This is a genomic window from Azospirillum mesophilum (genome assembly GCF_053470405.2).
Genome location: NZ_JBPXMQ020000005.1, coordinates 1 through 112,778, shown reverse-complemented (window position 1 = coordinate 112,778; position 112,778 = coordinate 1). Strand labels below are relative to the sequence as shown.

General features: G+C 68.4%; 103 protein-coding genes (1 of these 103 running past the window's edge). 36 read left to right on the top strand and 67 right to left on the bottom strand.

Annotation, left to right across the window (positions count from 1 at the left end; translation table 11 throughout):
• Positions 1–1,767 carry the 3' portion of an adenylate/guanylate cyclase domain-containing protein gene (locus tag ACSVC7_RS07650; protein ID WP_448203649.1) on the top strand. The gene continues 108 nt to the left of window position 1, outside the view, so only the last 1,767 of its 1,875 coding nucleotides appear in the window; its start codon lies beyond the left edge, outside the window; its stop codon occupies positions 1,765–1,767.
• Between the two features lie 102 nt (positions 1,768–1,869).
• On the opposite strand, the gene ACSVC7_RS07645 is transcribed toward ACSVC7_RS07650, so the two are convergent.
• From ACSVC7_RS07645 to ACSVC7_RS07625, 5 genes are all read right to left on the bottom strand, one after another.
• A complete protein-coding gene (locus tag ACSVC7_RS07645; protein ID WP_448203650.1) occupies positions 1,870–2,775 on the bottom strand; it encodes an RNA polymerase factor sigma-32 in 906 nt (301 codons plus the stop codon).
• A gap of 242 nt (positions 2,776–3,017) precedes the next feature.
• Positions 3,018–3,833: a hypothetical protein gene (locus ACSVC7_RS07640; RefSeq protein ID WP_448203651.1), complete on the bottom strand. Its 816-nt coding sequence runs from the start codon at positions 3,831–3,833 to the stop codon at positions 3,018–3,020.
• Between the two features lie 218 nt (positions 3,834–4,051).
• Positions 4,052–4,552 (bottom strand): CarD family transcriptional regulator, encoded by a 501-nt coding sequence (locus tag ACSVC7_RS07635; protein WP_448203652.1) that lies wholly within the window; start codon positions 4,550–4,552, stop codon positions 4,052–4,054.
• 321 nt (positions 4,553–4,873) lie between these two features.
• Positions 4,874–5,206: a ferredoxin FdxA gene (gene fdxA, locus ACSVC7_RS07630; protein WP_448203653.1), complete on the bottom strand. Its 333-nt coding sequence runs from the start codon at positions 5,204–5,206 to the stop codon at positions 4,874–4,876.
• 105 nt (positions 5,207–5,311) lie between these two features.
• Positions 5,312–6,271 (bottom strand): LysR family transcriptional regulator, encoded by a 960-nt coding sequence (locus tag ACSVC7_RS07625; RefSeq protein ID WP_448203654.1) that lies wholly within the window; start codon positions 6,269–6,271, stop codon positions 5,312–5,314.
• Between the two features lie 91 nt (positions 6,272–6,362).
• Between ACSVC7_RS07625 and ACSVC7_RS07620 the strand changes: the two genes are divergently transcribed.
• Positions 6,363–7,553, top strand: coding sequence for a YbfB/YjiJ family MFS transporter (locus ACSVC7_RS07620; RefSeq protein WP_448203655.1), 1,191 nt, complete (start codon positions 6,363–6,365; stop codon positions 7,551–7,553).
• Between the two features lie 115 nt (positions 7,554–7,668).
• Positions 7,669–8,070 (top strand): CBS domain-containing protein, encoded by a 402-nt coding sequence (locus ACSVC7_RS07615; RefSeq protein WP_448203656.1) that lies wholly within the window; start codon positions 7,669–7,671, stop codon positions 8,068–8,070.
• Positions 8,071–8,072: 2 nt separating this feature from the next.
• Here the strand turns inward: ACSVC7_RS07615 and ACSVC7_RS07610 are convergent, their stop codons facing one another.
• The 3 genes from ACSVC7_RS07610 to ACSVC7_RS07600 all read right to left on the bottom strand — a co-directional run bounded on the left by ACSVC7_RS07610 (position 8,073) and on the right by ACSVC7_RS07600 (position 12,012).
• Positions 8,073–8,813, bottom strand: a complete 741-nt coding sequence (locus tag ACSVC7_RS07610; RefSeq protein ID WP_448203657.1) for a TerC family protein — start codon at positions 8,811–8,813, stop codon at positions 8,073–8,075.
• A gap of 108 nt (positions 8,814–8,921) precedes the next feature.
• The gene (locus ACSVC7_RS07605; RefSeq protein ID WP_448203658.1) at positions 8,922–9,347 is read right to left on the bottom strand and encodes an Hsp15 family ribosome-associated heat shock protein; all 426 of its coding nucleotides are present in this window, start codon (positions 9,345–9,347) and stop codon (positions 8,922–8,924) included.
• Between the two features lie 136 nt (positions 9,348–9,483).
• A complete protein-coding gene (locus ACSVC7_RS07600) occupies positions 9,484–12,012 on the bottom strand; it encodes a helicase-related protein (protein WP_448203659.1) in 2,529 nt (842 codons plus the stop codon).
• A 188-nt stretch (positions 12,013–12,200) separates the two neighbouring features.
• Here ACSVC7_RS07600 and ACSVC7_RS07595 point away from each other — a divergent pair, with 188 nt between their 5' ends.
• On the top strand, positions 12,201–13,844 hold the full coding sequence (locus ACSVC7_RS07595) for a YdgA family protein (protein ID WP_448203751.1): 1,644 nt from the start codon (positions 12,201–12,203) through the stop codon (positions 13,842–13,844).
• A 127-nt stretch (positions 13,845–13,971) separates the two neighbouring features.
• Positions 13,972–15,876: a molecular chaperone HtpG gene (htpG, locus tag ACSVC7_RS07590; protein ID WP_448203660.1), complete on the top strand. Its 1,905-nt coding sequence runs from the start codon at positions 13,972–13,974 to the stop codon at positions 15,874–15,876.
• Between the two features lie 33 nt (positions 15,877–15,909).
• Here the strand turns inward: htpG and ACSVC7_RS07585 are convergent, their stop codons facing one another.
• Together ACSVC7_RS07585 and ACSVC7_RS07580 are read right to left on the bottom strand one after the other, a co-directional pair.
• Positions 15,910–16,320: a hemerythrin domain-containing protein gene (locus tag ACSVC7_RS07585; RefSeq protein ID WP_448203661.1), complete on the bottom strand. Its 411-nt coding sequence runs from the start codon at positions 16,318–16,320 to the stop codon at positions 15,910–15,912.
• Positions 16,321–16,440: 120 nt separating this feature from the next.
• Positions 16,441–17,355, bottom strand: coding sequence for a transglutaminase family protein (locus ACSVC7_RS07580; protein ID WP_448203662.1), 915 nt, complete (start codon positions 17,353–17,355; stop codon positions 16,441–16,443).
• A 175-nt stretch (positions 17,356–17,530) separates the two neighbouring features.
• On the opposite strand from ACSVC7_RS07580, the gene ACSVC7_RS07575 reads away from it, so the two are divergent.
• The 4 genes from ACSVC7_RS07575 to ACSVC7_RS07560 all read left to right on the top strand — a co-directional run bounded on the left by ACSVC7_RS07575 (position 17,531) and on the right by ACSVC7_RS07560 (position 19,597).
• Positions 17,531–17,959 (top strand): Fur family transcriptional regulator, encoded by a 429-nt coding sequence (locus ACSVC7_RS07575; protein WP_448203663.1) that lies wholly within the window; start codon positions 17,531–17,533, stop codon positions 17,957–17,959.
• A 167-nt stretch (positions 17,960–18,126) separates the two neighbouring features.
• Complete coding sequence (locus tag ACSVC7_RS07570) at positions 18,127–18,363, top strand: hypothetical protein (protein WP_448203664.1); 237 nt, start codon at positions 18,127–18,129, stop codon at positions 18,361–18,363.
• A 57-nt stretch (positions 18,364–18,420) separates the two neighbouring features.
• Positions 18,421–19,095 (top strand): HAD family hydrolase, encoded by a 675-nt coding sequence (locus tag ACSVC7_RS07565; protein ID WP_448203665.1) that lies wholly within the window; start codon positions 18,421–18,423, stop codon positions 19,093–19,095.
• A gap of 121 nt (positions 19,096–19,216) precedes the next feature.
• Positions 19,217–19,597, top strand: coding sequence for a response regulator (locus ACSVC7_RS07560; RefSeq protein WP_448203666.1), 381 nt, complete (start codon positions 19,217–19,219; stop codon positions 19,595–19,597).
• Here ACSVC7_RS07560 and ACSVC7_RS07555 read toward each other — a convergent pair.
• Complete coding sequence (locus tag ACSVC7_RS07555) at positions 19,592–20,326, bottom strand: SAM hydrolase/SAM-dependent halogenase family protein (RefSeq protein ID WP_448203667.1); 735 nt, start codon at positions 20,324–20,326, stop codon at positions 19,592–19,594. The two genes, ACSVC7_RS07560 and ACSVC7_RS07555, sit on opposite strands and share 6 nt — an antisense overlap.
• Positions 20,327–20,615: 289 nt before the next feature.
• On the opposite strand from ACSVC7_RS07555, the gene ACSVC7_RS07550 reads away from it, so the two are divergent.
• Positions 20,616–23,909, top strand: a complete 3,294-nt coding sequence (locus ACSVC7_RS07550) for a PAS-domain containing protein (RefSeq protein ID WP_448203668.1) — start codon at positions 20,616–20,618, stop codon at positions 23,907–23,909.
• Here the strand turns inward: ACSVC7_RS07550 and ACSVC7_RS07545 are convergent.
• Together ACSVC7_RS07545 and ACSVC7_RS07540 are read right to left on the bottom strand one after the other, a co-directional pair.
• Positions 23,893–24,102: a cold-shock protein gene (locus ACSVC7_RS07545; protein ID WP_448203669.1), complete on the bottom strand. Its 210-nt coding sequence runs from the start codon at positions 24,100–24,102 to the stop codon at positions 23,893–23,895. The two genes, ACSVC7_RS07550 and ACSVC7_RS07545, sit on opposite strands and share 17 nt — an antisense overlap.
• A 284-nt stretch (positions 24,103–24,386) precedes the next feature.
• Positions 24,387–25,799 (bottom strand): sigma-54-dependent transcriptional regulator, encoded by a 1,413-nt coding sequence (locus tag ACSVC7_RS07540; RefSeq protein WP_448203670.1) that lies wholly within the window; start codon positions 25,797–25,799, stop codon positions 24,387–24,389.
• Between the two features lie 291 nt (positions 25,800–26,090).
• Between ACSVC7_RS07540 and coaBC the strand changes: the two genes are divergently transcribed.
• From coaBC to ACSVC7_RS07500, 8 genes are all read left to right on the top strand, one after another.
• On the top strand, positions 26,091–27,335 hold the full coding sequence (gene coaBC, locus ACSVC7_RS07535) for a bifunctional phosphopantothenoylcysteine decarboxylase/phosphopantothenate--cysteine ligase CoaBC (RefSeq protein WP_448203671.1): 1,245 nt from the start codon (positions 26,091–26,093) through the stop codon (positions 27,333–27,335).
• On the top strand, positions 27,332–27,811 hold the full coding sequence (gene dut, locus ACSVC7_RS07530; RefSeq protein ID WP_448203672.1) for a dUTP diphosphatase: 480 nt from the start codon (positions 27,332–27,334) through the stop codon (positions 27,809–27,811). Before coaBC ends, dut begins: the two co-directional genes overlap by 4 nt.
• Entirely contained in the window at positions 27,811–28,266 is a 456-nt protein-coding gene (locus tag ACSVC7_RS07525) for an RrF2 family transcriptional regulator (protein ID WP_448203748.1), read from the top strand. The genes dut and ACSVC7_RS07525 overlap by 1 nt, the downstream gene beginning before the upstream one ends.
• A 75-nt stretch (positions 28,267–28,341) precedes the next feature.
• Positions 28,342–29,301: a cysteine synthase A gene (gene cysK, locus ACSVC7_RS07520; RefSeq protein ID WP_448203673.1), complete on the top strand. Its 960-nt coding sequence runs from the start codon at positions 28,342–28,344 to the stop codon at positions 29,299–29,301.
• A gap of 768 nt (positions 29,302–30,069) precedes the next feature.
• Positions 30,070–30,888, top strand: coding sequence for a hypothetical protein (locus tag ACSVC7_RS07515; RefSeq protein WP_448203674.1), 819 nt, complete (start codon positions 30,070–30,072; stop codon positions 30,886–30,888).
• Between the two features lie 84 nt (positions 30,889–30,972).
• Positions 30,973–31,761, top strand: coding sequence for a HesA/MoeB/ThiF family protein (locus tag ACSVC7_RS07510; protein WP_448203675.1), 789 nt, complete (start codon positions 30,973–30,975; stop codon positions 31,759–31,761).
• A gap of 139 nt (positions 31,762–31,900) precedes the next feature.
• Entirely contained in the window at positions 31,901–32,338 is a 438-nt protein-coding gene (locus tag ACSVC7_RS07505; protein ID WP_448203676.1) for a DsrE family protein, read from the top strand.
• A gap of 10 nt (positions 32,339–32,348) precedes the next feature.
• Positions 32,349–32,621, top strand: a complete 273-nt coding sequence (locus tag ACSVC7_RS07500) for a hypothetical protein (RefSeq protein WP_448203677.1) — start codon at positions 32,349–32,351, stop codon at positions 32,619–32,621.
• A gap of 84 nt (positions 32,622–32,705) precedes the next feature.
• Here ACSVC7_RS07500 and phoB read toward each other — a convergent pair whose 3' ends face one another.
• The 17 genes from phoB to ccoN all read right to left on the bottom strand — a co-directional run bounded on the left by phoB (position 32,706) and on the right by ccoN (position 52,452).
• Positions 32,706–33,410, bottom strand: coding sequence for a phosphate regulon transcriptional regulator PhoB (gene phoB / locus ACSVC7_RS07495; RefSeq protein ID WP_448203678.1), 705 nt, complete (start codon positions 33,408–33,410; stop codon positions 32,706–32,708).
• A 46-nt stretch (positions 33,411–33,456) separates the two neighbouring features.
• A complete protein-coding gene (gene phoU / locus ACSVC7_RS07490; RefSeq protein WP_448203679.1) occupies positions 33,457–34,227 on the bottom strand; it encodes a phosphate signaling complex protein PhoU in 771 nt (256 codons plus the stop codon).
• Between the two features lie 37 nt (positions 34,228–34,264).
• Positions 34,265–35,011, bottom strand: coding sequence for a phosphate ABC transporter ATP-binding protein PstB (gene pstB, locus ACSVC7_RS07485; protein ID WP_448203749.1), 747 nt, complete (start codon positions 35,009–35,011; stop codon positions 34,265–34,267).
• Between the two features lie 87 nt (positions 35,012–35,098).
• Positions 35,099–36,364, bottom strand: a complete 1,266-nt coding sequence (pstA, locus tag ACSVC7_RS07480; RefSeq protein WP_448203680.1) for a phosphate ABC transporter permease PstA — start codon at positions 36,362–36,364, stop codon at positions 35,099–35,101.
• A gap of 25 nt (positions 36,365–36,389) precedes the next feature.
• Positions 36,390–37,772: a phosphate ABC transporter permease subunit PstC gene (gene pstC / locus ACSVC7_RS07475; protein WP_448203681.1), complete on the bottom strand. Its 1,383-nt coding sequence runs from the start codon at positions 37,770–37,772 to the stop codon at positions 36,390–36,392.
• Positions 37,773–37,863: 91 nt separating this feature from the next.
• Complete coding sequence (locus tag ACSVC7_RS07470; protein WP_448203682.1) at positions 37,864–38,907, bottom strand: PstS family phosphate ABC transporter substrate-binding protein; 1,044 nt, start codon at positions 38,905–38,907, stop codon at positions 37,864–37,866.
• 182 nt (positions 38,908–39,089) lie between these two features.
• Complete coding sequence (locus tag ACSVC7_RS07465) at positions 39,090–40,607, bottom strand: ATP-binding protein (RefSeq protein WP_448203683.1); 1,518 nt, start codon at positions 40,605–40,607, stop codon at positions 39,090–39,092.
• Positions 40,608–40,752: 145 nt separating this feature from the next.
• The gene (locus ACSVC7_RS07460; RefSeq protein WP_448203684.1) at positions 40,753–43,023 is read right to left on the bottom strand and encodes an NADP-dependent malic enzyme; all 2,271 of its coding nucleotides are present in this window, start codon (positions 43,021–43,023) and stop codon (positions 40,753–40,755) included.
• A gap of 216 nt (positions 43,024–43,239) precedes the next feature.
• Positions 43,240–43,902 carry a Crp/Fnr family transcriptional regulator gene (locus tag ACSVC7_RS07455; RefSeq protein WP_448203685.1) on the bottom strand — a complete coding sequence of 221 codons (663 nt, stop codon included), beginning with the start codon at positions 43,900–43,902 and terminating at the stop codon, positions 43,240–43,242.
• Positions 43,903–44,084: 182 nt separating this feature from the next.
• Complete coding sequence (ccoS, locus tag ACSVC7_RS07450; RefSeq protein WP_448203686.1) at positions 44,085–44,297, bottom strand: cbb3-type cytochrome oxidase assembly protein CcoS; 213 nt, start codon at positions 44,295–44,297, stop codon at positions 44,085–44,087.
• Entirely contained in the window at positions 44,203–46,671 is a 2,469-nt protein-coding gene (locus ACSVC7_RS07445; protein WP_448203687.1) for a heavy metal translocating P-type ATPase, read from the bottom strand. The genes ccoS and ACSVC7_RS07445 overlap by 95 nt, the downstream gene beginning before the upstream one ends.
• Positions 46,672–46,718: 47 nt before the next feature.
• Positions 46,719–47,243: a FixH family protein gene (locus tag ACSVC7_RS07440; RefSeq protein ID WP_448203688.1), complete on the bottom strand. Its 525-nt coding sequence runs from the start codon at positions 47,241–47,243 to the stop codon at positions 46,719–46,721.
• Positions 47,244–47,298: 55 nt separating this feature from the next.
• Complete coding sequence (gene ccoG / locus ACSVC7_RS07435; protein WP_448203689.1) at positions 47,299–48,843, bottom strand: cytochrome c oxidase accessory protein CcoG; 1,545 nt, start codon at positions 48,841–48,843, stop codon at positions 47,299–47,301.
• Positions 48,844–49,128: 285 nt separating this feature from the next.
• Positions 49,129–50,016, bottom strand: coding sequence for a cytochrome-c oxidase, cbb3-type subunit III (ccoP, locus tag ACSVC7_RS07430; RefSeq protein WP_448203690.1), 888 nt, complete (start codon positions 50,014–50,016; stop codon positions 49,129–49,131).
• Positions 50,017–50,019: 3 nt separating this feature from the next.
• On the bottom strand, positions 50,020–50,181 hold the full coding sequence (locus ACSVC7_RS07425; RefSeq protein WP_209770558.1) for a cbb3-type cytochrome c oxidase subunit 3: 162 nt from the start codon (positions 50,179–50,181) through the stop codon (positions 50,020–50,022).
• A 13-nt stretch (positions 50,182–50,194) separates the two neighbouring features.
• Positions 50,195–50,935, bottom strand: coding sequence for a cytochrome-c oxidase, cbb3-type subunit II (gene ccoO / locus ACSVC7_RS07420; RefSeq protein WP_448203691.1), 741 nt, complete (start codon positions 50,933–50,935; stop codon positions 50,195–50,197).
• A gap of 20 nt (positions 50,936–50,955) precedes the next feature.
• On the bottom strand, positions 50,956–52,452 hold the full coding sequence (gene ccoN / locus ACSVC7_RS07415; protein ID WP_448203692.1) for a cytochrome-c oxidase, cbb3-type subunit I: 1,497 nt from the start codon (positions 52,450–52,452) through the stop codon (positions 50,956–50,958).
• Positions 52,453–52,695: 243 nt separating this feature from the next.
• Between ccoN and ACSVC7_RS07410 the strand changes: the two genes are divergently transcribed.
• Positions 52,696–53,262 (top strand): hypothetical protein, encoded by a 567-nt coding sequence (locus ACSVC7_RS07410; RefSeq protein ID WP_448203693.1) that lies wholly within the window; start codon positions 52,696–52,698, stop codon positions 53,260–53,262.
• A gap of 82 nt (positions 53,263–53,344) precedes the next feature.
• Positions 53,345–54,553: a class I SAM-dependent rRNA methyltransferase gene (locus ACSVC7_RS07405; RefSeq protein WP_448203694.1), complete on the top strand. Its 1,209-nt coding sequence runs from the start codon at positions 53,345–53,347 to the stop codon at positions 54,551–54,553.
• Here ACSVC7_RS07405 and ACSVC7_RS07400 read toward each other — a convergent pair.
• From ACSVC7_RS07400 to ACSVC7_RS07390, 3 genes are read right to left on the bottom strand one after another with little or no spacing between them, the layout of a single operon-like run.
• Entirely contained in the window at positions 54,550–55,854 is a 1,305-nt protein-coding gene (locus ACSVC7_RS07400; protein ID WP_448203695.1) for a class I SAM-dependent RNA methyltransferase, read from the bottom strand. The two genes, ACSVC7_RS07405 and ACSVC7_RS07400, sit on opposite strands and share 4 nt — an antisense overlap.
• Positions 55,851–57,254: a multicopper oxidase family protein gene (locus tag ACSVC7_RS07395; protein ID WP_483508142.1), complete on the bottom strand. Its 1,404-nt coding sequence runs from the start codon at positions 57,252–57,254 to the stop codon at positions 55,851–55,853. Before ACSVC7_RS07395 ends, ACSVC7_RS07400 begins: the two co-directional genes overlap by 4 nt.
• A 15-nt stretch (positions 57,255–57,269) precedes the next feature.
• Positions 57,270–57,686 carry an acyl-CoA thioesterase gene (locus tag ACSVC7_RS07390; protein WP_448203697.1) on the bottom strand — a complete coding sequence of 139 codons (417 nt, stop codon included), beginning with the start codon at positions 57,684–57,686 and terminating at the stop codon, positions 57,270–57,272.
• Positions 57,687–57,860: 174 nt separating this feature from the next.
• Between ACSVC7_RS07390 and ACSVC7_RS07385 the strand changes: the two genes are divergently transcribed.
• Positions 57,861–58,100: a hypothetical protein gene (locus tag ACSVC7_RS07385; RefSeq protein ID WP_448203698.1), complete on the top strand. Its 240-nt coding sequence runs from the start codon at positions 57,861–57,863 to the stop codon at positions 58,098–58,100.
• A gap of 10 nt (positions 58,101–58,110) precedes the next feature.
• On the opposite strand, the gene ACSVC7_RS07380 is transcribed toward ACSVC7_RS07385, so the two are convergent.
• Both ACSVC7_RS07380 and ACSVC7_RS07375 read right to left on the bottom strand, forming a co-directional pair.
• Positions 58,111–58,923 (bottom strand): ABC transporter permease, encoded by an 813-nt coding sequence (locus ACSVC7_RS07380; protein WP_448203699.1) that lies wholly within the window; start codon positions 58,921–58,923, stop codon positions 58,111–58,113.
• On the bottom strand, positions 58,920–59,804 hold the full coding sequence (locus tag ACSVC7_RS07375; protein WP_448203700.1) for an ABC transporter permease: 885 nt from the start codon (positions 59,802–59,804) through the stop codon (positions 58,920–58,922). The genes ACSVC7_RS07380 and ACSVC7_RS07375 overlap by 4 nt, the downstream gene beginning before the upstream one ends.
• A gap of 186 nt (positions 59,805–59,990) precedes the next feature.
• Between ACSVC7_RS07375 and ACSVC7_RS07370 the strand changes: the two genes are divergently transcribed.
• From ACSVC7_RS07370 to ACSVC7_RS07360, 3 genes are read left to right on the top strand one after another with little or no spacing between them, the layout of a single operon-like run.
• Positions 59,991–60,428, top strand: a complete 438-nt coding sequence (locus tag ACSVC7_RS07370; protein WP_483508140.1) for a DUF2946 family protein — start codon at positions 59,991–59,993, stop codon at positions 60,426–60,428.
• A gap of 39 nt (positions 60,429–60,467) precedes the next feature.
• Positions 60,468–60,980: a YcnI family copper-binding membrane protein gene (locus tag ACSVC7_RS07365; RefSeq protein WP_448203701.1), complete on the top strand. Its 513-nt coding sequence runs from the start codon at positions 60,468–60,470 to the stop codon at positions 60,978–60,980.
• A gap of 21 nt (positions 60,981–61,001) precedes the next feature.
• The gene (locus ACSVC7_RS07360) at positions 61,002–62,618 is read left to right on the top strand and encodes a copper resistance CopC/CopD family protein (protein WP_448203702.1); all 1,617 of its coding nucleotides are present in this window, start codon (positions 61,002–61,004) and stop codon (positions 62,616–62,618) included.
• A gap of 258 nt (positions 62,619–62,876) precedes the next feature.
• Here the strand turns inward: ACSVC7_RS07360 and ACSVC7_RS07355 are convergent, their stop codons facing one another.
• The 8 genes from ACSVC7_RS07355 to mutM all read right to left on the bottom strand — a co-directional run bounded on the left by ACSVC7_RS07355 (position 62,877) and on the right by mutM (position 71,197).
• Positions 62,877–63,929 (bottom strand): ABC transporter ATP-binding protein, encoded by a 1,053-nt coding sequence (locus ACSVC7_RS07355; RefSeq protein WP_448203703.1) that lies wholly within the window; start codon positions 63,927–63,929, stop codon positions 62,877–62,879.
• Positions 63,930–63,989: 60 nt separating this feature from the next.
• Positions 63,990–65,153, bottom strand: a complete 1,164-nt coding sequence (locus ACSVC7_RS07350; protein ID WP_448203704.1) for an extracellular solute-binding protein — start codon at positions 65,151–65,153, stop codon at positions 63,990–63,992.
• Positions 65,154–65,320: 167 nt separating this feature from the next.
• Positions 65,321–66,247, bottom strand: coding sequence for a GGDEF domain-containing response regulator (locus tag ACSVC7_RS07345; protein ID WP_448203705.1), 927 nt, complete (start codon positions 66,245–66,247; stop codon positions 65,321–65,323).
• Positions 66,248–66,385: 138 nt separating this feature from the next.
• Positions 66,386–67,879, bottom strand: a complete 1,494-nt coding sequence (dnaA, locus tag ACSVC7_RS07340) for a chromosomal replication initiator protein DnaA (RefSeq protein ID WP_448203706.1) — start codon at positions 67,877–67,879, stop codon at positions 66,386–66,388.
• 686 nt (positions 67,880–68,565) lie between these two features.
• The gene (rpsT, locus tag ACSVC7_RS07335; RefSeq protein WP_448203707.1) at positions 68,566–68,826 is read right to left on the bottom strand and encodes a 30S ribosomal protein S20; all 261 of its coding nucleotides are present in this window, start codon (positions 68,824–68,826) and stop codon (positions 68,566–68,568) included.
• A 173-nt stretch (positions 68,827–68,999) separates the two neighbouring features.
• Positions 69,000–69,776 carry an enoyl-CoA hydratase gene (locus tag ACSVC7_RS07330; protein ID WP_448203708.1) on the bottom strand — a complete coding sequence of 259 codons (777 nt, stop codon included), beginning with the start codon at positions 69,774–69,776 and terminating at the stop codon, positions 69,000–69,002.
• 93 nt (positions 69,777–69,869) lie between these two features.
• Positions 69,870–70,340 (bottom strand): hypothetical protein, encoded by a 471-nt coding sequence (locus tag ACSVC7_RS07325; RefSeq protein ID WP_448203709.1) that lies wholly within the window; start codon positions 70,338–70,340, stop codon positions 69,870–69,872.
• Between the two features lie 14 nt (positions 70,341–70,354).
• On the bottom strand, positions 70,355–71,197 hold the full coding sequence (mutM, locus tag ACSVC7_RS07320) for a bifunctional DNA-formamidopyrimidine glycosylase/DNA-(apurinic or apyrimidinic site) lyase (RefSeq protein WP_448203710.1): 843 nt from the start codon (positions 71,195–71,197) through the stop codon (positions 70,355–70,357).
• Between the two features lie 113 nt (positions 71,198–71,310).
• On the opposite strand from mutM, the gene ACSVC7_RS07315 reads away from it, so the two are divergent.
• On the top strand, positions 71,311–71,727 hold the full coding sequence (locus ACSVC7_RS07315; RefSeq protein ID WP_448203711.1) for a hypothetical protein: 417 nt from the start codon (positions 71,311–71,313) through the stop codon (positions 71,725–71,727).
• Here ACSVC7_RS07315 and ACSVC7_RS07310 read toward each other — a convergent pair.
• Positions 71,688–73,538, bottom strand: a complete 1,851-nt coding sequence (locus tag ACSVC7_RS07310; RefSeq protein ID WP_448203712.1) for a tetratricopeptide repeat protein — start codon at positions 73,536–73,538, stop codon at positions 71,688–71,690. The two genes, ACSVC7_RS07315 and ACSVC7_RS07310, sit on opposite strands and share 40 nt — an antisense overlap.
• Before the next feature lie 12 nt (positions 73,539–73,550).
• Positions 73,551–75,422 (bottom strand): tetratricopeptide repeat protein, encoded by a 1,872-nt coding sequence (locus tag ACSVC7_RS07305; protein WP_448203713.1) that lies wholly within the window; start codon positions 75,420–75,422, stop codon positions 73,551–73,553.
• A gap of 158 nt (positions 75,423–75,580) precedes the next feature.
• Between ACSVC7_RS07305 and ACSVC7_RS07300 the strand changes: the two genes are divergently transcribed.
• The 3 genes from ACSVC7_RS07300 (at position 75,581) to ACSVC7_RS07290 (ending at position 78,759) form a co-directional block, all read left to right on the top strand.
• On the top strand, positions 75,581–76,411 hold the full coding sequence (locus tag ACSVC7_RS07300) for a class I SAM-dependent methyltransferase (RefSeq protein ID WP_448203714.1): 831 nt from the start codon (positions 75,581–75,583) through the stop codon (positions 76,409–76,411).
• Between the two features lie 5 nt (positions 76,412–76,416).
• Positions 76,417–77,955: a 2-polyprenylphenol 6-hydroxylase gene (gene ubiB, locus ACSVC7_RS07295; RefSeq protein ID WP_448203715.1), complete on the top strand. Its 1,539-nt coding sequence runs from the start codon at positions 76,417–76,419 to the stop codon at positions 77,953–77,955.
• Positions 77,956–78,075: 120 nt separating this feature from the next.
• Positions 78,076–78,759: a cytidylate kinase-like family protein gene (locus ACSVC7_RS07290; RefSeq protein WP_448203716.1), complete on the top strand. Its 684-nt coding sequence runs from the start codon at positions 78,076–78,078 to the stop codon at positions 78,757–78,759.
• A gap of 186 nt (positions 78,760–78,945) precedes the next feature.
• On the opposite strand, the gene ACSVC7_RS07285 is transcribed toward ACSVC7_RS07290, so the two are convergent.
• Positions 78,946–80,751 carry an extracellular solute-binding protein gene (locus tag ACSVC7_RS07285; RefSeq protein WP_448203717.1) on the bottom strand — a complete coding sequence of 602 codons (1,806 nt, stop codon included), beginning with the start codon at positions 80,749–80,751 and terminating at the stop codon, positions 78,946–78,948.
• A 147-nt stretch (positions 80,752–80,898) separates the two neighbouring features.
• Between ACSVC7_RS07285 and ppa the strand changes: the two genes are divergently transcribed.
• Complete coding sequence (ppa, locus tag ACSVC7_RS07280; protein WP_264654310.1) at positions 80,899–81,456, top strand: inorganic diphosphatase; 558 nt, start codon at positions 80,899–80,901, stop codon at positions 81,454–81,456.
• 29 nt (positions 81,457–81,485) lie between these two features.
• The gene (locus ACSVC7_RS07275) at positions 81,486–81,986 is read left to right on the top strand and encodes an O-acetyl-ADP-ribose deacetylase (protein ID WP_448203718.1); all 501 of its coding nucleotides are present in this window, start codon (positions 81,486–81,488) and stop codon (positions 81,984–81,986) included.
• Between the two features lie 95 nt (positions 81,987–82,081).
• On the opposite strand, the gene ACSVC7_RS07270 is transcribed toward ACSVC7_RS07275, so the two are convergent.
• Entirely contained in the window at positions 82,082–83,023 is a 942-nt protein-coding gene (locus tag ACSVC7_RS07270) for an L-lactate dehydrogenase (protein WP_448203719.1), read from the bottom strand.
• Positions 83,024–83,329: 306 nt separating this feature from the next.
• On the opposite strand from ACSVC7_RS07270, the gene ACSVC7_RS07265 reads away from it, so the two are divergent.
• Together ACSVC7_RS07265 and ACSVC7_RS07260 are read left to right on the top strand one after the other, a co-directional pair.
• Complete coding sequence (locus tag ACSVC7_RS07265) at positions 83,330–86,038, top strand: bifunctional acetate--CoA ligase family protein/GNAT family N-acetyltransferase (protein ID WP_448203720.1); 2,709 nt, start codon at positions 83,330–83,332, stop codon at positions 86,036–86,038.
• Positions 86,039–86,045: 7 nt separating this feature from the next.
• Complete coding sequence (locus ACSVC7_RS07260; RefSeq protein ID WP_448203721.1) at positions 86,046–86,594, top strand: Uma2 family endonuclease; 549 nt, start codon at positions 86,046–86,048, stop codon at positions 86,592–86,594.
• A 108-nt stretch (positions 86,595–86,702) separates the two neighbouring features.
• Here the strand turns inward: ACSVC7_RS07260 and ACSVC7_RS07255 are convergent, their stop codons facing one another.
• Positions 86,703–87,692 carry a 2-hydroxyacid dehydrogenase gene (locus ACSVC7_RS07255; protein ID WP_448203722.1) on the bottom strand — a complete coding sequence of 330 codons (990 nt, stop codon included), beginning with the start codon at positions 87,690–87,692 and terminating at the stop codon, positions 86,703–86,705.
• 262 nt (positions 87,693–87,954) lie between these two features.
• On the opposite strand from ACSVC7_RS07255, the gene ACSVC7_RS07250 reads away from it, so the two are divergent.
• Complete coding sequence (locus ACSVC7_RS07250) at positions 87,955–88,494, top strand: SH3 domain-containing protein (RefSeq protein WP_448203723.1); 540 nt, start codon at positions 87,955–87,957, stop codon at positions 88,492–88,494.
• 207 nt (positions 88,495–88,701) lie between these two features.
• Here ACSVC7_RS07250 and ACSVC7_RS07245 read toward each other — a convergent pair whose 3' ends face one another.
• From ACSVC7_RS07245 to ACSVC7_RS07220, 6 genes are all read right to left on the bottom strand, one after another.
• A complete protein-coding gene (locus ACSVC7_RS07245) occupies positions 88,702–89,298 on the bottom strand; it encodes a DUF3501 family protein (protein WP_448203724.1) in 597 nt (198 codons plus the stop codon).
• Positions 89,299–89,316: 18 nt separating this feature from the next.
• Positions 89,317–90,675 carry a heterodisulfide reductase-related iron-sulfur binding cluster gene (locus ACSVC7_RS07240; RefSeq protein WP_448203725.1) on the bottom strand — a complete coding sequence of 453 codons (1,359 nt, stop codon included), beginning with the start codon at positions 90,673–90,675 and terminating at the stop codon, positions 89,317–89,319.
• A 91-nt stretch (positions 90,676–90,766) separates the two neighbouring features.
• Positions 90,767–91,180: a rubrerythrin family protein gene (locus tag ACSVC7_RS07235; protein ID WP_448203726.1), complete on the bottom strand. Its 414-nt coding sequence runs from the start codon at positions 91,178–91,180 to the stop codon at positions 90,767–90,769.
• Between the two features lie 133 nt (positions 91,181–91,313).
• The gene (gene irrA, locus ACSVC7_RS07230) at positions 91,314–91,769 is read right to left on the bottom strand and encodes an iron response transcriptional regulator IrrA (protein ID WP_448203727.1); all 456 of its coding nucleotides are present in this window, start codon (positions 91,767–91,769) and stop codon (positions 91,314–91,316) included.
• A 161-nt stretch (positions 91,770–91,930) separates the two neighbouring features.
• Positions 91,931–93,328, bottom strand: a complete 1,398-nt coding sequence (locus tag ACSVC7_RS07225; protein ID WP_448203728.1) for an NAD(P)H-dependent flavin oxidoreductase — start codon at positions 93,326–93,328, stop codon at positions 91,931–91,933.
• Positions 93,329–93,529: 201 nt separating this feature from the next.
• Positions 93,530–94,270, bottom strand: a complete 741-nt coding sequence (locus ACSVC7_RS07220) for a glycerophosphoryl diester phosphodiesterase (protein WP_448203729.1) — start codon at positions 94,268–94,270, stop codon at positions 93,530–93,532.
• A 90-nt stretch (positions 94,271–94,360) separates the two neighbouring features.
• Here ACSVC7_RS07220 and ACSVC7_RS07215 point away from each other — a divergent pair, with 90 nt between their 5' ends.
• On the top strand, positions 94,361–95,395 hold the full coding sequence (locus tag ACSVC7_RS07215; protein ID WP_448203730.1) for a lysine-2,3-aminomutase-like protein: 1,035 nt from the start codon (positions 94,361–94,363) through the stop codon (positions 95,393–95,395).
• A 113-nt stretch (positions 95,396–95,508) separates the two neighbouring features.
• Here the strand turns inward: ACSVC7_RS07215 and ACSVC7_RS07210 are convergent, their stop codons facing one another.
• The gene (locus ACSVC7_RS07210; RefSeq protein ID WP_448203731.1) at positions 95,509–96,093 is read right to left on the bottom strand and encodes a TspO/MBR family protein; all 585 of its coding nucleotides are present in this window, start codon (positions 96,091–96,093) and stop codon (positions 95,509–95,511) included.
• Between the two features lie 59 nt (positions 96,094–96,152).
• On the opposite strand from ACSVC7_RS07210, the gene ypfJ reads away from it, so the two are divergent.
• Positions 96,153–97,058, top strand: a complete 906-nt coding sequence (ypfJ, locus tag ACSVC7_RS07205) for a KPN_02809 family neutral zinc metallopeptidase (RefSeq protein ID WP_448203732.1) — start codon at positions 96,153–96,155, stop codon at positions 97,056–97,058.
• Here ypfJ and pdxR read toward each other — a convergent pair.
• Complete coding sequence (gene pdxR, locus ACSVC7_RS07200; RefSeq protein WP_448203733.1) at positions 97,053–98,525, bottom strand: MocR-like pyridoxine biosynthesis transcription factor PdxR; 1,473 nt, start codon at positions 98,523–98,525, stop codon at positions 97,053–97,055. The genes ypfJ and pdxR overlap by 6 nt on opposite strands.
• Before the next feature lie 112 nt (positions 98,526–98,637).
• On the opposite strand from pdxR, the gene ACSVC7_RS07195 reads away from it, so the two are divergent.
• A complete protein-coding gene (locus ACSVC7_RS07195) occupies positions 98,638–99,366 on the top strand; it encodes a pyridoxamine 5'-phosphate oxidase family protein (protein WP_448203734.1) in 729 nt (242 codons plus the stop codon).
• A 111-nt stretch (positions 99,367–99,477) separates the two neighbouring features.
• Here the strand turns inward: ACSVC7_RS07195 and ACSVC7_RS07190 are convergent, their stop codons facing one another.
• The 11 genes from ACSVC7_RS07190 to metK form a co-directional block, all read right to left on the bottom strand.
• A complete protein-coding gene (locus tag ACSVC7_RS07190; protein WP_448203735.1) occupies positions 99,478–100,770 on the bottom strand; it encodes a M48 family metalloprotease in 1,293 nt (430 codons plus the stop codon).
• Positions 100,771–100,844: 74 nt separating this feature from the next.
• Positions 100,845–102,968 carry a polyribonucleotide nucleotidyltransferase gene (pnp, locus tag ACSVC7_RS07185; protein WP_448203736.1) on the bottom strand — a complete coding sequence of 708 codons (2,124 nt, stop codon included), beginning with the start codon at positions 102,966–102,968 and terminating at the stop codon, positions 100,845–100,847.
• A gap of 293 nt (positions 102,969–103,261) precedes the next feature.
• The gene (rpsO, locus tag ACSVC7_RS07180) at positions 103,262–103,531 is read right to left on the bottom strand and encodes a 30S ribosomal protein S15 (RefSeq protein ID WP_149467949.1); all 270 of its coding nucleotides are present in this window, start codon (positions 103,529–103,531) and stop codon (positions 103,262–103,264) included.
• 17 nt (positions 103,532–103,548) lie between these two features.
• Entirely contained in the window at positions 103,549–104,487 is a 939-nt protein-coding gene (gene truB, locus ACSVC7_RS07175; RefSeq protein ID WP_448203737.1) for a tRNA pseudouridine(55) synthase TruB, read from the bottom strand.
• Positions 104,477–105,049, bottom strand: coding sequence for a 30S ribosome-binding factor RbfA (rbfA, locus tag ACSVC7_RS07170; RefSeq protein ID WP_448203738.1), 573 nt, complete (start codon positions 105,047–105,049; stop codon positions 104,477–104,479). Before rbfA ends, truB begins: the two co-directional genes overlap by 11 nt.
• 108 nt (positions 105,050–105,157) lie before the next feature.
• Positions 105,158–107,911, bottom strand: coding sequence for a translation initiation factor IF-2 (gene infB, locus ACSVC7_RS07165; RefSeq protein WP_448203739.1), 2,754 nt, complete (start codon positions 107,909–107,911; stop codon positions 105,158–105,160).
• Positions 107,912–107,925: 14 nt separating this feature from the next.
• Complete coding sequence (locus ACSVC7_RS07160) at positions 107,926–108,624, bottom strand: RNA-binding protein (RefSeq protein WP_448203740.1); 699 nt, start codon at positions 108,622–108,624, stop codon at positions 107,926–107,928.
• A gap of 58 nt (positions 108,625–108,682) precedes the next feature.
• Positions 108,683–110,242 (bottom strand): transcription termination factor NusA, encoded by a 1,560-nt coding sequence (nusA, locus tag ACSVC7_RS07155; RefSeq protein WP_448203741.1) that lies wholly within the window; start codon positions 110,240–110,242, stop codon positions 108,683–108,685.
• 50 nt (positions 110,243–110,292) lie between these two features.
• Positions 110,293–110,778 (bottom strand): ribosome maturation factor RimP, encoded by a 486-nt coding sequence (rimP, locus tag ACSVC7_RS07150; protein ID WP_448203742.1) that lies wholly within the window; start codon positions 110,776–110,778, stop codon positions 110,293–110,295.
• 234 nt (positions 110,779–111,012) lie between these two features.
• Positions 111,013–111,723 (bottom strand): tRNA (guanine(46)-N(7))-methyltransferase TrmB, encoded by a 711-nt coding sequence (gene trmB / locus ACSVC7_RS07145; protein WP_448203743.1) that lies wholly within the window; start codon positions 111,721–111,723, stop codon positions 111,013–111,015.
• Between the two features lie 183 nt (positions 111,724–111,906).
• Positions 111,907–112,778: methionine adenosyltransferase (gene metK / locus ACSVC7_RS07140; protein WP_483508131.1), on the bottom strand; the 872-nt coding region annotated here is incomplete at its 5' end.

Below are 112,778 nucleotides of genomic sequence, written 5' to 3'. Positions count from 1 at the left end.
TTCACCCTGCTGAACGACCGCGCCGACCTCGCGCTGGCCGGCGTGGAGGTGCGCATCCGCAACCAGCTGAACCCCGCGCGCGACATGGCTCGTTTCGTAGCCGGACTGATGGAGCGCGGGGAGCTGGACCCGGCCGACGCGCGCGGCCTGCAGGACACGCTGCGCGGCGCGCTGGCCGGCGCGCCCGACGTCACGGGCATCGCCTTCTTCCACCCCGACCGCACGGGCCTGCACGTCGAACGCGCCGGTAACGAACTGCACATCGTGCCCCAGGATCTGCGCAACGAGCCGGTGGTGGCACCCGAGCTGCTGAACGGCGCCGACCGCACCACGGCCGTCTGGGCCGACCCGCTGTGGGCCAAGGACGCGGGGACCAGCTTCGTCACGCTGTTCCAGCCGGTGCGCCGCAACGGGCGCTATCTGGGTCAGGTGATCGTGGGCGTGTCGCTGGGCGACCTGTCGCGCTTTCTGTCGACGCTGTATGTGGAGCAGGGGCTGAACGCCTTCGTGCTGTTCGACAAGCAGCATGTGCTGGCCCACCCGTCGCTGGCCGGCATGAAGTTCGACTTCTCCAACAAGACCGACGGGCCGCCGCTGCCGCGCGTCGATCAGGTGGCCGATCCGGGACTGGCCGCGCTGTGGAGCTCCGGCCAGCCGGTGCAGGCGCTGAAGAAGCGCGTGGAAGGCCGGATGGTCACCGCGCTGGACGAGGATTACCTGTTCCTGATGCGCAGCATGGCCGGCTACGGCCGGCAGGACTGGATCATCGGCATCAGCTTCCGCGCCAACGAGGCGGGGACGGAGGTCCGGCGGCTCTACATGACGGGCCTCGCCGGGCTGGGCATCCTGCTGGTGTCCGTGGCGGTGGCGCTGGTCGTCGGCCGGCGCATCAGCGCCCAGGTCGCGCGTCTGGCCGAGGCCGCCGACCGCGTGCGAAACTTCGAGTTCCGGGACATCCCCGAACTGCCGGATTCCCGCCTGCGCGAGCTGGCCCGCGCGGCCACCGCCTTCAACGCGATGGTCGCCGGCCTGCGCTGGTTCGAGACCTACGTGCCCAAAGCTCTGGTGCTGCGCCTGATGCACCGGCGCGGCGCGGAGGCGAGCTTCAGTTCGGAGGAGCGGGAGGTGACGGTGATGTTCACCGACATCCGCGGCTTCTCCCGCATGGCCGAGCATATGGGGGCCGCCGACACCGCCGCCCTGCTGAACGAGCATTTCACCCAGCTCGCCGCCTGCATCGAGGCGGAGGGCGGAACGGTGGACAAGTTCATCGGCGACGCCATTATGGCCTTCTGGGGCGCGCCGGAGGAGCAGCCGGACCACGCCGCCCGCGCGCTGCGCGCCGCCCACGCCATCACCCGCACCGTCCACGCCGACAACCGCCGCCGCGAGGCGCAGGGCCTGCCACCGATCCGGGTGCGCATCGGCCTGCATTCCGGGCCGGTCGTGGTGGGCAACATCGGCTCCGAGAACCGCATCAACTACACCATCGTCGGCGACACCGTGAACATCGCCGCCCGCATCGAGGAGCTGGCCTCCAGCCTCCAGGGTGACGCCGAGGTCGTCGTGCTGTCGAGTGCCGCCACCGCCTTCCAGGGCGACGGCGCCGCCCCCCTGGACTGCGTCGGCGGCCAACCGTTGCGCGGCCGAACCGGCACCACGGAAGTCTGGCGCGTGGCCCTGGACGAGGATGCGCCGGAACGGAAAGAAAACCCCTCTCCCGCCTCGGGAGAGGGAGGGACCCGCCGCGAAGCGGTGGGAGGGTGAGGGTACCGCCGAGGATCAGCGCTTTGATTCTCGCACGACTCTCACCCTTCCCACTTCGTGGGCCCCTTCCCTCTCCCCGGAGGGGAGAGGGACATATGTTGATCACGCATCCGCCAGCAGGTCCTCATACCCCTCAACGCGCTTCAGCATGGATTGCCGCAGCTTCAGCAGCGCGCGGTGTTCCAGCTGCCGGACGCGCTCCTTGCTGACGCCCAGTTCGCGGCCCAGCTCCTCCAGGGTGGCGCCTTCCTCGCGCAGGCGGCGCTCCTGGATGATCGTGCGTTCGCGCGGGGACAGTTCGCCCAGCGCCTCGGCGAGCCATTGCGAGCGGGTGCGGCTGTCGCGCATGCCGATCACCACCTCCTCCGGCGATGGGCGCTGATCGGCGAGGAAGTCCTGCCAGTCCTCGTCGGAGCCGTCGGCGACCGGGGAGTTCAGCGACTGGTCGGAGGCAGACAGGCGCATCTCCATCGACTCGACCTCGGTCACGTCGACCTGAAGCTCGCCGGCGATCCACTCCCGGCCTTCCTTGGTCAGGCCGCCGCCGCTGCCCCCGCCGTTGCCCTGGCTGATGCTTTCGATCTTGGCGCGCAGGCGCCGCAGGTTGAAGAACAGTGACTTCTGCGCGGCGGTCGTGCCGGTGCGCACGATCGACCAGTTGCGCAGAATGTAGTCCTGCATGGCGGAGCGGATCCACCAGGCGGCGTAGGTGGAGAATCGCACCTCGCGGTCCGGTTCGAAGCGGCTGGCCGCCTGCATCAGCCCGACGTTGCCTTCCTGCACCAGGTCGCCCATGGGCAGCCCGTAATTCCGGAAACGCGCGGCCGTCGCCACCACCAGCCGCGTGTAGGCCCTGACCAACTCGTGCAGCGCCCGCTCGTTCCCCTCTTCGCGCCATTTCCGCGCGAGGTCGAATTCGTGGTCACGAGTCAGCAGAGGCTCACGCATGGAGGCCTTGATGAAACTCAGGTTCGCGCGCTGAGTCTCGGGATCGTCGATATACGCCATCCGTCCCTTCCTTCCCGTCTGGGCGGCCTTGTCCATTTTTTGCGGACTCCTAAGGGGCTAGCCCTTGGGTCCTCTGGTTCGTCGGTTCGTCACGGGATGCCGACGGATGGGACAACAGCCGTTACCCTCGCCCTGTTGCACGTGATACGCACAGCAAGGCGCTTCGGATCATTCACGCCGGAAGGGATTCCGTGGCGGGTGTCCGTGCGATGGGTAAGCCAGGTAGAGAAGGGGAGATGGTATCAAACCTGGAACAGGTCCAGGATCTCACCCGAAGGAGCCAGACAGCCGCAGACGAGGTGGCCTCCATGACCGCAGCCGCCGTCCAGCGTGGCGGTGAATTCGGTCACGGACACCCCGCGCCGCGCCGGGTCGTACCCCCGCACGACGCGCGAAAAACCGTTGTAGGGCGCGGACATCTGCGCAAATCCGGCGGATCCCCACCAGAAGGCATCGCCCTGGTGGGTCAGCGGCTTGCGCAGGTCGAGGCCGGCGCTGACCATAAGGACTCCGCCCTCGCCCCGCTCCGCGTCCACGCAGTAGGCGGCGCGGCGCAGCGCGTTGAACACATTTTCGTGACCGGGCTGCGCCTGCATGGCCTGGCGCAGGCTCTGGGTCCAGCGGCCGAGCATCATGGTGCCGCCGCGCGCCGCCGCCATGCCCTGGTCGATGTTGCCGCCGTAGGCCGCCAGCGTCGCCCCCGCACCATGGCGGGTCATCCAGTCCAGCACCTGCTGCGGGTCCGGCGCGAACTGGAGCTGCAGCAGCTTCTGCCACATCTCCTCCTGCGCGCCGCGCAGATAGACGATGTCGTTGACGTCCATGCCGCGCCAGCTGAGCAGCCAGATGCGGAAGGCCAGCAGCGCGTCGATCGTCTCCAGGATCCGCTCGCCCCAGCCGATCATGTTGCCGAGATAGACGAGCCGGTCGCCGGGCCGGAACCGCGAGGCCACCGCCTCGTGCATCGCGTACAGGTGGTCCAGCTGCGCGTGTACGGCGCCGATGGCCCAGATGCGCCGCGGACGGCGGAGGTCAAGGAATCTCTGCGGTTCAGACATGCCGGCGCACGCTCACTCCGTCCCCAAAAACAAGGCCGGGCTCGTTGACGATGGCCCGGTGAAAGCTGGAGCGGGAGTGTAGGCGGGCCGCACCGCCGAAGAAAGGCGAAAACATAAGACAAAGGCGCGGCCAAAAGGCCGCGCCTCAAAATCGATCCCGCACCGCTGCGGATGCGGGCGCCGGGCAACCAGAGGGTGGCCCGACAGCCCCCCACCAATCAGGCGGCCTTCTTCAGCACCAGTTCCAGACGCTCCGTGGCCTTCAGCTCGTCGATCTTCTCGACGGCGGCCAGCTCGCGGGCCAGACGCTCCAGCGCGGCCTGATAGATCTGGCGCTCGCTGTAGGACTGGTCGGACTGGTCGGCGCCGCGGTACAGGTCGCGCACGACCTCCGCGATGGAGACCGGGTCGCCGGAGTTGATCTTGGCTTCGTATTCCTGGGCGCGGCGGCTCCACATCGTGCGGCGAACGCGCGAGCGGCCCTGCAACGTCTCAAGCGCGACCTTGATGCGGTCCTTCGTGCTCAGGCGGCGCAGGCCGGCGGCCTTGGCCTTGCCGACCGGAACCTTCAGCGTCATGCGCTCTTTTTCGAAAGTGATCGCGTAGAGCTGAACGTCCATACCAGCAATGCTGTGGGTCTCGATGCCTTCGACCCGACCGACGCCATGAGCCGGGTAGACGACGAAGTCACCGGCCTCGAAGTCAAGCTTGTTCGACATTTGGGTTGGCTCTCACTTCTCGCGATCGCGCCATTTTTCCGCCCCGTTGGAAGGGGCGAAAAAGGCCCGGAGACAACCGCAGCACCGTGGGGATGGGGTCCGCCACGCCGCGCAATGTTGTTCTGAGCCCTTTTTCGATGGGAAGACCGGCAATGACGCTGAGGCCGGCTCCGGGCGCCGATTATAGCGATGTTACGGCCGAGTTACAAAGGTTACGCGCGGGCAGCCGCAGGGATTCTTTTGCTGCCCGCCGATATCCGACCTGTCTTTTTTGCATGGCAGCAAAATCGCCGCCAGTCCCGATTCAACCGCGACTCAGCGTTACGCGCCGGCCTTCGGGGAAAAGAACTTCTCATACTTGCCGTCCACGCCCTTAAAGGAGTCGGCGTCCGGCAGGGCGTCCTTCTTGCGGGTCAGGTTCGGCCACTGCCCGGCATAATCGCGATTCAGTTCCATCCACTTCTCGGCGCGGCCGTCGGTGTCCGGCACGATGGCTTCGGCGGGGCATTCCGGCTCGCACACGCCGCAGTCGATGCATTCGTCGGGGTGGATCACCAGCATGTTCTCACCCTCGTAGAAGCAGTCCACGGGGCACACCTCGACGCAGTCGGTGTACTTGCACTTGATGCAGTCTTCCGTGACGACGTAGGGCATGATTCGTTCTCCAGTGTTCTCACCAGTTCCGGCGACGTTCCGGCGCCGGGGTTCCGAGTCGCTTCGACAGCGCCGCCTCGACCGCGGCGCTTGCCTAGCACGCAGCTAGGGCAGGATCAACCCCGCCGGTGTTGTGGGCGCTTGCGCCGCAGATCCAGCCCCAGATCCGAGTATGTTCATGGCTCTGCCCACAGAAAAATCCCCCGGCTCGCCCCGTCCATCGGTGACCGCTTCCAGGAAGGCGCGCAGGGCTTCCGTCTCCACCGCGTCGACCCGGCGGACGAAGCGCGTCGGCATACGCGCGATTTCCGCCGGCAGGGGGCGGGTGGCGAACATGCCGCGCCAGGGCTCCCGCTCCACGACCGCGCGCGGCAGCACGGTAACACCCATGCCGGCCCCGACGCAGCCCAGGATCGCCTCCAGCGAGCCGAACTCCAGCACCCGGCAGGGCACCCGCCCGGCCTCGCGCATCGCGGTTTCCGCCCGCGCCCGGTAGGCGCAGCCGCGCCGGAAGGCCAGCAGGGTCAGGCGCCCGGCCTCGCTGGTGATGCCGGCGGCGGGCTCCACCAGCACCAGCTCCTCCGCGAAGACCGGCTGGCTGACCAGCTCGGGATGCTCCACAGCACCAGCCACGAAGGCGCCGTCGATGCGGCCGGCCAGCACCTCGCCCAGCATGATCTCCGACGGGCCGGGGACGATGGTCAGTTCCACCTCCGGATGGTCGGCGTGGAAGCGGGCGAGGATCGGCGGCAACCGCACCGCCGCGGTCGTCTCCATGGTGCCGACCGCCAGCCGCCCGCCCTTCCCCGCCGCGTCGGCCACCGCGTCGCGGGCCTGGGCCACCAGCCGCAGCACGCGGTCGGCGTAGTCGGCCAGCACGCGGCCGGCCGGCGTCGGGGCCATGCCGCGGCTCATCCGGAGGAACAGGTCGACGCCCAGATCCTCCTCCATCCGCTTCAGCCGCGCCGTCACGTTGGACTGGACGCAGTTGAGCGTCTCGGCCGCCCGACTGACGCTGCCGGTCTCCGCCACCGCCTTCACCACCCGCAGGCCTGCGAGGTCCATCGCCGCGTCTCCCATCACTTTCAGTGAAGAATAACATCGAAACAATTCATTGGAAACGAGGGGTGTACCGCGCGAGGATGTTTCCGACGAAATGAAGGGGAGCGACATGGTCCAGGTGCTGATCGGCGGCGTGCTGGCGCTGGCCATTGCCATGGGGGTGGGGCGCTTCGCCTTCACGCCGATTCTGCCGGCGATGCAGGCGGCGACCGGGCTGGGCGCCGACGGGGCCGGGCTGCTCGCCTCGCTGAACTACCTGGGCTATTTCATCGGCGCGCTGGGGGCCGGGCTGGTCCCGCACGGCAGCCTGCGCACCACGGTCTTCCGCACCGCGCTGATCGCCAGCGTCACCTCCACCGCCGGCATGGGCTTCACCGAGAACATGGCGCTGTGGGGGATCCTGCGCTTCGTCTCCGGCCTTGCCAGCGCCGGCACCTTCATCCTGGGCATCGCCATGGTGCTGGACGCCCTGGCCCGTGCGGGGCGGGAGTCGTGGAACGGCTGGCTCTACACCGGCGTCGGGCTCGGCATCGCGTCGAGCGGGCTGTTCGTGGCCCTGCTGGGCGACCGGCTGGGCTGGCGCGGCGACTGGCTGTGGCTGGGGCTGATCAGCACGGGCATCGGCGCGCTGTCCTGGCTGTGGCTGTCCGACCCGCCCCCGGCCCACCCCGCCGCCGCGGCCAAGGCCCAGGGCACGGGAGCCGTCCTGTCGGCGCCGCTGATCCTGCTGACTCTGGCCTATTTCCTGGAGGGCGGCGGCTACATCATCACCGGCACCTTCCTGGTCGCCATCCTGAAGACCATGCCGGAGACGGCGAAGCTGGGCGAGGCCGCCTGGATGGTCACCGGGCTGGCCGCCATGCCCTCCGGCCTGATCTGGGCGGCGGCTGGGCGGCGGCTGGGGCTCTGGCGGGCGCTGATCCTGGCCTATCTGGTGCAGGCGGTCGGCATCCTGCTGCCGATAACCGGCGCGCCGGTGGCCTCGGTGGTGTCGGCGGCGCTCTATGGCGGCACCTTCATCGGGATCGTGACGCTGGCCTTCACGCTGGGCCGGCAGTTGTCGGGCGGGGCGTCGGCCCGCGTCATCGGCGCACTGACCGCCGCCTACGGCCTCGGCCAGATCATCGGGCCGCTGCCGGCCGGCGTGATCGTGACCCGGACCGGCAGCTTCGACGCCGCCCTGGCCGGCGCCGCCGCCGCGGTGCTGGCGGGGGTGGTCCTGCTGATCGCCGGCGCCTGGATGGCCCAGCGCCGGACCGCCGGAGAGCTCGCCGTCCGCTCCTGACCCTGTTCGACCCGCCCGAGGTGCGGTCTTCCGCCGCAGTCCGGCGCGCCGAAGATTTGCTATTGTTTCCCCGCAACGCTTAAGTTTGCAAACATATTTCAATTTGGGGGAAACGATGAAGCGCAAGCTGGTTCCTGACGTGGTGAAGTCGCAGGAACTCATTCTGGTGCCGGAGGACACGTCGGTCCTGACCGTCTCCAAGCTGATGGCGGAGAAGAACATCGGCGCCGTGCTGGTGGTCAACCACGGCGCCCTCGTCGGCATCATCACGGAGCGCGACCTGAACAACAAGGTGCTCTCCACCCAGATCGACCCCTTCGAAACCGAAGTTTCGGCGATCATGACCCGCGATCCGGACACCCTGCCGCCGGACGCCGACGCCAGCGAGGCGCTCGCCCTGATGCATTCGAAGCACTACCGCCACCTGCCGATCACCCAAGGCAAGCGCGCGGTGGGCATCGTCTCCATCCGCGACCTGTTCAAGCTCGCCTACGAGCAGCTGAACGCCGAAGCGTAAGGTCATCCCATCCGGGCCGCCTCCCGCCGGCGTTTGCGGCGGGCGGCGGCCATCAGGTTCAGCGCCTCCACCAGCGCCGAGAAGGCGATGGCGAAGTACAGGTAGCCCTTGGGGATGTGGAAGCCCAGCCCGTCGGCCACCAGCGCGATGCCGACCAGCAGCAGGAAGGACAGCGCCAGCATCTTCACGGTAACGTGACGGTTGACGAAGTCGCCGACCGGGCCGGAGGCGAATAGCATCACCGCCATGGCGATGACGACCGCCGCGATCATCACCGGCAGATGGTTGGACATGCCGACGGCGGTGATCACGCTGTCGAGCGAGAAGACGATGTCCAGGAACATGATCTGCACGACCACCCCGCCGAAGCCGGCGACCTTGGGGGCCGCTCCGCCCTCGTCCTCGTGACCTTCCACCGTGTGGTGGATCTCCATCGTGCCCTTGGCGAGCAGGAACAGGCCGCCGCCGATCAGGATCAGGTCGCGCCCCGACAGCTCCATGCCCAGCACGGTCAGCAGCGGCTGAGTCAGCGTCGCCACCCAGGCGATGGAGGCCAGCAGCATCAGCCGCGTGATCAGCGCCAGCGCCAGCCCGACCTGCCGGGCCTTCTTCTGCTGGTGCACCGGCAGCTTCGCCGCCATGATCGAGATGAAGATGATGTTGTCGATGCCCAGCACGATCTCCAACGCCGTCAGCGTCAGAAGGCTGGCCCAGACTTGCGGGTCGGCGAGGATGTCGAGCATGGGAAACTGCGGCTCCGGATGCGGCCAAGGCGATGGTCCCCGCCCAGATGTGGTCGCCGCTCCGGAAACGCAATGGTTGAGCCCACGCTTTCCTGAGGCGAAGCGCGGCTATTCTTCGTTGTGCAGGCGGTCGAGCGCCCGTCGCTCGCGCTTGGTCGGGCGTCCGGCGCCGGGGTCGCGGGGAGCGGCGTCCCGGTAGGGGTCCTGAATGGCCTCCTCCCGCACGGGCGGGGCGAGGTCTTCGTAGAGCGTCCGCGCCTCCTCCGCCGGGCCGCGCCGGCTGCCCAGCGCCGCCACCTTGATGACGCGGATGTGCCGCCCCTGCGGGAAGGTCAGCACGTCGCCGGGCTTCACCGCGTAATGCGCCTTGGTGACCACCGTCCCCGACACCCGCACGCCCCCGCCGTTGCACAGCTTCGCGGCAAGGCTGCGCGTCTTGAAGAAGCGCGCGTACCACAGCCACTTGTCGATGCGCAGTCGCCCCGCGCCGGGGTCGGGGAGGCCGTCGTCGAAATCATCGGTGTCGTGTGTCATCGCGTGCCCCCTCCCTCCCACGCTGGCGCGTGGGTCCCTCCCTCCCCCGCTTCGCGGGAGAGGGCGAAGTCCCCTCCACCGCGAGAGCGGGGGAGGGTTAGGGTGGGGGCAATGGTGCCCATTGATACGACGTCGTTCATCCAATCCCCGAAAGCTGGCGCAGCTTGGCGAAGGGGTGGTCGGTGTTGACCGGGGTCTCGCGGCGGGGCTTGGCGCGGTGGTTGCGCCGGCGCCGCCAGGTGACCGCCCCATCCTCCGCCACGGAGCGCGTGTAGCCAAGCCCCTTCAGCACGCCGCCCAGTTCGTCCGGCGACACGCCGATCATCTGGCCGAGCGCCGGCTCGGCGGCGGCGGTGCCCTCCTTGGCGTTCTTCAGCATCTCCGTCTCCAGCCGGTCGAGCATGTCCACCCGCACCGCGCGCGGCCCCGCCGCCGGATAGCCGATGGCCTCCCAGAAGGCCGGCGGCGCGCCGGCGGCCTCCACGGAGACGCGGCCCGGCGGCGGGATCGGCACCGGCAGGGGCAGCTTGTGCTTCACCGCCCACAGCAGCCCGCGCAGTTCCACCGCCCCCGGCTTGGCGAGCGCCGTCAGGTAGAGGTGCGACACGCCGAGCCGCACCCCGTGCCGGGCCAGCGCCTTGCGGTCGTTCTTCTCCAGCCCCTCCACCAGCGAGGCCACGGGCGCGCGCGGCAGCGCCCCCATATTCTCCACCAGCTGGAAGGCCAGCCCGCGCGCCGTGCCGGTCAGGTCCCCCTTGGTCATGTTGGCCGCATCGCGCAGAGCCAGCAGCGGCCTCAACTTCGCGGCGACGCGGTCCTTCAGCCAGCGCTCCAGCCGGGCGCGCACGCGGTCGATCTGCCCCTGGTCCAGCAGCCCCTCGTCGAAGGGCAGCACCGCCGGGGACAGCACCGACGGGCCGGGGCCGAGCTTCGCCACCGGCAGCCCGTCCGCCATCAGCACCCCGTCCATGCCGAGCGCGAAGACGTCGTCCGGCTCCTGCTCGAACGCGCGCAAGCGCGACGCCACCTCCTCACGCAGCGCGCGCCGGGCGGCGCTCAGCAGCGACTTGGCCTCCTCCGACCGTTCCGGGGCGTCGGGCACGAAGCGGAAGCCTTCCAGACGGCCGACCGGGTGGCCTTCCACCACCACCTCGCCGTCCGCGCGGACGCCGCCCATCAGCTCCCGCCCGTCCTTCAGCGTGCGGACGAGCGTGGCGGTGCGGCGGTCGATGAAGCGTTGCGTCAAGCGTTCGTGCAGGGCGTCGGACAGTTTGTCCTCGATGGCGCGGGCGCGCTCCTGCCAGTGCACGGGGTCCTTCAGCCAAGCCGGCCGGTTGGAGATGTAGGTCCAGGTGCGGATGTGCGCGATGCGCGCCACCAGCGCGTCGATGTCGCCTTCCGTGCGGTCCAGCCGCGCGATCTGCTTGCCCACCCAGTCCTTGTCCAGCCGCCCGAGGCCGGTGCGCAGGTAGCGGAAGATCTGCGCCAGCAGCCGCGTGTGGGCGTCGGACAGCACCTTGCGGAAGTCGGGGATCTGGCAGACCTCCCACAGCAGGCGCACGTTGTCGCGGCCCTTGGCGAGGTCCATGATCTCCGCGTCGCGCACCAGCGCCTGCAGCGCCAGATGGTCGTCGGCGTCGCGGGCGCGGATCAGCTCCGGGATCGGCGGCCGTTCCTCCAGCGACTTCAGCAGGTAGCCCGGCGTGTCGAAGCGCAGCTTGCTGTTGCGCCACATCAGCGTCTTGATCGTCTCGAACTCGTGGTTCTCGACGCGGTTGACCACATCGGCCTCCAGCTCCCCCACCTCGTCGGTGGTGCCGAAGGTGCCGTCGCGCATGTGGCGGCCGGCGCGGCCGGCGATCTGCGCCACCTCCGGCGCGCGCAGCCGGCGCGGGGCGAAGCCGTCGAACTTCACGATGCGGGCGAAGGCCACATGGTCCACGTCCATGTTCAGGCCCATGCCGATGGCGTCGGTCGCCACCAGATAGTCCACCTCCCCCGCCTGATAGAGCCCCACCTGCGCGTTGCGCGTGCGCGGGGACAGGGCGCCCAGCACCACCGCCGTGCCGCCGCGCTGGCGCCGGATCATCTCGGCCAGCGCGTAGACGTCGGTGGCCGAGAAGGCCACCACGCAGCTGCGCGGCGGCAGGCGCGTCAGCTTCTTGTAGCCGGCGTAGGTCAGCTGCGAGAAGCGCGGACGGCTGATGAACTCGGCGCGCGGCACCAGACGGCGGATCAGCGGCTGCACCGTGTCGGACCCCAGGAACATCGTCTCCACCAGCCCGCGCGCGTTCAGCAGCCGGTCGGTGAAGATGTGCCCGCGCTCCGGATCGGCGCAGAGCTGCACCTCATCCACGGCAAGGAAGTCCACGGCGCGGTCCAGCGGCATGGATTCGACCGTACACACCCAGTAGGACGGGTTGGGCGGCAGGATCTTCTCCTCGCCGGTGACCAGCGCCACGGCGTTCCGGCCCTTGATGGACACGATGCGATCGTAGTTCTCGCGGGCGAGAAGACGCAGCGGAAAGCCGATCATCCCCGTCCGGTGGCCGAGCATGCGCTCGATGGCGAGATAGGTTTTCCCGGTGTTGGTCGGCCCCAGCACGGCGACCACCCGGCCCCCGGCACCCAGACCGCCCCCGGAAGGATCGAGGACAGGTGTCATACCGGTAAGTCTTGGGCCTGAGGACCGGCAATGCAAGCGTGAGGGCGGCCGTCCGCCACCTTTCCCCCAGCCATTCCCTACGAGCCATTCCCCACCGGTCCTTCCCCATAGGACCACGGGCCGATGGACCGGCGGCGGTTATCGTGTCTACCCTGGCGGGAATCAGCCGCCCTTTCAGAGGTTCCCACATGCGCCGCCTGCCCGCCCGTTCGCTCGCCGTCGCCCTCGTCCTGGTCGCCACGGCGGCCAGCAGCCCCGCCCGCGCCGACGCCCCGCCGGTGACGGAGGACGGCGCGAAGGTGCTGGCCGTGGCCATCAAGGACGGGCTGGCCCGCTGGTTCCCCAAGGCCAAGGACGGCGGTGCGGAGTTCCGCTGGAAGGGCAACCCGACGGCGACCCCGGCCGGCGACCATTACGACGTCGCCCTGCCCGCCCTGTCGGCGCTGTCCGACGACGGCACCTCCACCGAGGTCGGCGTGATCCGCCTGACCGTGAAGCCGCAGGACGGCGGCACCCACGCCGTCACCGCCACCCTGCCCGACAGCATCGCCGTCCTGAACAACGGCAAGCCGGCCGCCACCATCCGCATCGGCCGCCAGCGCTTGGCCGGCGTGTGGTCCGGCGCCTTCGAGACCCTGCTGTCGGCCGATTCCGAACTCGGCGACATCGCCGTCGCCAGCGACAAGAAGGCGGCCGGGAAGGGCAATGGAAAGGGCGACGCCAAGGGCGGCAAGGACGACGGCACCCTGACCATCGGCGCGATCACCCTGGCCGGCGACCTGAAGCCCGACGGCGCCACGACCTGGAGCGGCCCCGGCGCCCTGTCCGTCAGCAACGTCCGCTTCCTGGACGGGCAGAACAAGGAGGTGATGGCGCTGGCCGGCCTGACCATGGAGGGCTCCTACACCCGCATCGACCTGCCCCGCGCGACCGCGCTGCAACGCCTGACCCAGGCCCACGCCGTCGCCGGGACCGAGCCCAAGGCGGCGGAGCTGGTCCCGCTGATGCAGGGCGTCATGGGCGGGATGAGCTTCCGCGTCCGCCTGTCCGGCCTGTCGGCGGTGAACCCGGAGGACGGCACGCGCTTCTCGCTCAGCCAGCTTTCCGCCCGCGGCGGGGCGGAGGACATGGACCGTCCGATGGGCGGCGCCACGCTGGGCTTCGAGGCGTCGGGGGTGGAGCTGACCCCGCCGGTGGCCCCGAAGGCCTTCATGCCGGAGCGCATGGAGCTTCAGCTCAGCCTCACCAAGATGCCGAGCGGCGCCTTCTGGAAGGCCATAGCCGACCTCGCCGCGCTGGCGGAGCAGAAGACGGCCACCGCCGCCGACAGCGACGAGGAGGAGGATGACGAGGATGCGCCCGACACCGCCGCCAACACGGAGGCCGAGGCCATCGGCAACCGCCTCGTCGCCGCCCTGACCGAGGCCGGTTCGGAACTGCGCATCGACAAGCTGGCCGTGGACACGCCGGCCACCTCCGGCAGCGTGACGGGGGCCGCGCGCATGGCCGCCAACACCGCCTTCGGCGCGGTCGGCGGAGCGACTGTCCTGCTGCGCGGTCTGGACGGCGCCGCCAAGGCCCTTCAGCCCGCCGCCGGCAAGAAGGCCGACAAGGAGACTCAGGACGCGCTGGGCATGATCGCCATGCTCCAGGCCATGGGCCAGCTCAGCAAGGACGAGTCGGGCGCCGACCTGCGCACCTACAAGATCGATCTGACCGACGCCGGTCAGGTGCTGCTGAACGGCGCCGACATGAACGCCATGATGGGCGGCGCCGGCGGCGGCGCGCCGGAACCGCAGCCGACCGCGAAGAAGACGATGAAGAAGCCCTGACCCTTACCGGCGGCTGCAAAAGCCGCGGGTCGTTCTTGCTCATGACACTTGCATGGGACGGCGCACTTCCACATATCTGCGCCGTCCTTCGCAACCCCACCCAACAAGAACGATCAAGGATGCATCCATGACCGAGGAACGGCTCAGTTTCCAGGCCGAGGTCAGCCGCCTGCTCGACATCGTCGCGCACTCGCTCTACAGCGAGAAGGAAGTCTTCCTGCGCGAGCTGGTCTCGAACGCCTCCGACGCGTGCGACCGCCTTCGCTACGCCGCCCTGACCCAGCCCGAACTGTCCGCCGACGACCCGAACCTGAAGGTCCGTCTGCTGGTGGACAAGGAGGCGCGGACCCTGACCGTGGCCGACAACGGCATCGGCATGAACCGCGAGGATCTGGTCGAAAACCTCGGCACCATCGCCCGCTCGGGCACCGCCGCCTTCATGCGCAGCCTGAAGGAGAGCGAAAAGAGCGGCGACGGGAAGAAGGACGTGAACCTGATCGGCCAGTTCGGCGTGGGTTTCTACTCCGCCTTCATGGTCGCCGATCAGGTCGAGGTGCTGACCCGCAAGGCCGGCGAGGCCCAGGGCTGGCGCTGGCTGTCCGACGGCAAGGGCGAGTTCACCATCGCCGAGGCGGCCCCAGAGGCTGACAACCTGCCGCGCGGCACGCAGATCAAGCTGCACCTGCGCGACGGCGACGACGAGTATCTGGACGAGCATCGCCTGTCGTCCATCATCCGCAAATATTCCGACCACATCGCCATCCCGATCCTGTTTGGGGAGGGTGACGACGAAAAGTCGCTGAACAGCGCGTCGGCCCTGTGGATGCGGTCGAAGAACGAGATCACCGCCGACCAGTACAAGGAATTCTACCACCACGTCGGGCACGCCTTCGACGAGCCGTGGCTGACCCTGCACTGGCGGGCCGAGGGGGCCATCGAATACACGAACCTGCTGTTCGTGCCGTCCTCCAAGCCCTTCGACCTGTTCGACCCCAAGCGCGCCCACCGGGTGAAGCTGTACGTCAAGCGCGTCTTCATCACCGATTCGGCGGAAGGGCTGCTGCCGCCTTACCTGCGCTTCCTGCGCGGCGTGGTGGACAGCGAGGACCTGCCGCTGAACATCAGCCGCGAGATGCTTCAGCACAACCCGATGCTGGCCAAGATCCGCGCCGGCATCACCCGCCGCGTCCTGTCGGAGCTGGGCAAGAAGGCCAAGGACACCGAGAAGGCGGAGGAATACGCGGCCTTCTGGGAGAATTTCGGCGCGGTCCTCAAGGAAGGCCTCTACGACGACTACGAGCACCGCGAGGATCTGCTGAAGCTGATGCGCTTCCGCAGCACGGCCAGCGACGGCCTCGTCTCGCTGGACGACTATCTCGGCCGGATGAAGGAGGGCCAGGAGGCCATCTTCACCATCTCCGGCGACGACATCGAGACGCTGAAGCGCAGCCCGCAGCTTGAGGGCTTCAAGGCCAAGGGCGTGGAGGTGCTGTTCCTGACCGACCCGGTGGACGAGTTCTGGGTGCCGTCCGTCGGCAGCTTCCAGGACAAGCCCTTCAAGTCGGTCACCCGCGGCGGCGCCGACCTCGGCAAAATCCAGGGCGGCGAGGAGAAGCCGGCCGAGGAGAAGGCGTCGGAAGGCGAGCTGTCCGACCTGCTGGCTCTGCTGAAGCTGACGCTGAAGGACGCGGTGAAGGACGTCCGCCCGTCGGAACGCCTGACCGACAGCGCCGTCTGCCTCGTCGCCGACGAGAACGACATGGACATGCACCTGGAACGCCTGCTGAAGCAGCACAAGCAGCTCGGCATGGACGCCCCGGCCGCCAAGCGCATCCTGGAGGTCAACCCCGCCCACCCGCTGATCAAGCGCCTCGCCGAGCACGCGAAGGCCAGCGGTGCCGCGACCACGCTGGACGACGCGGCGTGGCTGCTGCTCGACCAGGCCCGCATCGTGGAAGGCGAAGCCCTCCCCGACCCCGCCGCCTTCGCCCGCCGTCTGGCGAGCGCCATGGAAAAGGGTCTGGTGGCCTAAAAAGCGCCTCTGATCGAAGGTTCCGCCCCGCGCTCAATGCTGGAGCGCGGGGCGGTCCAGCCGCATCAGCTCCTTGTCCCATTCCAGATGGGCCATGACCCAGGACCGCAGGGTCGGGGTGAAGGCGCTGATCGCGTCGGGCTCCGAGCTGAAGCAGTAGATCGAGTCCATGCTGTGCAGCCAGCCCTGGTGATCCGCCAGGAAGGCCTTCTTCCTCTCGCAAATCGATCCCCCGATCTGGGCGCAGTCTTCCGTGAAGTGATGGCGCATTTCGGACAGAAGTATGTCGAAGCTGCCCTTCACGGAAATCGCCGAGACCCCCGCCTTTATGTAGCGGACATGATCGTTGTACAGGCAGACCAGGGAATTGTGCTTGGCATCCGCGTGCGAACACCCGGTCTTCAAGTCGTCGCTCCACGCGATTCGTTCAAGAATGATCGCCATTGGGGGTTACCCTGTAAGAGCCGGACTCCGCGCAGCCTTACACAGGGCGAACAAGTTAAGCAACTCAACGATTCGTTATATTGACATTTTCTGATGAGAGGGTGCAGGGGGTTCCGTCCCTCACGCCGATGTCACCTGCACATCCACCGTCATGCCCAGGAAGTCCGCGGGCGCCCCGGTCCAGGAGCCGGCGAGGGGGACGGCCTGGGTCGGGTCGCGGGTGACGGCGACGCGGATCAGGCTCTTGCCGCCGATGATGCCGTTGGTCGGGTCGAACTCCACCCAGCCGGCGCCGGGCAGATAGATCTGCACCCAGGCGTGGGTGGCCCCGCCGCCGACCACGCCGCCCACCACGCCGCCGCCCTCCGCCCCGTCGCGCGCGGGCCCATCGCGCGTGGGGTCATAGAGGTAGCCCGACACGAATCGCGCCGCGAAGCCCAGGGAGCGCGCCGCTTCCATCATGAACAGGGCGAAGTCCCGGCAGGAACCGCTGCCCATCTCCAGCGTCTCGACCGGACTCTGCGTGCCTTCCAGGTCGCGGGCCTGGTAGGTGAAGCTTTCCTTGATGCTTTGGGTCATGGCGACCAGCATGTCCTGGGTGTCGGGCGGGCCGCCCTCCCCCAGCACCACGAAGCGCTTGGCCCAGTCGTCGATCTTGTGCTCGGGGTCCGGATAGTGCCGCTGCGTGGTCCGCGCGAGGTCCGGGATCTCCTCCGCCGAATAGCTGAAGGGGTAGGTGCGGGCGTAGTCCTCGATGGGGAATTCCGGCGCCTCCAGCGGGTAATGCTCGACCCGGATGTGGCTTTCGAATTTCAGCTCCGTGGCCGGCGCGTCGAAGCTCGCCACCGCGATGGAGTTGCCGAACACATCGTGCAGCCAGCGCACCTTGGCCGGCATCGGCTCGATGACCAGCGCCGTCTCCACAAGCCGCAGGTCGTGGCTGTCGCGCGGCCGGAACATCAGGCGATGATCGCCGAACGTCACCGGGTTGGCGTACCGGTAGGTGGTCGTGTGGCGGATGTCCAGCGTCTGCATCGGGCCGTTCCCCTCCATGGCGAGCACGCAACGGCGAGGTTTGTGAATGGTTCCGAATCGCAGTATGGTGCTCGGGCATTCGGGTGGCCCGCTCCGGGGAGGGAGGGGGACCACGCGCGCCGGCCCGATCGTTGCCGGGGCGAACCGTCAAAGAACACGACCATAAGGGGACCCCATGCCTTCGCGCCTCGAACAGCTCTGCATCGACAAGGGGCTGAAGATGACCGACCAGCGCCGTGTGATTTCCCGCGTGCTGTCGGAGGCGGACGACCACCCGGACGTGGAGGAGGTGCACCGCCGCGCGTCGGCCATCGACCCGCGCATCTCCATCGCCACGGTCTACCGGACCATGCGCCTGTTCGAGGACGCGAACGTCATCGACCGGCTGGACTTCGGCGACGGCCGCGCCCGCTATGAAGAGTCCGGGTCCGAGCACCACCATCACCTGATCGACCTCGAATCGGGCAAGGTGGTGGAGTTCACCAACGAAGATCTGGAGCGGCTGAAGGAAGTCATAGCACGCGAATTGGGCTATGAACTGCTCGGTCATAGGCTCGAACTTTATGGCGTTCCGCTGCGCCGCCATGCTCCCGCATCGGAGTGATTCCGGCATCCACCGGTGCATACCGCGAATCCTTCGGATCCCCCGGATATTACCCGGACGGTTCCATCATCCATTGCGGAGTGCATCGGGCGCGGCCCTGTGCATGGACGGCCCGCGGCCCTAGCTTGAGGATCGCAAGCGAATCATTGACGGGATCGGCCGCCGCCATGGACGACATCAACAAAGACCCCGTTCTCGCCCACCTCGACCGGCTGACCGAACTGGTCACCCGCCGCCTGGACAAGCTGGATGAGCGTCTGCGCGGGCTGGAACAGGACAACGGGGAGATCATCAACCTCCTGATCGCGGTGAAAGCCGGGCTGGAGGAATGCACCGGCGACCTGCTGATCGAAACCGAGGAGGTCGAGGCCGAGGACATCGTCCCCGGCCCGTCCCTTCACTGACAGCTCCAGCGGGCGAAATGTCTTGTGGGCGGGGGCGTTCCGCCGGATAAGGGCGCCATGCAGACCAGCGTCGACCTGCCCGCCCCCGCCCGCTCCGGAACGCCGGAGGGCTCCCCTCCTCTTGTCGGGATCGCCCCCGGCGTCGCCTTCTTCGACTTCGACGGCACGCTGATCCACGGCGACAGCCTGCTGATGTTCATCGGCGAGGTGATCGGGCACCGCCGGGCCAAGCTGGCCTTTGTGGACGCGCTGCGGTCGGGCCTGCATCGCCACGCGCGCGGGCGCGGCCCCGGCGTGGACCTGTTCGGCTCCATTAAGACCATCCTGCTGAAGCGGACGCTGCGCGGCGTGCCCGTGTCCGACGCGCTCGCCGCGGCGGAACGGCTGGCCGGGCGCATCCGCTGGCACGCCCCGCTGGTCGAAACGCTGAAGGCCCATCGGCGCGAAGGCCGGCGCGTGGTCGTCGCGACCGGCGCCCTGGAGATCTACATGCCGGCCCTGCTGTGCGGGCTGGAGATCGACGACCTGTTGGCCACCGGGCTGGAGGTGGTGGACGGCACCCTCACCGGGCGGCTGAGCACCGGCAACTGCGTGCGGCTGGACAAGGCGGAGCGGGTGCAGGCCTGGATCGCCGCCAACGGCCCCGTCGGCGAGACCTGGGGCTACGGCAACCGGCCGAGCGACCTGCCGATGCTCGCCCTGCTCGACCGCCCCACGGTGGTGAAAATCTGAGCGCCCAAAATCCGAGCCCCCAAAAACCGAGAATATCGCGCGGGGATTTACAACCCCATCCCCACCGCGTAAAACCGGCGTAGCGCACCACCACGCTCGGACATTATCGGGAGGGCGGAGCATGTTCTCCATCAAGGCCGACATCGCGCTGCCCCGCTCCGGCGGCCGGCGCGCCGTGATCGCCGACGACGACCCGGCCCAGCGCGCCACCCTGGCCCGCCACCTCGCCGAGCGCGGCTTCGCCGTGTCCGAGGCCGCCGACGGGTTCACGGCCCTGTCCATCATCGGGGAAGAGGCCCCGGCCATCGCCCTGCTGCACCGGCCGGATGAGGAGGACGGCGACCGCGCGGCGGCGCTGGCCTCCCTGCTCTACCCCCACACCCGCATCATCATGACCGTCAGCCAGCCGGACGTGATGCCGGAAAACAGCCCCTTCACCCTGCTGACCCGCCCCGTGGACCTGAGAGCGCTCGACCGCTGCCTGGACGCGCTGGGGTCATAGAGCGCCCAGCACCTCCACCGGCGCACCCACCGCCAAGCCCAAATCCCGGTCGGCGCGACCACGGTTGACGGCGATTTCCGCCAGCCCGTTGGAGTTCTCGTACCACAGCGCCCCGCCCGCCGGCGCGTCGGCGAAGGTCCGGCCCCGGCGCACCGTCGCGCCGCCCGCCCGGAGCGCCGCCCCGTCCGCCAGCGCCGCCGCGCGCATCCCCGTCATCGCGTTGCCGTAGACGTCCACATAGACGATGCGCGCCAGCTCGTCCGGCCAGTCGGGCCGCGCGATGGTGGCGGGCTCCACCGGCGCGCCGGGCACCGGCTTCCCCGTCGCGAGCTGCGCCGCCACCGGGGCGAACAGGTCCCGCCCGTGGAAGCTGGCCGACAGGCGCGCCGGTCGCCAGTCGATGGTCCAGGCCTTCACCGATGCCGCCCGCCGGCGCACCAGTTCGAACAGGCCGTTGTCGGGGCCGACGAAGATCCGCCCGCCTGCCTCCACCACCAGGGGCCGGCGGTCGGTGCCCACGCCGGGGTCGACCACGCAGACGAAGACGCTGCCCGCCGGGAATTCCTCCGCATAGGCCGCCAGCAGATAGGCGGACAGCTGCGGGTCGAACACGGGGGCGTCGGCGAACAGGTCGATCACCGGCACGCCGGGCGCCTCGCGCGCCAGCACGGCCTTGACCTGCCCGGTGTAGGGGCCGTTGAGCCCGAAATCGGTGAACAGCACGATCATGCCACCAATATAGCGCTGCCCTGGCCGGGCCTCCATTGAACGTCGCACCGGGCTGTCGCATTTCCTCACCGGCCCTGCGGGCCACCCTCTCCCCAGAGGGGAGAGGGCTAAAAGCGCCGAATGCGATTGCCCTGGAACGTCGAACCCGGTCCCGCCTCCACGCAGGGCATCCCGGCGGGGCCGCCGCGCGCTGCGCCGCCTGCGCACGCAGGTCACAGCCGACCCGGTTGCCGCTGAGGCGCAAAATCCCTAGAGTTCCGGTGCTTTTCCACCGGCGGAGCCCCGAACCATGTCCCTCCACCGCTGGCCCCGCCGCTGGAGCGGACTGACGCTGATCGCGCTGGCCCTGTTGCCGGTCAGCGCGACGCACACCGTCAAGCACTATCTCGACCACAACTCGGTCGATCTGCTCTGGTCGCTGCTCAGCGACGGGCTGGCCGCGTCGGTCATCGCGCTCGCCCTGCTGCGCGAACACCGCTCCGCCGACCGCGCGCGGGCCGAGGCCGCGTCGGCGGAGGCGCGCGCGGCGGAGGCGCACCGCCGCCTGACCGAGGCGATCGAGGTGGTGGACGAAGGCTTCGCCCTGTTCGACGCCGACGACCGGCTGGTTCAGTGCAACGCCCGCTATCGCGAGATCTGCGCGCCCTTCGGCCCGGTGGAGCCCGGCGTCCGCTTCGCGGACATGGTCCGCCGGGGTGCGGCGATGGGCGGCTTTCCCGACTGCGACCCGGCCGACCCCGAGGGCTGGATCGCCATGCGGCTCGACCGGCACCGCAACCCGCAGGGGCCGCTGGAGCAGCGCATGGGCGACGGGCGCTGGTTCAAGATTGACGAGCGGCGCACCAGCGACGGCGGCTACGTCGGCCTGCGCACCGACATCACCGAACTGAAGCGGCGCGAGCAGGAGCTGGCGCACAAGTCCGACCTGCTGGAAGCCACCTTCGCCGCCATGGCGCAGGGGCTGCTGGTGTGGAGCGCCGAGGGCCGCTTCCTGGCCTGCAACCAGCGGGTCCTCCAGCTTCTCGACCTGCCGGCGGAGGCGATGCGGCCGGACCTGACCCTCACCGGCCTGCTGCGCCGGTTTGCCGAGCGGGGGGAGTTCGGCCCCGGCGACCCCGACGCGCTGGCGTCACAACGGTTCGCCCTGCTGGACCCCGACGGCGGCAGCCGGCTCGAACGCACCCGCCCCGACGGCCGGGTGCTGGAGATCACCGCCGGCCGCATGCCCGACGGCTCGATCCTGCTGACCTACACCGACATCACCGACTTCCGCCGCGTGGAAACCGCCCTGCGCGACAGCGAGGACCGGTTCCGCAAGCTGTCCGACGCCGCCATGGACGGCATTCTGGTGCATGACATGGGCGTGATCGTGGACGCCAACCGGGCCGCCGCGGCAACGCTGGGCCTGCGCCCGGAGGATCTGGTTGGGCAGACCATCGCCTCCCTGATGGCGCCGGAGGACCGCGACTTCGCCTGGCAGCGCATGCGCAGCCGCGACGAATCCCCCTTCGAGGCGAGCTGCGTGCGCCGCGACGGCAGCCGCCTGATCGTCCAGGGGGAGACGCGCTACGTCCCCTATCGGGGGCGGACCATGGCGATGGTCTCGGTCCGCGACATCACCGAGCACCGCCGGACCGAGGCGCAGCTCCGCCTCGCCAAGGAGCAGGCGGAGCTGGCGAGCCGCGCCAAATCGGAGTTCCTGCGCACCATCAGCCACGAGATCCGCACGCCCATGAACGGCGTGCTGGGCATGCTGGGCCTGCTGCTGGACGGCCCCCTCGGCGAGGAGCAGCGCGCCTACGCCCGCACCGCGCGCGAATCGGCGGAAGCGCTGCTGTCCATGCTGAACGACATCCTGGACATCTCCCGGATGGAGGCCGGCAAGCTGACGCTGGAGACCGCCCGTTTCGCCCTGGCCGAGCTGGTGGAAAGCGTGGTGGAGTTGCAGGCCGCCCGCGCCTTCGCCAAGGGCATCGAACTGGCGGTCTGCATCCCGGCCGGGCTACCGGGCACGCTGCGCGGCGACTCGGGCCGGCTGCGGCAGGTGCTGCTGAACCTGATCGGCAACGCGGTGAAGTTCACCGACCGGGGCGGCGTCGCGGTCACCGTGTCGCGCGCCGACGACGACGGGTCCCTGCGCTTCGAGGTGGCCGACACCGGCATCGGCATCCCGCCCGACGCCCAGGGCGACCTGTTCACGGAATTCGTGCAGATCCACCCGCGCCTGTCGCGCCGCCACGACGGGGTGGGGCTGGGGCTGGCGATCTCCAAGCGGCTGGTCGAGATGATGGGCGGCCGCATCGGCTTCGACAGCGCCCCCGGCCAGGGCAGCACCTTCTGGTTCACCCTGCCCCTGGAACCCGACCCGGCCTCCCTCCCCACGGGCGACGAGCGCGCGCTGGCCGGCCGCACCGTGCTGCTGCACGAGCCCAACGCCACGACGCGCCGCGCACTGGCGGAGCAGCTCCGCTCCTGGGGTGCGGAGGTGGTGGAGGCGGGTGCCCCCTCCCTCCCTCCCCCGCCGTTGGCGGTGGAGGGCAAAACGGCGGCAGTCCCCTCCACCGCCGCAGGCGGGGGAGGGTTAGGGAGGGGGCAAGCGCCCGCACCTGCGCCCGCACCCGACCTCGCCCTCACCACCACCCCCGACGGCACCGCCCTCCCCGCGCGGCGCACCGTCCGCCTCACCCTCCCGCAGCAGGCACCGGAGGTGATCCCCGGCGTCGACGCGACCGTGACCAAGCCGGCGCGGCCGGCCCGCCTGCTGGCCGCGCTCATCGGCACGACGGCCCCCGAAGCCGCTCCCGCTGCCGAGCCCGCCCCGCTTCCCAAGGGCGCCGGCCAGCGCATCCTGCTGGTGGAGGACAGCCCGACCAACCAGATGGTGGCCACCCACCTGTTGCGCGGGGCCGGCTATCGCGTGGACATCGCCGGCAACGGACTGGAGGCGGTGGAGGCGGCCAAGGCCATCCCCTACGACCTGATCCTGATGGACCTCGCCATGCCGGAGATGGACGGGCTGACGGCGACCCGGACCTTGCGCGGTCTGCCGCCGCCGGCCGGGGCCATCCCGATCGTCGCCATGACCGCCGACGCCATGGACAGCGACCGCGAGCGCTGCCTGGAGGCCGGCATGAACGACCACGTCGCCAAGCCCATCGACCGCGCGCATCTGCTGCGCACCATCGCCCGCTGGCTGCCCGCTCTCTCGACGCAGCCGGCCGACGAGTCGCTGGACGCAAGCGTGTTGGATGTGGGCGTTCTGGACCAGCTCGCCCGCGATCTGAATCCCGAGCTTCTGGCCGACGTGATCCGTGAATTCGTGGAGGAGACCCTGGCGCGGGCGGAGCGGATCGCGCGGAGCGGCGCCGACCTCGGCACGCTGGCGCGGGAGGCGCACACCTTGAAGAGCACCGCCGGCACCTTCGGCGCCGTCTGCCTGTCGGCCGCCGCCCGTGCGCTGGAGACGGCGTGCCGGAACAACGCGGTCGGCGAGGTGGCGTCGCTTCAGCGCGACATACCCCGCCTCACCCGCGAGGCCGTGGAGGCCTATCGAAGCCGCGGTTACGTCACTCCATCACGCTGATGTTGACGGCGGCGTCCTTGCCGTTGTTGCCGCGCGCCACCTCGAACTCGACGCGCTGGCCTTCCGACAGGCCGTGCAGGCCCGACTTCTGGACGGCGGTGATGTGGACGAAGACGTCCTTGGCGCCGGCCTCCGGCGCGATGAACCCATACCCCTTGGTGGTGTTGAACCATTTCACGGTGCCGGTGGCCATAGGCGGACTCTCCCTACGTCTTGGTCTGTGTCCGTCGCCGGTCCGGGGCGGTTGGGCGACGGGCGGTGGTCGAATGCGAAGCGCCGGTCAAGCGGAACCAAGATGACGCGAGGGGAGGCTAGCCGCAGAAACCCCACAGCGGCAAGGCAGCTTCAGGGCATATGCCCAAAGCCGCCAGAACCGTCATTCGGAAATAAGCCGATGGCGGCGGGTATCGGCGGGGCAAGACTTTCGATGGTCTTGGAAGCGCCCTTTTTAGAACGCCAGTATACGAAGAATTTGTTTCAGAGCTTGCCTTCGGCCTGCCAGGCCAGGCGCTTGCGGTAGATGGTCGACGCGCTGATCTCCAGCAGGGCGGCGGCGCGGGGGATGTTGCCGTCGCAGGCGGCGATGGCCTCCTCGATGGCGTCGCGCTCCGTCTCCCACAGGGGCTTCACGGCCTTGGGCGAGGGCGGCTGCGGCGCCGTCACCGGATGGGCGTGCCCGTTGCCGTGGGAGGCCCCGGCCGGCCCCGGCGGCGCGCCGAGCGGCGGCGGCAGCATGGCCGGCGTCACCGTGTCGCCGTCGTGCAGGACGACGATGTTGCGCACCACGTTCTGCACCTGCCGCACGTTGCCCGGCCAGTGGTAGGTGCGCAGCGCGTGCTCCGCCTCCGGGGAGAAGCGGACGAAGCTCTTGCCCTCCTCCCGCGCGTAGTCGGCCAGCAGGTGGCGGGCGATTTCCAGCACGTCGTCCTCGCGCTCGCGCAGCGCCGGCAGGTGCAGCGGGATGACGTGCAGGCGGTAGTAGAGGTCTTCGCGGAAGCGCCCTTCCTCCACCTCGCGCAGCGGGTCGCGGTTGGTGGCGCAGACGATGCGCAGGTCCACCTTCTCCAGCTTGCTGCCGCCGACGGGGGTGTAGGTCCCGGTCTGGATGAAGCGCAGCAGCTTGGTTTGCAGGTCGGGCGCCAGCTCGCAGATTTCGTCCAGGAACAGCGTGCCGCCGCCGGCCCGCGCCGCGGCCCCTTCCCGGTCGGCCACCGCCCCGGTGAAGGAGCCCTTCACATGGCCGAAGATCTCGCTTTCCATCAGGTCCTTGGGGATGGCCCCGCAGTTGATGGCGACGAAGGGCTTTTCGGCGCGCGGGCTCTGCCGGTGGATGGCCTCGGCGCAGACCTCCTTGCCGGTGCCCGACTCGCCGGTGATGAACACCGTCGCGCGGGAGGAGGCGGCGCTGTCGATGATCCGGTAGACCGCCTGCATCGCCAGCGAGGAGCCGATGAAGCCGTGATAGCGGCTGCGCCCCAGGTCCTTTTCGAAGGTGTCGACGATCTGGGCCAGCCGCAGGCGTTCCGACGCGTTGCGCACGGTGATGGTCAGGCGGTCGGCCGTGAAGGGCTTCACCAGGAAATCGTAGGCGCCCTGCCGCATCGCCTCCACCGCCACGCCGACCGAGCCGTGCGCGGTGATGATGATGACCGCGCAGGGCAGCGCCTGCGCGTTGATGCGCTTCAGCACATCCATCCCATGCATGTCCGGAAGCTGAAGGTCCAGCAGCACGATGCGCGGCGCCCCATCGGCCAGCTGTTCCAGCGCCGCGGCCCCGGTTTCCACCGTGACGACCGGGTTGCAGCACTCCTTCTTCAGGTACTCCGCGTAGACGCGGGCCAGAGACGGCGTGTCTTCGACGAGCAGGACGGGCGTGGTGCGCGAGGCCATGGTCCGGATGGTTCGGGTGAAGACGGCGGCGGCGGTCGATCCGGAAACCGACGGGAAGCGGTGGATAGCACCGAATCCTTAAAATGCACTCTACGCGATGGTGCGCCGGTCGCGAAAGACCCGCAATGGCTGCGCGCAACGAAATATCACGGGCACCGGTTTCACACCCTCGCCACGGGGAGGCATTTCACACAAGAAAGCTGTGTGGCGCGTTGACGGATGCTTGTACCGCGCCGCATGATGGAATATCTCAATTCTACAAAATCCATCGCAAAGAACAGCGGGGACCCCGTGGCCGAATCATCCGTGCTGTCCGGCAAGCGCATCCTGCTCGTCATCGCGGGCGGCATCGCGGCCTACAAGTGTCTGGAGCTGATCCGCCGCCTGAAGGAGCGCGGCGCGACGGTGCGCGCCGTGCTGACCAGGGCGGGGGCGCAGTTCGTCACGCCCCTGTCGGTCCAGGCGCTGACGGAGGACACCGTCTACCAGGATCTCTGGTCCCTGACCGACGAGTCGGAGATGGGGCACATCCAGCTGTCCCGCGACGCCGACCTGCTGGTGGTCGCCCCGGCGACGGCCAACCTGCTGGCCCGCATGGCCGCGGGCATGGCCGACGATCTGGCCGCCACGGTCCTGCTGGCGACCGACAAGCCGGTGCTGGTGGCCCCGGCCATGAACGTGCGGATGTGGGAGCATCCGGCGACCCAGGCCAACATGGCCCTTCTGGAAAAGCGCGGCGTGCGCCGCGTCGGCCCCAACAAGGGGGAAATGGCCTGCGGCGAATACGGCGCCGGCCGCATGGCGGAGCCCATGGAGATCCTCCAGGCCATCGCAACCTATTTCGAGGAACGCGACGCGCCCAAGCCCCTGAAGGGCAAGCGCGCCCTGGTCACCAGCGGCCCGACCTACGAGCCCATCGACCCGGTGCGCTACATCGCCAACCGCTCCTCCGGCAAGCAGGGCCACGCGATCGCGGAGGCTCTGGCGCGGCTGGGCGCCGACGTGACGCTGGTCACCGGCCCGACCCGCCTGCCCGACCCGCCGGGCTGCACCGTCCACCCCATCGAGACCGCGCGGGAGATGCTGGCCGCCTGCGAGGCCGCCCTGCCCGTGGACATCGCCGTCTGCGCCGCCGCCGTGGCGGACTGGCGCGTGGCCGGCGAATCGGACCGCAAGCTGAAGAAGGACGGCGGCGGCCCGCCCGCCCTGGCGCTGACCGAGAACCCGGACATCCTCGCCTCCCTCTCGCAGACCAAGTCCCGTCGCCCGGCGCTGGTCGTCGGCTTCGCGGCGGAGACCGGCAACGTCGTGGAATACGCGACGGCCAAGCGCATCCGCAAGGGCTGCGACTGGATCGTCGCCAACGACGTGTCGCTGGGCACCACGACCTTCGGCGGCACCGACAACACGGTCCACCTGATCCGCGACGGCGGCGTGGAGGACTGGCCCACCATGGGCAAGGACGCCGTGGCCGCCCGCCTCGCCGAGGCCATCGCCCAGCATTTCACCCAGCATTTTCAGGAGAAAGCCCCGTGACTGTTTCCGTCCCCGTCGTCCGCCTTCCCCACGCCGAGGGGCTGGCGCTTCCGGCCTACGCGACGGAACACGCGGCCGGGCTCGACCTCGTCGCGGCGGTGGCGGCCCCGGTGGTGCTGGAGCCGGGCCGGCGCGCCCTGGTCCCCACGGGCATCGCCATGGCCCTGCCCGATGGGTTCGAGGCGCAGGTGCGCCCCCGCTCCGGCCTTGCCCTGAAGAACGGGATCACGGTGCTGAACAGCCCCGGCACCATCGACGCGGACTATCGCGGCGAGGTCGGCGTCATCCTGATCAACCACGGCGACCAGCCCTTCACCGTCGAGCGCGGCCAGCGCATCGCGCAGTTGGTCGTCGCCCGCTACGAGCGCGTCGCCTGGAGCGAGGCGTCCACCCTTCCCGACAGCGCCCGCGGTGCCGGCGGATTCGGCTCCACCGGCCAGCACAGCCACAACACACCGAGTTTGGAGTCGAAATGATGCTCCGCATCTCCAAGAAGCTGATGTTCGCGATCGAGGCGGTGCTGGACATCGCCTACAACGCGGGCACCGAGCCCGTGCAGTCCGGCGAGATCACCCGCCGCCAGGGCATCCCCAAGCGCTATCTGGAGCAGGTGCTCCAACAACTGGTGCGCGACGGCATCCTGGCCGGCGTGCGCGGGCCGCGCGGCGGCTACCGACTGGCGCGGGAGCGCCGGCGCATCACGCTGGGCGAGATCGTGAAGGTGGTCCGCTCCATGGAGACGGCGGCCGACCCCATCGAAGAGCCGGCGGGCTCCATCCTCGGCCACAAGGTGGTCCGGCCGCTGTGGGGCGAGCTTCAGGAGGAATGCATGAAGAAGCTCGATGACATCACCATCGAGGATCTCTGCCTGCGCGCCCGCACCGCTGGGGTGGAAAGCGAAACGGAAGACCGCATCGACTTTACCATTTAAACCCACACGGAAAGCGGATAAATTTCGACCATGCTGTAAAAGTGGTCGATAACCACACACCGGAGGAGTGAAAAGATGCCGGCTTCCGAGTTTCGCGGTAAAATCTACGACAGCATTCTCGACACCGTCGGCGCCACGCCGCTGGTGCGCGTCAAGCGGCTGGCCGACGAGGCCGGCGTGAAGGCCCAGATCGTCGGCAAGCTGGAGTTCTTCAACCCGCTGGCCAGCGTGAAGGACCGCATCGGCTTCGCCATGATCGAGGCGGCGGAGCGCGCCGGCACCATCGAGCCGGGCCGCACCACGCTGGTCGAGCCGACGTCGGGCAACACCGGCATCGCGCTGGCCTTCGTCGCGGCGGCCAAGGGCTACAAGCTGATCCTGACCATGCCGGAAAGCATGTCGGTCGAGCGCCGCAAGATGCTGAAGCTGCTGGGCGCCGAACTGGTGCTGACCCCGGCGGCCGAGGGCATGAAGGGCGCCATCCGCCGGGCCGACGAGATCGTCGCGACCGACAAAAACGCCTACATGCTCCAGCAGTTCAAGAACCCGGCGAACCCGGAGATCCACCGCAACACCACGGCGGAGGAGATCTGGAAGGACACCGACGGCAAGGCCGACATCCTGATTTCCGGCGTCGGCACGGGCGGCACGCTGACCGGCGTGTCGGAGGTGCTGAAGGCCCGCAAGCCCGGCTTCCGCGCCGTCGCCGTGGAGCCGGAGGACAGCCCCGTCCTGTCCGGCGGCATGCCCGGCCCGCACAAGATCCAGGGCATCGGCGCCGGCTTCGTGCCGGACGTCCTGCAGAAGGACCTGATCGACGAGGTCGTCCGCATCTCCAACCAGCGCGCCTTCGAGACCGCCCGCAAGGTGGCCCGTCTGGACGGCATCCCGGTCGGCATCTCCTCCGGCGCCGCGCTCGCCGCCGCGCTGGAAGTCGGCGCCCGTCCGGAGAACGAAGGCAAGCTGATCGTCGTCATCCTCCCCTCCTTCGCGGAGCGCTACCTCTCCACCGCCCTGTTCGAAGGCCTGGAGTAACCGTACGACCGATCCCCGGAACGCCGCCCGAAAGGACCGGCGTTCCGGGGGCGGCCTTGTTCTTGATTGGTTCGCGAAAGTTACGGTACTCTACTTCCACCACCGGCCGAGATGCGCCCTATCTCGCCCGCCTCCGGCTCTCAGCGAATGCCATGGAAGGGTGAGGGCTATAGGCGTTAACTTTGGCCGCTGTACTACCGCACCGGGCTGCTACCATCTTTCCACCGTCATCCCCGCGAAGGCGGGGATCCAGGAAACTTCGCGTCTCAGTGCTTGATCGGTCTGGATCCCCGCCTTCGCGGGGATGACGGGATGGGTGGGTGGTTGCCCGTAGCCGACCACACCGAACGGTTAAACTTAGCGCCTACAGCCCTCACTGCTCCCGCGCCTTCGGTGCATTTCTCCCCCTCTCCCATCGGAGATGGGCGAGGGGGAGAAACGCACAACGGCCGCACACAAACGGCTTCCACCAACCCATTGTCAGCAAACGAAAAAGCGCCAATCCAGCCCGTTGTGCAGAGGACAGCCGCTGCACAATCCGCCCAACGATGCACAATCCAGGATCCGCGCCCGCAACCGGGCGGCGAATATTGCGCACAGCCGCATCCTGTTGTAGAGTGAAACCGTCGGCCGGTTTGACAGATAGATTGGATTTTAGTAATCTGTGAAGCCGACATAGGCCCGACGTTGGGGGCCGACGTTGGAACATCGCCGGGTGCCGCCGTCCGGGTGGACGCGCACGGCGCCTGTTGATCAGGAGTGACCACCATGGGCGTCGCGATTCCGAATGCCTCGACGATGAACTGGTTCCAGTTCCGCGGCATCACGAACGAATTGGGACCCGGCGGCGCGTCGACGGACTACCGGCAGTTCACGGTGTCGAAGACGGGTGAGTTCAACTTCAAGATCAACGACATCAACACCAACATCAAGATCGTCGACCAGAACAACAAGGTCGTCGCGGAAGCGAAGGCGAAGAACGATTCCGCGTCGGCCAGCGCGAAGCTCGGCCCCGGCACCTACACGGCGGTGATCTCCCAGGCGACCCGCGGCGTCAACTTCCGCGAATACACGCTGGAGGTCAGCGAAAAGCAGAACGTCATGATGGTGGCGTCCGGCGGCTCCATGAAGGGGACCGCCCGCGCCGTCGTCGGCAAGGATCCCGGCGTGCAGAAGCACACGCTGAACGTCGTCCAGGGGGGCGAGTTCGTCGCCAACATGACCCTGCCCTACTCGCGCTGGGCCATCATGGGCAAGGACGGCAAGGTCATGGCGTCCGGCGACACCATGAAGCCGGAAACCATGGGCCAGGACATGATGAAGAAGTCCAGCTTCAAGCTGGAGCCCGGCCAGTATGACCTCGTGATCGTGCCGCCGAAGAACGTCGAAGGCGAAGTTCCCTATCAGATGAACTTCATCGCCAAGACCGCCAGCGCTCCGGAGCAGACCGAAGAACGCCCCTTCGACAAGATCATGCGCGAACGCGAGGATCGCCTGCGCCAGTGGGCGGCGGAGGACGCGGCCAAAGGCTCGAAGACCAACGCCTCCTCCACCAGCAGCCCCTACAAGATGCACGTGATCGCCTGACCGGCGGCCCCGTTGTGGGCTTGCGCTGAGGGCTTGTGCTGAGGGCTTGCGCGGGACGGGGCGTTCCGCGCTATTCTGCCGCCCATGGACTTCACGGAAACCCAGCTCCACCGCTACTCCCGTCACATCATCCTGCCGGAGGTCGGTGGCATCGGACAGGCGGCGCTGCTGCGCGCCCGCGTCCTCGTGGTCGGAGCGGGGGGCCTCGGCGCGCCGCTTCTGCTCTATCTCGCCGCGGCCGGAGTCGGCACCATCGGCGTCGTCGACGACGACACGGTGGACCTGTCGAACCTCCAGCGCCAGGTGATCCACGACGAAACCACGCTCGGCCAGCCGAAGGTGGAGAGTGCGGCGGCCCGCATCCGCGCGCTGAACCCCGACGTGGTGGTGGAGACGCACAAGACCCGCCTGACCCGGGACAACGCGCTGGACCTGATCGGCCGCTACGACATCGTGGCCGACGGGTCGGACAATTTCGCCACGCGGTTCCTGCTGAACGACGCCTGCTATTTCGCGAAGAAGACTCTGGTGTCGGCGGCGATCCTGCGCTTCGACGGGCAGCTCGCCACCTACAAGGCGCATCTGGGCGACCCCCACCCCTGCTACCGCTGCATCTTCCGGGAGCCGCCGCCGCGCGGGCTGGTGCCGTCCTGTTCGGAAGGCGGCGTGCTGGGGGCGCTGGGCGGCTTCGTCGGCTCGCTCCAGGCGACCGAGGTACTGAAGGAGATCCTGGGCATCGGGGAAAGCCTGTCCGGCAGCCTGCTGATGATGGACACGCTCTACGCCTCCTACCAGCGCATCGCGGTCAAGCGCGACCCCGAATGCCCGCTGTGCGGCACCCACCCGACCATCCACGACCTCTCCGCACACTAAAGCGGATTTCGATCCGCTTTGGACCGCGACGGCGGGCCCGGACGCTCATGCGTCCGAAGCCCGGCCGGCAAGTGAGGCCATATGAAATCTAAAGCGAACGGCAGTTCGCTTTAAGCGGCGACCGGAAGGAGGCGTCCCGATGCAGGGACCGGAAAACCTGTCCATCGTCCTGCACGCGGGCGGCTTCGACCGGGTGCATTACGCCCTGGTGATGGCCAGCGCGGCGGCGGCGACGAACCGCAAGGTCACCCTGTTCTTCACCGGCCGCGCGCTCCGCACCCTGCTGGCGGAGAGCGAGCCGGGCGTCCCCGGCTGGCACGGGCTGGACCCCGCCGACGACGGCCGCCCCCCGGCCGAGCGCGACGGTTGGTTCGCCGACAACGGCCTCGCCGGCTTCGAAGAGCTGCTGAGCGCCTGCGTGATGCTGAACGTGACCTTCATGGCCTGCGAGATGGCGGTGAAGGCGCTGGGCCTGCCCACGGGCACCGCGCTGCGCGCCGACGTGCCGGTGAAGACCGGCGGCGTCGTCACCTTCCTGAACGACGCGCCCAAGACCGGCGCCATCCTGTTCGTATGAGCGAATTGATATGAGCGATCCGGCGAACGACACGGCGCTCGTCATCGAGTACGCCAACCGATTCGAGGCCATCGCCGCCGACGGCTTCGAGGGCAATCCTTACGAGGACGACCTGTCCGCGCTGGCCCGCCACGTGAAAGCCCACGCCGCGCCCGACCTCGCCCCCAAGGTCGCCCACGCGCTGGGCATCATGATCGGCTTCATCGAGGATGGGGACCCGGCGAACCGATTTGCCCCGAAGGTGGCGATCCTGCGCGAGGCGGTCACACGGTTGGAATCGTAGGTTGGGTTGAGCTTGCGAAACCCAACAGCCCCTCCGACGGGAGCGTTGGGTTTCGGCCGCGCCTCAACCCAACCTACGGGCTCCTCAAACCGCCTTCGTGTCCAGCGCGTAGCCCGCCGAGCGCACGGTGCGGATCAGGTCCAGTTCCGTGTCATCGTTCATGGCCTTGCGCAGGCGGCGGATGTGGACGTCCACCGTGCGCGGCTCGACATACACGTCGTGCCCCCAGACGATGTCCAGGAGCTGCTCGCGGGAGAAGACCCGCCCCGGATGCTGCATGAAGTGGCGCAGCAGGCGGAACTCGGTCGGCCCCAGATGCACGTCGCGGCCATTGCGCCGCACGCGGTGCGCGGCGAGGTCCATGGTCACGTCGGCGAACTGCAGCACCTCCTCCGTCATGCTGGGGGAGGCGCGGCGCAGCACGGCGCGCATGCGGGCGACCAGCTCGGTCGGGGAGAAGGGCTTGGTGATGTAGTCGTCGGCGCCGGAGTTCAGGCCGCGCACCCGGTCGGCCTCTTCCCCACGGGCGGTCAGCATGATGATGGGGATGTCCCGCATCTTGGCGTTGCGCCGCATCTGCCGGCAGACCTCCAGCCCCGACATCAGCGGCAGCATCCAGTCGAGAAGCACGATGTTCGGCGTCTGCTCCCCGGCCAGAAGCAGGGCTTCCTCGCCGTCGCTGGCGGCGTTGACCCGGAAGCCTTCCTTTTCCAGGTTGTACTTCAGCAACGTCACGATGTCGGCTTCGTCCTCCACGATGAGGACGAGCGGCTTCAGCGCCGAATTCATGCTTTCTCCGCTCCGGTTGGCCCCGCCCCTGCTTCGCACATCGCCGTCACGCGGCATGGCCCGCTCCATCGTTATCCCGGCCAGCCGCCGGCGGCAACGCCGGTTCGTCCTCCGGCTTCACCACTTCGAAGCTGCTGGTGTCGCCCTTCGGCCGCTCCTCGCGCAGCGGCGCCCCGACGACCAGGAAGTGGATGGTCTCCGCGACGTTGGTCGCGTGGTCGCCGATCCGCTCCAGGTTCTTCGCCATGAACAGCAGGTGCGTGCAGGGCGTGATGTTGCGCGGGTCCTCCATCATGTAGGTCAGGACCTCGCGGAACAGGCTGGTGTAGAGGTCGTCCAGCTCCTCGTCCCGCTCCCAGGCGGAGACGGCCTTGGCGACGTCGCGCTCGATGTAGGCGTCGAGCACGTCCTTCATGATCGCCTCGACCAGCAGCCCCATGCGCGGAATCGCCGCCGCCGGGCGCACCGGCGGCACCTGGGCCAGCGCCAGCGAGCGCTTGGCGATGTTGGAGGCGTAGTCGCCGATCCGCTCCAGGTCGGCGGAGATCTTCAGCGCCGACACGATCTCCCGCAGGTCCTGCGCCAGCGGCTGGCGGAGCGCCAGCAGCCGGATCGCCTCCGCGTCGATCTCGCGCTCGTACTGGTCGATGCGCTGGTCGGTCTGCATGACCTGGGCGGCCAGCGCCACGTCGCGGCGGGCCACCGCCTTGACGGCGGCGTCCACCTGCGCCTCCGCCACGCCGCCCATCTGCGTGATCAGGTTGGCCAGCCGTTGCAGCTCCTGCGAGAAGGAGCGAACAATGTGATCGGAACTCATGCTCCGCCCCCTCACTGGAAGGTCGCCCATCGCCGGCTCAGCCGTACCGGCCGGTGATGTAGCCCTGGGTGCGCTCGTCGCGCGGGTTGGTGAAGATTTCCTCGGTGTCGTCGCACTCGACCATGTCGCCCAGGTGGAAGAAGGCGGTCTTCTGGGAGACGCGGGCCGCCTGCTGCATGTTGTGGGTGACGATGACGATCGTGTAGTTCTCGCGCAGCTCGTCGATCAGCTCCTCGATGTGGGCCGTCGCGATGGGGTCGAGCGCCGAGCAGGGCTCGTCCATCAGGATCACTTCCGGGCTGACCGCGATGGCGCGGGCGATGCACAGGCGCTGCTGCTGGCCGCCGGACAGGCCGGTGCCCGGCTCGCGCAGGCGGTCCTTCACCTCGTTCCACAGGCCGGCGCGCTCCAGCGAGGTCTGGACGATCTCGTCGAACTCGTCGCGGTGGGTGGCGATGCCGTGGATGCGCGGGCCGTAGGCGATGTTGTCGTAGATCGACTTCGGGAAAGGGTTCGGCTTCTGGAACACCATGCCGACGCGGGCGCGCAGCTGCACGGCGTCGATGTTCCGGCCGTAGACATCCTCCCCATCGAGCGCGATCAGGCCTTCGACCCGGCAGTTCTCGATGGTGTCGTTCATCCGGTTCAGGCAGCGCAGGAAGGTGGACTTGCCGCAGCCCGACGGCCCGATCAGGGCCATCACCTTGTTTTCCTGGATGTCCAGGTTGATGCCCTTCAGCGCCTGCTTGGCCCCGTAGAAGACCTTCACGTCGCGGGCGACCATCTTTATGTCGGCGGCGGGCCGTGGCGCTGCGGAGGCGGTCGGGGTCGGGGTCTGCGTCTGGAAGCTGGTCTGGTAGGTCATGGTGGATTACCAACGCCTCTCGAATTTCTTGCGCAGGAAGACGGCCAGGCCGTTCATCAGGATGAGGAAGGCGAGCAGGATCATGATCGCCGCCGAGGTGCGCTCCGTGAAGGCGCGCTCGGGGCTGTCCGCCCACATGTAGATCTGCACCGGCAGGGCCGTGGCGCTGTCCGTCAGGCCGTGCGGGATGTCGACGATGAAGGCGACCATGCCGATCATCAGCAGCGGCGCCGTCTCGCCCAGCGCGCGGGCCATGCCGATGATGGTGCCGGTCAGGATGCCCGGCAGGGCCAGCGGCAGCACATGGTCGGTCACCGTCTGCAACGGCGAGGCGCCGATGCCCAGCGCCGCTTCGCGGATCGACGGCGGCACCGCCTTCAGCGCGACGCGGGACGCGATGATGATGACCGGCAGGGTCATCAGCGCCATCACCAGACCGCCGACCAGCGGGGCGGAGCGCGGCATGCCGAAGAAGCCCAGGAACACCGCCAGACCCAGCAGGCCGAAGATGATCGACGGCACCGCGGCGAGGTTGTTGATGTTCACCTCGATCAGGTCGGTCCAGCGGTTCTTGGGCGCGAACTCCTCAAGATAGACCGCGGCGGCGACGCCGATGGGAACCGACAGCAGCATGGTCACGATCAGCGTCAGGAAGGAACCGACGATGGCGCCCCAGATGCCGGCCTGTTCGGGCTCGCGGCTGTCGCCGGCGGTGAACAGGGTGCTGTTGAAGGTGCTCTTGATCGCCCCGCCGGCGGCCAGCTTGTCCAGCGCGCCGACCTTCACGTCGTTCAGGCGGCGTTCGGCCTCCGGCACGTCGCGGCGGATGAAGCCCTTCATGAACTGGTCGACCTCGTCGTCGGCCAGCACCCAGACCGTCTGCGTCGTGCCGACCAGCGCCGGGTTCTCGCGGACCATCTTTTCCAGCTGGTAGGGCGCGCCCGACGACAGCAGCTCGTTCAGCGAACGGCGGCTGGCGCGGTCCTTGGCCTCCGGCACCTGGGCGTAGAGCGCCTGGCGCAGGATCGCCGCGTAGTTGCCCTCGTCCACCTGGGCCTTGTCCAGCGTGACCTCCAGCCGGAGCTGCGTCTGCCAGAAGGCCGTGTAGCCCTTGCTGATGATCGAGCCCAGCAGCACCACCAGCATCATCGAGGCGAGCGCCACGGCGGCCATCCCGGCCATCCGGAAGCGCCGTTCGGCGGCGTAGCGGCGGCGCAGGCGCGCCGTGAATTCCTCGCTCTGGTAGCGAGACTTGGAGACGGCGACCGACATGTCCCGCATATCCTGTTGCACGAGATCAGTCATATTTCTCTCGATACTTCTGGACCACCCGCAGGGCGACCATGTTGAGGGTGAGCGTCACGACGAACAGCACCAGCCCGAGGCCGAAGGCCGACAGCGTCTTGGGGCTGTCGAACTCCTGGTCGCCGACCAGCAGCGTGGCGATCTGGGTCGTCACGGTGGTCACGGAGTCCAGCGGGTTGGCGGTCAGGTTCGCGGTGAGGCCGGCGGCCATGGTGACGATCATCGTCTCGCCGATGGCGCGGCTGACCGCCAGCATGATCGCGGCCACGATGCCGGGCAGCGCCGCCGGCAGCACGACCAGCCGGATCGTCTCCGACTTGGTGGCGCCCAGCCCGTAGGAGCCGTCGCGCAAGGATTGCGGCACCGCGTTGATCACGTCGTCCGACAGCGAGCTGACGAAGGGGATGATCATCACGCCCATGACGATGCCCGCCGACAGCGCCGATTCGGAGCTGACGTCGAGACCAAGCCCCTGCCCCACCGTGCGCACGAAGGGCGCCATGGTCAGGGCCGCGAAGAAGCCGTAGACGACGGTCGGGATGCCGGCCAGCACCTCCAGGATCGGCTTCAGCCAGGTGCGCAGGCGCGGGTTGGCGTATTCCGACATGAAGATGGCCGCCATCAGACCGACCGGGACGGCCACCGCCATGGCGATGCCCGTGATCAGCAGGGTGCCGGCGAACAGCGGGATCGCGCCGAAGGAGCCGCTGGACCCCACCTGATCGGCGCGCATGGCCATCTGCGGGCTCCAGTGCGCGCCGAACAGGAACTCCAGCGGGGACACCACCGCGAAGAAGCGCATGGCTTCGAACAGCAGCGACAGCACGATGCCGATGGTCGTCAGGATGGCGACCAGGGAACTGATAACCAGCGCGATGTTGACCGCGCGTTCCACCCGGTTGCGGGCGCGCAGGTCCGGCGACACCCGCTGGCGGGCGTAGAGCAGCCCGGCGATGGCGAGGCAGGACCCGATGGCCAGCAGGCTCCAGTCGCCGAGAGCGCGCAGGCGGACGTAGCGTTGGGCCGCGTCCACCACCGCCGGGTCGGACTCGCGCCCGGTGGACACGCCGTGCGCCAGATTGAGGATGTCGGCGCGCAGAAGGCTCAGCGCCTGCTCGTCCACCTTCGTCAGGCGTTCGGGCAGGCCGGCCAGGACCATCTGCATGACCATCCAGCCTTCCGACGCCCCCCAGATCGCGAACAGCAGCAAGGCCGGCAGGCCGGCCCAGAGCGCCACGTAGAAACCATGGTAGGACGGCACCGAATGAAGCTCGACGATGCGGCCGCCGACCGAGGCGGTGGCGCGCGACCGGCCCATCTGGAAGCCGATGACGGTGAGCAGGGCCAGAACGATGAGCAGTACCGTGAGCTGCATGCGAAACCGCCGTTTCAGGGCTGTTGACTGGCTCTTTGGATAAACGGAAAGCCGGCGGCCCACCAGGGAAGCCGCCGGCTTTCGTTCCGGATCAGAGCTGGAGCGGGGTCAGGTTGGCCGAAGCGGCGCGGGCCGCGTCGCGCTCGGCCTTCGGAACCGGGATCAGGCCCTTGTCGGCCAGATAGCCCTCGTCGCCGAACGCCTTCTCGGCGGTGTATTCGGCGATGAACTCGCGGATGCCCGGGATGACGCCGACATGGGCGTTCTTCACGTAGACGAACAGCGGACGGGCCAGTTCGTACTTGCCGGCGGCGACCGCCTCCGGGGTCAACTCCACGCCGTCCATCTTGGCGGCCTGAAGCTTGTCGCGGTTCTGGTCGATGTAGCTGTAGCCGAACACGCCGAAGCTGTCGGGGTTGGCGGTCAGCTTCTGGACGATCAGGTTGTCGTTCTCGCCGGCCTCGACGTAGCCGCCGTCCTCGCGGATGGTCATGCAGACCTTCTCGCGGGCTTTCTCGTCGGCGACGATGTCCTTGACTTCCTTCACCTTCTTGCAGCCTTCGAGCATCACCAGCTCGTTGAAGGTGTCGCGGGTGCCGGAGGTCGGGGGCGGGCCGAGCACCTCGATCTCCTTGTTCGGGAGCTTGGCGTCGATGTCCGACCACTTCTTGTAGGGGTTGGCGACCATCTTGCCGCCGACCGGCACTTCCTTGGCGAGCGCCTTCCACAGAACCTCGGTGGTCAGGTCGACGTGCGGGGCCTTCTTGGAATAAGCCAGCGCGATGCCGTCGAAGCCGATCTTCAGTTCGGTGATCTGCGTGACGCCGTTGGCGGCGCACTGCTCGACCTCGGACTTCTTGATGCGGCGCGAGGCGTTGGCAATGTCCGGATGCTGCGGGCCGACGCCGGCGCAGAACAGCTTCAGGCCGCCGCCGGTGCCGGTCGATTCGATGACCGGGGTCTTGAACTTGCCGCCCTTGCCGAAGGCCTCGGCCACCGCGGTGGTGAAGGGGAACACCGTCGAGGAGCCAACGGCGCGGATCTGGTCGCGCGACTGGGCGTTCGCCGCACCGGCGAAGGCGGTGGTCAGGGCCACGACCGCCGCGGCGGTGAGGGCAAGCTTGCTGGAGATCACGGAAATCCCTCCGATGGTCCGATTGCCTGTCCGGCGGGGAACGGTGTGCACCCGCGCCGTGCCGCCGTGTGTCCGGCGGCTTGCGGCGGGACCATAGCCAGCGACCGCGACTCGTCGATTACGCTTTCATGACAGTTTCGTGACGCCGCCCACTTTTGGTCATGGGCACCAAGCGAATCCTCCTACGCCTGACGGCGCACCGGCTCCTTGGCCGCCTGCTCGCCAGCGACAGGCAGGTAGACGGTGAAGGTGCTGCCCACCCCGACCGAGCTTTCGATGGTCAGCCGGCCGCGGTGCCGGTTCACGATGTGCTTCACGATGGCGAGGCCAAGGCCGGTTCCGCCCATGGCGCGGGAGCGCGCGGCGTCCACGCGGTAGAAGCGCTCGGTCAGGCGCGGCAGATGGGTGCGGGCGATGCCCTCCCCCTGGTCGCGCACGGCGACCGCCACCATGGGGTTTCCACGCCCGGCGCGCCCGGCGGAGGGCGTCATGCCGGCGAAGCCGACCACCGTGCCGTCGGCGACGAAGGCGGCGATGGTCACGTCCGTGTTCTCGCGCGTGTATTTGATGGCGTTGCTGACGAGGTTCTGGAACACCTGGGTCAACTGGTCCTCGTCGCCGAGCACCGGCGGCAGGCCGTCCGGCACCTCCAGCTTCAGGCGGATGCGGCGGCTGGCCGCCTTCAGCTCCAGCGCGGCCACCACGCCCTCCAGCCCGTCCAGCACGTCCACCGTCCCGGACGGGGGCATGTGCTCGTCCTGCTCGATGCGCGAGAGCGACAGCAGGTCGTTGACGAGGCGGGCCATGCGGCTGGCCTGATCGTGCATGATGGTCAGGAAGCGCTCGTGCGCCTCCAGGTCGTCGCGGGCCGGGCCGCGCAGCGTCTCGATGAAGCCGAGCAGCGAGGAGAGCGGGGTGCGCAGCTCGTGGCTGGCGTTGGCGATGAAGTCGGCGCGCATCTGCTCCGACCGGCGCAGCGCGGTGATGTCGTGCAGCGTCAGGATGACCATACGGCCGGGCACGGGCTCCACCACCGGCGGCAGCCCGCCCTCGTGCTGCACCAATTGGGGAACGGGCTGGGGCAGCCGGCGCTGAAAGGGCTTCACGCGCAGCTCGAACATGCGCTCCACCGGGACCGGCAGGCTGAATTCCAGGATGCGGGACGCCGCCCCGCCGAGCACCGCGTCCACCGCCTCCAGCACGTTGGGGTTCCGCAAGGACGCCGCGAGGTCGCGGTTCAGGATGCGGTCGCCGAACAGGCTGCGCGCCGCCTGGTTGGCCCGCACAACCTGCCGGTCCGCCCCGACCAGCACCAGCGGGTCGTGCAGCGCCTCCAGGATCGATTCGTTGGCTTCGAGCTGGGCCAGCGCCTGTTCGGTGCGGCCCGCCATGGCACGGTGCAGGCGCGCCACCGCCGCGGTCAACCGGCGCAGGGACGGCGACCCGCCGGCCGGAGGCGGTGCTACGGCCGAGGGATCCTCGGCCAGCTTCCCCACATAGTCCGCGATCGCCCGGATGTCCCGAATGTAGGACAGCAGCATCAATACCGCCCCGCCCAGGGCGATCAGCCCGCCGCCGACCACCACAACCGGCCTCACCTCCCCATGCAGGGCCAGCAGCGCCAGGGAAACGGCAAGCGGCGCCAGCATCAGCAGGGCGGCGAGAATCAGCCGGAACGGCGGCATCACCTTGACGGACATGGCGGCGGGACTCGTGCGTCGCGGGGGCGGATCCCTGTTTCTACACCATCACCGGCCCTGCGGAGCGTGCGTCACAAAAGATTAACGCGCGGGCCGGGGGATCGCCCCGGCCCGCGCGCCAAATCAAGGACAGTGCCCCGGAGTCTTACCAGGGCAGCGAGTCGTGCGCCGCCAGCGCCGCCGCGGTGACGAGATCGCCGACCGTGGCACCCATGGTGACGACCTGCGCCGGCTTGTCGAGACCGATCAGCAGCGGGCCGATCATCTGCCCGCCGGCCATCTTGTTCAGCAGCTTGGCGGTGATGTTGGCCGAGTGCAGGCCCGGCATGATCAGCACGTTGGCCGGTCCCGACAGGCGGCAGAACGGGTAGACGCGCTTCATGAGCTGATAGTCCAGCGCCACGTCCGCCGACATCTCGCCGTCGTATTCGAAGTCCACGCGGCGGCTGTCGAGGATGGCGATGGCCTCGCGCAGCGGGTCCGCGTTGGGGTGCGGGTTCTGCCCGAAGTTGGAGAAGGAGAGCAGCGCCACGCGCGGCTCGTGCCCCATCTGGCGCGCCTTGGCCGCGGCACCGATGGCGATGTCGGCCAGCGTCTGCCCGTCCGGACGGACATGCACGGTGGTGTCGGCGATGAAGACCGTGCGGTTGCGCGTCAGGAACAGGTGCAGGCCGAAGACCGGCTCGTTCGCCTTGGCGTCGATGACGCGCCGGATCTCGTCGAAGGCCACGCCGAAGGTGCGGGTCAGGCCGGTGACCATGGCGTGGGCGTCGCCCTGCGCCACCATGCAGGCGGCGAAGACGTTGCGTTCCTGGTTCACCATGCGCTGGCAGTCGCGCAGCAGCGCGCCCTTGCGCTGCATGCGGCGGTAGAGATGGTCGCTGTAGCGGCGGTTGGCGTCGGAAACGCGGGCGTTGTGGATCTCCAGCTTCACGCCCGGCTGGCCCATGGCGGCCAGCTGGTCCTTGATGACCTCCTCGCGGCCGATCAGCACCGGCGTGCCGAAACCGGCGGCGCGGTAGGCGAGCGCCGCGCGGATGGTGCGCTCCTCCTCGCCCTCGGCGAAGACGACGCGGCGCGGGTTGGCCCGCACCTTTTCCAGGATCAGCTCCAGGCTGTCGGCGGTCGGGTCGAGGCGGGTGCGCAGGGAATTCTTGTAGCCCGTCATGTCCATGATGGGCTTGCGCGCCACGCCCGATTCCATGGCGGCCTGGGCCACGGCGGCCGGCACCGTCACGATCAGGCGCGGGTCGAAGGGCACGGGGATGATGTATTCCGCGCCATAGCGCAGGCGGCGGCCGGAATAGGCGGCGTCCACCTCGTCCGGCACGTCCTCGCGCGCCAGCGCGGCCAGCGCCTTGGCCGCGGCGACCTTCATCGCCTCGTTGATGGTGGTGGCCCGGACGTCGAGCGCGCCGCGGAACAGGTAGGGGAAGCCCAGGACGTTGTTGACCTGGTTCGGGTAGTCGGAGCGGCCCGTCGCCACGATGGCGTCGGAGCGGACGGCCTTCACCTCCTCCGGCGTGATCTCCGGATCCGGGTTGGCCAGCGCGAAGATGATGGGCTTCGGCGCCATGGAGGCGACCATCTCCGGCGTCATGGCGCCCTTGGCCGACAGGCCGACGAACACGTCGGAGCCGGCGACGGCCTCCTGCAGCGTGCGCTTGTCGGTCTCGACGGCGAAGGCCGACTTCCACTGGTTCATGCCTTCGGTGCGGCCCCGGTAGACGATGCCCTTGGTGTCGCACAGCATGATGTTCTCACGCGGCACGCCCATGGTCGTGAACAGCTCGGCGCAGGCGATGCCCGCGGCGCCGGCGCCGTTCACCACCATCTTCACGTCCTTGATGTTGCGCCCGGTGATGTCGCAGGCGTTGATCAGGCCGGCGGCGGCGATGATCGCGGTGCCGTGCTGGTCGTCGTGGAAGACGGGGATGTCCAGCAGCTCGCGCAGGCGCTCCTCGATGATGAAGCAGTCCGGCGCCTTGATGTCCTCCAGGTTGATGCCGCCGAAGCTCGGCCCCAGGAAGCGCACGCAGTTGACGAACTCGTCGACGTTCTTGGTGTCGACCTCCAGGTCGATGCCGTCCACGTCGGCGAAGCGCTTGAAGAGGACGGCCTTGCCCTCCATCACCGGCTTGGAGGCCAGCGCCCCCAGGTCGCCCAGCCCCAGCACCGCCGTGCCGTTGGAGATGACCGCGACGATGTTCCCCTTGGCCGTGTAGTCGTAGGCCGTGCTGGCGTCCTCCGCGATGCGCAGGCAGGGCACCGCCACGCCGGGCGAATAGGCCAGCGCCAGGTCGCGCTGCGTCGTCAGCGGCTTGGTCGGAGAGATCTCCAACTTGCCCGGACGGCCGGAGGAGTGCAGCAGCAGGGCTTCTTCGTCGGTGACGCGCTTGGTATCGGGTTCGGCCATGGGAGTTCGGGTCCTGAAGGGGGCTGACGCACTGCCGGTCTTGTTCTTGGGAAGCGTGCCGGCAACAAGGCCGCGGATGTTAGCCCGCGCGCGCGCGCCCCGCCAGCCTGCGTTCGCACGATTGATGCAAATTTTGCCCCCGATGCGACATAACGGACCACGAACAATGTCCGATACGACCGTTCAGGACTTAGGGAGCGGGGATTTCCCGCCGCCTCAGCAGCCCTCGGCCATGTCGTAGATGGCGTCCATGTCGCTGATCAGGACCTTGTTGCCTTCCTGAAGCGAGATCGCGCCTGCGGTCTTCAGCTGGGTGAAGGTCCGGCTGACCGTTTCCGTGGTCAGGCCCAGGTAGTCGGCGATGTCGGCCCGGCTCATCGGCACATAGACCGGGTTTTCCTTGTGGCCGCGCCGGGCGGCGCGCTGCGACAGCATCAGCAGGAAGGAGCAGATCTTCTCCTTCGCCGTCTTGCGGCCGAGCAGCAGCATCTGGTCCTGCGCGGCCGCCAGTTCGTTGGAGGCCATGGAGAAGAGACGGCGCTGCATCTTCGGGAACTCGTCCATCAGCGCGTCGATCTTCTTGCGCGGGAACCGGCACAACGTCGCCGTGGTCACCGTTTCCGCCGTGTAGGCGTAGCTGTCGTTGACGGCCAGCCCCAGGAAATCGCCGGTCACCAGGAACCCGGTGATCTGCCGCCGCCCGTCGGGCAGCAGCTTGTACAGCTTCACGGTTCCGGCGGTGACGTTGTAAAGGGCGTCGGCGGCATCGCCTTCGCTGAACAGGGTCTGGTTGGCTTCGACACGAACGGTTTGCAGGATGTCGGCGAGACGGCGCAGTTCCTCGGGGTCCAAGGCGGCGCAGACCGTGAGGCTGCGCACGGGACAGGCCCCACAGGGGTTCATCTCTGTCGCGGCGCCCTTTTCGCGGGCGCGTCCCATGTCGAAGGGTGGCATGGCGTGACCCAGCCCTAGCCGTGCAAGGCCCCCATCATGGTCATAATCGTTCCATTTCGCAACGGTGCTCGCACCGGCCGTTGCCGATTTGTCATAAACCCGGCGGGTCACCGCCCGTTCGGCGGGGGCTCCGTGGCGCCGTCCGGCCGCTTCGGCGGGGTGGTGTCCTGCGGGCGGGGCGGTTCGTCGTCGAACAGGATCCGATGCGCCGCCCCGTCCAGATCGTCAAACTGCCCGGACTTCAGTGCCCACAGGAACGCCCCCAGCCCCAACAGCCCCAGGCTCAGCGCGATCGCGATCAGATAGAGAAGCTCGGTCATACATCAGGTCCTTGGCCACCGACGCCCGGCTGAGCCGCAGCGCGTTGGCGATCACGATAAGGGACGAGGAGGACATCGCCAAGGCGGCGAGCAAGGGAGTCAACAAGCCGGACATCGCCAACGGCACGGCGCACAGGTTGTAAACCAGGGCGATGGCGAAGTTCTGCTTCACCAGCCGGCCGGAGCGGCGGGCGACCTCGAACGCCTCGACGATGGGGCGCAGGTGGCGGCCCTGGAAGACCACGTCGGCGGCGGTCTGGCTGACGTCCACGGCGGTGGAGGGCGACATGGACACGGCAGCGGCGGCCAGCGCCGGGGCGTCGTTCAGCCCGTCGCCGACCATCAGCACCTTGCGGCCCTGCGCGGCCAGTTCCGCCAGCACGGCGGTCTTGTCGGCCGGGGTCTGCCCGGCGCGCCAGTCCTCGATGCCCAACTGCGCGGCCACGGCGGCGACGGCGCCGCGGCGGTCGCCGGACAGCAGCCGCACGTCGATGCCGCGCGTCCTCAGCGCCTTGACCACCAGCGCCGCGTCGGCGCGCGGAGCGTCCAGGAAGGTGATGCGGACCGGCGGCCTGTTCGGCCGGGCGAGCCACAGCTCGGGACCGGCGGCGTCCTCGGCCGACTCCGGCGCGCCGGTGAAGCGGCGGCTGCCCAGGCGGACCTCGCCCCCGGCGGTGTCGAGCGCGAGGCCGGCGCCGGGGATCTCCCGCACGCCGGCGGCCACCGCGACGCCGGGGACGGCGCGGGCCAGCGCGCGCGCCAGCGGGTGGCGGCTGGCCCCGGCCAGCGAGGCGGCGAGGCTCAGGTCGTCCTGGGCGATGCCGGCAAGCTGCGGGACCGGGCGCCCCTCGGTCAGGGTGCCGGTCTTGTCGAAGACGACGGTGTCGATGACGGCCAGACGTTCCAGCGCCGTGGCGTTCTTCAGCAGGATGCCCTGCCGCATCAGCCGGCCGCTGGCGATCACCTGCACCACCGGCACGGCCAGCGCCAGCGCGCAAGGGCAGGTGATGATCAGCACGGCGACCGCGTTCATCAGCGAGGTCTGCCAGGGCGCCCCGACCAGGAACATCCAGGCGAGAAAGGTGCTGAGCGCCGTCACATGCACCACGGGGGCGTAGAGACGCGACACGCGGTCGGCGATGGCGACGTATTTGGCACGGCCCTGCTCGGCCACCTCCATCAGGCGGACGATCTCGGCCAGCAGCGTGCCCTCGCCCACCGCCTTGACGGTCACGCGCAGCGGGGCGGTCAGGTTCAGCATGCCGGCGAAGACCTGATCGCCGGGGCGGACGGAGCCGGGCACCGTCTCGCCCGTGATCAGGCCGGTGTCGAGGTCCGACACGCCGTCGGACACCCGGCCGTCTATGGCGACGCGCTCGCCCACCGCGACCAGGACCGTGTCGCCCGGCTTCACCTGTTCCGGCGGGACGATGGCGCTGCGCCCGTCGGGCTTCAGCACGGTGACGGAGGTCGCGTGCAGGCCCAGCAACTGCTCCGCCGCCGACCGTGCCCGGCCGCGCGCCCGCTGGTCGAGGTAGCGGCCGATCAGCAGGAAGAACAGCAGCATCATCGCGCCGTCGAAATAGGCGTGCTGGCCGCTGTGGATCGTCTCGAACAGGCTCATGCCCGTGGCGAGCAGGACGCCGATGGTCACCGGCACGTCCATGTTGGTCCGCCCGCGCAGCAAGGCCTGAAGCGCCGAACGGAAGAAGGGCCGCAGGGCGTAGGCGATGGCCGGCATGCAGATCAGCGCGGAAATCCAGTGCATCAGGTCGCGCGTGGCGGTGCCCATGCCCGTGGCGTGGCCGGCCCAGACCGACACCGACAGCAGCATCACGTTGCTGGCGCCGAAGCCGGCGACGGCCAGCGAACGCAGAAGCTCCTTCTCCGTCTTCGCCTGCGCGTCGCCCAGCCGTTCCGGATCGAAGGGCACGGCGCGGTAGCCGATGCGCGCGATGGTGTCGACGACGGTGTTGGCGTCGGTCTCGTCCTCGCGCCACACGACCGTCAGGCGGCGCGTGGTCATGTTCAGCCGCGCGTGCGTCACGCCGGGCTGGCGGCCCAGCGCCGTTTCGATCAGCCAGACGCAGGCGGCGCATTGCAGCCCGTCCACCATCAGGTGCAGGGAGGCGGTGCCATCCTCGGCATGCTTGGCGTGGGGGGCGTAGTCGAGGGGCGGCGCCTCCCCGTCCGGCCGCAGGGGCCGGGCGGCGGGATCGACGCAGCGCCGCTCGTAATAGCGCTCCAGCCCCAGGCCGCGCACGAGGTCGTAAGCCGCCGCACAGCCGGTGCAGCAGAACGGGCCGGTCCCGTCGGAGGCCGTGGTGCCGGTCCCCTCCGCGTGGTCCTGCCCGCAATGGAGGCAGACGGTCATGTCAGAAGACCCAGATGCTTACCGAGGGGGTGCTTACGAGAGTGCGCTCACTTGACCGTGATGCGCTTTTCGTCCTGATAGTCGCCGGTCGCGTGGTCGATCTGCACGCGCAGGTCCCACTGGCCCGGCAGCGGAAGGGCCACCGGCGCACCGTAGCGGCCCTCGCCAAGGTACGGCAGGTCCAGGGTCACGTCGTGGCCCTCGCTGGTCGGGCGCAGGAAGGAGACCTTCACCGCCGCGTCCTTCAGCAGGTTGCCGTACTTGTCGTGCAGGGTCAGGGCGATCACGCCCTTCTGCGGTTCGGTCGCGGTGAACTCCGTCTCCACCTTCCAGCCGCGCTCGGCCTGGGCGCGGGCGCCGGCCAGGTCCTGGTTGTACTTGATGCCCTTCATGAAGTGCTGTTCGGTCTGCACGCCGGTCCAGCTCGACATGGCGTAGTGCACCATCACCACGTTGACCGCGATGACCACGGCGAACCCGGCCACGAAGATCCAGGGGATGTACCAGCCGGGTTGGCGGCCGACCTTGCGCGGCGTCATGCGGCGGTTCCCGGCGTCGGTGGACATCGTCATCGTTTTGCAAACCTTGGCAGAGGGGTGAAGTGGTGCAACGGGCAGAGCGTGCGCGTCAGTTGGCCGGCCCCATGAAGACGGATTCGTAGGACGCCGTCTCACCATTGGCCGAGGTTAGCCTGAAGGTAAGGGGCTGGGTGGCGCCTTGCAAACTCGACCGGGGCGCTGTCACGAAAATTCTGTAGGTCGCGACCATGTCCGGCGCCGCCGTCAGGCGCTGCTGGCTGGCCTGCGCCTCCTGCCCTTCGCCGGCCACGGCGATGTGGGCGTCCTTCAGACCGCCGAGGGCCAGCGTGTAGTCGCGCGGGTCGCGGGTCATGTTGGAGATCTTGAAGGTGTAGGCGTTGCGCACCGTTCCGTCGGCCAGCGTCACGAACAGCGGCGCGCGGTCGCGCAGGACGGAGATGTCCAGTCCCGGCTTCAAGGCGAGGCCCACGCCGATCGCCCCGGCGATCACCAGAATCATCAGGGAATACAGGATCGTGCGCGGGCGGAACATCCGGACCGGCGCCGGCTTGCCGGTGGTGGCGAGCGCGACTTGGTTGGTCTGGGTGTCGAACTTGATCAGGCCGGTCGGGCGGCCGATCTTGGTCATGATCTCGTCGCAGGCGTCCACGCACAGGCCGCAGCCGATGCACTGCATCTGCAGACCGTCACGGATGTCGATGCCCGCCGGGCAGACCTGGACGCAGTTGAAGCAGTCGATGCAGTCGCCCAGCCCTTCGGCCTTGCGCTCGTCCCAGCTCTGCGACTTGCGCATCAGGCCGCGGCCCTCGCCGCGCCAGTCCTGGTAGGTGACGATCAGGCTGTCCTCGTCGATCATCGCCGACTGGAAGCGCGGCCAGGGGCACATGTAGGTGCAGACCTGCTCGCGCGCGAAGCCGGCCAGCAGCCAGGTGGTGCCGGTGAACAGCCCGATGAAGCCGACCGCCGTGGAGGAGGCCTCGAAACGCGCCATCTCGCCCAGCAGGGTCGGCGCATCGGTGAAATAGAAAATCCAGGCGCCGCCGGTCGCCGCCGCGATCAGCAGCCAGATCAGGTTCTTCAGCAGCTTGCGGCCGAGCTTCTGCGCCGTCCATTTGCCTTGGTCCAGGCGGATGCGCTCACCCCGGTCGCCCTCAACCAGACGTTCGACCCAGACATAGAGGTCGGTCCAGACCGTCTGCGGGCAGGCGTAGCCGCACCACACGCGCCCGGCCAGCGAGGTCGCCAGGAACAGCCCCAGCGCCGCCAGGATCAGGGCGCCCGTCAGGTAGTAGATCTGCTGCGGCCACAGCTCGACGAAGAAGAGGTAGAAGCGCCGGTTGGTGAGGTCGAGCAGAACCGCCTGATCCGGCGCGTTCGGTCCGCGGTCCCAGCGGATCCAGGGGAGCACGTAGTAGATCGCCAGCAGCACCGCCAGCGCCGTCCATTTGATCCGCCGGAAGGTGCCGTGCACCGACTTCGGATAGACCTTGCTGTGCTTCTTGTACATGGACCGCGAGGCCCGCTTCTGGGCCTTCGGCGCCTCCGCCGACGAAGTATCGCGCGCAGCGGAGGCCGGAATGTCGGAAGCCTGAATGTCGACTGTGGGCGACTGGGTCTCGTTGGTCGTGCTCATGACCTCGCCTTCTCGTTCGCTCGTCCCCGGGGCTCATCCCCGGTGGGTTCGCCGAGCGTTTTCGCTCGTCGGGACGCGTCCGTGCCGACGTGGTGCGGCGGCAGTGTCCGGACTATGGCGACAGAAGGTCACAGGGGCATTGCGCTGGATCAATGGATTCGGGACCGGCCCGCCCCTCACCCGTTTGGGCGCGTTGAGCGGCGTTTGCTCCAAAAAAGTCTGCCCCAAAAAGAAAGTGCCGGGGAGTCGCCTCCCCGGCACTTTAAACCCAACCCGGCTTTTGGCTTACTTGCCGCCGCCGAGGTTGTGGACGTAGACCGCCAGCGACTTCATCGTGGCTTCGTCCAGACGCTTCGACCAGGCGGGCATCACGCCGGCGCGGCCGTTGGTGACCGTCTCGACGATGGTGGCCTTGTCGCCGCCGTACAGCCAGTTGGCCTGGACGAGCGGCGGAGCGCCGACGTCCATGCCGGCCGCCAGCGAGCCCTGGGCGTTCTCGCCGTGGCAAGCCGCGCAGTTCTCGGCGAACACCGTCTTGCCCTTTTCGGCAGCGGCGGCGTCGGTCGAGCGCTTGTTCAGCGACAGGACATACTCGGCGACCTGGTTGATCTGGTCCTTGTTCAGGATGCCGTCACGACCGAAGGCCGTCATGCCCTGGCCCGGGGTGCCGCGGGTCGCCGCATCATCCGAGCGGATACCGTGCTGGATGGTCTGGTAGATGTCCGCGGTGGTGCCGCCCCACAGCCACACGTCGTCGGCGAGCGTCGGGAAGCCCTTGGCGCCCTGACCGCCGGCGCCGTGGCAGGCGGCGCAGTTCTCGTTGAAGTACGAACGGCCGCCGGCCATCGCGAAGGCAAGGAGGTCCTTGTCCTTCTGGATGTCGTCAACCGACTTGGCCGCGATCGCGACCAGGTACTTCTCCTGCGCCTTCTTGCCCTCGGCCACCTTCTGGACGACTTCCTCGCGCTGCGAGTAGCCGAGAAGGCCCTTGGTGTAGGTCTTGCCCAGCGGCCAGGCCGGGTAGAAGACGTAGTAGACGAGCGCCCACGCGATGCAGACGTAGAAAATGTACAACCACCACTTCGGCAGCGGGTTGTTCAGCTCCCGCAGCCCGTCCCACTCGTGGCCGGTGGTTTCGACGCCGGAAAGGGCGTCCTTTTCCTTCTGTGCCATGGCCTAAAACTCCTGACCATCATCCTTGAGCGGGATCCGGGCGGCGTCTTCGAACTTGCCCCGGTTCCCAGGCCACATGGCGTAGACCACGATGCCTGTGAAGAGCAGGGTCAGCCAGATGGTCCAGAAGGACCGCAGGGCAATGGTGATCGAATCCAAGTCCATGGATCCCTCCCGGTTACTGCTGGAGCTGCTTCGGCGACTGGTACTTGGTGAAGTCCACCATGGTGCCCAGCACCTGCAGGTAGGCCACGAGCGCGTCCATTTCGGTGACGCCCTTGTTGCCCGTGAAGTTCGCCACGACGGCCTTCGGGTAGCGCTTGGCGAGGCCGGCGGAGTCACCCTCCGGATTCTTCTGCGCTTCGAGGTCGGCCTTGGCGTTGGCGATCTGGTCGTCCGTGTAGGGGACGCCGACGATCTTCAGGGTCTTCATGTGATCCTGAATGTCGGTGTACTTCAGCGGACGATCCTTCATCCAGGAGTAGCCCGGCATGATCGACTCCGGCACCACGGCGCGCGGGTCGGCCAGGTGGGCGACGTGCCAGTCGTTGGAGTACTTGCCGCCGACGCGGGCAAGGTCCGGACCGGTGCGCTTGGAGCCCCACTGGAAGGGATGGTCGTACATGCTTTCCGCGGCCAGCGAGTAGTGACCGTAACGCTCCACTTCGTCGCGGAACGGACGGATCTGCTGGCTATGGCAGTTGTAGCAGCCTTCGCGGATGTAGATGTTCTGGCCGGCCAGTTCGAGCGGCGAATAGGGACGGACCCCATCCACCTTCTCGATCGTCGACTCGATCGTGAACAACGGGACGATCTGGACGAGGCCGCCGATCGACACCGTGATCAGGATCAGAACGATGAGCAGAAGCGTGTTCCGCTCGATCGTGTCGTGGCTAAAGCCCTTTTTTTCCTCAGCCATTTTCTCAGATCCTCCGGGCTTCAGGCCGCACCGACCGCCGCCTTGTGCGGGGCGGTGGCATAGGGCTTCTCGATGCGGACGTCACCCTTGGCCGTGCGCCACAGGTTGTAGACCATGATCAGGGCGCCGGTCAGGAACAGCAGGCCGCCCATGGCACGGATCACGTAGAAGGGATGCATGGCCGCAACCGTCTCGACGAACGAGTACTGGAGGAAGCCGAGGTTGTCGTAGGCGCGCCACATCAGGCCCTGCATGATGCCGGACACCCACATGGCGGTGATGTACAGCACGATGCCGATGGTGGCGGTCCAGAAGTGGTAGCTGACCAGACGCAGGCTGTAGAGCTGCGAGCGCTTCCACAGGACCGGAACCAGGTAGTAGATCGCGCCGAAGGAGATGAAGGCCACCCAGCCGAGCGCACCGGAGTGCACGTGGCCGATGGTCCAGTCGGTGTAGTGCGACAGCGCGTTGACCGGCTTCACGGACATCAGCGGGCCCTCGAAGGTCGACATGCCGTAGAAGGCCACCGACGTGACGAGGAAGCGCAGGACCGGGTCGGTGCGCAGCTTATCCCAGGCACCCGACAGGGTCATGATGCCGTTGATCATGCCACCCCAGGACGGCATCCACAGCATGACCGAGAAGGTCATGCCCAGCGTCTGCGCCCAATCCGGCAGAGCGGTGTAGTGCAGGTGGTGCGGGCCGGCCCAGATGTAGAGGAAGATCAGGGTCCAGAAGTGCACGATCGACAGGCGGTACGAGTACACCGGACGCTCGGCGCGCTTCGGCACGAAGTAGTACATGATGCCGAGGAAGCCGGCGGTCAGGAAGAAGCCCACCGCGTTGTGGCCGTACCACCACTGCACCATGGCGCTCTGCACGCCCGAGACGAACGGGTACGACTTCATCCCGGTCAGCGACACCGGAACGTTGACGTTGTTGCCGAGGTGCAGGATCGCGACGGTCAGGATGAACGCCATGAAGAACCAGTTGGCGACGTAGATGTGCGACTCCTTGCGGGTCATCACCGTGCCGATGAACTGGATGGCGTAGAGGACCCAGATGACCGTCAGATAGAGGTCGAGGATCCACTCCGGCTCAGCATATTCCTTGCCCTGGGTGTAGCCCAGCACGTAGCTGAGCGCCGCCAGGACGATGAAAACGTTGTAGTTCCAGAAAATGAACTTCGCGAGGCCCTCGCCGCCGAACAGGAACTGGCGGCTGGTGCGCTGCACGGAGTAGAGCGAGGTGGCGAACAGAACGTTGCCGCCGAACGCGAAAATCACGGCCGAGGTGTGAACCGGCCGCAGGCGACCGAAGCTCGTCCACTCAAGGCCGAGGTTCAGCGCCGGAAAGGCGAGCTGCAGTGCGATGAAGACGCCGGCCAGGAAGCCGACGACACCCCAGAACACTGCAGCGATGACGAAGAGTCGGACGGCGTCTTCGTAGTAACGCACATTTTCCGACACCCGCTGGCTGCCCAGGGCGGCCCCTGGCGTCAGAGTCGCTGATGTCATTCAATCTCTCCCGTTTGCCCCGGGCGGCTCGGGCCGCTCCCTCTGAGGTTGCACCACCGCTGGGTACGTACTGTTAAGGAGGGGGGCAGGTTCACGCACGATGCACGAATGCCGACGCCGGACGCGCCTGCCTCCAATAGTCCCAATATGTGTAGGGGTGGACCTTGCAACATTGATCTACGTCAACGACCGGTCTTACCGGTGCCTGCCATCGTTCACCGTCCTTCACGCGGTTGGACGGGCATGGACGACAGCTTCATCGCGAAACCTCTCGGTCAGCGTCAAATCGACCAGGCCTATCCCTTGGTGCGGGCCATCGCCCCCGACCTTGCGGTGGAGCAATGGCGCGCTTTTGCCGCAGCACTTATCGGGTCCGTGGACACCCCCGCCCCGTCTGCCGACACGATGCCCGCCGACACGAAGCCCACCGGCATCATGACCGTGCAGAACGCGAGGGGGTACCTCCACGGGCTTTTCTCATACGCCATAGAGGAGCATCTGCGCCACGGTCGAATTTTGGCCGTGGAGAATTTCGTCGTGCTGGACCTGTTCGACGCGACCGGCCCGGCGGAGGCGCTGCTGCACGCCATGGACGTGCTGGCGCGCGGGCTCGGCTGCACGGCGATCCACACGACGCTGCCGGAAGGCCTTGCCGGGCGGGCGGGATCGCAGAACTCGCTGCTCTCCTGCTTCCGCAACGAGGGGCACCGGATGGAGACGCTGCGCCTGTGCAAGCCGCTGGAGGGCGCCAACGACAACCGCGCCACCCCGCCCCGCGGCGGCCAGCGGGACGCCGACCGCCCCCTGTGACAAATGTGGAATCGGCCGACTCGCGGGGGATGCCGCGCGTGACGGATTGCACGGCACGCCCAAGCCGCTACATTGCCGCTCCATGACCGACACGACCACCCAGCCCGCCAAGTACCGGGCGATCCACCTACAGGCCGGCCGCCAGCGGCGCGTCCTGCATGGCCACCCCTGGGTCTATTCCAACGAAGTCCAGATGGACACGGCCGCCAAGTCCATCCCGCCGGGCAGCCCGGTGCGGCTGCTCGATCCCGGGGGCACGCCGCTGGGCATCGCCACCTTCAACCCGCACACGCTGATCGCCGCGCGCCTGCTGTCCAGCGACCCGGCGACGGTGGTGGACCACGCCTTCCTCGCCGGCCGGCTTCGCCGTGCGGTGGAGATGCGCGAAATGCTGTTCGATCGCCCCTATTACCGGGTGGTGCACGCCGAGGCCGACGGGCTTCCGGGCCTGATCGTGGACCGCTACGGTGACGTGGTGACGGTGCAGGCCAACAGCGTCTTCATGGACCAGCGCATCGACGCCATCCTGGCGGCGCTGGACGAGGTGCTGGCCCCGCGCGCGGTCATCCTGCGCAACGACAGCACCCAGCGCGCGCTGGAAGGGCTGCCGGAGGAGACGCGGCTGGTGAAGGGCGAGATTTCCGGCCCGATCCGGCTGGAGGAGAACGGGGCCACCTTCTTCGCCGATCCGCTGGGCGGGCAGAAGACCGGCTGGTTCTACGACCAGCGCGACAACCGCGCCTTCATCGCCAAGCTGGCGAAGGGCGCGCGGGCCATCGACTTCTTCAGCTACAACGGCGGCTTCGGCGTGCTGTGCGCGGTGGCGGGTGCCGCCTCGGTGGTGTCGGTGGACCGCTCGCAGGGGGCGCTCGACAACGCCACCCGCGCGGCGGAGGCCAACGGCGTGGCCGACCGGTTCGAGGCGCGCCGCGCCGACGCCTTCAACGAGCTGGAGCGGCTGAACGCCGCCGGCGAGCGGTTCGAGGTGGTGATCGCCGACCCGCCGGCCTTCGTGAAGTCCAAGAAGGACCTCGCCGTCGGCTGCCGCGCCTACCGCAAGATGACCCGTCTGGCCGCCAAGATCACGGCGCCCGGCGGCTATCTGCTGTGCGCGTCCTGCAGCCACAACGTGGACACGCCGACCTTCGCCGAGCAGGTCGCGCGCGGCCTGACCGACGCCGGCCGCACGGGGCGCATCCTGCGCAGCGCCGGGGCGGGGCCGGACCATCCGGTGCACCCGCACCTGCCCGAATCGGCCTACCTGAAGGCCATCGTGATGCAGCTCGACTAACGGCCGAAGACTCCAACCACCTCGACGTGGGCGGACCACAGGAACTGGTCGACGGGGTAAACGCGCTTCAACGCGTAGCCCCCGTCGGCCAGGATGCGGGCGTCGCGGGCGAAGGTGGCGGGGTTGCAGGACACCGCCACGACCAGTGGCACCTTGCTGGCCGCCAGCGCCTGGGCCTGGGCCGACGCCCCGGCGCGCGGCGGGTCGAAGACCACCGCGTCGAAGCGGGCCAGCTCCTTCGCGGTCAGCGGATTCTCGAACAGGTCGCGCCGCTCCGTGGTCAGGCGCAGGGCGCCGGACGCCTTGTTCAGCGCGGCCAGCGCCGCCGCGTCGCTCTCCACCGCATGGACCGCCGCGCGCTGCGCCAGCGGGACCGAGAAGGTGCCGAGCCCGGCGAACAGGTCGGCCACGCGCCTGGCCTCCCCGATGTTGTCCGTGACGGCCGCGACCAGGGCGGCTTCGCCCTCCGCACTCGCCTGCAGGAAGGCGCCGGGCGGCGGCGTGACCGGCACACCGGCGAAGCGCACGGCCACCGGGCGGCGGTGGGCGATGGGCTCCGGTGCGCCGCGATCGTCGGGCTGCCAGGAAATGCGGGCGACGCTCCCCTCATCAAACGCCACCAAACGCTCCCGCGCCGCGCGGTCGAGGCTGCGCGGGCCGACCAGCACGAGGTCGATGCCGCCCTCCAGGTCGGTCGCGATGACGTCGCAGTCCCCGCCCTCCGGCAGGATGGCGAGGAGCAGGCCACGCAGGGGCTCGACCAGGGCGGTCAGGCGCGGGACGAGCACCGGGCATTCCGCCAGATCGACCAGCCGGTGGCTCAGCCGCTCGTTGAAGCCGAACCAGACGCGCTTGCCCCGCTTCAGCGCGGCGAAGCGGGCGCGGCGGCGGGCCGCCGGGGGCGTGCGGGAAAGCGGCTCCATAGGAGCTTCCAGGCCGACACGGGCCAGCGCGCCCCGCACCAGCCCGACCTTCCAGGCGGCGTAGCCCTCGTCGGTCATGTGCTGGAGCGTGCAGCCGCCGCAGGTGCCGAAATGGCCGCAGGGGGCGGTGCCCCGGCCGGGGCCGGGCTCCAGAATCTCCAGCAGGTCGGCGCGCAGCCCGTCGCCCTTCGCGGCGTTGGCGGCTTCCTTCAGGCGGACGCGCACGCGGTCGCCGGGGACGGTCAGGGGGACGAAGACCTTGGCGCCGTCGAGGCTGGCGATGCCGTCGCCGCGCGCGCCGACCTCGGACACGGTCAACTCGGCGATGCGGGGCTCTGCGGAAGGCTGCGGGCGGCGTTTGGGGGCGGGTCGTTTCACGCGGTCACTCTCAAGACGGCCATCATGCCGGTCTCCTGATGCTCCAGAATGTGGCAGTGGAGCATCCAGTCGCCGGCCTGTTCGGCCACAAAGGCGATCTCGGCCGATTCCTCGGGGCCGAGCAGGACGGTGTCGCGCCATTCGCGGTGTTCGGTCGGGCGACCGTTGCGCTTCAGGACGCGGAAGGGGAAGCCGTGCAGGTGCATGGGATGCCACCAGCCGGATTCGTTGACGAAGGTCGTCACCAGCGTTTGGCCGCGTTTGGCGGTGATGAGCGGCGTCAGCTCGTGGTGATCCATGGGCGCAGCGCCGTTCAGCGACCAGAAGGGGCCGCGCGGCCCGGCGTTCTTCGGCATGTTGCCGTGCATGCCGCCGTCCAGCACCACGTCCTGGCGGACGGCTTTGGCGAGGTCTGGTTCCGGCAGAGGGTTCGGCGGCAGGGCCATGGGCGCGTCCAGGGGCGACTCGCGCACCGGCTTGTCCGCGCTGTAGGCCAGCCGGGTCAGCCGGTAGGCCATGCGCGGGTAGAAGCCGTCCACCACGTCGAACCCCTCCCCCGGCTTGCCGGCCATGTCGAGCACGAGGTCGGCGCGCTGGCCCGGCGCCAGCACCACCTTGCCCTCCGGCAGCGCGTGCGGGGCGACGGGCTGGCCGTCCAGCGCGATCACCTGGGGGCCGTGGCCCTGGAACTCCAGCGCGAAGACGCGGGCGTTGGCTGCATTGACGAGGCGCAGGCGGACGCGCTCCCCGGCGCGGACGGGCACCTCGTCCGGGATGGTGCCGTTGATGGTCACGGTGTTGCCGATGCGGCCGGCGTGGGTGCCGTCCATGGGATGGCCGAAGCCGCCGGCCAGCTCCGCCTCCTTGGTCAGGCGCCAGTCGTTGAGAACCCACAGAAGCTCCCGATCCACGCGGATGGGCTCAGCCTCCTCCACGATGAAGGCGCCGGCCAGCCCGTGGGCGACCTGCACCCCGCTGTTGGCGTGGGGGTGGTACCAGAAGGTGCCGGCGTCCCGCAGAGGAAGTTCGTAGGCGAATCGCCCGCCCGGCGGCACCACCGTTTGCGAGAGGTGGGGCACGCCGTCCATGCCGTTGGGGACGCGCAGGCCGTGCCAGTGGATGGTCGTCGGCTCCGGCAGGGTGTTGGCGAAAGCGATCCGGGCGGTGTCGCCCTGGCGGAAGCGCAGCGCCGGCCCCGGAACGCGGCCGTTGTAGGCCCAGACCAGCGTGTCCGGATAGCCCTTGCCCACGAGGTTCACGCGGGCGGGTCCGGCGGTCAGGTCGATGGGCTTCCCCTCCCCCGCCCCCTCGCCCGCCAGAGGCACGCGCGGCAGCAGGGCCGCGCCGCCGAGGGCGGCGGCGCCGGTCAGGAGCGTGCGGCGGGTCAGGTTCAGGGACACGGGACGGCGCCTTCTTTATTGGAAGCGGGCCAGCATGCCGCGCAGCGCGTCCGGCACGGGGGTGGGGCGGTGGGCGGCCTTGTCCACGATGACACAGACGGCCTCCTGCGTGGCGATGCAGCGGTCGCCCTCGAAGATCGCGGCCCCCAGCACCACCGACGTGTTGCCGACCTTCAGCACCCGCACGCCGACGCGGGCGGTGGCGGGGTACAAAAGCTCCGCCTTGTAGTCGATCACGCTGCGGGCCAGCACGACGGTCCAGGCGTCGCTGTCGCGGAAGCCGCCGCCGTCGTGGATCAGGGCGACGCGGGCCTGCTCGAAATAGACCCCGATGGCGTTGTTGTTGACGTGGCCGAGGGCATCGAGGTCGGCGAAGCGCACGCGCTCCTCGATCCAGTAGCGGTAACCATCGGGGCTGGTCAGGTCGGTCATGGTGGCCTGTCGGGTGGAGTAAGTCTGGCCGAATGTGGCGGGTACAGCCGGCCGGAGCAAGCCCGGGCATGGCCGTCATTCGCCCGACCGGCCCCGGATCGGGCGGATTTGCCGCGCCAAGCCGCCCGGACGGGTGTTATAGGAGTCTGACCAACACCCGCAACGGATCAGACGATGAGCAAGGATTCCACCAACAGCACGGCCGAGGCCATGTTCGAGAAGGCCCTGTCGATCGCCGAAAAGCACCTGGACGCGGCGATCAAGGAAGGTGGCCCGCTCGGCCCCTACATCGCCGTTGCCATGATCGAGGCCGCCGTGAACACCGCCGTGGACGAGACCAGCCACGAGGACGTGATCGACATGCTGCGCGACCTCGCCTCGCAGATCGAAGCGGACGCCGACGAGGAAGAGTAATCCCGGCTCGTCATCCCGCGGGCTCTTGCCGCCGGCGCGCCTCGCGCCGGCGCAGGATCTCGTAGGTGACGGCGCCGAGGATGGTCAGCGCGATCAGGATCAGCGACAGGGCGTTGACCGCGGGCGTCAGGCCGGTCCGGACCTTGGACGCGATGTAGATCGTCAGCGTGGTGTCCAGCCCGCGGACGAACAGGGTCGTGTTGTAGTTTTCGAAGCTCTGCAGGAAGGCCAGGAAGGCCGCCGACAGGATGGCCGGCGTCAGGTACGGCAGCGTGATCCGCCGGAACACCTGCCCGTGCGTGGCGCCGAGGTCCAGCGCCGCCTCCTCCAGCGTCGCGTCGAATCGCTGAAGACGGGCCAGGAACAGCAGCATGGCGTAGGCGGCGATGAAGCTGGACTGCGCCACGATGGTCAGGAACAGGCCGCCCGTCACCCCGAACCACTGCCGCCAGAAGACCAGCGTCGAGATGCCGACGATCACCCCCGGCGTCAGCAGCGGCGACACCATCAAAGCGTAGAGGAAGGTCCGCGCCCGGCTGTGCAGCCGGTCGAGCAGCAGGGCCGCCGCCAGCCCCAGCGGCACCGCCACCACGATCACCCCCGCCCCGACGAGCAGGCTGGTCCCCAGCGCCTGCCACATCCGCTGGTCGGCCCACAGGGCGGAGAACCAGCTCAGCGTGAAGCCCATCCACGGGGTGACGGTCGGGAAGCGGCTGCTGTTGAAGGTCGCCGCCGCCATGACCCCCAGCGGCAGGAACAGGTAGCCGAAGAACAGGACGAGGTAGGCGCCCGTGGCCCAACGGCGGAAGCTTGCGGCCGTCATTTGGCGATATCCGTAAGGCCGACGCGGAACAGGCGCATCATCAGCAGGATGAAGCCGATGCACAGGACCAGCAGGATGAAGGCGTAGGCCGCACCCTGGTTCCAGTTCCCGCCCTCGAAGAACCAGTTGTAGATAACCTCGGTGAACCAGCGGCTCTGCGGCCCGCCGAGCAGCGCCGGCACGGCGTAGCTGCCCGCTGCCAGCATGAAGGTCATGATGCAGCCGACCGCGATGCCCGGCTTGGCGTGCGGGATCACGACGCGGCGGTGGATGCGCACCCAGCCGGCGCCCAGGTCGCGCGCGGCCTCGATCTGGTTGCGGTCCAGCGATTCCATGGCGTTCATGATCGGGAACACCATGAACAGGATGTAGACGTACACCATCCCCACGATCACCCCGGCGTCGCCGCCCAGCAGCCGTTGCGGCTCGCCGACGATGCCCAGCTTGACCAGCAGGACGTTCAGCGGCCCGTTGAAAGCCAGGATGATGTACCAGGCGAAGGTGCGCAGAAGCTCGTTGATCCAAAAGGGGATGACCAGCATCAGCACCAGCGTCGGCACCCGCCGCCGCGGCGCCACCTGCGCCATATAGAAGGCGACGGGGTAGCAGACGACCAGCGTGACGAAGGTCACGAGGCTGCTGGCCCAGATCGTCTTCAGGAAGATCGCGAGGTGGATCTGGTTGGTCCACAGCGTCGCGTAGTTCTTCACCGTGTAGACGTCCTCCGGCCCGCCGAGCTTGCTTGGGGCCAGCGACGGCCGGAAGGAGAAGTCGACCATCAACAGCTGAGGCAGCACGACCATCAACAGCAGCCACGCCGCCACGGCCAGCAGGATCAGACCGGTCAGGACCGGGCCGTACCGGCGCAGCACCTCGGTCATCGCGGGCAATCAAACGCTGTGCGACTTGGAACGGTGCGCTGTTTCATTCACCACCGGCCGGTCGGAGAGTATAGGATCGAAAGCCTATCATGGCGGTGAGGGCAGCGCAAGCGGGGCCTTGGAGCGCAAAAATAACCACAGCTTTATTGTGTTTTTGCGAAGCGTACGAAGGGTCATAGTGGGCGTATGCGCGTGTGGCGATCGGCAGGGATGATGGCTCGGGTGACGGCGTGGTGCGCCGTGATGAGCCTGCTCGTCCACGCGGTCGTCATGGCGACGCATGTGCCGCCCCCGCTGGCGGCGGCGCTGGCGCAGGCGGCGCGGACCGTGGTCGACGACGCGCCCTGCCAAAAGCATGTGGGCCACAAGCACGCGGGCGCAGCATCCGTCCAGCACGACCGGAGCGGCAAGGACGCGCCCCCGGCCGGTACGCCGGGACATGTCACCTATTGCCCGATCTGCCTGTCGCTGAACGGCGGCACCCTGCTGGGGCCGGCGTCCGCCCCGGTGCTCCGGCCTCCGATGGCGGTGGCGCAGGCCATGCCACCGCCGCCCGATGCGTTCCACCTCCCCGAGCGGCCCGCCCGCCCCTTCGCCGCGCGGGCGCCTCCGGTGCCGGTCTGATTCCCTCGTCCCCAGACCATCCCACACCGGAGTTTTTTCATGATCCGTGCATTCCGCGGCGCCCTGCTGGCCGCCACCGTGCTGGCGTGCCTGCCCGCCGCCTCTGCCCTCGCCCACACCACACTGGAGGTCAAGCAGGCCCCGGCGGGCAGTGCCTACAAGGCCGTGCTGCGCGTCGGCCATGGCTGCAAGGGCTCCCCGACCACCGCGTTGCGCGTCCGCATGCCCGAGGGGGTGAGCGCCGTGACGCCGGTCCCGAAGGAGGGCTGGACGCTTGCGACGAAGGGCGGCGAGACACCCGGCGCGGGCATCACCGAGATCGCCTGGACCGGCGGCAAGCTGCCCGACGGCCAGCGCGAGGGCTTCGCCTTCGACGTTACCCTGCCGAACCGTTCGGCGGGGACGGTGGTCTATTTCCCCGTGGTGCAGGAATGCGAGAAAGGCGTGCACCGTTGGATCGAGATCCCCGAACCCGGCAAGCACGCCGCCCATGAGCATGAGCACGAGGGCGCCGAACCGGCCCCCGGTGTGACGCTGACCGCCAAGCCCTAAAGCGCCGGGAGGAACGGCCGCATGCGCCGACGGATCGTTGGATGGGTGATGGCGTTGCTGGTGCTGACCATGGCTCCGGCGGCGTGGGCGCATGCGGCTCTGGTCGAGTCGGTCCCGGCGGACGGGGCGCGCCTGGACCGCCCGCCGCCCGAGTTGACCCTGCGCTTCAACGAGCCGGTCAGCCCGGTGTCGGTGCGGGTGCTCGGCCCCGACGGGACGGAGGTCGCCCTGCCCGCCCCACCCAAGGCGGAGGGGGAACGGCTGCGCGTCGCCCTGCCCGGCGGGCTGCCGGCGGGGACGCATGTGGTCAGCTACCGCGTCACCTCGGAAGACGGGCACCCGGTGGCCGGATCGGTGCTGTTCGGCATCGGCGCGGAGCCCGACCGCAGCGCCGCCCACGCCGAGGAGGCCCGCCAGTCCACGCTGCTGGCGGCCACGCTGGTGCGGGCGCTGCATTACGGCAGCCTGTTGGGCGTTGCCGGCGGCGGGCTGTTCCTGCTGCTGGTGCTGGGTCCATGGAGCCCGGTGAACCGGCGCCTGAAACCCGGCCTGTGCCTGGGCATCGGGGGCGCCGCGCTGCTGGTGGTGGCGAACGTGGCACTGACGGGGGCCGTGCTGGAGGGGGCGCCCCTGACGGCCGTGTTCGGGGAGTCGGCGTGGAAGACCGCGGTGGCGAGTTCGGCCGGGGGGAGCGCCGTCCTGGCCCTTCTGTCCCTGATCGCCGTCGCGCTGGCGCTGGTGCTGGAGGAGCGCGGGCGGGGTGGGGTGCTGTTGCTGCTCCTCGGAGCGGGGTTGGCGTCCATGGCGCTGGCCGCGACGGGGCACGCCGCGACGGCGGAACCGCGCTGGCTGAGCACCCCGCTGGTGCTGCTGCACACGCTGACCGTGGCCTTCTGGATCGGCGCCTTCTGCCCCCTCGTCGTGGTGCTGCGGATCGAGTCGCCCGCCGAGGCGGCGCGGATCGTGCGGCGCTTTTCGGGTCTTGCGATGCTGGCGGTGGGGCTGCTGCTGCTGTCCGGGGCGGGGCTGAGCGTCCTGCAACTGGGCGAGCCGCGCGCCATCCTGGACACGGCCTATGGGCAGGTCTGGCTGGGCAAGATGGTTTGCGCGCTGGTTCTGCTGGCGCTGGCGGCCTTCAACCGGCTGCGGCTGACGCCTATGCTGGAGGATGCCGGGGCGATGGGCGCGGCGCGACTGCGCGGCAGTCTGTTCACCGAGATGGTCACGGCGGGGCTGGCGCTGCTGCTCACCGCCGCGCTGGGCGTGACCCCGCCACCCCGCGCGCGGGTGGAAGCGGGAGTTGCGGCCCCCGCCGGCTTCGCGGCGGCGGTCACGGCGAAGGGGCGGACGGCGATCATCACCCTGACGCCCGCCCGGCCGGGACCGAACCGGGTCGAGGCGCGGATCGCCCAACAGGACGGAACGCCGCTCAACGCGATGGGGGCCTCGGTCAGCCTCGCCCTGCTGTCCGCCGGAATCGAACCGATCGCGCGCGACCTGACGCCTGTGGAGCCGGGTGTCTACGCGGTGGATGGCGTGGAACTGCCCGTGGCCGGCGCGTGGTCGGTGCGGCTGGACGTGCTGGTCAGCGACTTCGAGAAAGCGCCGTTCCGGACAGAGATACCGGTGCGGCGGTGAGCAACGCCCTCCTCGACCGCCTCCGGCTCTCAGCGAATGCCGGAGGCATTCGCCTGACGCCGTCAGCGCAAGCTTCGCTTGCGCGAGAGGCGGGAGAGGGAGGGACCCACCGCGAAGCGGTGGGAGGGTGAGGGCAAGGTCTGCCCGAGAGTGCAGGTGATGCGGGCGCAGGATCTTTGGGAAAACCTTGCCCTCACCCTCCCGCCTTCGGCGGGTCCCTCCCTCTCCCATCGGAGATGGGCGAGGGGGTAAATGGCGCTACTCCGGCAGCACCACCGCGTCTTCGGCGCGAAAGGCGATGCGGGCGGGTTGGCCTGGGGTGAAGGGGAGCTCGTTGCCGAGGTGGGGCACCTGGACGACGATGCCGCCCTCCAGGAAGGCGTTGATGAAGGCGCCTTCAAAGTCGCGGTGGGTCACGTGCGATTCCAGCACGTTGTCCGCTTGCGCACCCGCCGCGACGCGCTCCGGCCGGACGAACAGGGTCGCGCGGTCGCCGGGCCTCAGGCCGCGTGGGTTGCGGCCGGTCAGGCGGCCGAAGGGCGTGTCGAGCGCGGCGCGGTCCGGGCCGGCGTCGGCCACGGTGCCGGCGAAGCGGTTGTTCTCCCCCACGAAGGACGCGACGAAGGCGGTTTCCGGGTGGTCGTAGATGGACCGGCCGTCGCCCACCTGCTCCAGCACGCCTTTGGACATCACGCCGATTCGGTCGGACATGGTCAGGGCCTCGCCCTGGTCGTGGGTGATGTAGATGAAGGTGACGCCGGTGCGCTTTTGCAGGTCGCGCAGTTCCGCCCGCATGTGCTGCCGCAGCTTCAGGTCCAGCGCGGAGAGCGGTTCATCGAGGAGCAGCACGGCGGGCTCCACCGCCAGCGCGCGGGCGATGGCGATGCGCTGGCGCTGGCCGCCGGACAGCTCGGTCACCTTCTTGTCGGCGGCGTCCGGCAGCGCCACGAGGTCGAGGAGCTGCTGGACCCTCTTCCGGCGGTCGGCGGAGGGGATGCCGCGCACCTCCAGCCCGAAGCCGATGTTCTCCGCCACCGTCATCAGCGGGAAGAGGGCGAGGTTCTGGAAGATCAGCGCGGTCGGGCGCTTGTTCGGGCCGATGCCGCGCATGTCGCGCCCGCCGATGCGGATGGCGCCCTCCGTCGGCTCCATGAAGCCGGAGATCATGCGCAGGATCGTCGTCTTCCCACAGCCGGACGGCCCCAGGAAGCTGAAGAACTCCCCGGCGCCGATGGTCAGCGACACGTTGCGGACCGCCGTGACGGCGCCGAACCGCATGGTGACCGAATCGAGCTGGACGTCCTGGCTCATGCAATCCCCTTCCCTCTCCCCCGCACCGGGGGAGAGGGATTATTAGCTCACGCCGCCCCGTTACGCCGCCAGGAAACGGTCCTGGTATTCGTTGCGGATGGAGACGTACCAGGCTTCCTGGATCGGCCACCACCACAGCTTCTTCAGCGCGTCGCCGGGGTATGCGTCGGCGAAGAACTGCTTGTTGAGGTCGCTGAGGTGCGCCTCCGCCCCCACCGCCGTGCTGGCGATGCCGGAGTTGTTGGTGTAGAGCGCGCCGGCCTCCGGCGTGTAGAACCAGTTGATCCAGGCGTAGGCCTGCTCCAGGTTTTCCGCCTTCTTCGGGATGGCGTAGCCTTCCATCCAGGCCAGCGCCCCTTCCTTCGGGGCGATGAAGCGGACGGGCAGCCCTTCCTTGCGCAGCGCGACTGCCGTGCTGTCCCAGGTCTGGCCGATGACGCAGCCGTTGGTGCGGAAGGCGCCCTGGGCCTCGTTCTCGTTGGACCAGAACTGGCCGATGGCCTTCTTGTTCTCGGTCGCAACCTTCAGGATGGCGTCGAAGTTGGCGCGGGCCTTCTTCTCGTCCTTGAACTGCTCGCGGATAGGGTGCGGCAGCTTGCCCTGCCCTTCCAGCCACAGGCCGATGCCGATCAGCGAGGAATGGCCACGCACGGTGGCCTTGCCCGCGTGCTCCGGCTTCCAGATATCGCCGTAGCTGGCGGTGCCGTAGGTCAGCGGGGCCTTGTTCATGTCGTAGGCCAGCGCCTCCGTCCCCCAGTCGGCCGGGGCGAAGTAGCGCTTGCCGTTCACCACGCCGCCCATCCCGGCCGAGCCCTCGACCGAGGAGGCGAGGCAGCCGTCCCATTTCACCTTCGATTCGTCGAGCGGCTGGAGCAGGTCGAACTCCACATAGTTCGGCACGCGGTCCACCGTCGGGTGGATGATGTCGAAGCCGGCGCCGCCCGTGGCCTTCAGCTGGTTCAGAAGCTCGTCGTTGGTGCCGTATTCGGTCAGGGTGGCCTTGATGCCGGTCTTCTTCTCGAAGTCGGCCAGCATGTCCGGGCTGATGTAGCCCGCCCAGGAGAAGACCTTCAGGCTGCCGGACGCCGCATGGCCTTCGCGCAGGATCCACGGGCCGACGGACGCCACGCCCACGGCGGCCGCCGCGCTTTGCAGCAGCACGCGGCGGGTGAAGCTCTTGGCGGCGCGCTGGGTTTCGACGCTGTCCTGATCCCTGGCGGTCATGGTGCCCTCACTCCCGATTTTGTCGTTGCCGGGGAGACCGCGCCGGCCTTCCCCGCTGTGACAACTTTGCCGCGATCGGCGGGACTCGTCCATGGCTCAAGCGGGAGCGTGGGCAAACTTCATCGGGCTGTAACAGCGCCGGACCGCGGAACGGCCTTGGTTCTGGGCTACATGACGTAAAAGCGCGCCTTCACCACCACACCGCCGGTGCCGCAGACCACGGTGCGGTCGCGCCCGCTCTTCTTGGCGAAGTAGAGCGCCTCGTCGGCGCGGGCGAGCAGGTCGGGCACCGAGTCGGTGCCGTCCGTCGGGCAGACGCCGATGCTGACCGTGAAGGCGAAGGGGGCGCCGGTCGCCGTGGTCGCGGTGATGGCGGAGGTGGCGATGCGCAGTTCCTCCGCCTTGGCGATCGCCGATTCGATGTCGAGGGCGGGCAGGACCATGCAGAACTCCTCCCCGCCCATGCGGCCGAGGAAGCCGCCGCGCGGGACGCGGGCGGCGCAGGTCTTGGCGAACAGCTTCAGGGCGAGGTCGCCGTTGGAATGGCCGTAGGTGTCGTTGATCGCCTTGAAATGGTCGATGTCGAACATCGCCACGGCGAAGGGCTCGTCCTTCTCCTTCGACAGGCGGTAGCGCTGCTCCAGCATCTCCATGAAGCGGCGGCGGTTCAGCACGCCGGTCAGATAGTCGGTGTTCAGCATCTCCGACATGACGCGGTGGCTGCGGGTGATGCGCTCGCCGGCCCGCACGCGGGCGCGCAGCATCAGCATGTCCACGGGCTTGGACAGGAACTCGTCCGCGCCGGCGTCGAAGGCCTCGATGCGGCGCTGGATGTCGTCGTCCGCCGTCATCAGGATGCAGAAGGTGCGGTGCTGGTCGTCCTCCGCCCGGACCAGCCAGCACAGCTCCAGCCCATCCATGCGCGGCATTTCCAGGTCGGTGATCAGGACCTGGATGTCTTCGCTGCGGTAAAGCGCCAGCGCCTCCACCCCGTCCTTGGCCAGGAAGACGTGGTAGCCGTTGGACTCCAGATTTTGCCGGAGCATTTCGCGAACAACCTTCGAGTCGTCCACGACGAGGACTTTCGTCTCCATGGTTGCGCGAAACCCCCTCAACACCACCCGCTTCGAATGATGTTTACAGGGATTTTAGATAAACTCATACGCTTTTCGGGGGAGACAAATTGTCCGGCCCGCACCGGATCGGCCCCACCGGATTGGCCTATGACAGGCTCAGCTCTCCAGCATGCGGCGCAGCAGCTCCACGTCCTCCGCGAAGGCGGGGTCGGTGGTGCGCAGCTCCTCGACCTTCTTGACCGCGTGCATGACGGTGGTGTGATCGCGGCCGCCGAACTTGCGCCCGATCTCCGGCAGGGAGCGGGCGGTCAGCTGCTTGGCGAGGTACATGGCGACCTGGCGCGGGCGGGCGACGGCGCGGGCGCGGCGGGCCGAATGCATGTCGGCGACGCGGATGTTGAAATGCTCCGCCACGCGCTTCTGGATCTCGTCGATGGTGACGCGGCGGTCGTTGGCGCGCAGCAGGTCGTGCAGCACCTCCTGCGTCGATTCCAGCGAGATGGCGCGGCCGACCAGCTCGGCATGCGCGACGATGCGGTTCAGCGCCCCTTCCAGCTCGCGCACGTTGGAGGTGATCTTGTGGGCCAGGAACTCCAGCACCTTCAGCGGGATGGCCGCGTTCAGCGCGTCCGCCTTGGCCTGGAGGATGCCCAGCCGCAGCTCGTAGGTGGTCGGGTGGATGTCCGCGACGAGGCCCCAGCCAAGGCGGGAGCGCAGCCGCTCCTCCATGCCTTCCAGGTCCGACGGGCTCTTGTCGGCGGAGATGATGACCTGCCGGTTCTGGTCGACCAGCGCGTTGAAGGTGTGGAAGAACTCCTCCTGCGTGGAGTCCTTGCCGCTGATGAACTGCACGTCGTCGATCATCAGCACGTCCACCGAGCGGAACTGCTGCTTGAAGGCCATCGTGTCCTTGAAGCGCAACGCCCGGATGAACTGGTACATGAACTTTTCCGCCGACAGGTAGATCACCTTGCGGTTCGGATCGTTCTTGCGGATCTGCCACGCGATGGCGTGCATCAGGTGCGTCTTGCCCAGCCCCACCCCGCCGTACAGGAACAGCGGGTTGAAGGTGACGGCGGTGGCGTCGGCGACCCGGCGGGCGGCGGCGTGCGCCAGCTCGTTCGGCTTGCCCACCACGAAGTTCTCGAAGGTGAAGCGCGGGTCGAGCGGGGCGGAGATGTCGGTGCGGTCCTCCAGCACCGAGGCGACCGCCGTCGGCGACTCGTCCGACGCGAAGGCCGGCGGGGCCGCGGAGTAAGAGCCGCTGGTGTAGGAGGTCGGCTGGGCCAGCGCCGCGGCGCGGGGGGCGGAGCCCGTCCCGCCGTCGCGGCCGGCGGCCGGGTCGCCCGGCTCCTGGTCGTCGTTGTCGGCGGTGAGGATGGCGGGCGCGTTGGCGGCGGCCACCACCACGTCGATGGATTGGACGTCCGGGTTTTCACCGGCCCACAGGTTGCGGATGCGGTCGGCGTAGTGGGTCAGCACCCAATCGCGCATGAAGCGCGTGGGCACGACGATGCGCACCTCGCCCCCGCGGATGCCGGCGACGGAAAGCGGCTGCAGCCAGCTGCGGTAGGCGATCTCGCCCACCTCGTCCTTGAGGCGGCCCCGGATTCGAGCCCACTGTTGATCCAACGACGCGCCGACCGACATGCTTCCCCTACCCGCTCCTTTCCTCCCGGACGGCCCTGCCCCGGACGACCGAGACCGCCGGGCGAACGGGTTCAGTCCGCCACCGGACCCCCGCTGCCGATCCAAGGTTGAAACCAATGGCCGGGACGTTCACCAGGCTTTTCCTCACGCTTTGCCGCGTGCCCGCTCGCCCGGCCGCCCCCTAACCCCTATCCCTTAAACAAGCCCCACGCTTCAAATAGGCCGCGTTGTCGCGAACCGTTCCTCTCCGGAAGACTCCAACGGTGGATGCCTCCAAACTGGACGACAACATATCCCTTCGGCGAAACGATGGATTTCGCCGTGCTTCCGACAAATTTTAAGAAATTCCGCCCAAGAAATTCCGCTCTCGGATCAGCGGGTCGACTCGAGCCTTCCCAACATCCCGCGGCCTTGAACGTCTCCGTCCTTTAGCAAACGGCGCGCGACATTTGAAGTAACATCGTTGCGCCGCCTCCAATCGAACGAAAGTCTAATCACCCTCTCCATCCGTGGCAATAGGACAGAAAGCGAACGCGGCAAAAAGCACAAATCGTGCGCTGGACAGGCCAGGAATCACCGATTGCTTTTCTACGCCTGCAAACAGACACCATCGCCCACAACAGCCCGCAACGCAAAAAGCCGCGCCCAATGACTTGGTGCGCGGCTTTTTTTGACTCTGAGAAAACTCAGAGAGCGTTGATGCGGGCCGACAGACGCGACAGCTTGCGCGACACCGTGTTCTTGTGCAGAACGCCCTTGGAAGCGCCGCGCATCAGTTCCGGCTGGGCGGCCTTGAAAGCCTCAGCGGCCTCCGCCTTGTTGCCGGACTCGATCGCGGTCTCGACCTTCTTCACGAAGGTGCGGATGCGGCTGACGCGGTTACGGTTGATCTCCGTACGACGCGCGGTTTGACGAATGCGCTTTTCAGCAGACTTATGATTGGCCATGAAAACCCTACTCCGGACGACACGCCTGTCCCAGTGCGAGGGGGCCTTATACGCTCCACCCGAATGAGAGTCAAGGCGCGCACAAACACTGTTTTCGTTGAAATGAAACGAGGCGAGATCTTGATGGTAACCTGCCCCTCCCCCGCTATATGCGGGGGAGGAGGCGGCGGATCTCAGCGATGCTTCCAGTCGGGCTGGCGCTTTTCGGCGAAAGCCGACATGCCTTCCTTCTGGTCTTCGGTGGCGAAGGTGGAATGGAACAGCCGCCGCTCGACCTTGATTCCCTCGTTCAGCGTGGTCTCGTAGGCGGCGTTGACGGCGTCCTTGGCCATCATGACGACCGGGCGGGACAGCTTGGCGATCTTCTCGGCCACGCGCACGGCCTCGTCCACCAGGTCGGCGGCCGGGATGACGCGGCTGACGAGGCCGGAGCGCTCGGCCTCCGCGGCGTCGATCATGCGGCCGGTCAGGACCATCTCCATGGCCTTGGACTTGCCGACGAAGCGGGTCAGGCGCTGCGTGCCGCCGGCGCCGGGGATGGTGCCGATGGTGATTTCCGGCTGGCCGAACTTGGCGTTGTCGCCGGCCAGGATGAAGTCGGCCATCATCGCCAGCTCGCAGCCGCCGCCGAGCGCGAAGCCGGCGACCGCGGCGATGGTCGGCTTGCGGCACTGGGCCAGCCGCTCCCACTTCGCGGTGATGAAGTTGGCCTTGTAGACGTCCATGTAGGAGAAGCCCTGCATCTCCTTGATGTCGGCGCCCGCGGCGAAGGCCTTTTCCGAGCCGGTGACGACGATGGCGCCGATGGCGTCGTCCGCCTCCAACGCGTCGAGCGCCTGGCCCAGCTCGGTCACCAGCTGGTCGGACAGGGCGTTCAGCGCCTTCGGGCGGTTCAGCGTGATCAGCCCGACGGGACCGCGCGTCTCGACGAGAATCGTTTCGTAGGCCATGTGCAGCAAGCTCCCGATATGTTTGGCCCCTCGTCCGGGGGCGTTCTGGTTGGATCGGCGTCTTTTTTCGTGGGCGTTGACAGTCTGTCGACGTCAGCGGGGAATCAGCGAGAAACGCACGGTGGTGACGCCCGCCTTGGCCGCGGCTCCCGCGCCGGCTCCCGTGTCGACGAACTCCAGCCGCAGCTCTTCCCCTTCGCGCTGGAAGCGGGTAGCGGCAACCCTGGTGTCCGTTCCCCTCCCGTCCGGCCCTTTGGCGTCCGGCGAACGCTTCCAGCCGAGCTGCGGCATGGTCTGGTCGTAGAAGGCCAGCACCGCCTTGCGGTCCACCCGGCCGGACATGACGGATTGGGCGATGCGGCCGCCGGGCTTGTCGAAGACCAGCGGTTCCTCCTCCGCGGGGGCGAGGCCCGGCATCACCGGCACGTCCCCCATTCCGGCGACGAAGCGGGTCGATTCGGTCGCCCCTGCGGGCGGCGGATAGCCCACCAGACCCGCGAAGGCGGGGCCGGCGAGGAGAAGGGCGGCGAGCGCCGCCCTGGCGGTGGCCGATGGAGCCGTCATGGCTTCCACGTATATCAGCGCTGGCGCTGCGGACAATAGAAAGTCGAGCGTCCGGACTGCACGATGCGGCGGATCCCGCCCGTTTTCGCCACGTCGCAGGTGCATCCGGGGCAGGGCTGCCCCTCCCGGTCGTAGACGGAGAACTGGTGCTGGAAATAGCCCAGCTCGCCCGAGGCCTGCCGGTAGTCGCGCAAGGACGAACCGCCGGCGGCGATGGCGCGGCCCAGCACCTCGCGGATCGCGGTGGCGAGCCGTTCCGCCTTGGCGCCGGTGACCGTGGCGGCGATGCGCGTCGGGCTGATCCGGCTGAGGAACAGCGCCTCCGACACGTAGATGTTGCCGAGCCCCGCGACCACCGTCTGATCGAGCAGCGCCGCCTTGATGCTGGTCATCCGGCCGGCCAGCCTCGCGGCCAGCACCGGGCCGGAGAACTCGTTGCCCAGCGGCTCCGGCCCCAGCGTGCGCAGCAGCGGGTGGTCCGCCAACGCGTCGGCCGTCGCCAGATCCATCAGGCCGAATCGGCGCGCGTCGTTGAAGGTGACCACCGTGCCGGCGTCGGTTTCCAGCACCACATGGTCGTGCGCCCCGTATTCGGCGGGGCGTTCCGGCGTGATGATCATGCGCCCGGACATGCCGAGATGCGCGATCAGCACCGTGCCGTCGTCCAGATGGATCAGGATGTATTTGGCGCGGCGGCGCACCGAGTCGACGCGGCGCCCGGTCAGGCGCTCGCAGAAGTCCGGCGGGAAGGGAAAGCGCAGGTTCGGGCGGCGCTGCAGCACCAGCACCAGCGTCCGCCCCTCCAGGTGCGGGGCAAGGCCGCGGCAGACGGTTTCGACTTCGGGAAGCTCGGGCATGGGCAAGGAGAGTGGGGAGACCGGCCGGCTGACGCAAGAGCAAGCGCAAGGGGAGCGCGCGATTCGACACACGCGTGTGTTCGTGCTAATCTTCAACCCGCGCTGGAGGTGACATGACGCCCGAGAAGGAAGCCCTGCTGACCGCGAAGATCGACCTGCTCATCGACCTCGTTCGGGAGCAGCGGACGACCCTGAGCGACCATGGCCGTCGCATCGACTCGCTGAACGATCGCATGGACGCCATGAACAACCGCATGGACGTCATGGGCAAATCCCTGAGCGACCGCATCGACTCGCTCAGCGACCGCATGGACGCAATGGGCAAGTCCCTGAACGACCGCATCGATTCCATGGGCAACCGCATCGGAAGCCTTGCCGAGGATCTCGCCTACGTCCGGGTGCGCATGGATAATCTTCCCGACCCGGCGGAATTCTACGAGCTGCGCGGCCGGGTGGAGGAGATCAGCCGGCGCCTGCCGACCAGCATCGCCTACGCGCCGCCGGCCCCACGCGACAAGCCGGCGGAGTAATCCGCCACCAGCCGCCGCAAGGCGGACGCCGCCTCCGCCACCGGGACGGACCAGTCGCGGCGGACGCTCTGCCGGAACAGGCGGGCGGTCGGGTACCAGGGGCTGTCATCCCGATCCTTGAACCAGCGCCAGTCGCAGCCGTGGTGCAGCAGGATCCACACCGGCCGCGCCAGGGCGCCGGCCAGATGCGCCACCCCCGTGTCCACGGTGATGAACAGGTCGAGGCTGTCCAGCACCGCCGCCGTTTCGGCGAAACTGGTCAGGTCGGCCGACAGATCGATGATCGGGAACGGGACCTCGGCCACCTGCCGGGCCGCCGCCTCACCCACCTGAAGCGAGAACAGCGCCACCCCCTCCACCGCCGCGAGGGGCGCCAGCGCGGCCAGCCCGAGCGAGCGGCTGGCGTTGTCGTGGAACTGCGGCCGCCCGGACCAGACCAGACCGCAGCGCAGGGCGGCCCCCGGTGCTGCGTTCCGCAGGCGTTGCGTCCACAGGGCGCGCCGGTCGGGCGCGCTGCGCAGGTAGGGGACGCGGGCCGGGATCGCCGCCACGGTGGGGCAGAACAGTGTGCCCAGGCTCATCACCGGAAGATGGACGTCGGTGTCCGGCAGGCCGCTCACGCCTGGAAAGTCCGACGCCCGCGAGATAACCGACACCAGCGCGGGATCGGTGTTCATTTCCAGGAGTGGGCGAAGCGGCCCGTGCGCCTCCAGATAGACGCGCGACGGCCCGGCCGCGACCACGCGGTCGAGGAAGCGGATGAACTGGATGGTGTCGCCCATGCCCTGCTCGGCGTGGACCAGGATGGTCTTGCCGGACAGCGGCTCGCCGGCCCAGCGCGGCTGGATGAAGGGGCGGTGCTGGCCGGCCAGCGCTCCGCTGCGCCAGCGCCATTCATACTCCGCCCACCCCTCGGCGTAGTCGCCCAAGCGAAGCAGCGCGTTGGCCATGTTCCAATGGGCGTCGACCAGATCGGGGGCCAGGCGCACCGCCTCGCGGTAGGACGCGACGGCCTCCCGATCCCAGCCGAGTCGATGGAGGGCATCGCCCCGGATGGCCGCCGCGTCCGCCCGGTCGGGCGCGAGGCGGAAGGCTCGGTCCGCCAGGGCGAAAGCTTCCGCGTCCCGACCGCCGGTGCTCGCCAGGGTCGCGAGGATGGTCATCGTCGGCGTGTGGTCGGGCTGGGCGGCGAGCAGGGCGCGGAAGAAGCGGGCGGCCTCCGCCGGCCGCCGGGCGTGATGGAGCGATACGCCGTGCCCGAGCAGCAGGGGCAACCCCACCGCCGCAGCCGCCGGCCGGGTGAGCCGCGCGATGGCCTCCCCCGTGTGCCCGGCGGCCAGCAGCGCCTGCCCCTCCCGCTCCACCGCGCGATCGGCGCGATCGCGCGCCTCCCGGTGGTCGGGCTGGAGCCGCAGAAGCCGTTCCAGGCCGTCCAGGGCGTCCGCCTCCCGGCCCAGGGCTTCCAGGGCGCGCGCCAGATGCAGCAGGGCCTCCGCGTGACCGGGGTCCAGGGCGAGGGTCTGTCGCAGGCCGGCAGCCGCGTCCTCCACGCGCCCCTGCATCAGCCGGGCGCGCGCCAGATCGTAGCGTGGACAGGGGTTCGCCGCGTCCAGCGCGACGGCTTTGCGAAGCAGCGGGACCGCCTCGTCCGGCCGCTGCGTCTGGCAGCGGAGAACACCCAGCAGATGCAGCGCGGTCACCTGGGCGGGATCGGCCTCCAGGATGCGGCCGTAGAGGATGTCCGCCTCGGCGAGCCGTCCAGCCTCGTGATGGTCGAAGGCGATGACCAGGGCTTCCGCGATTGTCGCCATGATAAATCCACTTCAGCCGCACAGCCGCCGGGTGACGGCGGCGAGCGGAGTCCGCCAGTCCTTCGCCACGGGCTGGCGGAACAGGGTGACGGACGGGTACCAGGGGGAGTCGGCGCGGTCGCGCAGCCAGCGCCAGTCCGGCGCGTGCGACAGCAGGACCGCGGTGGGATGACCCAGCGCGCCGGCCATGTGGGCGGTCACGTTGTCGATGGTCACCACCATGTCCGTCGCGGCGATCTGCGCCGCCAGCCCGTCCAGGTCGTCGCGAAGGTCGAGGCCGGGCGGGACCGCGATGTCGATCCCCTCCGCCGCCAGCGCCGCGACCTCGTGCGTCCAGTCGCCGTATTGCAGGACCAGCAGGCGCGCGCCGGCCGCGTGCAGCGCGCGGGCGAGATCGCCCAGCGGGATGTTCCGGCTGCGCCCCCACTTGGGGTTGGTCGTGTGCCACGCGATGCCGACCAGCGGACGGACGCCCGGAACGGTGCCGCTCCGCAGGGCGTCCGCGCGGGCCGGGTCGGGCCTCAGGTAGGGACGCAGAAGCCGGAAATCCGCCGGCGCGCGCAGGAGCAGGCGCGGCAGGGAGCCGGCCGGGATTTGCGCCGCGATGTCCGGGGCCATGAGGCGCGGGTCGGGCGGCGTGGCGCGCGGCACGACCTCCACCCCCGGCAGGGAGCGGGCGAACAGCGGCGCCAGCCGGGCGTCGCATTCCAGCAGGCAGCGCAGGCCCGCTTGCGTCAACAGCGGAAGGATTGACGCAAACTGGATCTCGTCGCCGACCCCCTGCTCCCCCCACACCAGCAGGCGGCCCTCGCCGAGCGGTTCGCCGGTCCAGAAGGGGTGCGGGAATCGGTGCAGGCCGCCGTTCCAGGGCGGGACGGCCCAGCGGTCCTCCCAGGCGTCCCAGCCGTCCTCGAACCGGCCGAGCGCGAGCAGCGCCGAGGCGCGCGTCACCCGCGCCTCGCCCAGGGCGAGGTCCAGGGACAGGGCGGCCTCCGCCTCGTCCAGCGCGTCGGCGGGACGGCCGGCGAGCATCAGCCCGTCGGCCTGGTTGTTGCGGATCTCCGGCGATTCCGGCCAGAGCACCGCCGCCCGGCCCAGCGCCGTCAGCGCGCCGGCGGGATCGTTCTGGCCCTTGAGCACGCTCGACCGGTTGTTCCACAGCTCGGCGGCGGAGGGGCCGATCGCCAGCCCGCGTTCGTAGGCGTGCCGGGCCTCGGCCAGCCGCCCCTCGGCCTTGTGGAGGTTGCCGAGCCGGTTCCACAGCGCGCCCTGCGCGGGATCGAGCCGCAGGACACGGTCCAGGACGCGGGCGGCGTCCGGCACGGCGGGGCTCAACCGTTCGGCCAGCAGGCGAAGCGGCTGCGGGTCGTCGGGGGCGAGCAGGGCCGCGACGCGGAGATGGCCGATCACCGCCTCCGCCTCGCCCAGCGCTTCCAGCGCCTGGGTCAGGTTGACCCGCAGGTCGGGGTCGAGCGGGCGCAACGCCACCGCCGCGCCGAGCGCCCGCGCCGCAAGGTCCGGACGGCCGGCCTTGGCGGCGCGCACCGCGACATTGTTGAGCGGGTCGATCCGCCCCGGATCGAGCGCCGCCGCGCGGACGAAGTGGTCCAGCGCCGCCTCCCACCGGCCGAGCGCCTCCAGCACGCCGGCGAGGTTGCCGTGGTAGTCCGGCTGGGCATCGTCGGCCTCGACCGCCCGGGCGATCAGGGCGGCGGCCTCCTCCAGCCGCTCGCACTGAGCCAGCAGCAGGCCGCGCAGGTGCAGCGTCGGCGGATGGTCGGGAAGGGCGTCGAGGATCTGCCCGTAGATGGAGTCGGCCTCGGCCAGCCGCCCGGCCTGCTGGAGGTCGAACGCGGCCAGCAGCGCTTCCTGGATCGTCGCCATGCCCCTCCCCCGCCGGTTCCAAACGCCTTCCAAACATCGGGGGCACCGTGACGAAGGGGACCGGCGGGGTCAAGCCCGTGAAAAAAGCGCCCGGCCGCGGCGTTCCACGGCCACGCCCCGGCTGGCGCAAGCCCAGGCTGCGCGCTATGTTGCCCGCCATGACCGATCCGCACACCCCACCCGCCCCGCCCGCGTCCACCTTGAGCTCGACCGGCGCTGGCCCGTCCGGAACCTCGACCAGCGCCCCCACCGGCGCCGAAGGCAACTGGTTCGGCTACCGGCCCGTGGACCCGAACGCCAAGTCCGGCCTCGTCCGCGCCGTCTTCGACAGCGTGGCCGGCCGCTACGACCTGATGAACGACCTGATGTCGGGCGGCATCCATCGGCTGTGGAAGGACACGCTGATGGAGATGGTGGCGCCCAAGGCCGACATGACGCTGCTGGACGTGGCGGGCGGCACGGGCGACATCGCCTTCCGCTTCCTGCAGCGGGGCGGCGGCCGGGCGGTGGTCTGCGACATCACCGAGTCGATGGTCCGCGTGGGGCGCGACCGTTCCTTCGACCGGAACATCCTTTCGGGCGTGAACTGGACGGTCGGCGACGCGGAAAAGTTGCCCATCGCGTCGCGTTCGGTGGACGCCTACACCATTGCGTTCGGCCTGCGCAACGTCACGCGAATCGACGCCGCGCTTTCCGAGGCCCGGCGCGTGTTGAAGCCCGGCGGAAAGTTCTTCTGCCTGGAGTTCAGCCACGTGGTCCTGCCGATCCTGCGCGAGATGTACGATCTCTATTCCTTCCAGGTCCTGCCCAAGCTCGGCCGCATGGTCGCGGGGGACGAGGACAGCTACCGCTATCTGGTGGAGAGCATCCGCCGCTTCCCCGAACAGGCCGCACTCGCCAAACGGATCGAGGCCGCGGGCTTTGGTGCCGTGCGCGTGCGCAACCTGACCGGCGGCATCGCCGCCATCCATTCCGGCTGGCGGATCTGACCGACGTGTTCCGGACCGTCCGCAACCTCGTCCGCCTGTACGGCATCGGCCGCACGCTGGCCCGCTACAACGCGCTGCCGGAAACCCTGCCGGAGATCGCGCCGGGCATCGCCCTGTTCTGGCGCTGGGTCGGCAACAAGAAGGAGCCGGGCCGCGTCGGCCAGCGCCTCGCCCGCGCCCTGGCGGAGCTGGGGCCGACCTACATCAAGCTGGGGCAGCTGCTCTCCACCCGCTCCGACCTGGTGGGCGAGCGGATGGCGCTCGACCTCGCGGAGTTGCAGGACAAGCTGCCGCCTTTCCCCGGCGCGCAGGCCCGCGCCATCGTCGAGGAGGAGCTGGGTGCCCCCATCACCCAGCTGTTCCAGAGCTTCGACGAGGAGCCGGTGGCCGCCGCCTCCATCGCGCAGGTGCATTTCGCCGTCACCGCCGACGGGCGGGAGGTCGCGGTCAAGGTGCTGCGCCCCGGCATCGAATTCGCCTTCGAGCGCGACATCGACCTGTTCTACTGGCTGGCCGAGTTGGCCGAGCTGGTGATGCCCAAGCTGAAGCGCCTGCGCCCGCGCGAGGTGGTGGACACCTTCGCCCGCACCTCCCGCCTGGAGATGGAGCTGCGGATGGAAGCGGCGGCGGCGTCGGAGCTGGCCGCGAACTTCCAGGGCGACACGACCTTCTACGTGCCGGCCATCGACTGGGACCGCACGGCGCGCCGCGTCCTGACGCTGGAGCGCATCCGCGGCCTGAAGGTGGACGAGACGGAGCGCATCGACGCCTCCGGCCTGAACCGCGACGAGATCCTGGCCAAGGCCTCGGCCAGCTTCTTCAACCAGGTGTTCCGCGACGGCTTCTTCCACGCCGACCTGCACCCCGGCAACCTGTTCGTGGACCAGAACGGCAACATTGCCGCCGTCGACTTCGGCATCATGGGCCGGCTGGACCGCGCGACGCGCACCTATCTCGCCGACATGCTCATCGGCTTCCTGACCGGCGACTACCGCCGGGTGGCGCTGGTTCATTTCGAAGCCGGATACGTTCCGCGCCACCAGTCCATCGAGGTCTTCACCCAGGCCTGCCGCGCCATCGGCGAGCCGTTGCAGAACAAGCCGCTGAACGAGATCTCCGTCGGCCGGCTGCTCGCCCAGCTCTTCGCCGTGACCGAGCAGTTCGAGATGGAGACGCAGCCGCAGCTCCTGCTGCTGCAAAAGAGCATGCTGACGGCGGAAGGCGTCGGCCGCATCCTGAACCCCAAAATCAACATGTGGGAGCTGGCGCGCCCGTTGATCGAGGAGTGGATGCGTGAGAACCGGGGGCCGGAGGCGCAGATCCTCGACGATCTGGAGGCCACCGTCACCACCATCCGCCGCCTGCCCCATCTGGTGCGGCAGGCCGAGGGCGTCGCCACACAGATCAGCGAGGGCGGCCTGCGCCTGCATCCCCACACGGTCCATTACCTGCTGGACCGCTGGGTGGAGCGGCGGCTGAGCGAGCGGGTGGCGGTCTGGGCGATCATCGCGCTGCTGGCGGTCATCGCGCTGGAGCTGCTGTAGGCCGCTTTATCGTGGGCGCGGGCGGGGTGCGACCCCTCGCCCCTCCCCCATGGGGAGCCTTGACCGGGCGCGCGGAGCCCCGGACACTGGTGGGAGTCGCAACCGTCTCCGGGGGAAGCCATGTCCCGCGACGAGTTCCAGGCCCTCCTCACCTACGTGCGGACCGACCAGCTCCACCCGCACCGCCCCCACAGCGGCGCGCTGGAGAAGCCGCCCCCCGTCATCACCATCGCCCGCGACCATGGCGCCGGCGGCGAGGCGATCGCGGCCAAGGTGGCGGACGCGCTGGGCGTGGCCTGCTTCGACAAGGAAATCCTCGACGCCGTGGTGGCGGCGGCCAAGTCCGACCCCACCCTGATGCGCCAGCTGGACGAAAAGCTGCCCGAACGCGCGGGCATGTTCCTCTACGCCAGCCTGATGGGCCTGCACGACCCGATGAGCGAGTACCAGCAGCTGCTGACCCGCGTCGTCAACGGCATCGCCTTCCGCGGCGGCGTGATCGTCGGGCGCGGCGCGCATCTGGTGCTGCGCGGCGCCCTGCGCTTCCGCGTGCGCATCGTCGGCTCCGACGAGGTCTGCGCCCGCCGGCTGGCCGGGGGCGACCCCGGCAAGATGGCGGAAAAGCTGAGCGAGGTGCAGAAGGTCAACGCCGCCCGCGCCAAATTTTTCAAGGAGACCTTCAAGGTCACCAACAACGACCCGCTGCAATACGACCTGATCGTCAACACCGACCGCTTCACCGACCTGGACGCCGTGGCCGACCTGATCGTGCGCGGTTATTGGGCGCATGGAGGGAAGGAGTAGTCGTGCTTTTGTGACGCACTCATTTTTCACGGATTTCACGGATTTGGACGCGGATTTCACGGATTTTCTGTTTTGCTTGACGAATTCCAGACTGTTCCCGAAATCCTGAACGCAGCAAGCATAATCATCCGTGAAATCCGTGCTCAAATCCGTGAAATCCGTGAAGAATTTGTTGTCCCCCAAGCATCACGGCGGCTCCACCCACCACGACTCGACCAGCGGGCCATACAGCGGCGTCACGTCCGGGCGTTTCAGCCGGGACCAGCGGGCGATGCGGTCCACGGGGCTGTGGAACAGCGGCACCATGTAGTGGCCCCACAGCAGCACCCGGTCGAGCGCGCGGACGCGCGTGACAAGCTCCTCCCGCGTGCGGGCTTCGGCGATGGAGCCGGCGATGGCGTCCACCACGGGATCCCGGATGCCGGCGAGGTTGCGGCTTCCCGGCTGGTCGGCGGCGGCGGAGCCGTAGTAATAAAGCTGCTCGTTGCCGGGGGAGAGGGTGGAGACCCACCAGCGCACGGTCATATCGAAATCGAAACTGTCCATGCGCGCCTGATACTGCGCGTTGTCCACCGCGCGCACCGAGGCGGCGATGCCCAGCCGCTCCAGGGAGCGGGCGAACTCCAGCGCCACGCGCTCGTCCGCCGGGTTGCCCAGCAGGATTTCGAAGGCGAAGGGCTGGCCGGCCGCGTTCACCAGCCGCCCGTCGCGGATGCGCCAGCCGGCCTCGGCCAGCAGGCGCAGGGCCTCGCGCAGGTTGGCGCGGGCGCCGGCGGGTCCGGTGCCGTCGGTCTGCGGCAGGGTGAAAGGCTGTGTGAACAGGGCGGGGGGCAGCCGGTCGCGAAAAGGCTCCAGAACCGTCATTTCTTTCGGATCCGGAACGCCCTGGGCCGCCAGTTCGGAGTTGGGGTAGTAGCTGGCCGTGCGGACCAGCATCCCATGGAACAGCGTCTTGCCGATCCAGGCGAAGTCGGTGGCGAGACCCAGCGCCCGACGCACGCGGATGTCCTGGAACAGAGGGCGGCGCGTGTTGAAGATCAGGCCGCGCGCGAATTCCGGGCGATGGTGCGGCAGTTCCTCCAGCACGATCCGCCCCTCGCGCAGCGCCGGGCCGTCGTAGCCGGTTGCCCATTTGGCCGGGTCCGATTCGCGCCGCACGTCGCCCTGCCCGGCCTTGAAGGCCTCCAGCGCCACGCTGTCGTCGCGGAAATAGGTGAAGTCCAGGGTGTCGGCGTTGAACAGCCCGCGCCGGGTCGGCAGGTCGCGGCCCCAATAGTCGGCCACCCGCTCGTAAACGATGCGCCGGCCGGGGTCGACCAGCGCCACCCGGTAGGGGCCGCTGCCCAGCGGCGGGTCGAGCGTCGTGCGCTCGAACGCCTTGCCCGCCCACCAGTTTTTGGAATGGATGGGCATCAGCCCCATCAGAAGCGGCATCTCCCGGTCCAGCACCCCGTCGGGGCCGGGCGCGAAGGTGAAGCGGACGGTGCGGTCGTCCGGCGCCTCGGCGCGCGCCACCTTGGCGTAGAACTGGCGCCGGTTGGGCGTGCCGTGCAGGCGCTGCACCTCCAGCGAGAACAGGACGTCGGCGGCGGTGACGGGTGTGCCGTCGTGCCAGCGCGCCTTTGGGTTCAGGTGGAAGGTGGCCGCACTCCGGTCCTCAGGCACCTCCAGGCTTTCGGCGAGCAGGCCGTAGAGGGAGAAGGGCTCGTCCCACGAGCGCACAAGCATCGTTTCGAAGACGAAACCAAGCCCCACCGCCGGAATGCCCTTCACCACATGCGGGTTCAGCGTGTCGAAGCCGCCGGTCACCGCCTGGCGCAGCGTGCCGCCTTTGGGCGCGTCGGGGTTGACGTAGGCGAAATGCGCGAAGCCCGGCGGATAGGCCAGATCGCCGTGCATGGCGATACCGTGAGCGGCTTCGGGGGCGGTTTCGGCCGCCGCCGGCAGCGCGAAAAAGGCCAGAAACAGCAGCGACAGCAGGGTGTGGAGCATGCCGAAGGCTCGCCGCTTTGCCGCACATGCGCAAGCGCCTTTGACTTATGCTCGCTTCTGCCTAAACTCCGCGCGCGCGGCGTCGGGAGCTATGGCCGGCGTCTTCAATCCAGCGCACCCCGCTATTGCAGTCGAAGGATAGTTTCCATGGATCTCAGCAAGGTTCCGGTCGGCAAGAACGCCCCGTGGGACGTGAACGTGGTCATCGAGATCCCGTTGCGCGGCGAGCCGGTGAAGTACGAGATCGACAAGGAGTCGGGCGCGATGTTCGTCGACCGCTTCCTGCACACGGCCATGTACTACCCCTGCAACTACGGCTTCATCCCGCACACCCTGTCGGGTGACGGCGATCCGGTGGACGTCTGCGTGGTCGGCCGCCACTCGGTCATTCCGGGCGCGGTGCTGCGCTCGCGCCCGATCGGCGTGCTCTACATGGAGGACGAGGGCGGCGAGGACGAGAAGCTGCTGGCCGTGCCGGTCGACAAGCTGCACCCGTTCTACAGCAGCGTGAAGTCCTACAAGGACCTGCCGGAGATCACCACCGAGCAGATCGCCCACTTCTTCCAGCACTACAAGGACCTGGAAAAGGGCAAGTGGGTCAAGATCCTGCGCTGGGGCGACGAGCAGGAAGCCGCCAAGAAGATCCAGGAAGGCATGGAGCGCGCCGCCGCCGCCACCAAGGGCCAGCCGGGTCCGGTGGTCTGATCCCCTGATCGTCTGATTGGTCAGGTTGCATGGACCGGATCCGCGTCGTCGAGGGCGACATCACCCGCCAGTCCGTGGATGCCATCGTCAACGCCGCCAACGCCGCCCTGAAGGCCGGCGGCGGCGTGGACGGGGCGATCCACCGCGCCGCGGGGCCGGACCTGCAACGGGAACTGGACGGGATCGGCGGTTGCCCCACGGGCGACTGCCGCCTGTCGCGGGGCTACAACCTGCCCGCCCCGCACATCATCCACTGCGTCGGCCCGGTCTGGCACGGCGGTGGTTCGGACGAGGAGCGGCTTCTGGAAAGCTGCTACCGCTCGGCGCTGGCCCTGGCGCGTCGACACGGCATCCGGACGCTGGCTTTCCCGGCTATCAGCACGGGCATCTACGGCTTCCCCAAGCAACGCGCCGCGGAGATCGCGGTGGAGGCGGTGCGCGACGAGTTGTTGAAGGACGACGCGATCGAAGAAGTGCGCTTCGTCGTGTTCGACGCGGAGACGGCGAGGATATACCGCGCGCTGGTGTGAGCGCGTTGGATCAAAGAAAAATCCGTGTCATCCGTGTTTAAATCCCTGAAATCCGTGTGTCCTTGGTTGCCACACAAGAATCCCGACCCCACCCGTTACGACAGCGTTTTCTCCACCGACACGACCGCTTCCTTCAGCACCTCGGCGCTGCGCTTCAGGGACGCCGCTTCCTCGTCGGACAGGTCCGGCATCACGGTGTCCAGCACGCCCCCGGCGCCCACGACGCGCGGCAGGGACAGCGCCACCTCCGGCACGCCCAGCACCGAGTCGTTCAGCACCGAACAGCTCAGCACCGCGCGCTCGTTGCCGGCGATGGCGGCCACGATGCGGGACAGGCCGCCGCCGATGCCGAAGGCGGTGTGCCCCTTGCCCTCGATGATGCGGTAGGCGGCGCGGCGCACGCTCTCGTCGATGGCGGCGCGGTCGGCGTCGGTCAGCGGGCGGCCGAGGCGTTCGGCGCAGCGGTCCACTGGCACGCCGGCCACCGTGGCGCCGGACCACAGCAGAACCTCGGAGTCGCCATGCTCGCCCACCACATGGGCGTGCACGGACTTGGGGGTGACACCCAGCCGGGCGCCCAGCAGCGCGCGGAAGCGCGCGGTGTCCAGGATGGTGCCGGAACCGATGACCCGCGACCGGGGCAGGCCGGAGATGCGGGCGGCGACCTGCGTCATAACGTCCACCGGGTTGGTCGCCACCAGCAGGATCGCGTCGGGGGCTGCGGCCAGCGCCGCCGGGATCACCTGGGCGAAGACGGCCGCGTTGCGGCCCAGCAGTTCCAGCCGCGTCTCGCCCGGCTTCTGCCCGACGCCGGCGGCCAGCACCAGCACGCCTGCCCCGGCGAGGTCGGCGTAGGTGCCGTGGCGCACATGCACGGCGCGGGCGAAGGGAACGGCGTGGGCGATGTCCTGCGCCTGGGCCGCCGCCAGCTTCTCGTTGGCGTCCACCAGAACGACCTCGCTGGCCGCAGCGCTCATCACCATGGCGAAGCCGGCCGTGGCCCCCACGGCGCCCGCCCCGACGATCCCGACCTTCATGCGTCCCTCCCCTGCCCTGATAACCTGCCGCAAACAGGGTGGAGCATCGCGGGGCCAGGCTCAAGATCCCTGCGTCACGGGGACAGGGCTATGACGAATGGAGGCGCGACAAAGGGTCCCTGTACAAAAGGTATTACCATTGTTATATGTTGCAACGCAGCATGAGCGGCGATCCGTCGCGTTCACGCCCGGCGATTGCCACGGTAGGCCTGTTGGACAATCGTCGTTCGCACACCACTCTTTGCCCAGGGGCGCGGTCCGACCGCTGGACCCTCGGCACCTTCAAGATCAAGCCCGGATCCGGTCATGACCGTTCGCAACCTCGACCACCTGTTCAAGCCCACCTCCATCGCGCTGATCGGGGCGACCCGCAAGGCCAACACCATCGGTGCCGTGGTGGCCCGCAACCTGTTCAACGCGGGGTTCGACGGCCCGATCATGCCCGTCAACCCGTCCGAACGCGCGGTCGAGGGCGTTCTGACCTACAAGACGGTGGAGGACCTGCCGATCACGCCCGATCTGGCGGTGATCTGCACGCCGGCCAACACCGTGCCCGCCACCATCGACGCGCTGGGCAAGAAGGGCACCAAGGCGACGATCGTCATCTCCAGCGGCTTTTCCAAGGAACAGACGCAGACGCTGCTGGACACGGCCAAGCCGCACCTGATGCGGGTGATCGGCCCGAACAGCCTGGGCATCATGGTGCCGGGGCGCGGCCTGAACGCCAGCTTCGGTCACGTCACGCCGAAGAAGGGCGACGTGGCGCTGGTGGCGCAGTCGTCGATGGTCGTGACCTCCATCGCCGACTGGGCGACAGCGCGCAACATCGGCTTCTCGCACCTGATCTCCATGGGCGACAAGTCGGACGTGGATTTCGGCGACCTGCTGGACTATCTGGCCGGCGACGCCACCGTCCGCGCCATCCTGCTGTACATCGAGAGCGTCACCGACGCCCGCAAGTTCATGTCGGCTGCCCGCTCCGCCGCCCGCCAGAAGCCGGTCATCGTCATCAAGGCCGGCCGCACGGAGGAGGCGCTGGAGGCGTCGGCCTCGCACACCGGATCGCTGGCCGTGTCGGACGCCGTCTACGACGCCGCCTTCCGCCGCGCCGGCATCCTGCGCGTGAACAATCTGGACGAGCTGTTCGACGCGGTGGGCACGCTGGCGACCGGCGTGCCGATCATCGGCGACCGGCTGGCCATCCTGACCAACGGCGGCGGCATGGGCGTGATGGCGACCGACAGCCTGATCCTGTCCGGCGGGCACCTCGCCCAGCTGGCGCCGGAAACGCTGGAGGCTCTGGACAAGGTGCTCGGCGGCGCCTGCGCCGGCGGCAACCGCAACCCGGTGCGCATCGGCAGCGACGCCTCGCCCAAGCGTTACGCCGACGCGCTGAACGCGCTGATGCAGGACCCCAACAACGACGCCGTGCTGGTGCTGAACTGCCCGTCGGCGGTCACCGACTCGCTGGCCGCCGCCCAGGCCGTGGTGGACACCATGGCCGCCAACAAGGCGCGCAAGCACCCGGTGCTGACGAGCTGGCTGGGCGATCTCAGCGCCGTGGAGGCGCGCAAGCTGTTCGCCCAGAACCGCATCCCCACCTACGACACGCCCAGCCACGCGGTGCGCGCCTTCCTGCATCTGGTGGAATACCGCCGGAACCAGAACCTGCTGATGGAAACGCCGCCGTCGGTGCCGGACGACTACCAGCCCGACGACATCGGCGTGCGCAAGATCATCTCCCGCGCCATCGCCGAGAAGCGCGAGTGGCTGACCGAGTATGAGGCCAAGCGCGTGCTGGCCGCCTACGGCGTCCCCGTGGTGGACACCCGCTGCGCCGACACGCCGGAGGAGGCCGCCCGCTGCGCCGAGATGATCGGCGGCCCGCTGGCGCTGAAGATCCTGTCGCCGGACATCACCCACAAGTCCGACGTGGGCGGCGTCGCCCTGCACCTGACCGAGCCGTCGGAGGTCCAGGCGGAGGCCGAGGCCATGCTGGCCCGCGTGCGCGAGGCCGTGCCCGACGCCCGCATCGAGGGCTTCACGGTGCAGGAAATGGCCGTGCGCCCCGACGCCTACGAGCTGATCGTCGGCATGACGGAGAACGAGCTGTTCGGCCCCGTCCTGCTGTTCGGCGAGGGCGGCATCGGAGTGGAGGTGGTGGAGGACTACGCGCTGGCCCTGCCGCCCCTGAACATGAAGCTAGCGACGGAGCTGATGGGCCGCACCCGCATCTGGCGGCAGTTGCAAGGCTACCGGTCCCGCGCCGCCGTGGATCTGGAGTCGGTCGCGCTGACGCTGAACAAGATCTCGCAGCTGATCGTCGATTTTCCGGAGATCGCGGAACTGGACATCAACCCGCTGCTGGCCGATTCGGAAGGCGTCATGGCGCTCGACGCCCGCATCAAGGTCGGCATCCCGGCCCTGCCCGGCGCCAAGCGGCTGGCCATCCGTCCCTACCCCAGGGGGCTGGAGGACCAGATCACCATCAAGGACGGCCGCAACTTCTTCGTCCGCCCGATCCTGCCGGAGGACGAGCCGCTGGTGCACCACATGGTCGCCAACCAGACACCGGAGGACTTGCGGCTGCGCTTCTTCGCGCCGCTGAAGCGCCTGTCCCACCAAGCCGCCGCCCGCCTGACCCAGATCGACTACGACCGCGAGATGGGCCTCGTCGCCGTGGGTCCGGACCCGGAGACCGGCGAGACCATCATGTACGGCGTCGTCCGCATCACCGCCGACCCCGACAACCTGCGCGCCGAATACGCGGTGATGGTGCGGTCGGACATGAAGGGCCAGGGCCTCGGCTACCAGCTCATGAACAAGATCCTGGACTACGCCCGTTCGCGCGGGATCAAGGAGGTCTACGGCGAGGTGCTGCGCGAGAACACCAGCATGCTGGGCATGTGCCGCGCGCTGGGCTTCATCCGCAAGGAGAACCTGGACGAACCCGGCGTGGTGGAAGTCCGCATCGAGCTGGGCGGCGGCCTGGGCACGGGGGCCGCGGCGGAGTAAAACCCTCGTGAACCCCGGCCGCCAACTGATGACCGTGGAGGAGTTCCTCGTCTGGGACGACGGAACCGACACCCGCTATGAACTGATCGGCGGCGAGCCGGTGGCCATGGCGCCTCCGGCAGCCACGCATGGTGCCCTGGCAATGGCCGTGGGCATTCAGATCGGAACGCGGCTGCGCCCGCCATGCCGGGTGATTTCGGAGGCGGGCATCCGCATTCCCAACCGGGAAGACACGTATTTCCAGGCCGACGTGGCGGTAACCTGCCAGCCCTTGAAGCCGGGGATGGTTCCGGTCCCGGATCCGACGATCATCGTGGAAATCCTGTCGCCCTCCACGTCCGAGCACGACCGGGGACGGAAGCTGGCGATCTACCGCGAGATCCCGTCGGTGCAGGAGATTCTGCTGCTCGACTCGACCAAGCGCCGTGCCGAGCTATGGCACCGGGAGGACGAGCAGAGCTGGGTCGTCCGCGACATCATCGGCGGCGGGACATTGCGCTTCGCGTCGGTGGACATCGAGATCCCGATGGCCGCGCTGTACGAGGGCATTCTTTAGCGACACCCCCGTAGGTTGGGTTAAGGCGCAGCCGCAACCCAACTCCGTTCGCTCCGCAAGGCGTGTTGGGTTGCGTTGATACGCAACCCAACCTACGGCTCCACAACCTTACAGCAGCGTTTCCAGCACCCGGTCCGGCGGGGCGTGGCCGTCGACGAAGGTCTTGATGTTGATGATGACCTTCTCGCCCATGTCGATGCGGCCCTCGATGGTGGCGGAGCCCATGTGCGGCAGCAGGACCACGTTGTCGAGCCGCATCAGCTTCGGGTTCACCGCCGGCTCATGCTCGAACACGTCGAGGCCGGCACCGGCGATCTCACCCTTGGACAGCATCCGGGTCAGCGCCGTCTCGTCGATCACCTCGCCGCGCGAGGTGTTCACGATGAAGCAGTGCGGGCGCAGCAGCTTCAGCCGGCGTTCCGACAGCAGGTGGTAGGTGGCCGGGGTGTGCGGGCAGTTGATGGACACCACGTCCATGCGCGCCAGCATCTGGTCCAGGCTGTCCCAGTAGGTCGCTTCCAATTCCACCTCGACGTCCGGGTGGACGCGGCGGCGGTTGTGATAGTGAATCGACATGCCGAAGGCACGCGCGCGGCGGGCCAGCGCCTGGCCGATGCGGCCCATGCCGAGAATGCCCAGCCGCTTGCCCCAGATGCGGTGGCCGAGCATCGTCGTCGGCCCCCAGCCCTTCCACTGGCCGGAACGCACGAGGCGCTCGCCCTCCGACAGGCGGCGGGCCACGGCCAGCAGCAGCGCCATGGTCATGTCCGCCGTGTCCTCGGTCAGGACGCCCGGCGTGTTGGTGACGGTGATGCCGCGTTCCCGCGCCGCCTTCAGGTCGATGTGGTCGACGCCGGTGCCGAAGGAGGCGATCAGCCGCAGGTTCGGCCCCGCCTTTTCGATCACGTCGCGGTCGATGCGGTCGGTCACGGTGGGAACCAGAACGTCGGCCCCCTGCGCCGCCTCGATCAGCTGGGCGTGGGTGAGGGGCGTGTCGTCCGAGTTCAGCCGGGCGTCGAACAGCTCCATCATCCGCGTCTCGATGACGTCGGGCAGTTTGCGGGTGACGACAACGAGCGGCTTTTTCTTGTCGGTCATCGGGCGGTGCCTCCCCCTTTGCGGGCTGAGGCTTGTCGTATCAAGCGGTTCGGGACCTGTCCAGATGGCAGTGACGATTCGGCGCTGTGACCTCCGAACGCGGACGGGCGTGTGACAAGGCGCGAGCCGGGGGCGGGACGGCCGCGCCTTGCCCTTGCCCCCGGGAAGTACCCCTATCTATAGTGCCCCTCGCCGCCGGTTGCCGGACCCCTCCCCGGAGCCGCCGCGGGTCCCTTCGACCTTATCCTGCACGGGGTTGCCGGTGCTGCCGACGACGTATGCCTTTCGCCGCGCGCTCGCCATCCTGGCGCTGTCCGCCGTCGCCGTCTGCGGCGTGTTCCCGGCCGGCGCCTCCGAGGGTCGCCGCGAGAAGGACCCGACACACGCCTCCGGCCTGCCGATTCCGCGCTTCGTCTCGCTGCGCTCCAACGAGGTGAACGCCCGCACCGGCCCCAACGTGCGTTACCCCATCGAGTGGGTCTTCACGCGCAAGGAAATGCCGGTGGAGATTACCCAGGAATTCGACACTTGGCGCCGCATCCGCGACTGGGAAGGCAGCGAGGGCTGGGTGCACCAGAGCATGCTGTCCGGCAAGCGCAGCGTCGTCATGATGGGCGACGTCCGCACCATCCGCAAGGAGCCGCGCAGCGACGCCGCCGTGGTCGCCCGCGCCCAGCCCGGCGTGATCGGCTGGCTGCGCAAGTGCCAGGGCGACTGGTGCGAGGTGGACGTCAAGGGCTATCGCGGCTGGATGCAGCGCGCGGAGTTCTGGGGCGTCTACAAGGACGAGAAGGTGGAGTAACCGCGGGGGGTTTGCCCCCACCCTTCCCACGGCTTCGCCGCGGGCCCCTTCCCTCCCCCGCTCTCGGCGGACCGAAGGTCCGCCTGCCGCGTCAGCGCAAGCTTTGCTTGCGCGAGAGCTTCGCAGGAGAGGGAGATTAGGGCGAAGCGGCGGCAGTCCCCTCCACCGCGAGAGCGGGGGAGGGTTAGGGAGGGGGCAACACGCCCCTTACGCGAAATCCTCCGCCAGCGCCGCCCGCACCGGTTCCGGCATCACGGCCATGTGGCCATAGTTCGGGTGCCCGATGCCGACGATCACCTGGGTGCCGGGGGTGCGGAAGGCGGCGATCTGGTCCGCCATGAAGTCGAAATGCATGAAATGCACGGACGAGGTCTTGCCGGCCTCGTTGGTGCGCTCCACGTCGCCCTCCGGGCGGCCGGGGACGGTGTGGCCGGCGAACTGGAGGGTCATCATGTTTTCGACCCCGCCCAGCCGGCCAAGCTCCAGGGCGCGGCGGTTGGGGTCGTCGATCTCGAACATCACCGTCGCGACCAGCTCGCTGCCCTTGGGGATCAGCGGGTTGTAGGCGCGCAGCTCGTCGGTGATCTGCTCCTCCCCACCCTTTTCGATGAACAGCATCTCGTGGATCTGCTGCCACATCGTCTCGTAATTCTCGAAGGAGAAAGTGGCGTAGGGGCCGACGGAGACGCGGCGGTTCTTCTTTACCTCCACCAGAGCCTTGCGGCGGGCGGCGCGCTCCCGGCCGTACTGGTCGAGCGGGATGATGTCGGCGCGGGTGATCTCGGTCTTTTGGCGCGCGGTCATGGGATGGTCTCCTGAGCCCTAGACGGTGATGCCGTAGGCGCGGGCGAAGAGTTCGATGGGGTGCAGGTTTTCCGGGATGGGCGTGTTGGCCCCGGCCAGCCGTTCGATGCCCTGCATGATGTGCGGGCCGGCGATGGGGCATTCCGATGCAACGAAGGCCTTGCCGGCCCGGATCGCCTGGTTCGCCACCGGCTTGCCGACCTTCAGCGCGACCGGGAAGTTTTCCGTCAGCACGCCCCAGGAGCCGCCGTGGCCGGAGCAGCGCTCGATCACCTTCAGGTCGGCCTGCGGGATCAGGCGCAGCATTTCCGTCGCCTTCTGCCCCATGTTCTGGGCGCGGGCGTGGCAGGCGATGTGCAGCGCGACACCGCCGGGCAGCGGCTGGAGCCCCTCCGCCAGCCCCTCCCGGCGGGCGATGTCCACGATGTACTCGCTGACGTCGTAGGTGGCCTGGGACAGCGCCTCGACCGCCCGGCGGTGCGGGGCGTCCCGAGGCACGATCAGCGGCCATTCGAGCTTCAGCATCAAAGCGCAGCTCGGCACCAGGGCCACGACGTCGTAGCCCTTCTCGATCCAGGGCAGCAGAGCGGTGGCGACCGTGGCGGCGTTGCGGTCCACCTTTTCCAGGTCGCCCTGCTCCAGTTGCGGCATGCCGCAGCAGGAGGGATAGACGACCTCCGTCTCCACCCCGTTCTTCGCGAGCACGGCGCGGGCGGCCATGCCGATGGCCGGGTTGTTGTAGTTGGCGAAGCAGGTGGCGTAGAGCACCGCCTTGCGCTTGCCGTAGGCCGGGGCAGCGGTGTTGACCGGCACCGCTTCCGCCTTCGCGCGCATGGCGAAAGTCTTGCCGTGGAATTTCGGCAGGTGCGCCTCGCGGTGGACGTGGGCGGCCTTCTCCAGGATCGGGCGGGTCAGCGTGTTCTTCTCGTCCGACGCCCAGTTGGCGAGCGGAGCGACGACGCCGGCCAGCCGCCCATTCCGGTCGGTTTCGGTGAGCTGGCGCAACGCGAAGGGAATGCCCGTCTTCTTCGCCTCCGCCGCCCGGTAGCGCACCATCAGGTGGGGGAAGTCCAGCGCCCAGTCGTGCGGCGGCACGTAGGGGCACTTCGTCATGAAGCACATGTCGCAGAGCGTGCAGGCGTCCACGACGGTCTTGAAGTCCGCGGACGCGACGCCGTGCAGTTCCGCGTCGCCGGCGTTGTCCACGAGGTCGAACAGGCGGGGGAAGCTGTCGCACAGATTGAAGCAGCGGCGGCAGCCGTGGCAGATCTCGAAGACGCGGCGCATTTCCGCGTCAAGCTTGGCCTCGTCGTAGAAGTCCGGGTCCTTCCAGTCGAGCGGATGCCGGACCGGCGCCTCCAGGCTGCCTTCGCGCATGGGCGTGGCTCCCTCCCCAGGGAATTTTTTATCCAGGCTGGTTATCAGGGCTGGGCGCGGGGATCCGGTCGGGGATCCCCGCGGGCCGGCGTTACATCTGGTCCAGCGCCTTCTGGAAGCGGCCGGCGTGGCTCTTTTCGGCCTTGGCCAGCGTTTCGAACCAGTCCGCGATTTCGTCGAAGCCCTCGTCGCGGGCGGTGCGGGCCATGCCCGGATACATGTCGGTGTATTCGTGGGTCTCGCCCGCGATGGCCGCCTTCAGGTTGTTCGCGGTCTCGCCGATGGGCAGGCCGGTGGCCGGGTCGCCGACCTCTTCCAGGAATTCCAGATGGCCGTGGGCGTGCCCGGTCTCGCCTTCCGCGGTGGAGCGGAAGACCGCGGCCACGTCGTTGTACCCTTCCACGTCGGCTTTCTGCGCGAAATAGAGATAGCGGCGGTTGGCCTGGCTTTCGCCGGCGAAGGCGGCTTTCAGGTTCTCTTCGGTCTTGGTGCCCTTCAGCGACATGGCGGATCCCTCCAGACGGTTTTGTCTGGCCCGGTCGCACGGGCACATGGCCTCAAGCGGCCGAGCGCAGCTTAGGCTTATCGCACCGTTGGGGGCGAAGGTCAATGATTTAGAATTGTTCTAAATTAGCCCTTCAGGCGCAGGCCGCCCCGTCCTGGCTACCCTTGCCGGCATCGTCTTCGGCAAGGCGGACGATCACGTCCACCCGCGCAATGCGCGTTCCCTGGGGCGGCAGCGGCAGGTTCTGCACCACCACATGGTCGCCGGGGATGTCTTCCAGCCGGCCGGTGCCTTCCAGGAAGAAGTGGTGGTGGTCGCTGATGTTGGTGTCGAAGTAGGACTTGCCCGCCTCCACCACCACCTCGCGCAGCAGGCCGGCGGCGGTGAACTGGTTCAGCGTGTTGTAGACCGTGGCGAGCGAGACGCGCAGGTCCGCCCCCATCGCCTCCGTGTGGAGCTGTTCGGCCGTCACATGGCGGTGCTCGCCTTCGAACAGCAGCCGGGCGAGGCCCAGGCGCTGGCGGGTCGGGCGGAAGCCGGCGCACTGCAGGCGGTCGAGGGCACGCTTGTAAGGACGGGTACCGGTCATGATGGTCTGTTCGCCGTGGTCGGGAGCGACGTCGGCGGCGACGCCCAGGGACGTCCGTCCGCCGAAAGCAAAACGGACCGCGACGATGCGTCGCAGCCCGTTTACTTTAGAACGACTTCAGCTTTTAGGGCAAGCGTTGCCGTGCATCACGGCAACCGCCGTCAATAGCCGCTGGCGATGCGCTCGACCAGCTGCTTCACGGTCGGGATGAACCCGTCCTTGTAGTAGGGGTCGGACGCAAAGCGGAAGGCGTTGTGCCCGGCGAACATCAGCTGGTTCTCGCAGTCGTCGGTGTGGCTGACGGCCTGGAGCGTCTTCTGGATGCAGTAGGAGCGCGGGTCGGCGCGCTTGCCGGTGGTGCCTTCCTCGTTCTGCGCCCAGTTGGAGAAGTTGCAGGCCGACAGGCAGCCCATGCAGTCCACCTGGTCGCGGTGGATGACCTCCGCCTGCTCCGGCGTGACGAAGACGACCGTGCTGTCCGGCGTCTTCAGGCCCATGCTGTAGCCGGCGGCGAGCCAGCCTTCCGCGCGCGCCTTGTCCGACTCGGTCACGTAGACCGGGCGGCCGCGGGGTCCAAGCGGCAGTTCCGCCGAATGCTCGCCCACCGGCTTCGGCAGGTAGGCCACCTGGCGCTGCGAGCGCTCCGTCAGGTCCATCAGGAACGGGTTCTTGACGGCGGAGGAGTAGAAGCCCGTCGGCGAGAAGCGGTTCAGGTAGACGTCGCCTTCCTTCAGCGTCAGCAGGCGGCGCTTCCAGGCCATGGAGATCGGGCTTTCCTGGGTCAGCAGCGGGCGCGTGCCGAACTGGAAGGCGACCGGCCCCAGGTCGGGGTTGTCGATCCAGTCCGCCCACTCCGACAGCCACCAGACGCCGCCCGCCATGACGATGGGCGTGTCGTTCAGGCCGAAGCTGTTCATCATCTGGCGCAGCGCCAGGACGCGGGGGAACGGATCCTCCGGGTTCTGCGGGTCTTCGGAGTTGGACAGGCCGTTGTGGCCGCCGGCCAGCCACGGATCCTCGTAGACCACGCCGCCCAGGTTCTCCCGGAACTTGTGGTAGGCGCGCAGCCACAGCGCGCGGAAGGCGCGGGCCGACGACACGATGGGGTAGTAGTGGACGCCGTAGCGCACGGCGATCTCGGCCACCTTGTAGGGCATGCCGGCGCCGCAGGTGACGCCGTGGATCATGCCCTGGGCGCCTTCCAGCACGCCGTGCAGGATGTGCTCGGCCCCGCCCATCTCCCACAGGACGTTCATGTGGATGCGGCCCTGGCCGTTCGACGTCTCGTGCGCGATGCGCGCCTGGGCGATGCCGCCCTCGATGCCGAACTTGATCAGTTCGTCGTGACGCTCGCGCCGGGTCTTGCCGTGGTAGACCTGCGGCAGCAGGTTCCCGTTCTCGTCATAGCTGTCGGCGTTCACGCCGGAGAAGGTGCCGATACCCCCGGCCGCCGCCCAGGCGCCAGAGCTTTCCCCGTTGGAGACGGCAATCCCCTTGCCACCCTCGACGAGCGGCAGAACCTCCCGGCCAGACATCAGCAACGGCTTAAGCGCCTTCAACGAAACCTCCAAGACCGAACGAGCGCCCGCGCGCGAGCACCCAGAGAGCACGACCCGAAAGACGACGAAAAACCCCGCCGGGAGATCGACCCCCGCCGGCTTTGCCGCCACGAGCGATCTATATATGAGGAAATTTCCGTGCGGACGAGCGGATTCGCCGGGTCAGAAAAAAATCTGTCACAGCGGGGGTACCGCAGCCCCTCACACACCCGGCAAGGCTGCGGCAAGTCGTCCCGGCGCGTCGGTGAAGACGGCGGCCACACCCCAGCCGAACAGCGTCCGGGCGCGGTCCGGGTCGTTGACCGTGTAGGCCAGAACGGGCCGGCCGGTTGCGCGGTAGGCGGCGACCGTCTCCGCCGTCTGACGGTCCTGGTGCACGTTGAGGGTGGCGGCCCCGACGCGGTCGGCGATGGCGGCCCAGTCGGCGGGCGGGTCCCACAGCAAGTAGCCGCGCGGGATGTCCGGGGCGAGGTCGCGCGCCACCTCCAGGCAGGGCACCTCGAAGCTGGAGACCAGAAGCGGCCGGTCCGCCGGCCACAGGCGCTTCAGCGTGCCCAGCGCGATCTCCGCCGTCGGGACGTCCTGGCCCGGATAGGGTTTGATCTCCAGGTTCAGGCCGAGGCCGAGATCGATGACGAGTGCCAGCGCCTCCTCCAGCGTCGGCACCGTTTCGCCTGCGAAACGAGGATCGAACCACGAGCCGGCGTCGAGGCGCTTCAGCTCCGCCAGCGTCAGGTCCGGCACGGGGCCGGTGCCGCTGGTGGTGCGTTCCAGCGTGTCGTCGTGGATCAGGACGGGCTGGCGGTCGCGGGTCAGCATCACGTCCACCTCCACCCAGCGGGCGCCCTGGCGGGCGGCCTCGCGCAGGCTGGCGAGCGTGTTCTCCGGCGCGCTTTCCTTGGCGCCGCGATGGCCGATGAGGCGGGGAAGAGTCGACAGCATGGGGCCTGCGGGAGTAAGAGCGGTCCCCTTTATAGGATCAAAAGCGCCCCAGCGGGATAGAGTTGCGGGATAGAGTTGCGGGAAAGAGTGATGAAGGCTGCGCACAGCGTCTCCGATCTGGTGGCCGCCGGGCTGCTGACGCCCGAGGCGGGCGAGGCGGTGGCCGCCGTGGCCGACCGCTACGCCGTGGCGCTGACACCGTACCTGCTGGAACGGATCGGACGTACGTCCGGGAGTGATGGACTGTACGCGCAGTACGTCCCCTCCCCCGAGGAGGCGTACACCGCGCCGGAGGAGCGCGCCGACCCCATCGGCGACGTGGTCCGCAGCCCCGTGAAGGGCATCGTCCACCGCTATCCCGACCGGGTTCTGCTGAAGCCGCTGCACGCCTGCGCGGTCTATTGCCGCTTCTGCTTCCGCCGCGAGATGGTCGGCCCCGGCGGCGAGGCCCTGTCGCCGGAGGAGCTGGACGCCGCCCTGGCGTACGTGCGCGAGCATCCGGAGGTTTGGGAGGTCGTCATCACCGGCGGCGATCCCTTCCTGCTGTCCCCGCGCCGCCTGACCCACATCGTGCAGGCCCTGTCGGCCATCCCGCACGTCGGGGTGGTCCGCCTGCACACCCGCGTGCCCGTCGCCGACCCGGCGCGCGTGACGGCGGAGCTGGTGGAGGCGCTGAAGGCCCCCGACGTGGCGACCTGGGTCGCCGTCCATGTCAACCACGCCGACGAGCTGACGGCGGAGGCGCGGGGCGCTCTGGCGCGGATGGCCGATGCGGGCATCCCGCTGCTGGGCCAGACGGTGCTGCTGAAGGGCGTGAACGACGACGCGGCGGCGCTGGAGGCGCTGTTCCGCGGATTGGTTCGCAACCGGATCAAACCCTATTACCTGCACCACCCCGACCTCGCCGCCGGCACCAGCCACTTCCGCCCGACGCTGGCCGAAGGGCGGGCTCTGGTGAAGGGGCTGCGCGGGCGCGTGTCAGGGCTCTGCCAGCCGACCTACGTGCTGGACATCCCCGGCGGGCACGGCAAAGCCCCGGCGGCGGCCGAATGGATCGTCGAGGACGACGACGCGGGGTATGTGGTCGAGGATTTCACCGGGACGCGGCACCAGTACCGGGGATAGTGCCCAACGTTGGGTCGCGCTTCGCTTGACCCAACCTACGGCAGCCTGCCTTGACCCGTAGGTTGGGTTGAGCGCAGCGAAACCCAACGCCCGGCGCACGCCATGCCCGCAACTCAGCCCAGATAGGCCGGCGTCATGAACAGCGGGTCCGGGTTCAGCAGCACCCCGTGCACGGCGACCACCGACGCGAAGCCCGTCCACAGCACCAGCGGTGTCCAGCTCGCCGCGATGGCCTTGTCGTCCGGCCAGACGAAGGCCACGCAGAAACCGGCGATGATGAAGTAGGACAGCGTCCAGGCCGCCGCCAGGATCGGGCTGCCCATCGTGAAATAGGCGAATCCGAAGCTGAAATAGAGCAGCCACAGGGCGCCTTGCAGCCCGATCAGCGCCGCCCGGTGGCGGATGAGCCAGGGCGCGTTCAGCAGCCGCACGTCGCCCCACAGCTGGATCAGGCTGATGGTGAACCACACGACCGGAAAGGCCCAGCCCGGCGGCTGGAGCGGCGAGGGCTGGTAGCCGGGGAACGGCTCCGTCCCGCGCTCGAAGAAGCCGTAGAGGTTGGCGAGCAGCCAGAAGAGCAGCGCGTGCCACCAGCGCACGCGGAACGGCAGCCGGCCGGTGTCGGTGGGAGCGAAGGGTTGCCCGGAATGCCACGTCATGGACAGGGAGATGGAACGGCCCCGCTTTGGATCAAGCAAGGAACATGCAGGCCCCTCTCCCGGTTTTCCTGACACACGGAGTTCCGGAGGATCGGGCGATGCGGTGGGAAGGTGGCCGGGAAAGCGAGAATGTCGAGGACCGGCGCGGCGAATCGGGCGGCGGCTTCACCACGGGCGGGATCGGCATCCCCATCGGGCGCGGCGGGCTTGGGATCGGCGGCCTTGCGGTCCTGGTGGTCGTGTCGCTGCTGCTGGGCATCAACCCCATGGACCTTCTGCAAGGCACCGTCCCGCAGGAGCAGACGCGCAACGAACAGTCCCAGGCCGAGCAATCCCAGGCTCCGCGCAGCAGCGCCGACGACGAGCTGAAGCGCTTCGTCTCCGTCGTGCTGGCCGACACGGAGGACACATGGCGCGCCCAGTTCCAGCAGATGGGCCGGAACTACCAAGAGCCGCATCTGGTGCTGTTCTCCAGCGTGATCGATTCCGCCTGCGGCACCGCGCAGTCGGCCATGGGGCCGTTCTATTGCCCGATGGACCAGAAGGTGTACATTGACCTCAGCTTCTACCGCGACCTGCGCGACCGCTTCCGCGCGCCGGGCGACTTCGCCCAGGCCTACGTCATCGCGCACGAGGTCGGGCATCATGTGCAGAAGCTGCTGGGCATCTCCGAACGGGTGCAGCAGGCGGAACAGCGCGCCGGCTCCCGCGCCGAGGCGAACGCCCTGTCGGTGAGGCTGGAGTTGCAGGCCGACTGCCTCGCCGGCCTGTGGGCCAACCAAGCCAACCGCCAGCGCCAGATCATCGAGCCCGGCGACGTGGAGGAAGCCCTGACCGCCGCCAGCGCCATCGGCGACGACCGCCTGCAAAAGCAATCGCGCGGCACCGTCACGCCAGACAGCTTCACACATGGCAGCTCCGCGCAGAGGGTCCGCTGGTTCCGCACGGGGCTGGAGTCCGGCCAGCTTCGGGCTTGCGACACCTTCTCCGCGAATCCGCTATAGGCTCTTGAGGGCCGCCGCCAGCTCGCGCGCGGCCCAGCGCAGCGCGCCGGGCTCGTGGCCGGTGAAGCCGAGCATCAGCCCCTGCACCGGCGGTGCCGCCATGAACATCGGGCTGACCGGCTTGGTCACCAGACCGCGCCGCGCCGCGGCCTCCGACACCGCCACATCCGACAGGCCGGGATTCAGGCGAGCGAGCAGCTTCATGCCCTGGTCGGGCGCCGCAACTTCCAACCAGTCGGGAAGCTGTTCGCGCAACGCCGCGACCAGCGCGTCGCGCGCCGCCAGATAGCGCTGGCGCATGCGGCGCAGGTGCGGGGCGAAGTGGCCCTCCTCCAGGAAATCGGTCACCACCCCGGCCTGGAGCGCCGCCGGGTGCCAATCGGTCAGCAGGCGGGTGGTCCGCACCGGCTCCAGCAGTTCCGGCGGCACCACGGCGTAACCGAGCCGCAGGCCGGGGAACAGCACCTTGCTGAAGGTGCCGATGTAGATGACCCGCCCGCCGTCGTCGATCCCCTGCAAGGACGCGAGCGGCCGGCCGGCGTAGCGGAACTCGCTGTCGTAGTCGTCCTCCAGCACCCAGGCGCCGGCCCGCCGCGCCCAGGCCAGCAGCTCCAGCCGCCGCGCCATGGAGAGCACCACGCCCATCGGGTATTGCGAGGACGGGGTGACGTAGGCCAGCCGAGCCTCCGGGCAGGCGGCGATCCCGGCGGCCACGTCCATGCCCTGCCCGTCGACCGGCACCGGCACGATGCGCGCCCGCGCCGCGGTCGCGGCGGCGCGGACGGCCGGGTAGCCGGGATCCTCCAGCCAGACGGGGTCGCCCGGCTCCAGCAGAACGCGCAGCATCAGGTCGATGGCCTGCTGGGCGCCCGCCGTGACGACCACCTGTTCCGGCTCGCACCGCACGGCCCGCGCGGTGCGGAGGTAGCGGGCGATGGCCTGCCGCAGCCCCAGGGGGCCGCCCGGATCGGCGTAGCCGAACATCGCCGGGTCGAGGCTTTGCAGGCGCCGCAGCGTCAGGGTGCGCCAGACCTGCATGGTGCGCTCATCCAGCGCGCTGCGGCCGGTGATGAAGGGTGCCGTGCCGTAGTGGCCCAGATGCGCCAGCGCGGGCGTCGCGGGACCGGACACGCGGCGGGAGACCGGCGGAGGGGGCGCCGGAGGCCCGGCGGCCGGCTTCGGCGGGCTTTCCAGCGGTTCCGGCAGATCGCGGGACACGAAGCTGCCGGCCCCGACCCGCCCTTCGATGAAGCCTTCAGCCAGCAGCTGTTCGTAGGCCGCGACGACCGAGTTCCGCGCGACGCCGAGCCGCAACGCCAGCGCCCGCGTCGGCGGCAGCCGCCCGCCGGGCGGAATGGCGCCGGCCAGGATGGCGCGGCGCAGCTCCAGATAGACCTGCCGCAGCACCGGCACGGGGTTGTCCCGGTCGATGGAGACCAGCATCAAGTCGGACAGGTCGGCGGGCATCGGCGTGGTCCTGGGATTGGTCCAGTTGGTTTGGTGTGAATTGGCCCTCGCGCCGGTCCAATTCCTAGGATCAAATGGCCGCGCTGTCCACCCGCGCCTGGAGATCATACCAATGTCCGACGTCGCTTCCGCGCCCGGCACCTACCCCGTCACCGACCGCAACCGCGTGAAGCGCCTGCACCAGCGCGGGCATTACGACCGCGCCACCGTGCACGCGGTGCTCGACGCTGCGATGGTCGCGCACATCGCCTACGCCATCGACGGCCAGCCCTATTGCACCCCGACGGCCTTCTGGCGGGAGGGCGATCACCTGTACTGGCACGGCTCCTCGGCCAGCCGGATGCTGCGCGCGCAGAAGGAGGGCCTGCCGGTCTGCCTGACCGTGTCGCATCTGGACAGCCTGATTCTGGCCCGCAGCGGCTTCAACCACTCGGTCGACTACCGCTCCGCCATGTGCTTCGGCACCGCCCACATCGTCGAGGACCCGGCGGAGAAGGCCCGCGCGCTGGACGCCATGATCGACCGCTTCTACCCCGGCCGGAACGCCGAGCTGCGCCCCACCACGGAGCAGGAGCTGAAAGCGACCATGGTCGTCGCCATGGAGATCGAGGAGGCCACCGCCAAGATCCGCGACAAGGGTATTGGCGACGACGAGGAGGACTATGCCCTGCCCGTCTACGCCGTCCGCATCCCCGTCACCCAGGTGATCGGCATGCCCGAGCCCTGCCCCCGCATGCCGGCGGGCGTCCCCGTTCCGGAGGGCCTGTCCGGCTTCACGCCGGGCCGCCGCCTGGACGAGATCATGCTGGAAAGCCACCGGACGACCTTCGGGGAGGGGTGAGCTGGGTGGGAGACTCCATTCTTCAGGAAGGCGCCCCTGAAGGGCGCCTTGGCCTCTGAATTGGACACAAGAACAAGTTACTTTTCATACTTGCGGAACAATCACCACACCTCAACGCGATCCGATCAGCATTTTTAAGTTCTCACTGAACGATGTAATAGAAGAGAGATCGTTAAGGCTGAATCCCTCTGGACTACTCCCGTGTCGGATAGTTTCTTTGCGTTCTTTTATTATTTTCATAGCATCTTCTTGGATTGGCTGAAACATATCAGACATGTATCTTTCGTAAATAAAAAATATCATGTTCACTTTCCTGAAAAGCCGCTCGACGCTCTTACAATCTTCCTTTGGCAGAAATTTCTGGACGAACTCAGAAAGCTTTTGAACCCGGACCTTTGCTGGGGGATGAGTGAGGGATGAAAATGGATCTAGTCCCGTCAATTTGGCGCTAATATTTTCATGCAGCTCCATCGCTTTTAGAAACACATAGGCGCCCATAGCGCTAAGTGCAGCGTCGAAGCCCTTTTCTGATTGAACGGCCATCATCAATTGAAAACCTACTACATCGGCCTCAATCTCTTGGCTCCAATTAAAAATTATCTCGTCAATTTCAATCTCGTCCCCTATTTTGCTCTTCACATGCGCCGCATTGTTCGTATGCTTGCAAATAATGTGCCCATACTCATGACCTATAGCAAAAATTTCCATCGCGTTTAAGAGAAGCGCATGCAAAGGAACATGCTCGGGCTCTAATCCCCACGGTTCTGCAAACGACGCACGCCCAGCTATAATGGAAGCGCCTAACACGTCGAACAGCCTGTTGATAGGGTTCTTTTTCTTCTTAAGCCGACGCTTAATTTCGTCCCGATCAAAGGAAAATGCCTGCATACCATTACGAGAAGGCTTCAAAGGAAGGGTTTCAGCGAATACCTTCGAAATTAAATTGCAGAAGGTTACCAATTGCCCATCAACTAAGATCACGCCATACGCGCTGTCAGGAACTTTCGCGCATATAGCGTTTATTTCATTTGATTGGATAGTTGAGAACAAAAACTTGCCGGATAGATCGACCTTTTTTTCGTTGCAAATATCCTCAATTTGCTTTTGCAAGTGCAAAATTATATTCATAAGCATTGGGTCATCTTCCGGCGTCACACCATTATCGGGAACACCGTCCACCAATACTTTATTTATGAGGTTTTTACCTGCATCCCCATGCATTTTCTGCATGATTTTTCCAAATTCATTGCTTTCCGCCTCTTTCAGGAGATCGATGTAAGTTTCGGGATTTACCGCGCGCTTTTGACGACCGCCACGAGCCATATGTTGAAGGAATTCAATATAGTTCACCGCAGCGGCGCGCTCTTCGGATTCAACGACACTTGACTGGTGTATATCGTTCATCTCTAAAGCCTTCATACTATTGATAGATCAAGCATCAAGGGAATAGAAATCCCTCGATGCTTGATCTATGCCGGTTACTGCGCGGCCGGGGCGTCTTTCTTGGTCAAGTCTTCGCCGGTGGCCTGGTCGACCTGCTTCATGGACAGCTTGACCTTGCCGCGGTCGTCGAAGCCGATGACCTTGACCTTCACCGAATCGCCCTGCGACACGACGTCCGACACCTTGCCGACGCGCTGCGGCGACAGTTCGGAGATGTGGACGAGGCCGTCGCGGGAGCCCAGGAAGTTCACGAAGGCGCCGAAATCGACGACCTTCACGACCTTGCCGGTGTAGACGACGTTCAGTTCCGGCTCGGCGACGATGCCCTTGATCCAGTCGATGGCGGCCTGGGCGGCCTTGGTGTCGACCGCAGCGACCTTCACCGTGCCGTCGTCCTCGATGTCGATCTTGGCGCCGGTCTGCTCCACGATCTCGCGGATCACCTTGCCGCCGGAGCCGATCACGTCGCGGATCTTCTCCTTCGGGATGTTGATCACGGTGATGCGCGGGGCGTTCTGGTTCACCGCCTCGCGGGCGCCGGTCAGGGCCTTGGCCATCTCGCCCAGGATGTGCAGACGGCCGTCCTTGGCCTGGCCCAGGGCGATCTTCATGATCTCCTCGGTGATCGAGGTGATCTTGATGTCCATCTGGAGCGCGGTGACGCCCGCTTCCGTGCCGGCCACCTTGAAGTCCATGTCGCCCAGGTGATCTTCGTCACCCAGGATGTCAGACAGGACGGCGAAGCCGTCGTCTTCCTTGATCAGGCCCATGGCGATGCCGGCCACCGGGCGCGCCAGCGGGGCGCCGGCGTCCATCAGCGACAGGGACGTGCCGCAGACCGTCGCCATCGACGACGAACCGTTGGATTCCGTCACCTCCGACACAACGCGGAGCGTGTAGGGGAACTCTTCCTTCGACGGCAGCAGCGGGTGGATGGCGCGCCACGCCAGCTTCCCGTGGCCGATCTCGCGGCGGCCCGGCGAGCCCATGCGGCCGGCCTCGCCCACCGAGTACGGGGGGAAGTTGTAGTGGAGCATGAAGTGCTCCCGGTACTCGCCTTCCAGCGCGTCGATGATCTGCTCGTCCTGGCTGGTGCCCAGCGTGGTCACGACCAGCGCCTGCGTCTCGCCGCGGGTGAACAGGGCCGAGCCGTGGGCGCGCGGCAGCACGCCGACTTCCGACACGATCGGGCGCACGGTCTTGGTGTCGCGGCCGTCGATGCGGCGGCCGGTCTTCAGGACGGCGCCGCGCAGGATGTCGGCCTCCAGCTCCTTGAACTCGGTCGCGATGGCCTGCGACTCGAAGGACTCGGCGAGGGTCTCCAGGGCCTTGGCCTTGGCGGCGCCGATCTTCTCGTAGCGGGCCTGCTTGACGGTCTCGGTGTAGGCGGCCTCCACGTCGGCGCCGACCGTGTCACGCAGCTTCGCCTTCAGGGCGGGGCGGTCGTAGGCCGGCTCCGGCAGGTCCCACGGCTCCTTCGCGCACTGCTCGGCGAGGTCGATGATGGCTTGGATGACCGGCTGGAAATTCTTGTGGCCGAACATGACGGCGCCGAGCATGACCTCCTCGGACAGCTCCTTGGCTTCCGATTCGACCATCAGCACGCCTTCCTGGGTGCCGGCGACCACGAGGTCGAGAGCCGAGCCATCCACGCGGTCCATGGTCGGGTTCAGCACATACTGGCCGTCGACGTAGCCGACGCGCGCCGCACCGATGGGGCCGAGGAAGGGAATGCCGGAAATGGTGAGGGCGGCCGAGGTGCCGACCATGGCGACGATGTCCGGATCGTTCTCCAGGTCATGGCTCAGCACGGTGCAGATGACCTGCGTCTCGTTGCGGAAGCCATCGGCGAACAGCGGACGGATGGGGCGGTCGATCAGGCGGCTGACCAGCGTTTCCTTTTCCGTCGGGCGGCCTTCGCGCTTGAAGAAGCCGCCGGGGATCTTGCCGGCCGCGAAGGACTTTTCCTGGTAGTTGACCGTCAGCGGGAAGAAATCGACACCCGGCTTCGGCGACTTGGCGCCGACGACCGTGCACAGGACCGTGGTCTCACCATAGGTGACCAACACCGCGCCATCGGCCTGACGGGCGATCTTGCCCGTCTCGAACGTCAGCTTGCGCCCACCCCATTCGATTTCTTTGCGGAAAACGTTGAACATTGCTTCTTCCTTCCATCCGACACCTAGGCCCGCCGGATTGCTGGCCTAAGCCGGGGCCACCAGTCGTAAGACCCCGCATGTGTATCGCCCACATGGCTTGTGACGCCAACAGGCGGAAACGCCAAACGGCCGGTCCCGGAAGGTCCGGGCCGGCCGTCTGACTAAAACATACCCTCGCTAACAGCCGACCGCTCCGAACAGCGCGACGGATCCCATGGCACCGGCGGGCGGTGCGGAGGGCCGAGGGCTGATCGAAGCGGGTTGTCGGTCACCAGGACGGGCGCCTCAGATAATTAGCGGCGCAGGCCCAGACGCTCGATGAGCGTGGCGTAACGGCTGTTGTCCTTCTTCTTGAGATAATCGAGAAGACGGCGGCGCTGACCGACCATCACCAGCAGACCACGGCGGGAGTGGAAGTCCTTCTTGTGGCCCTGCAGGTGCTCGGTCAGGTTCCGGATGCGCTCGGACAGGATCGCGACCTGGACCTCGGGCGAACCGGTGTCGTTGGTGCCGCGGGAATATTCCTTGATCAGTTCCTGCTTGCGATCGGGAGTGATCGACATCGGAGTCTCCTAAAGAATCAGAGGTTGAGGACGCGCACCGGACGGACCTCCGCCCCCTCGACCCGCGCCAGCGCCACCGGCTTGCCGCCGAAAAGCGCAATGACGGTGCCATCCCCACCAACTTGGCCTTGAATCGCCGAAAGGCGTTCGCGGTCTTGCCGGGTGAGGAGTGCCACCGTCTGGCCGTGTCTCAGTCGGTGCGCTTCCGCGTCCGTCAGGGCCAGCGCCGGGATGTCGTCCAGCGCGGTCTCAATCGGCAGCAGAAGTCTTTCGACGGCCGCACCTTGCTCCATCGCGGCCAGATCGTCCAGGGAAATCGCCCGTTCCAGGGTGAAAGACCCCACGCGCAGGCGCCGCAGATCGACGATGTGCCCCACCGTGCCCAGCCGTTCGGCGAGGTCGCGGGCGATGGAGCGCACGTAGGTGCCCTTGCCGCAATCGACCTCAAGCACCGCGTGGTCGGCGTCCGGCGTCTCGATCAACTCCAGCCGGTCGATACGGACGGTGCGGGCGGCGAGGTCCACCGCGTCGCCCTCGCGGGCGATGTCGTAGGCGCGCTCGCCGTTCACCTTGATGGCGCAGAACTGCGGCGGGATCTGGTCGATGAAGCCGAGGAAGCCCGGCAGCGCGGCGCGGATGGCGTCGGCATCCGGGCGGGCGTCGGACGTCTCGATCGCCTCGCCCTCGCGGTCGTCGGTGGTCGTGCGCGCCCCCCACTTCACGGTGAAGCGGTAGGTCTTCTCGCCGTCCATGGCGTATGAGACGGTCTTGGTCGCCTCGCCCAGCGCGATGGGCAGGATGCCCGTGGCGATGGGGTCCAGCGTGCCGCCGTGCCCGGCCTTCTCGGCGTTCAGCAGGCGGCGGACCTTGGACAGGGCCTGGGTGGAGGTCAGCCCCCCCGGCTTGTCCAGGACAATCCAGCCGTGGATCGGTTCACCCTTGCGCTTACGAGCCACCCTTGCCCCCGCGCGGCTCGTCGTCCTCGCCCTCATCCTCATCGTCGAGGTCATCATCCTCATCGTCGAGGTCGTCTTCGTCGGTTTCGAGGCGATCTTCCTCCTCGTCCCAGGAGTCGTCCTCATCCTCGTCGTCGTCGCCGTTCACACGGTCGGCCAGCGTCGGGTAGCCGAGGTCGCGGGCCACAGCGGGACTGTGCAGGATGGCGTCGATGCGGCCGGCGTATTCGAAGGAGGTGTCGCCTTCGAAGCTCAGCGTCGGGGCATAGCGCAGGTTGATGGCGCGGGCGATCTGGCCGCGCAGGAACGGGGCCGCGCGGCGCAGCGCCGCCAGCGTCTCATCCATGGCGCCGCCGCCCAGCGGAGTGACGAATGCGGTGGCGTTGCGCAGGTCCGGGCTGATCCGGACCTCCGTCACCGTGACGTTCAGTTCCGCCAGTTCGGGGTCGTGGAAATCGCCGCGTTGCAGCACTTCGGCCAGGGCGTGGCGGATTTCCTCGCCGACGCGAAGCTGCCGTTGGGACGGGGGCTTGCCGGCGGCGTCGTGGTTCTTTTTTCGCATGGTGTCGGTCCCGAAAGCGGTGCGAGAGGGACATGTCCCCCCGCGCAAACAAGACAAGGGCGCTCTCGCGCCCTTGTTTGGTCGATAGGTCGGAGGGTGGCGGCGGGCTTACAGCTCGCGCGCCACTTCCTCGATCTCGAAGGCCTCGATGATGTCGCCGGCCAGGATGTTGTCGTAGTTCTCAAAGGCCATGCCGCACTCGTAACCCTCGCGCACTTCCTTGACCTCGTCCTTGAAGCGCTTGAGCGTCTTGAGCGTGCCCTCGTGGATGACGACGTTGTCGCGCAGCAGGCGGCAACCCGCACCACGCTTGACCGTACCCTGCGTGACCATACAGCCGGCGACCTTGCCGACCTTGGTGATGTTGAACACCTCGCGGATTTCGGCGTAGCCGATGAAGCGTTCGCGCAGCGTCGGCGACAGCATGCCGGTGAGGGCCGCCTTCACGTCGTCGATCACGTTGTAGATGATCGAGTAGTAGCGGATCTCCACGCTGTCGCGCTTGGCCATGTCGCGGGCCTGCGGGTTGGCGCGGACGTTGAAGCCGATGACCATCGCGTTGGAGGCGTTGGCCAGCGTGATGTCCGACTCGTTGATCGCGCCCACCGACGCGTGCAGCACGCGGACCTTGACCTCGGTGTTCTCGGCCGTGAGCTTTTCGAGCGCGTTGGAGATCGCCTCGATCGAGCCCTGCACGTCGCCCTTGATGACGACCGGCAGTTCCTTGGCCTCGCCGGCCTGGATGCGGCTGAACATGTCCTGCAGCGAACCGCGGGCCGACGCCGCCACCGCCGCCTCGCGCTTCTTGCGCTGACGGAACTCGGCGATCTCGCGGGCGCGGGCTTCCGACTCGACGACGGTGAAATCATCGCCGGCCATCGGCGTGCCGTTGAGGCCAAGCACCTCGACCGGGCTGGCCGGGGCGGCCTGCTCGACGCTCTGGCCACGGTCGTTGACCAGGGCGCGGACGCGACCCCACTCCGAACCGGTGACGAACACGTCGCCGACCTTCAGCGTGCCGCGCTGGACAAGCACGGTGGCGACCGAACCGCGGCCGCGCTCCAGCTTGGCCTCGACCACGACGCCCTCGCCGGTGCGCGCCGGGTTGGCCTTCAGCTCCAGGATTTCGGCCTGCAGGAGGATGGCCTCCTCCAGCTTGTCCAGGTTGCGCTTGGCCTTGGCCGACACTTCCACCGTCTGGATGTCGCCACCCAGCTCTTCCACAACCAGCTCGTGCTGGAGCAGTTCCTGGCGGACACGATCCGGCTTGGCGTCGGGCAGGTCGATCTTGTTGATGGCGACGATGATCGGAACCTTCGCGGCCTTGGCGTGGTGGATCGCCTCGATCGTTTGCGGCATGACGCCGTCGTTCGCGGCGACGACCAGCACGACCACGTCCGTCACGTTGGCGCCACGGGCGCGCATCTCGGTGAAGGCGGCGTGGCCCGGCGTATCGATGAAGGTGATCCGCGCACCCGACTCCAACTGCACCTGATAGGCGCCGATGTGCTGGGTGATGCCGCCGGCCTCGCGGCTGACCACGTCGGTCTGGCGCAGGGCGTCCAGCAGCGAGGTCTTGCCGTGGTCGACGTGGCCCATGATGGTGACGACCGGGGGACGCGGCACCAGCGCATCCGCCACATCGTCGTCGACACGCAGGCCAACCTCGACGTCGGCTTCCGACACGCGGCGCACGCGGTGGCCGAACTCGGCGATGACCAACTCCGCCGTGTCGGCGTCGATGGTCTGGTTGATGGTGGCCATCACGCCCATGCGCATGAGCTGCTTGATGACGTCCGCGCCGCGCTCGGCCATGCGGTTGGCCAGCTCCTGCACGGTGATGACTTCGGGCAGAATGACGTCTCGGGTCACTTTCTGCGTCTCCTGACGGCTCATCTGGCGGAGCCGCTCACGCTCGCGGGCACGGCGGACCGCGGCCAGCGAGCGCGTGCGCTCACCACCCTCGTCGCTCAGCGCCTGCGACACGGTCATCTTGGCACCCTTGCGGCGGTCGCCGCCGGGGGCCGCCTTGCGGACCGGAGCCGGAGCCGCAGCCTTCTTGTTGCCCGGCTTGCCGCGACGGTCGTCTTCCTCGTCGCCGAAGCGGCCGGGGACGGCACCCACCGGCGGACGGGCGGCCGGAGCCTCCGTCGTCGTCGCGGCGGGACGCGCGCCGGTACCGGCACCACCGGCCGACCGCGCACCACCCGCACCGCCTTCGCGGCGCGCCGGCTGTTCGGTTTCCTTGCGCTTGGCCTCTTCGGCCTCCTTGCGCTTGGCTTCCTCTTCCTGGCGGCGTCGCTCGGCCTCCTCGGCCTTGGCGCGCTCGGCCTCTTCGATTCCGCGCAGCTCGGCCAGCTCGCGCTGGCGGAGCGTCTCGGCGTCGAGGACTTCCGGCTCCTCCTCCATCACCGGGGCTTCGGCGGCGCGGGTGGCCGCTTCAGCCGCGCGGGCGGCTTCGGCCTCGGCGGCCAGAGCGGCCAGCTCGGCCTCTTCCTCGGCGCGGCGCCGCCCTTCCTCGGCGGCACCCTGGAGGGCGCGGATGCGCGCTTCGCGCTCCTGGTTGGTCAGCTGGCGGACGGCACCGCCGCCGCCACGCTGGCGCTGGCCGGGGACGCCGCGGACGGGGATGCCCTGTGCGGCCTGACGCGCGGCGGCGCCGCCGTCGGCCACGCCCGGCAGGGCGCCCTTCTCAACGGTCCGCTTGCGCTTGACCTCCACGGTCACGGGCTTTGATCTGCCATGGGAGAAGCTCTGCCGGACCTGGGTCTCGACCGGCTTCTTCAACTCCAGCTTCCCCTTGTTGGACCCGGCGTTGAGGTGCAAGACTTTCTTGTGGTCCTGGTCGTTGCTGTCGGTCATCGGTTCCCGAATGGTCAGACGTTGCTTCCGTGGCCGGCCGGCGACGTGCCGGCGACAAAGCCTTTGATACCCTTGAGACGCGCGGAGTCGCGGACCAACGCTTTGGCCAGCTTTCCACGCGCCACCACCGCATGCACCGCGTGGTCCCGCCCCAGCGCCGCGGCCATCGCCGCCGAATCGAAGAGGTCGACCACCGGCATATCCGGCGCCAGCGCTGTCACCTTGCCCCGCTGGTCGGGCGATCCGTCGCTGGCCTCGACCAGCAGACAGGGCGGTCCGGCGTGTCCGACCTGGTTGGTCTTCAACGCCTCGCGCACCTTTTCGTAACCGGCCAGAGCCTGCCCGGCGCGGCGTGCCAGCCCGAAGGCATTCAGGCAGCGCCGCTCCAGCAACCGTTCCAGCCGCTCCGCCAGATCGGGCGGGACGCGCACCGCGCGCCGCGCCGCCTTGGCGAAGAGATTCTTCTTCAGGGCCGTCGCGAAGGCGGCCTTGTCCACCGACAACCACAACCCACGGCCGGGGAGGTCTTCCTCCAGATCGGGCACGATCTCCCCGTCCGGCGCGACCACGAAGCGGATCATGCCGTCCTTCGGCTGCACGGCGCCGGTGGCGATGCAGCGGCGCAGCGGACCCTTTTCGTCATCCGCCGGCAGCCGCGGCCCGTCGTCCGGCCCCTGCCCGCCCGGCTCCACCTCGTCCGGGCTATCGTCCATCGCGTCGCTCAGTCCTGCCATCCGTACCGTTGCGGCTTTCGCCCAATTCTATACCCGATCAGTCCTGGCCGGCGGAGGGCTGCGCCTCCGGAGAGGCCGCCGCTCCGGCGCCGGCCTGCTCGCCCTGTTCACCACCCTGTTCGCTGTCGAACCAGTGGGCGCGGGCCGCCATGATGATCTCGTTCGCCTCGTCTTCCGACGGGCCGTCCTTGCCGAGGATGTCGCGCAGCTCGTCGGCCGCGAGGTCGGCGAGGTCGTCCATCGTCTTCACGCCGTTCTCGCCCAGCTTCACGAGCTGCGTCGGGGTGAAGCCGGTCAGCTCCGCCACCGCGTCCTCGACGCCGAGCGCCTGGCGCTTCTCGGTCATGCGGGCGTCCAGCTCGTCCAGGAAATTCAGGGCGCGCTGCTTCAGCTCCTCCGCCACGTCCTCGTCGAAGCCCTCGATCTCGGCGAGTTCCTCGGTCTCGACGTAGGCGATTTCCTCGACGGTGGTGAAGCCTTCCGCGACCAGCAGATGGGCAATCACGTCGTCGACGTCCAGCGCTTCCATGAAGAGATGCGAGCGGGTGCGGAACTCTTCGGAGCGGCGCTCCGACTCCTCCTGCTCGGTCAGGATGTCGATGTCCCAGCCGGTGAGCTGGGTGGCCAGACGCACGTTCTGGCCGCGGCGGCCGATGGCCAGCGACAGCTGGTCGTCCGGCACCACCACCTCGATGCGGCTGTTGTCTTCGTCCATCACGACCTTGGCGACCTCAGCCGGGGCCAGGGCGTTGACGATGAAGGTCGCCGGCTCCTGGTTCCACTGGATGATGTCGATCTTCTCGCCCTGCAGCTCGCCGACGACCGCCTGGACGCGGCTGCCGCGCATGCCGACGCAGGCGCCGACCGGGTCGATGGAGCTGTCCTTCGACAGTACCGCGATCTTGGCGCGCGAGCCCGGATCGCGGGCGACCGCCTTGATCTCGATGATGCCGTCGTAGATTTCCGGCACTTCCTGCTCGAACAGCTTCGCCATGAACATGGGATGCGTGCGCGACAGGAAGATCTGCGGCCCGCGCGTTTCCTCGCGGACGTCGTAGATGTAGGCGCGCACGCGGTCGCCGTTCTTGAAATGCTCGCGCGGCAGCAGCTCGTCGCGGCGCAGGATCGCCTCCGCGCGGCCGAGATCCACCGTGACGTTGCCGTACTCGACGCGCTTGACGAGGCCGTTGACGATCTCGCCGGTGCGGTCCTTGTACTCGTTGAACTGGCGCTTGCGCTCCGCGTCGCGGACCTTCTGGACGATGACCTGCTTGGCCGTCTGCGCGGCGATGCGGCCGAAGTCGATGGGCGGCAGCGGGTCGACCAGGAAGTCGCCGATCTTGGCGCCGGGCTTGCGGCGCTGGGCGTAGTCGAGCGTGACCTGCGTCGCCTCGTTCTCCACCGTCTCGACCACCTCCAGGTGGCGGGTCAGGTGGATGTCGCCGGTCTTGCGGTCGATGCGGGCGCGGATGTCGTGCTCGTGGCCGTACTTGGAGCGACCCGCCTTCTGAATCGCCTGTTCCATCGCCTCCAGGACCTCGTCCCGGTCGATGTTCTTTTCGCGGGCGACCGCGTCAGCGACTTGCAGCAGTTCCATCCGTCACACTTCCTGGACTGGCGTTTGTTCTTGAAGAACCCGAGGGGCCGTCAACCCTGCTCCTGGCTGGCGCGGATCAGTTCATCCGTCAAAACCAGCTTGGCGCGCAGGATGTTGTCGAACTCCAGACGGGCGGCTCCCTGTTCCGTTTCAAGGCACACGAGGCCGTCCTCGACGCCCTTCAGCATGCCCTTGAAGCGTTTGCGGCCATCGACGGCGAGCCGGGTTTCCAGCTTCGCCTCGAATCCGGCGAAACGCTCGTAATCCTTCAACCGGGTCAGCGGCCGGTCGATGCCGGGCGAGCTGACCTCCAGCGTGTAGGCGCTTTTGATCGGGTCCTCGACGTCGAGCACCGCGGAGATCGCGCGGCTGAGGTCGGCGCAGTCCTCGACGGTCATGGGCGCGCCGTCGGCGCGTTCGGCCATGACCTGCAGAACCATGCGCTGCCCACCGGTCAGTTGCACACGCACGACCTCGTAGCCCATGGCCTCGACGGACGGCGTGATGATCTGCTCGATACGACCGGTTGCTTCCATTCCACCTGACCTGCCCCGCGGCCCCGGATGGGAGCCGTGCGGGGATTCCACACGCTGATAAAAAAATAAGTGGGCCAAGGCCCACCCGCAAAGCGTCCCGCCGGCCCGGTTTCCCGAGCCGCCGATCCGTATGGGTTCATGCGGTGAATATAGACATTCCGTGGCAAGCCGCAAGCGCTTTTCCGATGTGGCTCGCTCTGGCCTGTCGCACTCGGCGAATGTCCGTCCCGGAGCCTACGCCCGCGCTTTCCGAATGAAGCGCAGGAAGACCGGCTTGCGGCCGGCCTCTATGGCCTTTTCCTCGTAGCGGGTCGGCGGCCAGTCCTCAGTGCGGTGGCGCCAGTCCGACGGGCCGCGGGCAGTCCATTCGAAGTCCGGGTGCTTGACCGTGTGTTCCAGCATCCAGCGCACCAGCCCCATGTCGTCGCTGGCGAGGCGCAGCTCCGCCCCGTCCTTCAGCACGCGCGACAGGCGCGGCAGGTTCTGCGGGCCGATGAAGCGGCGTTCCCAGTGGCGCTTCTTCGGCCAAGGGTCGGCGAACAGCACGAAGGCGCGGCCGATGGAGGCGTCCGGCAGGGCGTCGAGCAGCGGGCGGGCGTCGTCCGGCAGGATGCGGACGTTGTCCTGCACCGCTTCGTCGTCCACCAGTTTGAGCAGCCCGGCCACGCCGTTGATGAAGGGCTCCGCCCCGATCACGCCGACATCGCGGTTGTGCGCGGCCTGCCAAGCCATGTGATGGCCGCTGCCGAACCCGACCTCCAGCCAGACGTCGCGCACCGGGTTGGGGAACAGCGTCTGCGGGTCGATCCGGTCGCCCGGCTGCGGGATCGGGATTTCCAGCGACGGCAGCAGCGAGTCGAGCAGTTCGGTCTTGCGCTTGCGCAGGGGGCGGCCCTTGCGCCGGCCGTACAGGCGCTTGGACGAGTCCGGAATCGAGTCGGTCATGATGAAAGCAGGGTCCAGAAATGGAAGCAGGGGCCGAAAAGGCCCCTGCCCACCAACACACAGGCGCTGTCTTAAGCGGATTTCGATCCGCTTTGGACCGCGACGGCGGGCCCGGACGCCCATGCGTCCGAAGCCCGGCCGGCAAGTGAGGCCATGTGAATCTAAAGCGAACGACAGTTCGCTTTAGAAGAAGGCCGAGCGGAGGTCGTTGACGAGGTCGGTCTTCTCCCAGGCGAAGCCGCCGTCGGCCTCGGCGTCGCGGCCGAAGTGGCCGTAGGCCGCGGTGCGCGCGTAGATCGGCTTGTTCAGGCCGAGGTGCGTGCGGATGCCGCGCGGCGACAGGTCGACCAGCGTCTGCAGCACCGCCGACAGCTTGTCCTCGTCCACCGTGCCGGTGCCGTGGGTGTCGACATAGACCGACAGCGGCTTGGACACGCCGATGGCGTAGGACAGCTGGATCGTGCAGCGCTCGGCCAGGCCGGCGGCCACCACGTTCTTGGCCAGATAGCGCGCGGCATACGCCGCCGAGCGGTCAACCTTGGTCGGGTCCTTGCCGGAGAAGGCGCCGCCGCCGTGCGGGGCCGCGCCGCCGTAGGTGTCGACGATGATCTTGCGCCCGGTCAGCCCGGCGTCGCCGTCCGGCCCGCCGATCACGAAGCGCCCGGTCGGGTTGACGTAGAACTGCGCCTCGTCGCACATCCAGCCGGCGGGCAGGCAGTTGACCACGTGCGGGCGGACGATCTCGCGCACCTCCTCCTGGGTCAGGCCGTCGGCGTGCTGGGTGGAGACGACGATGGCGGTGGCGCGCACCGGCTTGCCGTTCTCGTACTGCAACGTGACCTGGCTCTTGGCGTCGGGGCCGAGCTGCGGGGCGGCGCCGGAATGGCGCGCCTCGGCCAGCGACTTCAGGATGGCGTGCGAATAGTAGATCGGCGCCGGCATCAGGGCCGGCGTCTCGTTGCAGGCGTAGCCGAACATGATGCCCTGGTCGCCGGCGCCTTCATCCTTCTCGCCGGCGGCGTCGACGCCGACCGCGATGTCGGCCGACTGGGAGT

Bases quoted from the DNA above. Each gene is read 5' to 3' on its own strand.
- ACSVC7_RS07645 (WP_448203650.1), bottom strand. From the start codon at position 2,775: ATGGCGTATATCGACGATCCCGAGACTCAGCGCGCGAACCTGAGTTTC.
- ACSVC7_RS07640 (WP_448203651.1), bottom strand. From the start codon at position 3,833: ATGTCTGAACCGCAGAGATTCCTTGACCTCCGCCGTCCGCGGCGCATC.
- ACSVC7_RS07635 (WP_448203652.1), bottom strand. From the start codon at position 4,552: ATGTCGAACAAGCTTGACTTCGAGGCCGGTGACTTCGTCGTCTACCCG.
- fdxA (WP_448203653.1), bottom strand. From the start codon at position 5,206: ATGCCCTACGTCGTCACGGAAGACTGCATCAAGTGCAAGTACACCGAC.
- ACSVC7_RS07625 (WP_448203654.1), bottom strand. From the start codon at position 6,271: ATGGACCTCGCAGGCCTGCGGGTGGTGAAGGCGGTGGCGGAGACCGGC.
- ACSVC7_RS07620 (WP_448203655.1), top strand. From the start codon at position 6,363: ATGAAGGGGAGCGACATGGTCCAGGTGCTGATCGGCGGCGTGCTGGCG.
- ACSVC7_RS07615 (WP_448203656.1), top strand. From the start codon at position 7,669: ATGAAGCGCAAGCTGGTTCCTGACGTGGTGAAGTCGCAGGAACTCATT.
- ACSVC7_RS07610 (WP_448203657.1), bottom strand. From the start codon at position 8,813: ATGCTCGACATCCTCGCCGACCCGCAAGTCTGGGCCAGCCTTCTGACG.
- ACSVC7_RS07605 (WP_448203658.1), bottom strand. From the start codon at position 9,347: ATGACACACGACACCGATGATTTCGACGACGGCCTCCCCGACCCCGGC.
- ACSVC7_RS07600 (WP_448203659.1), bottom strand. From the start codon at position 12,012: ATGACACCTGTCCTCGATCCTTCCGGGGGCGGTCTGGGTGCCGGGGGC.
- ACSVC7_RS07595 (WP_448203751.1), top strand. From the start codon at position 12,201: ATGCGCCGCCTGCCCGCCCGTTCGCTCGCCGTCGCCCTCGTCCTGGTC.
- htpG (WP_448203660.1), top strand. From the start codon at position 13,972: ATGACCGAGGAACGGCTCAGTTTCCAGGCCGAGGTCAGCCGCCTGCTC.
- ACSVC7_RS07585 (WP_448203661.1), bottom strand. From the start codon at position 16,320: ATGGCGATCATTCTTGAACGAATCGCGTGGAGCGACGACTTGAAGACC.
- ACSVC7_RS07580 (WP_448203662.1), bottom strand. From the start codon at position 17,355: ATGCAGACGCTGGACATCCGCCACACGACCACCTACCGGTACGCCAAC.
- ACSVC7_RS07575 (WP_448203663.1), top strand. From the start codon at position 17,531: ATGCCTTCGCGCCTCGAACAGCTCTGCATCGACAAGGGGCTGAAGATG.
- ACSVC7_RS07570 (WP_448203664.1), top strand. From the start codon at position 18,127: ATGGACGACATCAACAAAGACCCCGTTCTCGCCCACCTCGACCGGCTG.
- ACSVC7_RS07565 (WP_448203665.1), top strand. From the start codon at position 18,421: ATGCAGACCAGCGTCGACCTGCCCGCCCCCGCCCGCTCCGGAACGCCG.
- ACSVC7_RS07560 (WP_448203666.1), top strand. From the start codon at position 19,217: ATGTTCTCCATCAAGGCCGACATCGCGCTGCCCCGCTCCGGCGGCCGG.
- ACSVC7_RS07555 (WP_448203667.1), bottom strand. From the start codon at position 20,326: ATGATCGTGCTGTTCACCGATTTCGGGCTCAACGGCCCCTACACCGGG.
- ACSVC7_RS07550 (WP_448203668.1), top strand. From the start codon at position 20,616: ATGTCCCTCCACCGCTGGCCCCGCCGCTGGAGCGGACTGACGCTGATC.
- ACSVC7_RS07545 (WP_448203669.1), bottom strand. From the start codon at position 24,102: ATGGCCACCGGCACCGTGAAATGGTTCAACACCACCAAGGGGTATGGG.
- ACSVC7_RS07540 (WP_448203670.1), bottom strand. From the start codon at position 25,799: ATGGCCTCGCGCACCACGCCCGTCCTGCTCGTCGAAGACACGCCGTCT.
- ACSVC7_RS07525 (WP_448203748.1), top strand. From the start codon at position 27,811: ATGCTCCGCATCTCCAAGAAGCTGATGTTCGCGATCGAGGCGGTGCTG.
- cysK (WP_448203673.1), top strand. From the start codon at position 28,342: ATGCCGGCTTCCGAGTTTCGCGGTAAAATCTACGACAGCATTCTCGAC.
- ACSVC7_RS07515 (WP_448203674.1), top strand. From the start codon at position 30,070: ATGGGCGTCGCGATTCCGAATGCCTCGACGATGAACTGGTTCCAGTTC.
- ACSVC7_RS07510 (WP_448203675.1), top strand. From the start codon at position 30,973: ATGGACTTCACGGAAACCCAGCTCCACCGCTACTCCCGTCACATCATC.
- ACSVC7_RS07505 (WP_448203676.1), top strand. From the start codon at position 31,901: ATGCAGGGACCGGAAAACCTGTCCATCGTCCTGCACGCGGGCGGCTTC.
- ACSVC7_RS07500 (WP_448203677.1), top strand. From the start codon at position 32,349: ATGAGCGATCCGGCGAACGACACGGCGCTCGTCATCGAGTACGCCAAC.
- phoB (WP_448203678.1), bottom strand. From the start codon at position 33,410: ATGAATTCGGCGCTGAAGCCGCTCGTCCTCATCGTGGAGGACGAAGCC.
- phoU (WP_448203679.1), bottom strand. From the start codon at position 34,227: ATGAGTTCCGATCACATTGTTCGCTCCTTCTCGCAGGAGCTGCAACGG.
- pstB (WP_448203749.1), bottom strand. From the start codon at position 35,011: ATGGTCGCCCGCGACGTGAAGGTCTTCTACGGGGCCAAGCAGGCGCTG.
- pstA (WP_448203680.1), bottom strand. From the start codon at position 36,364: ATGTCGGTCGCCGTCTCCAAGTCTCGCTACCAGAGCGAGGAATTCACG.
- pstC (WP_448203681.1), bottom strand. From the start codon at position 37,772: ATGCAGCTCACGGTACTGCTCATCGTTCTGGCCCTGCTCACCGTCATC.
- ACSVC7_RS07465 (WP_448203683.1), bottom strand. From the start codon at position 40,607: ATGTCCGTCAAGGTGATGCCGCCGTTCCGGCTGATTCTCGCCGCCCTG.
- ACSVC7_RS07460 (WP_448203684.1), bottom strand. From the start codon at position 43,023: ATGGCCGAACCCGATACCAAGCGCGTCACCGACGAAGAAGCCCTGCTG.
- ccoS (WP_448203686.1), bottom strand. From the start codon at position 44,297: ATGACCGAGCTTCTCTATCTGATCGCGATCGCGCTGAGCCTGGGGCTG.
- ACSVC7_RS07445 (WP_448203687.1), bottom strand. From the start codon at position 46,671: ATGACCGTCTGCCTCCATTGCGGGCAGGACCACGCGGAGGGGACCGGC.
- ACSVC7_RS07440 (WP_448203688.1), bottom strand. From the start codon at position 47,243: ATGACGATGTCCACCGACGCCGGGAACCGCCGCATGACGCCGCGCAAG.
- ccoG (WP_448203689.1), bottom strand. From the start codon at position 48,843: ATGAGCACGACCAACGAGACCCAGTCGCCCACAGTCGACATTCAGGCT.
- ccoP (WP_448203690.1), bottom strand. From the start codon at position 50,016: ATGGCACAGAAGGAAAAGGACGCCCTTTCCGGCGTCGAAACCACCGGC.
- ACSVC7_RS07425 (WP_209770558.1), bottom strand. From the start codon at position 50,181: ATGGACTTGGATTCGATCACCATTGCCCTGCGGTCCTTCTGGACCATC.
- ccoO (WP_448203691.1), bottom strand. From the start codon at position 50,935: ATGGCTGAGGAAAAAAAGGGCTTTAGCCACGACACGATCGAGCGGAAC.
- ccoN (WP_448203692.1), bottom strand. From the start codon at position 52,452: ATGACATCAGCGACTCTGACGCCAGGGGCCGCCCTGGGCAGCCAGCGG.
- ACSVC7_RS07410 (WP_448203693.1), top strand. From the start codon at position 52,696: ATGGACGACAGCTTCATCGCGAAACCTCTCGGTCAGCGTCAAATCGAC.
- ACSVC7_RS07405 (WP_448203694.1), top strand. From the start codon at position 53,345: ATGACCGACACGACCACCCAGCCCGCCAAGTACCGGGCGATCCACCTA.
- ACSVC7_RS07390 (WP_448203697.1), bottom strand. From the start codon at position 57,686: ATGACCGACCTGACCAGCCCCGATGGTTACCGCTACTGGATCGAGGAG.
- ACSVC7_RS07385 (WP_448203698.1), top strand. From the start codon at position 57,861: ATGAGCAAGGATTCCACCAACAGCACGGCCGAGGCCATGTTCGAGAAG.
- ACSVC7_RS07380 (WP_448203699.1), bottom strand. From the start codon at position 58,923: ATGACGGCCGCAAGCTTCCGCCGTTGGGCCACGGGCGCCTACCTCGTC.
- ACSVC7_RS07375 (WP_448203700.1), bottom strand. From the start codon at position 59,804: ATGACCGAGGTGCTGCGCCGGTACGGCCCGGTCCTGACCGGTCTGATC.
- ACSVC7_RS07370 (WP_483508140.1), top strand. From the start codon at position 59,991: ATGCGCGTGTGGCGATCGGCAGGGATGATGGCTCGGGTGACGGCGTGG.
- ACSVC7_RS07365 (WP_448203701.1), top strand. From the start codon at position 60,468: ATGATCCGTGCATTCCGCGGCGCCCTGCTGGCCGCCACCGTGCTGGCG.
- ACSVC7_RS07360 (WP_448203702.1), top strand. From the start codon at position 61,002: ATGCGCCGACGGATCGTTGGATGGGTGATGGCGTTGCTGGTGCTGACC.
- ACSVC7_RS07355 (WP_448203703.1), bottom strand. From the start codon at position 63,929: ATGAGCCAGGACGTCCAGCTCGATTCGGTCACCATGCGGTTCGGCGCC.
- ACSVC7_RS07350 (WP_448203704.1), bottom strand. From the start codon at position 65,153: ATGACCGCCAGGGATCAGGACAGCGTCGAAACCCAGCGCGCCGCCAAG.
- ACSVC7_RS07345 (WP_448203705.1), bottom strand. From the start codon at position 66,247: ATGGAGACGAAAGTCCTCGTCGTGGACGACTCGAAGGTTGTTCGCGAA.
- dnaA (WP_448203706.1), bottom strand. From the start codon at position 67,879: ATGTCGGTCGGCGCGTCGTTGGATCAACAGTGGGCTCGAATCCGGGGC.
- rpsT (WP_448203707.1), bottom strand. From the start codon at position 68,826: ATGGCCAATCATAAGTCTGCTGAAAAGCGCATTCGTCAAACCGCGCGT.
- ACSVC7_RS07330 (WP_448203708.1), bottom strand. From the start codon at position 69,776: ATGGCCTACGAAACGATTCTCGTCGAGACGCGCGGTCCCGTCGGGCTG.
- ACSVC7_RS07325 (WP_448203709.1), bottom strand. From the start codon at position 70,340: ATGACGGCTCCATCGGCCACCGCCAGGGCGGCGCTCGCCGCCCTTCTC.
- mutM (WP_448203710.1), bottom strand. From the start codon at position 71,197: ATGCCCGAGCTTCCCGAAGTCGAAACCGTCTGCCGCGGCCTTGCCCCG.
- ACSVC7_RS07315 (WP_448203711.1), top strand. From the start codon at position 71,311: ATGACGCCCGAGAAGGAAGCCCTGCTGACCGCGAAGATCGACCTGCTC.
- ACSVC7_RS07310 (WP_448203712.1), bottom strand. From the start codon at position 73,538: ATGGCGACAATCGCGGAAGCCCTGGTCATCGCCTTCGACCATCACGAG.
- ACSVC7_RS07305 (WP_448203713.1), bottom strand. From the start codon at position 75,422: ATGGCGACGATCCAGGAAGCGCTGCTGGCCGCGTTCGACCTCCAGCAG.
- ACSVC7_RS07300 (WP_448203714.1), top strand. From the start codon at position 75,581: ATGACCGATCCGCACACCCCACCCGCCCCGCCCGCGTCCACCTTGAGC.
- ACSVC7_RS07290 (WP_448203716.1), top strand. From the start codon at position 78,076: ATGTCCCGCGACGAGTTCCAGGCCCTCCTCACCTACGTGCGGACCGAC.
- ACSVC7_RS07285 (WP_448203717.1), bottom strand. From the start codon at position 80,751: ATGCTCCACACCCTGCTGTCGCTGCTGTTTCTGGCCTTTTTCGCGCTG.
- ppa (WP_264654310.1), top strand. From the start codon at position 80,899: ATGGATCTCAGCAAGGTTCCGGTCGGCAAGAACGCCCCGTGGGACGTG.
- ACSVC7_RS07275 (WP_448203718.1), top strand. From the start codon at position 81,486: ATGGACCGGATCCGCGTCGTCGAGGGCGACATCACCCGCCAGTCCGTG.
- ACSVC7_RS07270 (WP_448203719.1), bottom strand. From the start codon at position 83,023: ATGAAGGTCGGGATCGTCGGGGCGGGCGCCGTGGGGGCCACGGCCGGC.
- ACSVC7_RS07265 (WP_448203720.1), top strand. From the start codon at position 83,330: ATGACCGTTCGCAACCTCGACCACCTGTTCAAGCCCACCTCCATCGCG.
- ACSVC7_RS07255 (WP_448203722.1), bottom strand. From the start codon at position 87,692: ATGACCGACAAGAAAAAGCCGCTCGTTGTCGTCACCCGCAAACTGCCC.
- ACSVC7_RS07245 (WP_448203724.1), bottom strand. From the start codon at position 89,298: ATGACCGCGCGCCAAAAGACCGAGATCACCCGCGCCGACATCATCCCG.
- ACSVC7_RS07240 (WP_448203725.1), bottom strand. From the start codon at position 90,675: ATGCGCGAAGGCAGCCTGGAGGCGCCGGTCCGGCATCCGCTCGACTGG.
- ACSVC7_RS07235 (WP_448203726.1), bottom strand. From the start codon at position 91,180: ATGTCGCTGAAGGGCACCAAGACCGAAGAGAACCTGAAAGCCGCCTTC.
- irrA (WP_448203727.1), bottom strand. From the start codon at position 91,769: ATGACCGGTACCCGTCCTTACAAGCGTGCCCTCGACCGCCTGCAGTGC.
- ACSVC7_RS07220 (WP_448203729.1), bottom strand. From the start codon at position 94,270: ATGCTGTCGACTCTTCCCCGCCTCATCGGCCATCGCGGCGCCAAGGAA.
- ACSVC7_RS07215 (WP_448203730.1), top strand. From the start codon at position 94,361: ATGAAGGCTGCGCACAGCGTCTCCGATCTGGTGGCCGCCGGGCTGCTG.
- ypfJ (WP_448203732.1), top strand. From the start codon at position 96,153: ATGCGGTGGGAAGGTGGCCGGGAAAGCGAGAATGTCGAGGACCGGCGC.
- pdxR (WP_448203733.1), bottom strand. From the start codon at position 98,525: ATGCCCGCCGACCTGTCCGACTTGATGCTGGTCTCCATCGACCGGGAC.
- ACSVC7_RS07195 (WP_448203734.1), top strand. From the start codon at position 98,638: ATGTCCGACGTCGCTTCCGCGCCCGGCACCTACCCCGTCACCGACCGC.
- ACSVC7_RS07190 (WP_448203735.1), bottom strand. From the start codon at position 100,770: ATGAACGATATACACCAGTCAAGTGTCGTTGAATCCGAAGAGCGCGCC.
- pnp (WP_448203736.1), bottom strand. From the start codon at position 102,968: ATGTTCAACGTTTTCCGCAAAGAAATCGAATGGGGTGGGCGCAAGCTG.
- rpsO (WP_149467949.1), bottom strand. From the start codon at position 103,531: ATGTCGATCACTCCCGATCGCAAGCAGGAACTGATCAAGGAATATTCC.
- rbfA (WP_448203738.1), bottom strand. From the start codon at position 105,049: ATGCGAAAAAAGAACCACGACGCCGCCGGCAAGCCCCCGTCCCAACGG.
- infB (WP_448203739.1), bottom strand. From the start codon at position 107,911: ATGACCGACAGCAACGACCAGGACCACAAGAAAGTCTTGCACCTCAAC.
- ACSVC7_RS07160 (WP_448203740.1), bottom strand. From the start codon at position 108,624: ATGGACGATAGCCCGGACGAGGTGGAGCCGGGCGGGCAGGGGCCGGAC.
- nusA (WP_448203741.1), bottom strand. From the start codon at position 110,242: ATGGAACTGCTGCAAGTCGCTGACGCGGTCGCCCGCGAAAAGAACATC.
- rimP (WP_448203742.1), bottom strand. From the start codon at position 110,778: ATGGAAGCAACCGGTCGTATCGAGCAGATCATCACGCCGTCCGTCGAG.
- trmB (WP_448203743.1), bottom strand. From the start codon at position 111,723: ATGACCGACTCGATTCCGGACTCGTCCAAGCGCCTGTACGGCCGGCGC.